This is a genomic window from Paenibacillus lactis, assembly GCF_017873605.1.
GTDB lineage: Bacteria > Bacillota > Bacilli > Paenibacillales > Paenibacillaceae > Paenibacillus_AQ > Paenibacillus_AQ lactis.
The window spans coordinates 460,808-576,150 of sequence record NZ_JAGGKI010000001.1; the positions used below are offsets into that span (position 1 = coordinate 460,808).

Genomic DNA, 115,343 nt, shown 5'->3' on the forward strand with positions numbered 1-115,343 from the left:
GCTGGCATCGCGGTTCTATGCAGAACCCCATTAGCCCCTATAGCTTTGCGTCGCCACTTTTCAGTGGGTTTGCGATTATCGTACGAACGATTCAATTGTCGAAAGATACAACATATAGTTCTGAATGAATGACCTAATCAAACTATAACTTACATTGTTTTTCATTGAATATAGGCTTCATGACTCAAATTCCCGACAATTTCCTGCTGGATTTTGTAATTTTTTGTCACAAAGTAACTAGCAGAGCGTGTAATATGTCAAAATAACCAGCTTCTCCATGATTTAAAAAAGCTTTGCCGCTTCGGCTGCCCGCCGAAGGCCTTCCTCAATGATTTCCTCGCTTCGATCCCGGAATTGATTATGCCCCTCAATGATAATCGTAGTAATGTCGGTAATCCCGAACACGTTGAGATGATTTTTTACGAAGCTGACCGCCATCTCGGATGGATCGCCCTCCGCATAGATCCCGCCTCTAGCATTCAGCAGTGCTGCTTTTTTGTCACCCAACAGACCGACCAAGCCCTGCTCCGTATATTTGAACGTTTTACGCGGATGATGCATGTAGTCCAGGTAGGCATGCAGCACTGCAGGAACCGTCAGATTCCAGAGCGGGAAGGCAAACACCAATTTGTCGGCGGCAAGAAATTGCTCCAAGTGCCGGTTGACGATGTCCCGAACGGCCTGCTCTTCCTCCGAAAGCTCCATGCCCATGGCTGACTTGAAATTCCCGCTAATCATAATGTCGTCCAGAAGGGGAATGCGTTCCTGATACAGGTCGACCTCAACCACCGCATCATTCGGATGTGCCTCGCGGTAGCTATTGAAAAATGCGTCGTATAATCTGCTTGTGACGGCCCCTTGGCGGTTGTTGGCTTTAATGAATAAAGTGGTTGTCATTAGAATCTCCTCCTATATTTCCTATTTGTAATGAATGGACTCGAAAGCATGCGATATCAGCTTCCCGCCGCTCTTATATGACCGTGCTCCGTTTTCCCGAACCGTAGGGAATAGAACATCAGCATGGCGAGCAGCAGCCCGGCTAGCACCAAATAAATATTGCTGTAAACCTGCCCCTCGGCATAGGCATACAAGGGGTTCCACGATACCTCGGAGCGGATATCGAGCATTGTTCCGTACACACCGGAAGCGATCCCCGCCGAAATAAAATTCAGCATCTGCATCAATCCCATCCCGATGCCGGCTTGCTCTTTCGCTAAGCTAAGGGAGACGGAGTTGGATAGTGCAATCATCCCGAACGTCTGCCCGACATTACCTAGAATCAGGAAGAGAGCAACCGCGACGGCTGAAATGGCGGAGAACGTGGATAAGAGTACAAAGCAAGCGACCAACATAATCATGGCGGTTAGAAACAGATCCGTGTTCCCTTTGGCATCGGCCAGCTTTCCCCCTGTCTTCCCGAGCAGAGCGGAGGCCGCGGCGGCCGGCACCATGACAAATCCGATCCAACCTGGAGGCAGCGCATGAATCTCTGCCAGCAGCAACGGGCTTAGAAAATGCAGCGCAAAGGCCGCGCCGCTGAACAGAAACATGATGACAAGCCTAACCGAATACTCTTGATTCCGGAACAAAACCGGGCTCACGAACGGGACGGATGCACGATGAATCCGGACAATGAACAACGCGGCTACCAGCAGTCCGGCTAGCGGAAGCCACCAGATTCCGTTCGTTATTCCCAGCAGCAGACAAGTGATCGCGACAGCCAGCAGGCCGCCTCCCAGCAGGTCGAATGATCCTGGAAACTGAGGGTCTTCGTCCTTCAGATATTTCCGGTAAAAAGGAAGCGTGATGAGAATCAGCAAAGGGATGCTGAACAGCCAGCGCCAATGAGCAAAGCCGGCCACTAGCGAGGACACCACCGGCCCAAGCGCGCTGCCGATGGACAATCCAATAAAGGCTGTCGCCATGGCTGCTCCTCTTCGCTCCGGCGGGAAGTAGCGAATCGGTATAAGCGTTGCCGCCGCCGGTATCGCCGCCGCGCCGATCGCCTGAAGGCATCTTGCGGCAAGGACCATCCAGAATGCCTGGGAGACGAGGCCGACCAGAGAGCCGGCCGCGAACAGCAGCAGACCGAATGACAGCAAATTTTTGAGCTGGTAGCGTTCCGTCAGCTTCCCGTACAGAACCGTGCCGATCCCGTACAGCAGGGAATACGAGGAAGTTACCCAGCTAACCTGAGCGGTGCTCAAGCTGAATTCCTCCCGCATGTCCGGCAGGACAAAGTTAAACATCAATCCGCTCATAGCGGACAGACACAGCGTGAACATGAGGACACGCATCAGCTTCCGAGTCTCCATTAAAGCTTCACCCTCCTTGTGAGTAGAAAATTTTAAACAGCGAGATTAGCATGTCTGTCAGTACTTACTGACGTATGCTTTGAAAAAAACTAGGGGGTTAACGCCCTAGCAAAAATCCGCACACTCTCCTCAATAAAGTCATCCAGCGTTACGGAAGGAAATATCTCCTTGGAATCCAGCTCGTTCATGAACGCGCCAAAGTTCATCATCATAAACGAGATCGCCCGCAGCTCGGGATCTCCGGCAACCAGCTTCCCCTTCTCCGTCATGATCGTAAAATATTTCGTCAACACGTCCAGAAACTGCTTCGGATGCTTGCTGGTCATCTCTCGAAGTCCCGGGAGATGATCACTCTCCTTGATGCTGATCGTGATCAGCTTGCGGTTCCGGATCATCAAGTCATGGTACGTCCGGCTGATCAGAATCAGATCCGCAGTAAGCTCTCCCGTGAGCTTCTCCGCGAAAAGCTTCGTCATTTCTTGACCGTAATGATAGCGTTCGAACGCCATCTCCAGGAGATTTCGCTTGCTGCCGAACTTTCGGAATAGAGTCTTCTCGCTGAGCCCGGCTGCCGAGGCAATCTCCTGCGTCGTGACGCCGTTGTAGCCCTTCCGGGATATCAGATCGATTGCGGCCTGCAGCAGCTTGTCGTCACTGCTTATATGTTGATCTCTACTCATGAAAGTCCCCCCTTCCTACATGAATGTCAGTACTGACTGTCATTCGATGGACTTATCATATTTTACATTGTCTGATTTGTCAAACGGAATTTTAATTGGATTTGCTTGCTTACTCCGCCGGCTCGCCGGCCGCTTCCCACCGGTCGATCTCGGAACGAACCCGAGGCGCAACCTCCGTACCGAGCAGCTCGATCGCCCTCATGACCTCTTCATGCGGCATCGAGCCGACCGGCACGTGCAGCATAAACCGGGTAATACCCACATGCTTGCGAAGATGGATGATCTTCTGAGCGACCGTCTCCGGATCGCCTACATAGAGGGCTCCCTCGAAGCTGCGTGCAGCATCGAAACGGGCGCGATCATAGTAACCCCAGCCGCGCTCCCGGCCGAGCACGTTCATGGCCGCCTGGGTGGAGGGAAAGAACTTATCCGCGGCAAGCTCCGTATCCTCCGCGATAAATCCATGGGAATGCGAGGCGACCGGAAGCTTCGATACATCATGCCCTGCATGGGCGGCCGCTTCTTTATACAGCTTCACGAGCGGGGCGAACTGCAGCGGGCTCCCGCCAATGATCGCCAGCACGAGCGGCAGGCCGAGCAGGCCGGCCCGGACGACGGATTCGGAGTTGCCGCCGCTGCCGATCCATACGGGCAGGGGGTTCTGCACAGGACGCGGATATACGCCCAGATTATGGATGGCCGGGCGATGCCGGCCCTCCCAGGTCACCCGCTCCGACTCCCGAATTTTTAACAACAGCTCCAGCTTCTCTTCAAACAGCTCATCGTAATCATGAAGATCATAGCCGAACAAAGGAAAGGATTCGATGAATGAGCCCCGCCCGGCCATGATTTCCGCGCGTCCGTTCGAAATCGCGTCCAGCGTGGCGAAGTCCTGGAATACCCGTACCGGATCCGCTGATGACAGCACCGTCACCGCGCTTGTCAGCCGGATCCACTTGGTCCGGGAGGCAGCAGCCGCAAGCACGACCGCAGGGGACGAGGCCGCATAATCTTGGCGATGATGCTCGCCTACTCCATATACATCCAAGCCGACCTGGTCGGCCAGCACAATTTCCTCCACGACCTCGCGCAGCCTTTGGGCGTGGCTGATCAATTCGCCGGTGTGAACGTCCGGCACGGTTTCAACAAACGAGCTAATTCCGATTTCCATCATCGGTTCCTCCTAGTAACGTATCGTTATGTGTATGTTTCACAGACGCTATATTTTCTTTAGTTAATATATCTTTATATTGAACGTTTACGCATCTTTTTTCAAGTGGAAAAACGTCAGGGCTGCAGCCTAAGGTTATCGGCATCAACAGATTCAAAAAAAAGACCGGCACTTCTCCCGAAGGCCGGTCTCTCCCTATGCGGTTTATTTCTTGGCAAGCAAGTATTCCTCGAGGCGGTCCCAAGTTTGCGTAATGCCTTCCTCCATGCCCATTTCGAGCACCTTCTTAAGCTCATCCGCGGATTGATATACGGTCCGGGAGACGATCTTCGTTCTTCCGTCCAGCTCCTCGAATGTCATCGTTGTTGTGGACGCTGGAAGTTCCTCGGAAGTATTGCCTTCGGCATCGGAGAAATAATCGGTGTAAACGATTTTGGTAGGCTTCTCAATCTCATGGTAGACCGATTTCCCCCATGACTCCATGCCATAAAATTCTCCTTGATTCTTATCCATGCACGTCATGCAATAATGCCATGAACCGCCGGGACGAAAATCCATGTTCGACACGGTTGTCTCCCAGCCACGCGGACCCCACCAGTGCTTCAGATGCTCCCCGTCCGAGAACACCTCGAATACGAGCTCTCGCGGCGCGTCGAATACACGCTCCAACACAATTACAGGTCCTTCCACTCGGGTAATCATTTTGCTTGTCATCATCATTTCCTCCTCAAGTTTAAGTTAGGCTATGGGTCCTTCTTCTCGCCCGATTGCAATTTCTTCAAGTATGCGTCCAAGCTGTCAAAACGTTCATTCCATATTCTGCGGTAATCATTCAGCCATGCATCCAGCTCTTGAAAGGGCTCCGAGCGAAGCATGTAGTTTCGCCTGTTCGCTTCCGCCTGAACCTCTACCAATCCGGCCTCCAGCAGCACCTTCAGATGCTTCGAAGCCTGAGGCTGGCGAATCTGCAGACGTTCGGCGATATCACCCACCGTCATCGGACCTCCGAGGAGCAGCTCTACAATCGCAAGACGGCTCGGCTCGGCTAATGCACTAAATATCGCTTGCTTCATTCCTGGTGGTGACGGTTATAGAACCGAAGCTTCGGGGAATACGGCTTTTGTCTACTGTCTATTCCAGCCACCAACATCACCTCGATGCGTTTATTTGATTATGCCGTGTTCTTGAATTGAATATACCACACTAGGAATATTCCTGTAAAGGAATATTTATTTTGTTCACATCACTTATGCATTCAGCCGCTATATTCGCCTTCCTTCCCCCCCGCTTCTCCATTCCATTAACATCGGTCACACCTGCATGGGCTTCTGCATAGCATATGATGAAAATCATAAATCACCATTCGTATAGGATTGTACAAACCAACGAATGTATCTGCTGCCTATACGGATGCAAGCTTGCAGAGGGCCGGTAGCCAAGCGGTGGCCACTGCCGTTTGCAGACTCTTGCAAGCCGTGCATGGCAGCATGAATCCCATGAAGGAGTGAAGTTATATGGCATTTTTGCCGCCGCAAGGACCACCAGAACTGCAAGGACCCCAAGGACCGCCTGGGCCGCCAGGACTGTTGGGACCACCGGGACTGCAAGGAATGCAGCAAGGACCGACATCCCCTCCTCCCCAGTTCATTCCCCAGAACCCCGCCGCAACTTCCGTCACCGGAGCTGGCCCTTCAACCTTTGCGGTTGATCCCGGCGCCATTCGGGGCTGTCTGTTCCGGTTCACGTTTATATGGCCTAGACGCGGGAGGGGCTTTTGGTTCTTCCCAACGTTCGTAGGACGTACTTCTGTAGCAGGTTTCCGGTGGACCGGAAGCACCTGGGTATTCTCGGGCTTTGATTTAAGAAGAATCGAGTCCTTTACTTGCTTTTAATAGTCCGGATCCGACATAGTATCCGCGACTGGCGATGATCATGCCGAAACATGGAATAATTGCCTGAATCAAAAAAAGGGATTGCTGTTCTTCGGCAGCACTCCCTTCCCCAAGCCAATTCCAAAGAGCAACGTACACCGGCTTACACAACCGTTTAGCGGTGTCGAAACGACCGTACCCTCCCCGTACAACGATTGGACAAGCTCTTCTCTCCAAATAATAACTTGATTATATTTCATCATCGTTAAATAATATGTAGCAGGCCTGCTTAAACCGATTATAAAGATTGGGATTATCAATATATTAGAAGCAGCAGAAAGGTTGACAGAACACAATGGCATTATCCCAGCAGCTTAGTAACAGCAATCCATCCATTAAACAACCGTTTCCCGTGTCCATTCTATCGCTTACGGTCGGCGCGTTTGCGATTGGCATGACGGAGTTCGTCATCATGGGAATTCTACCGAATGTCGCCGCAGATCTAAACGTCAGCATCGCGATGGCGGGCCAGCTGATCACGATGTACGCTTTGGGGGTTGCCGTCGGCGCTCCCATCCTGACGATTCTTACGCATAAAATTCCGCAGAAGAAGCTCCTTCTTCTGCTAATGGGACTATTCATATTCGGCAACGGAATCTCCGTGTTTGCACCGAATTATGCCGTTCTCATGGGCGCCCGGATGCTGACGGCGTTAACGCACGGCACCTTCTTCGGGGTCGGCGCGGTGATCGCCTCCGGCCTCGTTCGCCCGGACAAACGGGCTGGCGCCGTCTCCATTATGATGGCCGGCTTGACGATCGCCAATATAATCGGCGTCCCGCTCGGTACCTTCATCGGTCAACAGATGGGCTGGCGCGCCTCCTTCGGCGCAATTGCCATCATGGGCGTCCTTGCGCTGGTCGGCATCCTGATCTTCATTCCGCAGATTCGCCAGGAGCAGTCTTCAGGCATTGTCCAGCAGGTGAAGGAGCTTTTGAAGCCCAAGCTGACGCTGTTTCTGCTCATTGGCGCGCTCGGCAATGCCGGCCTGTTCGCGGTGTTTACCTACATCGCTTCCCTGCTGATCGAGATTACGGGATACGCGGAGGCAAGCGTCACGTGGATCCTCATTTTATTCGGCTGCGGCGTTACGCTGGGCAACATCGTTGGCGGGAAGCTGGCCGATTGGAAGCTCATGCCTTCGATCCTAAGCATCTATTTCGCGACCGCCGTCATCCTGGCGATCCTGACGTTCACCATTCACCAGCCGATATTGGCTGTGGTAACCATTGTGCTGTGGGGAGCGGCCTCATTCGCCGTCATGCCCGGCCTGCAAATTCGGGTGATGAACTTGGCGCAGGGAGCGCCAGCGCTCGCCTCAACCTCCTCCCATTCCGCCGGCAACTTGGGGAATGCGGCCGGGGCTTTCATCGGAGGGCTTGTCATCACGCATCTAAGCCTGAACGCCCTGCCTTGGGTAGGGGCCATTCTGGCGGGAATCGCCTTCTTATTGGGCCTCGCCTGCTATATCTCCGAGCGCAAGACCGGGGATGCAGCCGTGAAGGCATGAGACGAGGTATGCCAGAATAGTTAATGATGTGCTTCCTGGCTTTTTCTTGAAGATAGACCATATCTAAAATTCCGAGGAGGTCCTCCATGCCGCGACTTATGAAGTTCAGCCTCATATTCGCAGCCATTGCAGCTGTACTCTATGTCATGATCTATGATTTCGGATTCCCCAAATTTCCGTATGAGATCCGAATGAGCTATCCTGCCGTACAGTACACTGCGGAAGATCCCTCCTCTGCCGTTCCTACGACCATCGAAATTGAGGGAACTTATTATCGCCGGTTGTTCCAAGAGCCGCTGTTCGACGGATCGATTCGGGTCCCTCTGTATGACTTCACGATGAGCTCTGATCCTGATACTGAGTATCCGCTGTATCGTTATGACCGCATATACGAAGACCCGCAGGGAAGCAGCAATGACACCTATATCTCCTTCTTGAATTATCCATCGTACACGTTCAAATCGAATGGCGCGATTGATAGCGTAACGATCGAGACGCTCGGTCAGCTATACATGAAGGACCGCTTTCAGCAAGTATTGATTCAAGTCACCCGCGATCCGGACGTAGACGCGAATCCATGGTTCATCGTCGCTCCGGCAGCGACCATCGAGGAGGCCGAGCAGCTGCGGAAACACATACTTCCCTAGGCTCTGTTCATAGGCGGCATACTTATCGTCAAGCCTGCTGAAGATCACCCGGCCTTTTACTCATAAATCGCTCCAACCATTGAATGTCCATGGCAAAAAGCCCCGGATTCCCTATAATTAAGGAATCCGGGGCTTTTCAATTTCAACTCGGCGCTTCCCTGCTTAAGCTTAGGATCGGTTTTCCAGCTCAATCTTCAGCGCCTCATAGTGCTCCATCAGCTCGCCCATAATCGGATGCTCGCCCGCAATGCCCGTATACTTGGACGCCGTATCGCTTGGTCCGATCTCGCGAACGGAGCGCTGCAGCTCAGCGCTTTCCGGGTCCTCAGGCACGTCGAACAGCAGCGCGGCCGCCATCGATTTGGCCAGGCTTTTGTATGCCAGTCCGCTTTCGAAGGCCAGCATGGCCGGGGACACGAGACGGTCCCCGGGCGACAGCTTCCGGATCGGGGAGCGTCCTACGCGCACCACCTCATCGGTAAGAGCCGGGTTGCGGAAACGGTCCAGAATGGTTGCAATGTATGCCTGATGCTCCGCCGGATTGAAGCCGTGCTTGTGGATCAGCGCCGCGCCGGTCTCATCCAGGACGGCACGGACATGCTTCGCCACCTCATCGTCCTTCACCGCATCCTGAATCGTCTCGTATCCTTTCAGGAAACCGATGTAGGCAGCGGAGCAGTGCCCGGTATTCACCGTGAACAGCTTGCGTTCAATGTACGGCTCCAGCCGGTCCACATAATGCACGCCCTCGACCGGCTTGAAGCCATCCAGCATCTGCGAACGGTCCACTGCCCACTCATAGAAAGGCTCGACAACCACCTTGAGCCGGTCCTCATGCTGCTGGAGCGGTACAATCCGGTCAACGGCCGCATCCGGGAACGCAATGCTGGAATCCGCCTTCCGTCTCGTCTCCTCATCCAGCAGGCCATAGACATGCTCTTTCAGCTGGGTGCTGCCGCCGATGGCATTCTCGCAAGCGATAATGTGAAGCGGAGCAGCCTCCCCCTGCAGCCGGAGCTTTAGTCCTTCCGCAATCGTAGGCGCGATAAACTTCAAAATATTGACGCCTACCGCCGTTGTCACAATATCGGCTTCCGCAACTGCCCGCGCAGCCGCTTCGGGCTCCGAGGCGCTGTTCAGCGCAGTGATGCCCTTGACCACCGTCGTCTCCTGACCTTCGCTGGCAAGCGTCACCGGATACTCCCCGCGTGCTTTCAGCTCGGATACCAGCTCTTCGTTCACATCGACGAAGCAAACCTCGTAGCCTGCTTGAGACAGAAGAAGTCCGATAAACCCGCGCCCGATGTTGCCTGCTCCGAAATGGACCGCCTTCATGCGCCCATTCCCCCTTCGAAGATGGCGAGGATCTCCTCCTCCGTCGAAGCGTTCATAACCTTCTCAATGCTCTCGTCATCGGTGAAGATCATCGCTACATTCGTCAAAATCTCCATATGGTCGCCGCCGGCAGCCGCAATGCCGATAACGATGAAGGCCGGCTCGTCGCCGCCAAAATCAACGCCCTCCGGGAAGCGAACGATGGACAGGCCCGTAGAAGCGACCATGCCCTTGGCTTCTTTCGTGCCATGAGGTATGGCGAGGCCGCCGCCCATGTACGTGGAGGCGATCTCTTCGCGCTCCAGCATTTTGTCCACATAGTCCTCCGACACATGGCCCGCCTTCACCAGCAGGTTGCCTGCCATGCGAATCGCTTCGCTCTTGCTGCTCGCCTGAGCGTTCAAAATCACTTTTTCTTTCGACAGTATGTTGGTCATCGTTAATCTCCCTCTTTCTATAGTCTATGTTCGATTTGTCCGTGTACTTATGGTCTATGATTCAAAAAATGCTGCAGCTCCTCCGCCAAGAAGGAGCGTATCTCTTCTTCGCTGCCCTGCTCCATCAGCTCGATCAGCTCGGAGCCGAGCAGCATCGCGCTAATCTCGCTCAGCACCTCCAGACTCTCCTTCGGGAGCTGCTTCGGGGCGAGCATCAGCAGGATGACGTCGGCCTCCAGCCCCTCTTCGAGCGGAACGGGCTCCGCCAAACGGAAGAGCGTGATTGAAGGCTTCGCAATGTGCCGGCTCCGGGTATGGAACAGCGCGAGCCTCGTCTCGGGGATGAGCTGCGTGCCCATCCGTTCCCGCTCAAGCAGGCGGTTCACCACGCTCCCCGGATCATGTACCGCCTCCAACGCATGCATGCGCGATAACGCGTCTGTCAGCGTTCCTTCCAGATCCGCCGGAGCATTATCCAGGCGGTATACATGGAAGCCGTCTAACAGCGCCACGATTTCGTTCATGAGCGCGGCCTGCATCCGCAATCGCTCGAAGGATGCGGCCTTGCGCTCATCTTGCCCTGCGGCAGCAGCGCCTCCGCTGCCCCCTGCCGGCTTTGTCGCCGCGCGCTGGAGGAAATGGAGCAGACGCTCCTTATCATCTGCCGTAAGCAGCGGGCTCAGCCGGATGTATTTATCTTTTGAAAGGGGCAGGTCAATCGTGGAAATAATCAGATCATACTGCTCCTCCGGCATCCGCGCCGCTTCATACCATGACGCGTTGCCGAGAACCTCGATCTGAGGCATCTCCTTGCGCAGCCGGGTTCCAAGAAGCCTGGATGAGCTTAGCCCGCTTGAGCAGACGAGAATCGCCCTCACAGGCTGCTCCGGCTGATTCAGCCGTTCAATGGATGCGCCGAAATGCATGACGAGAAAGCCGATCTCTTCATCAGGCACATCCAGCCCGTTTCGGATTTCATCCACCGCCTGACGGACGATGCCGAACAGCTCCTCGTAATCCTTGCGGATCGGACTCAGCAGCGGATTACGGATGCGGGTGCCCTCCCGGAGCCGCTTCATTGCGGCACCCAGATGCTCCACCAATCCGGCCCGAAGCGTCCGGTCCTCTTGAAAATCCAGCCCTGTCCGCTTCGCCACCGCTTCGGTCAACCGGTGCGCAATCTCCACCATTTCGACATCGGAATGGGCGAGCTCGATAATCTCCGACATTTCGCCCGCTGCGTCAAACAATTTTGCGATATAAACAACCTCTGCGTCGGAGAGCCTTAGGTCCAGCGTATTTTCCAGCCGGACGGCAAAGCTTCTTGCGTCAGCCAGCATCGCTTTTGCGCTTCCTGCCTCCTCGGGCCGGATGGATTCAATCGGACGCCCCTGCCGAATTCGGCTTACGGTGACCGATAGAGCGATCAGCATCCGTGTGTAGGCTTCTTCGGTTAAGCTCTCCGTCCAGCTCCAGCCCATATCCCATAGGGCTCTTTCAACGTCCAGAAGGACAGGCTTGTCGATCATGGACAGCAGGCGGGCGATGGCGGGATGACTGTAGTCTTCGTAGCCGTCTCCGACCAGATCGGAGTAATCCACATGCTCATCGGCCAGCCTGCAGATTGCCCACCGCTTGCCGCTCTCCGCCCCTTCGATCTCGACGCCATATCCCCTGCGCCGGATCAGCGACAGTCCGAACCGCTTCATCCACGGCTCGACCTCATCCAGATCATTGCTGATGGTCGGAACCGTGACCTTCAAGCTGTGGGCCAAGGCAAACAGCTTAACCGGCTCCTCGGCTTCCAGCAGCGCGCAGAGCAGAAGGATTTTCCGCTCTTCCCCGGAGTAATCTGCGGGCTTGCCTGCGATCAGCCGTGCCCGAAGGCTTGCTTCGGCCCCGGGCGCCTTGCTCTCCAGCCGGATGCCCGTTCCCGACTTTTTGTAAAGCAGTACCCCCGCACCCTGTAGATGCTCCTCAACGGCTTCCAGCTCCCGATGGACCGTTCTGACGCTGACCCCGATCTCAGACGCGATCTCTGCAGCCGTCATGCCCTCCGGTCTGTCGAGCAAGAGCAGAAGCAGCTGGCGCTGCCGGGCAGTTATAGGTTCCAGATCCATGCCTCCCTTCTGCACGAAATGGAGACAACGCCGGCGTATAGGCGCCAGCGTGTCATATCGTTACTGCAATATTAATCTTTCAGACGTTCCACAAGCTCATCATATCTCGGGCTCTTCAGGAAGTTGTCGATCGAGATATGCTCCGCATTCGGATTTTTGGCGATGGCCCGTTCCGTCAGCGTCTTCTGCGTGATGACGATATCCGCATCGTCCGGAATTTCGCTGACCGCCGAGTTCACGACGGTAATGTTCACGCCGGCCTGCTGCAGCTTCTTCCGGAGGACGGAAGCGCCCATCGCGCTCGAGCCCATGCCTGCGTCGCAAGCGAATACGATTTTGTTGATATTCGTCTTATCCGCGTTAGCGACAGCAGCTGCGGCAGGAGCGACTTGATCATTCATGCCGCCTGTCTTCATCGCCTTCATTTTCGCAGAGGCTTCTTCCAGGTTCGGCTCCTCTTCACCCTTCTTACCCGTTTTGAGCAGCACTGCCGCAACGAGGAAGGATGCGATCGTCGCCGTGATGACACCGGACAGGACGGCCAGCAGCCCGCCTTTAGGCGCCATGGCAAAGTAAGCGAAGATGCTTCCCGGCGATGCTGGGCCTACAAGTCCAGCACCAAACAGCTGGAAGGTGAACGTTCCGACTACGCCGCCCGCGATGGCAGCGAGAATCAGTACCGGCTTCATCAGAATGTACGGGAAATAAATCTCATGAATCCCGCCCAGGAAGTGAATAACGACTGCGCCCGGTGCGGAAGCCTTCGCGGATCCGCGTCCTACAAGCCAATAAGCCAGCAGGATGCCGAGGCCCGGGCCGGGATTGGATTCAAGCATATACAGCACGGACTGACCGATCCGGGCCGATTCCTCGGTTGCAATCGGGCTCAATATCCCGTGGTTGATCGCATTGTTAAGGAACAGGATTTTCGCCGGTTCAATAATAATGTTGACCAGCGGCAGCAAATTGGCATTGACCAGCACGTCGACGCCCGCGGACAGTGCCTTGGTAACCCCCTGAATCAACGGTCCGATGCCGGTATAGGCGATAAGAGCAAGCACTCCGCCAATAATACCGAGCGAGAAGTTGTTGACCAGCATTTCGAAGCCGGATTTGATCTTGCCGTCGATCAGTTTGTCGAATTGCTTCAGCACCCACGCTGCGAGCGGTCCGACGATCATGGCTCCTAGGAACATCGGAATGTCCGATCCGACAATAACCCCGACTGTAGCGACTGCACCGATGACGGCCCCCCGTTTGTCGTGGACCATCTGCCCGCCGGTGTAACCGATCAAGAGTGGCAGCAAGTAGCTGATCATTGGACCGACCAGCTTGCCGAGCGTTTCGTTCGGGAACCAGCCGGTCGGGATGAATAAGGCCGTAATCAAGCCCCAAGCGATAAATGCGCCGATGTTCGGCATGACCATACCGCTCAGGAGACGGCCGAGCTGTTGAATTTTGACGCGTATGCCTCCGCCGGATGCGTTGGCCTTCGTCTCAGTGGACATGATGCGATACCTCCAGTCCTTATTTTGAAATATATAAAAAAATCGGTTGTGTCATGAACCATGTCTGACATCTTTATGTTAAGGCATTTTGGTAAGCGCACTCAACGAAAGGAAAATTCGGTTTCGGCAAGAATATTGTTGACAATTTTTAAATGGATCATGTTTGTTATTTGAAAATATCTCCCGATAGGCAGTTCTTTCATAGTTCACGGCCAGTTTGATCCTCATAAATTCTCGTTTTTCCCGTTGATTTTCGTTTCATATAGGTTATACCTATAAATTATATTTAATTTATATATTTCCTTAATGAGGCAAGGGTGGGTTACGATGGAGCCAGCCAATCATTTCGAGAGGAGTTTTGAACTATGGACCCGTCGGTAAAAGACCTGTTTGACGCTGTCGCCGGTGACTATGACCGGGAGCGCCGGCAGCTGATCCCCTGTTTTGACGATTTTTACGGAATGGCGCTGTCTCTCGTTGAGAGCGACCATCCATCGCCGCGTATCCTGGACCTGGGAGCCGGCACCGGACTGTTCTCCGGCATGGTGCTGCATAAGCACCCGCATGCCCGCTTAACCCTGATGGACCTGAGCGACAAAATGCTCGAAGGCGCCCGCCGAAGATTCGCAGGAGCGGATCAGGTCCGCTATATTACCGGCGACTACGCGGACTATCCATTCCGCGAGTCTTACGACATCGTCATCTCCTCCCTGTCGATCCACCATCTGACCCACCCTGCCAAGCAGCGATTGTTCCATGCTGTGTACGGGGCCCTCGAGCCGGGCGGGATCTTTGTGAACGCCGATCAGGTTCGGGGAAGGCACACGAGCTCCGATGAATACTACCGGCAGCGCTGGCTGGAATCGATTCGCCGCAGCGGCTTATCCGAGGCAGCGATCGAAGCTTCGATCAAGCGGCGGGCGGTTGACATTAACGCGTCATTGGAGGACCAGCTCCGTTGGATGGAGGAGGCGGGCTTTCAGGAGACGGACTGCATGTATAAGCATTTGGATTTTGCCGTGTTCTTCGGAAGGAAGCCGAGTTAAAACAAACGAAAACAAGCTCGTTCCTCAATAAGAGGAAGAGCTTGTTTGTTATTCGCTTATCTCTACTGATGATCTACTGCCTGTCCGGCACGCCGTCAAGCTTCATCATCCGCATGGATGTGAAGAATATAGCCTTTGCCCCGGATGCTCTCGATCCCAAGCAGTCCGCGGGTCTTCTTCCGAACCCGGTAGATGAGGGCATTCATCTCCTCTGCGCTAACATCCGGCACGTCGTCCGGACCCGCCTCCCGCTCGGGCCAGACCAGGAGCTTCAGCTGCTCTTTGGATACGAATTGCTCCTTGTGATGGAGCAGCAGTTCAACGCATTTATATTCTTTTTCCGAGAAGGCAATCACCGTTCTCCCATGAACGAGCTCCTGCTTATAGGGGTTGAGCGTTATGCCTCCCGTATCCTCGGCAGCCGCCAGATGTTTCATGAGCGGCGTAATATCCATCGTCTCATCCATTCGAAGCACCGAGAAGGTTAACACGACCAGATCACCGGCCAGCGCCACGGAATCCCCATGCTGCAGCGGAGCCTCTCCATTCGGTTCCAGCCGCTGCTGATTGACGAAGGTTCCGTGCTTGCTGTTCAGATCTTTAATGCTGAATTGTCCGTCCCTGTAGATCAGCGCTGCGTGCTTGCGGGACACGTACACATTATCGAACGTGATATCCGGATCCCACTGCTTGCCCTTGCGCCCAAGCACCGTCATCGATCTCCTCAAAGGGATCACATCTCCGCGCTCGTACGGGTTCCCCCGTTCCACCATCAAGTAGGAGGATCTATCCATCATGCTACCTCCTGATTATCGTAATATCGCCCATGCTTTGTTTCATTTATCAGATCGCTATTATGCAATTGTTATGCTCCAGCCATTGAGTATGCGCCCAAAATCACTAACATGGATAAAGAGAATGAAGCTAGAGATATAGAGGAAGCCGAAACGCTCGGCTCTTAACAGTAACGATTTTGGGGGATTGAATCATGCGTATTCGAAAAAGCTGGAGGAACGTCATTCTGGTTATTCTCATCATACTCGGATTTCTGTATGTTAACAACTCGTCGCTATTCACCAAGGAACGCGAAGGTGAGCCCTTGCTGCTCGCGCATCGGGGGATCGGCCAAACCTTTCCGATGGAGGGAATTGAATCCGATACATGTACCGCTTCACGTATTTACATACCGGAGCATGCCTTTCTGGAGAACACCATACCATCCATGAAGGCAGCCTTCGATGCCGGCGCGGATATCGTGGAGCTGGATATTAAGCCGACGAAGGACGGCCAGTTCGCCGTATTCCACGACTGGACGCTGGAATGCCGGACGAATGCACACGGCTCGGTCAAGGATTATACCATGGAGCAGCTGAAAAGCATCGATATCGGCTACGGCTACACGGCGGATCAGGGAGCCACCTATCCGTTCCGGGGGAAGGGCGTCGGGCTCATGCCGTCCCTATCGGAGGTGCTGGCTGCATTTCCTGACGGCGAATTTCTGATTCATATCAAAAGTCAGGATGCCGGCGAAGGGGAGCTTCTGGCCGCCTATCTCGCCCAGCTGCCGGAAGACCGCTTAAGCCGGCTCACGGTATATGGCGACGATGCGCCGATCAGCGAACTAAAATCGAGGCTCCCTGCGTTTCGGGTCATGTCGATGGATTCTCTGAAGAGCTGCCTCATCTCTTATATCGGTGCCGGCTGGAGCGGCTATATGCCGTCGGTCTGCCGCAATACCCAGCTGCATATTCCCGAGAAGTACGCCCCTTATTTGTGGGGCTGGCCCGATAAATTCCTGAACCGCATGGACCGCATCAATACGAGGGTCATTCTGGTCGCCGGAGACGGCGGATGGTCGGAAGGCTTCGATACGGTCGAAGATCTGAAGAGGCTGCCGAAGAACTACAGCGGCGGCATTTGGACCAACCGGGTGGATGTCATCGCACCGGAACTGACGATCAAGAAATGACATGGAGCAAGGCGCGCTTGCTTCTTGGCCATACCCCCAGCAATGGGGGTATTTTTTTCATGTCCGCATCCCCGCGCCATAAGCTCAACGCCTGCCTGCCAATTGAAATCAAGGCAAAGTTTTTGGGCCCATCCAGCCGATGATTTATATAGACCAGAAGGATCAGACCGTGACGAGGTGCCACCGAACTACCGTTGATTAGGAGAGGATATTTTTTGGCCAGAGACACTGAGAAAAAAGGATGGTTTAAAAGCGTGCTTGCCCCGCAAGCCCCATCAGAGAAGGAGCCTGCGGAAACGGCGCCGGTCCCGGCCCCGGCCGAATCGGTGATGGAAACATCCGGGCCCGCGCATCCTGCGCAGCCCCCGGCAGATCATCAGAAATCCCTGTTATCGAAGGATAACCAGGACAAAATCGCGCTGGACGTGATCGTATCGATTGAAAACATGCTCAAGGAGCGACAATTGCTGTCTTATAAAAACAACGGTCTGGAGGATCAGCTGGCGGCGGCAAACGAGACGATCCAGCGGCTGAAGCAAGAGCATATCAAGAAGGATCAGCTGATTCAGGAGAAGAGCAAGGAAATCCGCGAGCTCGAAAACACGCTGACCCACAAGCAGATGGGCTACGATCAGCTTCTTGAGGACTATAAAGAATTCCAGCTTAGCTCCAACCTGGCTTATGAGAAGCTGTCCGGACAGCTGGAGACAGAAACGGCGAAATACGGGAAGCTTTATGAGGAATCCACGAATGCCCAGTACCAGAGCATGCTCAAGATTAATGAGCTGGAGGACAAGATCCGGGAGCTGCAGATCGAGAATCAGAAATATGCCGAGCAATATCGGAAGATCGCCGACGAAAAAGCGGAGCTCTTGCAGACGATTCAGGACTTCACCGAGAGAATGGGCTTCTCCTTCGCACCCAAGACATCAACGACGCAGATGCCGGAGTAATTCCGCGGATCCGCAGCAAGAGAAAGGAGATCCATCATGTCCGTCTTTTACGGAAAAGTGATTGAATTGCAAGACATTGAACAGCATGAAGGGCAGTATGGCATGCGAATCCGGCTATCGGCCGCCGAGTCGTTCGAATATGTCTGGGCCATCGATAATGCGACTGCAGAGAGCCTGCTGGCGATTGTAGACTTTGACGGCATTCATAAATACCGGCTGTCCCGGCATACCGTATGGGATGCTAATCGTCGGCAGTACATAGGCTACATCACCAAAACCCGCCGCGATCAGAGCATCCGTTATCCCTTCGTCTGCTCCGAAGCATTTATACATAATCTTAATGCAGTTCAGCGCGTTCAGCATCTGGACGAAATCCATGCGCTGCCTTTTCTGTCCCTGACGTACGCGGAGCGGGAAGCTGAGACCTTGCAGGAGGAAGAAGAGCCGGGACGAAACCAGCAGAAGAAGCACAAAAGGCAACGATTGCCGATGAGGCGGGTCGCCATCACGGCCCTCAGCATGCTGTCGATCCTGTTATTGGGCTCGTTCGATGCCCTGTCCCTTCCGGTAGCGGAGTCGCCGGGCGCTTCAGCCTTTACGGCAGGGACGGCTCTTCCGGCATTCCAGTCCGTACGGCACACCGCTGCAATGGCTGAGGCCTCTTCGAACCCAGCCCCGAAGAAGCTGGAATCAGAGCCTCGGCCAAAGGTCAGCTCCGAGCCGAAGCTGAGGCCGCAGGCGGAGCTGAAGCCGCAGACGGAACTGAAGCAGCAGACTGGGACGAGGCCACAGACGGAACTGCCGTCCTTCGAGCTTAAGGACGCCGTCACCTACAGCCTGCCGAAGGGCTATGTCGCTTTGACCTTTGATGACGGACCGTCCAAATACTCGGCGAAGATCATGAAGGTGCTGAAGGAGCATCAAGTCGGCGGCACCTTCTTCTTCGTCGGAGAGAATGTGGGCAAGCATCCGGCCGCGGTTCGGGCCATCCAGGAGAGCGGCTATTCCATCGGCAGTCATTCCATGAACCATGCGAACATGCCGCTGCTGGCCTACGAGGAACAGGAAGCGCAGATCAAGAGCGCCGCTGAATCCATCGAAGCCATTACGAAGCAGCCGGTTACGCTCTTCCGTCCGCCATACGGGGCATTCAACGAGATGACGGAAGAGGCGAGCCGCGCACACGGCAGCAGCATCGTCCTGTGGAACAAGGACCCTGAGGACTGGCTGACGCGCGATAGAGACAAGATTCTCCATTATGTCCGCCATACGGAGCCCTCCGGCTCCATCATTCTACTTCACGAGTCGCAGGCGGTCATCGATGCGCTGCCGTCCATTATTGCGTACCTGAAGGATCAGAATTTAAAAATCGTCAGCCTGCAATAGCCATTATCGACTCCTGCATGTGGACCCCCGACAAATAAAGGCTGTGCCTGCAATTGATGTTCATGCAGGCGCAGCCCTTTTTTTCATGATGATACGGCATGGTTCATTACAGCAGATCTCCCTCGCAAGGGACATTTATTATGGCAGGCTTCCTCTACAAGCTCTCGATCAGCATGTACACGCCAGTAAAGATAAGGATCACATACGTAAAGATTTGAAACACTCGCTGATTAATGACCCGGAATAGCCGCTGTCCGAGGAACAGCCCCAGGAATACCAGCGGAAGCGCCATGGCACTGGAAGTCCAGACCGTCTTGGTCGACCCCGCTACGATCGCTTGAATCAGAAGGCTCAGCGTATAGATGAACATGTAGAAAGCAAGCGTCGTCGCTCTAAGCTGCTCCTTCTGCGTATCCGTGCCGGAGAAATACAGCAGCAGCGGCGGCCCCGGCATCCCGATGCTGGTGGTCAGGGCCCCCGACAATCCGCCTACGGCCAAATCTCTGCCCGGGCGCTGCCGGATCCGGAACCGCAGCATCAGCATGACGGTAAGCAGAAGGATGATCAGGCTCACGCCGAGCTTCAGTCGGCCGATATCGATCCAAGAGAAAACGGCTATGCCGATCGGCAGACCGATCGCGCTTCCGATCACCAGCCTTTTGAGGATGCCAAAGTCAATGTCCTTCCGAATTTTAAAGATTAAGGCAGCGGATATGATCAGCGACAGGATCAAATTGATCTGGATCGCCTCCGCCGGCTCGAACAACAGCAAGAGAAACGGCGTTGCGAGAATGGAGAACCCGAAGCCGGTGCTTGTCTGGAGGATGGATGCCACGAATATGATGACCATAAATAGAAGAATGTCCACGGGGTTACACCTGCTTTCTTCCATATGCTGCGTTATGGGGAAGTCGGCCCATATCAAACGCTCCATCCTGCCATTGTAACATATAATCCCAGTGATTCTCCCTTATGAGGCTGTTTTTTTCCTGCCTATTATGCTCGGCTATATAGAGTTCCGGCCTCAACTTACCCGCATCAGAAGCCGGGTGCCAGTCATGTATGCGTTCAGAGAAGCCCGCCCAACAATGAAGCTGAAACGGCCGTGGAGCTTATCGCTAGCTGCCTGTTATTTAGACTCCGATAGTGCAGCCTGCAGCCGGCTCCTTTGGATCCAATACGGTTTGCGGTTTCCTTCTTTTCGAAGGATTCCCTCGTCCGCAAGCTGATTCAGGATGGGCGTTACGGTCTCCCGAATGCTGCCCGTCATGCTGGCCAGCTCCTGGTGCGTCATTTCAATCGGTAACGGAATCCATTCCCCATCGCTCCTTGGAGCCGGAAATTTCGTCACAAGCTTATTGAATAGGAAGAGCAGCCTTTTACGCACGCTTCCGTAAGCCATGTACTCCAGCATGTCCTCGGTTTCCTGCAGCCTGGCGGTGACGATCTCGATGTATTTTAGGGCGAGCTCAGGCTTTTCGGCGATGACCTTGCGAAACTGCCCGCTATCCATCTCGCATATGACGGAGTCCTCCATCGTGACCGCGAACAAGGGGACCCCTGAACGAAAAGAGGTAATCTCCCCGAATAGATGGCCTGTCCCTAAAATATCAAGCGTCAGCTCCTTCCCATCCTTCGTAATCTTATACAGGCGAACGCTGCCGGATTTGATGATATATAGCACCTTGTGCTCCATGTAAGGCGAAGCGATCACGGTTCCTCTGGGCCGTGCTTCAAGCGGCGTGATATGGTTCAACTGCTGCAGCTCATCCTCGCTAAGCCCCTTAAACAAGTCCACTCTCGATAGATACGTAACCATCTCCATCTGACCTCATCCTTTTCCTATGTATTCCAGACTACATCCCTCAGCGCCCTGCCCCGGATAAACTATGCCTTGAAGGCTGTAAAAGCCGCACCTCATAACAAGGAGTGATTTCCCATGGAGCCGATATGGACCGTTCTGTTCCAAGGCATATTAATCGTCATCTTCGTCATTTCCGCATCATTGAAATTTCTGCGCGCCCCTTCGATGGTACGGCACTGGACAGAGTACCGATACCCCTTCTGGGGAATGTATGCCGTCGCCAGCCTGGAAGCCGCGGGTGTCGCGCTTATGATCACGGCATTCTGGTTGCCGGAGAACACATTTTATGCCGCCGCCCTGTTTGCCGTACTGATGATCGGAGCGGTACACGCCCATCTTTTTCGAGCCAAGCATAAACCAATCATGGCCCTCAATGCAATGCTGATGCTCGTGCTGTCCGTTACCCTGCTTTTTCAATAATCACCGCGCAAGTCCCCTAACGAAAAAGAGGCCGGCCGTCTGCATGCAACAGATGACCGAGCCTCTTTCGTCCATTCCATCATCAAAACCCGCTACTTCACCCATTTGTGCAGCAGCGGCCCTTCCTCGCCGTAGACCGGGTCCATAGACGGAACCGGCACGCTTCGGATCTCCGATATGGCCTGCGCCCGATCGGTCGGATTCCGTTCCCGCAGATTAGGCGTGATTCCGCCGGGATAGGCGCCCACCACCGCAAAATCCGGACTGGCGTCCAGCAGCATATGCGCCGTTCCGGCCGGCAGCACGATCACGTCGCCTGTTGCTAGGGACAGCCGCTCCCCGGCATCACCGCCGATCAGCACCGTCGCGCTGCCGGATTGCACGCCCAGCACTTCATGCGTATTGCTGTGGTAATGGTGGTAATCGTACACGCCTCCAGTCCAGCTGCCTGTCCATTGATGGCGGTTGAAGGCCGCCTCTATGCCGGCCGGGTGATCCGCAAACACGCCCTCGTACACGATCACCGGCAAATCCGGATGATTCGGAACTTCTCCATCGTCCCTTACGAAGAATGATCTGACCTGAGCCTCCACTGTCATCCGCTCCTCTCTGCACGATTGATGTACTCGTAGTACCAGTACCCGGACGGCCCGTGACTCAAACAGTAAACAGCCAAAGACCATCGGCGGATGCCGATAATCTGGCGAATGCCTCTTCAGAGATATGAAGCTCCCGCTCCCCTGCTGCGATCTTGCTGAATCGCTTTAGTCTCCTAAAAACTCGAAATGAGAACCAAGACGAAGACAGTCCATGAAAAAATACCATGTATTCGTTTTCTTGGTCCTTAACAGGATTTTACATCGAATCATGAACTAGGATAGTTTATTACATAAGATGTCATTTGGTTTTATATGTAATTTAAGGATGTAATTGGTTTATTTTATCCCTCTGCAATCCATTTTTATCCCTTGACGTCCATCTCGCATCCAAGAATACACCCATGGTCCATTCCGAAAAGCCACCTGCAGATTGCGCAGGACCCGATCAGCAGCAGGCTTACCCGTTCCATCCAATCGAGAGAAAGAGAAAGGAGAGAGACGTTTGCAGTACTTTTTCTACGGCATTGCCGGGATATTTCTGGTGTTCCAGACCTTGTATACGATCATTCCGTTGTGGTGCAGCAAGGTGAAGCGACTCGATCCGGATCTGCCTGAGCATTCGATCTCGGTGCTCGTTCCGGCTTACAACGAAGAGCTGACGATCCGAAACTGCATGGATGCTATGGCCGGTTTGAACTACAGCCGCTATGAGATCCTGATTATCAACGATGGCTCCAAGGACGGCACCTTATCCGTGCTTCATGAGCTGCTGGAGTTGCAAGCGGATTTAAGGCGGCCCGATCAGAAGCTATCCTACAAGACGGTGAAGGGCTTCTACCGCTCGAACCGGTACCCGAACATGTTTGTGATCGATAAGCTCAACGGCGGCAAGGCGGATTCGCTGAATGCCGGCATCGATTATGCAGCTTCGGAAATCGTCATCACGCTGGATGCGGACAGCATGCTGGAGGCAGACTCGCTGCGGTATGTAAATCAATATTTCCATGACGATAAAGTTATTGCGCTTGGCGGCACGGTCAAAATCGTTCAGGGTGCAAAGCGGGATCCAAATGGCGTGATCATCGAGAGGTTTCGCGGAAAGGGCTTGATCAAAAGCCAGATCATCAATTATACGCATGGCTTCTATGTGCGCAAGCTTACGCAATCGTTCTTTAATTCCATCGTGGTCATCTCCGGCGCATTCGGCGCCTTCCACAAAGCTGTGCTCGTGCAGGTGGACGGCTTCCGCAGCACCGTAGGCGAGGATATCGACATTACCCTGAAAATCCATGAGTACATCAAGGCCAACGGCCTGAGGAAAAAGCTTGTGTACGCACCGGAGGCGGTCTGCTACACCGAATGCCCCGAGAACCTGCGCAACTTCTACAAGCAGCGCATCCGCTGGCAAAAGGCCTTCATCGACTGCATCCTGATCTATTGGTCCAGGCTGTCCAGCAAATTTAGCGTTGGCGTCAGCCTCTTTTTTGCCATCGACGGGTTTATGCTGGGCACGTTCTCCGCATTCACCACGCTTTTTTACCTGGGACAGGCCCTGTTTCTGGGCGGCAATGTGCTGCATGCATTCATCTTCCTGCTGATTAGTCTGCTGTTCAATGCGGCGCAGATCATCATTTCGCTGCACCTATGCCGCAAATACGGCAGCACCTACCGCGTGGCCGACTATGCGGCCATGTTCCTGTTCAGCCAGTGGGAGCTCGTCACATACCGGAATTTGCTGCTCTACATCAATATTGCCGGGACGTTTAAGTACTTCGACAATGATGAAGGCTGGGGCTTCGTCGAGCGCAAGGGCGCTGTCGCCATTAGCCAGAACATTGCCGCAGGCTCGAACTAATATCAAGGGAGGCTGCCATAAACCATGATACGAAATAACCGAATTGTCTATGTGGATATGCTCAGAATCCTGTCCATCGTTGCCGTCATCGTGCTGCATTATACGGCGGAGGTGCTGACGAACACGAATGATTTCAACAGCTCCGCATGGTGGATCAGCAACGGGTTCAATTCCATCTCCCGCTTCGCCGTGCCTGTCTTCTTCATGATCAGCGGGGCGATGATTCTGCGGACGAACATCAGGTCCTACCGGGAATTTTACGCTAAACGGGTTATCCCGCTGCTCATTTCCCTCCTCACCTGGTCGCTCATCTACGGCTTGTATAATCAGTACTATATTATTCGAAGCAGCATGAACGCCTACGAATTTGTGATCGACTTCGGCTTCCGGCTGCTCACCGACCGGAACTATGTGCATCTGTGGTTCCTGTATGCCATTATCGCCATTTACATGACCGTGCCGCTCATCAGCAAATTCATCCGATCATGCAGCGAGCGGGATTTACGGTATTATCTGCTCTTATGGTTCATCGTCAGCATCGCGTACCGCTTCATCTCGGATGCCGTATTCCGTGCAACCGAGCAATACATCAACATCCCGATCATGAACATTCCGTTCTTCATGGGATTTCTGGGCTATTTCATCCTGGGACATTATCTGTTCCATTTCGATCTGCCGTTAAAGGCTAAGAATCTGTTGTACAACCTCGGCATCGTCTCCTTCTTCCTTACGCCGGTGGCTACCTATTTTGCGTCCATGCACAGCGGCGTTCTGGACGAGATGTTCTACGGCAACTACTCCATCACCGTGTTCTTCATGTCCGTCGGCCTGTTTATTCTCTTCAAGGAAAAAGAGACCCGTCTCAGCGAATGCTTGAATCACAAGGTTCAGAAATTGATCGGCTCGATCTCCAAAGCCAGCTTCAGCATCTACCTCATTCATCTGCTGGTGGAAATGATGCTCTCCGGCAGAACCGAGGTCGATGCGACGCTGCCGGAGGCGGCCCTCCGTCTTCTGATCAATATCGGCATCATCTTCGCCATCAGCTACGTTACCGTCAAGGTGCTGAACCTGAGCAAGACGGCAACCTATATCCTGTTTGGCGGACGGGGGTGACGCGGGATGAGAGTCAGTATCTATACGAAAATATTTATTGTTGTGCTGCTCGCCGGCATGAGTTTTTATTTCTACCGGATATCCGCGAAGGAGGATCGCAGAATTACGGCCGTGTACGTGGAGGCATGGCAGGATTACCGAACAATGAACCTGACGGAGCAGGGTGTCGACATCGCCTTTATCGCATTCGCCAAAATCAAGGGCACCGATCTGTATTTTCACGAGGACAGCCAAACCGACAGCCAGATCAAAGAAAACATCAAGCAGCTAAAACGGCATCATCCGGATACGAAGATGGTGCTGGCGATCGGAGGCTACGGCGCGGACGGCTTCTCCGATGCATCGCTGGACGGCAACCGTTACTTGTTCACGGAGAGCATTGTTAACATGGTCAAGGAGCTGGAGCTGGACGGAGTCGATATCGATTGGGAGTATCCGGCTTTCGATGCCTGGAAGACGCAGAAGGCCCGACCCGAGGATACGAAGAATTTTACCAGCCTGATGAAGGAGCTGCGGGAGAAGCTGTACCGGCTTCCGCATAAAAACAAGAAGTACCTGCTGACCTTCGCCTCAGGGACGCAGGACTGGTATTTCCGCAACGTCGAGGTGAAGAAGGTCGAGAGATACGTCGACTACATCAATGTCATGACCTACGATCTCACCGGCAAATGGTCGGATACGACCGGCTTTAATGCCAATCTGTATGTAGACAGCCAAGGCAAGTCCGAGCACAGCGTCGACGGCATCGTCTCCATGTATCTCGATCACGGCATCGACAGCAGGAAGCTGCTGCTCGGCATCCCCGCGTATTCCTACGGCTGGAAGGATGTGAAGATTAAGAAGGGTAGCCCGGACGGCCTCTTTGCATCCGGCAAGCCGATCGACATCGATAAGACGGATTTGAGCTATAAGCAGATCAAGCGGTCCTATCTGAACAAAAACGGCTACAAACGATATTTCGACAGCAAAGCGAAAGCCGCTTACCTCTACAATGGGGATACGTTCATCAGCTACGAGGATCCGGAAGCCGTGCAAGAGAAGATCCGCTACATCAAGAGCAAGAATCTCGGAGGCGCAATGTTATGGCAGTATGCGCAGGATGCGGAGGACGGGCTCGTACAGCTCTTATCCGAGCATTTGAACGAATAGTTCAATTGCCGGGCCGCGTATAGATTGGATGTCAGACGATCGTGGTGCCAGCTCAGCAAAGACCTTGCAGCAGGGAAGAGGATTCCTCGCATGATATGTCGAAATCTATCGTATTATGCGAAAATGGAATGAAACAGCTCTCAAATATTCTGCGATCATCATCTTATTTCTTGCCTTGTTATTCGGCCTGCGATGGGCTTGGTCCGAAATGTTCTCCACCTCGCACGATCCTCGCGCCGTTAACGGCGTGCTCGATCTCCGCGGGGTGGATTTAAATTCGTCCTCCCCATTCTATTTGGACGGTGAATGGCAATTCTATCCGTTTCAATTCCGATCCCGGGCGGATGTGGAGGAGACGCCGTTTCGCAGCGTTCAGGTTCCGGGGGACTGGAGCCGCGCGCTTCATGACGACGGGAACGGACCGTCCTACGGATACGGGACATACCGGCTCCGCATCCTGACCGACCCGCTGGAGGAGCCCGTCGCCATCTGGATTAAAGGAATCGAGACGGTCTCCCGCGTAGAAATGAATGGTCTGGCGGAACCGGAATTCGGCAAGCTGGCTGCGGACAAGAACAACTATATTGCAAAGAGCGCTTCGTATACGGCCACCTATTCCGAAGAAGGCGCGACCAAAATCGATCTGCTCATCCAGGTCGCCAATTTCGACGAGCCGCATAACGGCGGTATCGTCCGCTCGATCCGCTTCGGGTCGGCGGCGTCGATCGATTATGTGCGCTGGTATTCGATCGGGTTCCAGCTGGTGACCTTCATGGTCCTGCTGCTGCACGGGCTTTATGCCGGCATTCTGTTTGCGTTCAACCGGCAGGAACCGGCGCTGCTGATGACGGGGCTGCTGACCCTGACGGCGGGCATCGCGATCCTGGCCGGAAACGATTATATCCTGCTGCTGTGGCTGCCGATCGATTACGCGGGAGGGGTTAAGGTCCGTCTGATCGCCCTGCTGTGGCAGAACCTGCTGATGCTGCTCTTGTTCCGGCGATTCCTCTCGCCTGTCTCCGGACGAACCTGGCTGCGGGCATTTACGGCGGGGCTCATCCTGTTCACCGGCTTCCTGGTCGTTTCTCCAGCATCTTGGGTCCACAGTGTCATGGAGTTTAAGCTGTTCGCGTTCTTCTATCTGATTCCGCTTGCGTGGCTTGTCCATTTGGTGGGAACGATGATCTTCCGGCGGCAAACCGATCAGGACATCGTATTCCTGCTGCTTACGGCAGCCGGTATTATCACCAATCAGCTGTGGACCCTGGCGGAGTCTGGCAAGGAGATTACCACCGTCTATTACCCGGTTGATATCATTGCGGCGATTATCGGATTCTCGACCTACTGGTTCAAAAAATATATCCGCAACGCCAAGGAGAACGCCAAGCTGAACATCCAGCTGCAGAAGGCCGATAAGCTTAAGGACGAATTTCTGGCCAACACGTCGCATGAGCTTCGAACCCCGCTGCACGGCATAATGAATATCGCCCAATCCGTTGTCTCCAAAGAACAGGAGAACATGAACAAGGGCAGCGTCGAAGACATGAAGCTGCTCATTACAATCAGCCGCCGCATGTCCCATTTGCTTGAAGACCTGCTCGATATCACCAGGCTGAAGGACCACCGCATTACGCTTGCTCCCGAGCCCTTGCGCATTCAATCGGTCGTTCCCGGGGTATTCGCCATGCTTCAATTCATGGTGGAGGGCAAGCCGGTCCGGCTCCGAATGGAGATTGCGGAGTCGATGCCTCCGGTTATGGCCGATGAGAAGCGGCTTGTGCAAATTCTGTACAACTTGGTTCATAATGCGCTCAAATATACAGAGCAGGGAAGCGTAACGGTCTCCGCCTCGGTTCGGAACGGCCAAGCCGAGATCCAGGTATCCGATACCGGAATCGGCATGAGCACGGAAGCGCTGGAGCGCATCTTTCTTCCTTATGAGCAGGGCTCCCACGGCGTCCATGACGGCCGGGGGTTTGGACTCGGCCTCAGCATATGCAAGCAGCTCGTCGAGCTGCATGGCGGCGCGATATCCGTCAGCTCCGAGCCGGGTGCCGGCTCCGTCTTCTCGTTCAACCTGCCGCTGGCGGAGGCAGGGGCAAGCGAGGCGAGGCTTTCCAAGCCGTCCGGGGAAATGGCGGCGTCTATGGGACACGAGGCATCCGAGGCAACGGAGACAAGCGGAGCTGAACCCGCCTCCCTCCCGTCAGCCGACAGAGGCATCCACGAGCCGCTGCCGCCTCCCGTCGATCCGTCGCTGGGTAACGACGGCAAGGCCAGCATTCTAGTCGTCGATGATGACCCGGTTAACCTGAAGGTGCTGCTGGGCATCCTTTCTTCAGAGCCGTACCACATTACTACAGCCGGTTCAGGGCTGGAAGTGTTAGAGCTCCTGGGAATGCGGACATGGGATCTGCTCATCGCTGATGTGATGATGCCTCAAATGTCCGGCTATGAATTGACGCAGCGCGTCCGGGAGCATTACTCGGTAGCGGAGCTGCCGATTCTGCTGCTTACCGCCCGTAGTCAGCCTGAGGACATCTATACGGGATTCGCGTCGGGCGCCAATGATTATATGACCAAGCCTGTCGATGCAACGGAGTTAAAATACCGAATCCGGGCGTTGATCATGCTCCGGCAGTCGGTCCGCGAGCGCTTGCGGATCGAGGCCGCCTATCTCCAGGCACAGATTCAGCCTCATTTCCTGTTCAATACGCTGAATTCCATCATGGCGCTGAGCGAGATCGACACCAAGAAGATGCAGCATCTGGCGGGTGCATTCGCTTCGTTCTTGCGGATCAGCTTTGATTTTCTGAACACGGGCGAGCTGGTGGATATCACGTACGAGCTCGAGCTTGTCAAAGCCTATCTGTATATTGAGCAGGAACGGTTCCGCGAGCGGTTGGCCGCCGTATGGGAGGTCGACCCGGGGATTCAGCTGCGCCTTCCGCCGCTGTCGATTCAGCCGCTGGTGGAGAACGCCGTCAAGCATGGGATTCTTCGCCGGCATCAGGGCGGAATGGTCCGGGTTCGGATCAAGCGCCAAACCGAAGGGGTGCTGATTGAAGTGATCGACAATGGCCGCGGGATGGAGGCGGATCAGGTAGCCGAGCTGTTGAGCCCTGCCGGGCAGGCGCTGCGGGGGATCGGCATACCGAACACGAATCGCCGGCTGATTCAAATGTATGGTCAAGGATTGACCATCATCAGCCGCCCGGGTGAAGGCACGTCCGTGTCCTTCGTCATTCCGGAGCATCGCCGGCTAGAGAAGAAATCAGGGAATTAACCGATGTAAAGCTCCGATTGCAGACGATACTATATACGGAGCGTATGGTCAGGCAAGCAGAGGCTTGCCTGGCTTTTTTTGCGCTGATCTTCAGCCTTTGAACGTAATAACCTCGATATGCATCTTCCAAATCCAGGATCATTATGATAATATACCTTCAGAAAGAGTTAGTTAGTTGAATAACTTATACTGGAGGTGGGTATGTTGGCAAGACCTCAACGGATTACGAAAGAGGAATTGATCGCCTCAGCCCAGCAATGCATTCAAGAGAAGGGACTCGATAAGCTGACGTTGAAAGCCGTGGCCGAAGGAGCCGGTGTGACGCAGGGGACGGTTTACTACCATTTCAAAACCAAAGAGCAGCTCATGCTCGAAATCGTCCGCTCCATCTGTGATGCGTCCTGGCAAACGGCAGGGTCGGATCCGCAGGATGGCAGCAGACGTGATACGATGGTCCGCGTGCTGGAAGCCGCCCGTGACCGCTGCGCGGAGAAATCGTATCATACGCTGTTCTTCTCGCTGGTGGTACACAGCTTGCAGAACTATGCCCTCCGCGACCAGCTCAAGGGCATGGTCGAGCGTGAGAACACGCATGCTGCCGGCCTCCTTGCCCGGCTCTTCCCGGAAATGGAGATGTCCGGCCCCTCCCTGAAATACCGGGCCATGATGGTCAACGCCCTTATCGACGGCCTGGCGCTTCAGGCGCTTCTCGATCCGGAGTTTGAGGCGGAAGCGGTGTATGCGGAGCTGATCGGGGCAGCCTCCGCCTGGATAGAGAAATCCTCCGATTCATCCAACACTTCAAGTTAGAAAGGAGCTGCAAAGCCATGCGGTTTTGGATCAGCTTAGGATTCCTGCTGTGGTTGGCCGCTACATTCGTGTTCCGATTTTGGGGAGGTGCGCTGATCGATCCCGGCCAGCCCCTCATCTGGCTGTCCTTTATTGGGATCGTTCCCCTGATTCTGCTGACGCTTCGGGCGCTGTTTCGTGCCCGGGAGCTCTCTTCCTCAGAGCGCCCACGGGCTGCCATGCTGGTGGCGATCCCGGGGATGCTGCTGGACCTCTTCAGCGTAGCTTTTCATGACCTGGTGTTCCCCGGACTTCCACAAGCCCATCTGCACCTCTTCTTCGTTTGGCTGCTGTGGGCGTATTCGCTCATTCTTCTGGGAGGACTGCTCGGGCAGTTGAGCGGCAGCCCCAGTCGTGATCAGCCATGACGCCTGGATGTCGGGACACAGGGACGCCGTGACGGTCAGAATAAGGCAGAATAAAGGCAGAGGCAGACGCGGCCGGCCTTCATCGACCGAGCCATCACCCTCGGCTAGGCTGCCTCGCCTCCCTTCGCAAGCGAAAAAAACGGATGCCCATCCTCTCGAATGGCATCCGTATTGTCTTTTTCCGATCCGTTATTTTCCCGTCCGGTTCAAGATGCCCAAGTATTCCACCCAAGGGCCGACATCCATCCGGTACCGCTCCGCTAATACCCGGGCGATTTGGGCCAGATGCGTCAGATCATGCACCACCCAAGTCGAGAGCAATTCCCGTACCTTCACAACGCCGAAGGCCGGATGCACGCCCGTCAGCTCCAGCTGATGCTCCGATTGGACCAGCGTCTTCAGCTTCTCGATACTTTGCGCCCGAGCCTCCTTAAAGGTCTGCAGTCGTTCATCCGTCGACGCCGTCTTCCCTTCGGACAGATGGGCAAACCGGTCAAAAGGAGGGAACGGCTTGCCCTCCCCCTCCTCCAGCATAAACGCCAGCCTCGGCATCCAATTCGTTCGCTCCCCTTCAATAAGGTGATCGATCACTTCGGTAGCATTCCAGGTGCCTTCCCCTTCGTTGCTCGTCAGCCAGCCCTCCGGCAAGCCGGACAGCAACGCCGCAAGCGCTGCCGGCGTCCGTTCCAATAGCGCAATGGCTTCATTTAACTCGAAATTCATAAGAGCCTTCCCCCTATAAAGTTAAATCATGGTCATGATGTGGTTGACCGCCGTTATGTAACGCCGAGCACCGTTGCTGGAGCGAAATCTTGCGGCCGTCGCGGTTTTTTTTGATGCAGAACACATTCAGAGGTGTCTTCCACTGACCCCTAGCCCACCGGATGGAATAATGCTGCTCTCACCTTCTCGGCCTCTTCCGGGGTTCGATGTTGGTCCACGACTTCATTCACATCGAATTTATTCCCATCCGGGTCATAAAATACGAAATTGATTCCGCAGCTGTGACGGTCCTGAAGCTGATCCGTTACGACGCCATTTTCTTTCAATTTATGATACAGCACCTCGATCTGCCTGACTTCAAAGGTAAACCGAAACATTTCATATCCGTCCCTCGTTGGAAACTGATTATTGTGCGGGCCTTCGGTTTCCACCAAGTGCAGCCATTGCCCGTCGGAAAGCTTCAAAATCACTTGAGCTTCCGCTGGATTATAAGGTACGGCATACTCAAGCCCAAAGTTATTCTGCCACCATGCCGCCGACTTTAGCGGGTCACGGACCGGTACATAGATGGAACACACGGCTTTTAAAGCATTTCCTTGAACCTTCGACATTTACAGTTCATTCCTCTCACTGGGTTTATTCTCTTATTCTCTTTCATGATAAGAAACGCTTTCCGGAGCCAAAACCAAACACCTTTCCAAAAAAATAGCTCGGCATATTTCTGATTACATTCGTCTGCCGCCTCCCGATTTCCTGCAAAAATACGGCTCACGCCAGCCAGAATTCCGAAGCGGGGGCTCAGCCCGCCCGGCCAGCCAGCCGCTTATCCCTCCCCGCCGCCACCCGCTTTTACATGAGCAGCCCGCATAAGCCGTCAACGCAAAAAGGCGGAAGGCATCAAGGCCAACCGCCGGAGAAAAGAAATCGATCGAATGATCATCCATCATCTCATCTGCCCAACATCCGTCCTACTAACGGAACGTCACTCTTCAATCCGTTTAGAAGAGGGGGACGTGCCTCCTTCCCGTGCCAAGAAGCGTTGGAAATAAGACGCAGAGCCGCCAAGCGACCTGTACGCCCCGGCGGCTATATTTCCTGCCAGGATAGCTGCTGCCGTCGTTTGCGGCAAATCGTCAGCCCCGGCGAAATTGGAATCGTCACCATCTCATAAGCATCGGTCTTTTTGGATAACTCATCGATCGCTTGATAAGCGGTCCCGCATAGCGTCGGGTCCATCATTTCAGCGCTCCCCGGATGCGAATCATGAAGCAGGATCAGGCCGTGCGGCGACACATAAGGGAAAAAATCATAGAAATCCTGCAGCACGGCTTCTCTGGAGTGATCGGCGTCAATGAACAGCATGTCAATCTGCATCGGGCGAGCCGCCAGCTCCTGGGCAAAGGCCTGTGTCGTTCCATGGAAGAACCGCGTCTTGGGGGTCATCTGCATATGCTGACCGGCCTCACCGTTCAGATCAACGCCGATCAGGGTTTCCGCAAACGGAATGACCCGGTTGAACAGCGCGCATTGGTACAGCCCCAGCTCCACGTATACTTTGGGCCGGACGATGCTTGTCAGAAAGAGGATGAAGTCCTCATGCCAATTGATTCTCACTGGTTCATCGCCTCCTTCGCTTGTACTCATTCCTTTATTTTATTTTGAGCATATGCGATGTGTGCCATGATACGAGACCAAGTGAGAATGCTGCCTGAATGATGCACCGGGACCGCTGAGATGACCGAGCGCGGCAGCTTTACTAGGATAAGCATGGCTCATGATCAGCGGTGCAGTTTCCCGCTCCCCGAAAGCCGATGGAGGTTTCCGGCGCGCCTGATCGTCACCAAACAAAGAACCAACGTCAATAAACCCTGCACCAGATGGCGCAGGGTTGTGCTGTGCTGTATGATAGGCTCGGATTACTCTGATCCCTTCTGTTCCCGCTTCGTGCGCATAAGGAGAACCGTGTGCGATGAACAAACCAAGCCCATGCCTCTATCGGGGCTGCATCAGGTTCCGCAAAAGGTCCTGTAGGGACGGCCTGACTGCGGAGGCAGCGTGCAATATTCGTCCTGCTCGGGGACATAAGCGTACGGATTCGCCAAGGCCGCAACCAGACGCTTCAGCACACTGTAGTCACCGGACTCCACGGCAGCCTCCAGCGCCTCCTCCACCCGGTGGTTGCGCGGGATGATCGCCGGATTGCTGCTGCGCATCCGCTGCTTCGACTCCTCCTCGGACGCTTCCTGCCGGTCTAATCTGCCGCGCCACAGCTCCAGCCATTGTGCGAAATCGGCGCTGCCGTGCAGACCCGTCTCCTCAGGCCGGCCCAGCGTCAAAGCACGGAAGGTGTTCGTGTAGTCCGCTCCGTGTCGCTGCATGAGGTGGAGAAGGCTCTTCACGAGCTCTTCATCCTCTTCCTCCTCGTTCACGATCCCGAGCTTCGACCTCATGCCTTCGAGCCAGTGGCGATGGTACAGCTCGGCAAAATCGCCCAGCGTTTCCTCGGCTGTCGCGATTGCCTGCTTCTCGTCCTCCTGCAGAAGCGGCAGCAGCGTCTCGGCGAAACGCGCCAGATTCCAAGCGGCGATCTGCGGCTGATTCCCGTAAGCATACCGACCCTGCACATCAATGGAGCTGAACACCGTATTCAGATGATACGCGTCCATGAAGGCGCACGGCCCGTAGTCGATCGTCTCCCCGCTAAGCGCCATATTGTCGGTGTTCATCACGCCGTGGATGAACCCGACCAGCTGCCACTTGGCAATCAGGGAAGCCTGTCGCCGAATGACCGCCTTCAGAAGCGCCAGATAGCGGTTCTCCTCCTGCTCCGCCTCGGGGTAATGCCTTTGAATCGTATAATCGGCAAGCGCCTGCAGCTCCCCGGCTCTCCCCCAATTCGCGGCATACTGGAAGGTGCCGACGCGCAGATGACTCGCCGCGACCCGGGTAAGAATGGCACCAGGCAGTTCGGTTTCGCGGAAAATTTCCTCCCCGGTTGTCACTACCGCCAGACTGCGGGTAGTCGGAATGCCGAGCCCGTGCATCGCCTCGCTGATGATGTATTCGCGCAGCATCGGGCCAAGTGCAGCTCGGCCGTCGCCGCCGCGAGAGTATGGGGTTCTGCCTGAACCCTTAAGTTGAATGTCCATCCGCTTTCCCTCGGGCGTGATTTGCTCGCCCAGCAGAATCGCGCGGCCGTCGCCCAGCATCGTGAAATGCCCGAACTGATGCCCCGCATAAGCTTGGGCGAGGGGCTCGGCCCCCTCGGGGACTCGGTTGCCGCCGAATACGTCCGCTGCGCCTTCGGCCTGCAGCGACTCGGCATCAAGCCCAAGCGCTGCGGCTAGCGGCTCGTTGAAGATGACGATCTCGGGAGCGCGCACAGGCGTTGGGTCAAGCCGGGTAAACATCGTTTCCGGCAGGCGGGCGTAGCTGTTGTCAAAGTTCCAGCCTGCAGCTGGCGTTGATTCATTGGTCATCGGAAGTCTCCTTTTTCATTTTCATTATACGTTTCTCGGATTATGCTCTTCGTTTATGCTCGCAACAATGAGTTCCATGATTGCTGTACATCTTCTATGTATCATCCATTTCGACTTCAGCCTTTTATAGATTGTACCGGCTCTCCTGTATTATTCCTTGCCGACGGCTTAAGGGATCAACCCAGCCATTACCCTTTAGTTTACGCTATTCCGCCTGCTTCGCCAAACATGGCATACCTGCTCCCCGGTAATCGGTTAGCGCCAAATTGCGGGCCTTGCCTTGTTCGCGGCCGAATGCGGAAAGAGCAGCCCGAATGCAGCACGCGCGCATAAGACGCGTGCAGGACTGCTCCTTCGGCAGGCCATCTTCAGGGAACGTCCGCTTAATCAGCTCTTTAGGAAATCCGGATCCGCAAAGCTCGGATTCGGATACTTGTAGAAGCCCTCTCCGGTCGCCCGTCCAAGCTTTCCTTTGTCGATATACTCCGTCTTCAGCAGGTTCGCCACCCGAACGAACTCTCCATCCCCGGTCGCATCCGCCTTCGCTTGTCCGATATTGTAGGCTGTGGTGATGCCGACGACATCCAAGATCGCGAACGGACCAAGCGGTGCGCCCGTTGCCACCATCCAGGTTTTGTCGATCGTCTCGACGTCGGCCACTTCCCGGACTAACAGACGCTGGGCCGCCTCAAGCAGAGGCACCAAGAGGGAATTCAAAATATACCCCGGCTGCTCCTTATGGAGCGGCAGCGCCACCATCCCGATTGCCTTAGCAAAGTCAATGACATCTTGAAACACCTGCATGTCCGTTCTTGAATGCTTCATGACTTCAGCCGTATTGTTCTTCCAGATTTCATTGGCAAAATGCAGCGCCAGGAACCGCTCCGGCCGTCCGGTCGAATCGGCAAACTGGCTTGGCAGCAGCGTCGAGGAGTTTGTGGCAAACACCGTTTTGGCAGGAGCGGCCTGTCCCAGCTTGGCGTAAAATTCGGTTTTGATGGACACCACCTCAGGGACCGCTTCAATGACCAGATCCGCCTCGGCCACGGCCTGTGCTAAATCGCTGTGAAAGGAGATTCGGTCAAAGGCTTGATCGGTTTCCTCCTGGGTCGCCCCCAAATCCTGCCGGTAATGCGGCTTCAGCTCCGCAATCCGCTCCTTCGCACGTTCGAGCGCCTGATCGTTAATGTCGTATACCGATACCTGAAAGCCTTTGAATGCGGTCTGGTAGGCAATCTGACTTCCCAATACGCCGCTTCCGGCAACCGTAATGTGTTTGAAATTCATGATGATGTCTCCTTTATCGCTTAGTTAACCCTTTTTCCGTATACAATCCCCCAATTATTACAATACATACCCCCAATCTCTCGGGATGACCCCAGCCTTCCCTAACTTTATGACAGGTGTCATAAGGATCTCTTTACAGGTGTGAATGTTGCGGCAGACCGGCCGAATCTACAATAAAGCTGTAAGAGAGAACGATAAGGAGAGAGGGAAAGAACCATGGAACAACGAAAGGAACGCATTCGTCTGCTGGATATTTTGCGGGGATTCGCCATCCTCGGAACACTCGGGACGAATATTTGGCTCTTCGCGCATGCGGGAGACCTCAATTATATGACAACCTTTGAATATTCCGGCTGGTGGGGAATTGATGATCTTCTTCGCATGATCGTGTTATTCCTTGTGAACGGGAAGCTGCTCGGACTATTGACGATCATGTTCGGCGTCGGGCTCGAAATGAAGTATCGGCAGGCCAAACGGAAGGGAAAGCCATGGCCGGGCGTTTATCTGTGGGCTGTGCTGTTTTTGTTCCTGGAGGGGCTGCTGCATTTTATACTGGTTATGGAATATGACATCTTAATGAGCTATGGGATTACGGCAATCATAGCGGCGTTTATCGTAAAAGGCGGCGACCGGCTCATCGCCCGTTCGATGACGGTCATCGGCAGTGTCTGCGCGGTTGTGCTGCTCGGCTTAATGGGATTGATGCTGGCGGTTAGCGGGCAGGTATCGATGGGCAGCTTTGACAGTATCGTTGCTCTATATCAAGAAGGTACGTGGATGGAGCAGGTGCGGTACCGGCTGGATAACTTCCTTCCGCTTCGGATCGAAGCCATATTAACGATTCCATCCAACATATTTCTGTTTCTGCTGGGGGTTCGTTTCATGCGTGCAGGGGTGTTTTCCCCGGATGAAAAGGGCCAAAGGATACGAAAGAACCTATTTAAACTCGGCTTGTTTATCGGGTTGCCGCTTAACCTGCTCATTTTCATCCCAGGCGGCGCATTCGATCTGCCGGTGCGCTATTTATTTGCTCCGCTGATGTCCATCCTCTATATAGCAATCATTGCTAGAATGATACAATATACGAAGTGGGAATGGCTGTGGCGCCTCCTGGAGAACGCCGGGAAAATGTCTCTGAGCTGCTATGTGCTCCAAAACATCATCGCCTCCTTCCTCTTCTACGGCTGGGGCTTGGGGCTCGCCGGCAAGCTGAATTCTGCAGCCATCATCGCCATCTGGCTGATGATTTGCATCGTCCTGCTGTGCATTTCATCCCTATGGCTTCGGGGCTTTAAGCTAGGACCTATGGAAACCGTCCGCAAACAAGCGATAGGCCTCTTTGAATCGAGATAGCCAGAATTGGGGGCTTGATATGTTTCATAAGTTGTACCCGAGAGACCAAATCAAAAATTATCTGCTGATCGACCTCGTACTGACGGTGTTTTTATTCTACCGGGTGTTAAGCTCGGATACGGCACCGGGACTGTGGGGCAGCCTTCTGCTGCTCCTGCTGTTCCTGGTTTCGTTTTATATTGCATTGTGGCGCCGCAGCGGCTGGCTTCTGGCAGCCGTGTTATCAGGCCAGGGTACGCTTACCGTGCTCGGAATCTTTATTGGGCCGGGTATCCTGCTATTCGGCATCCTCTTTGCCGACTTGCTCGGCAAGTCCAGGTCCAAAGGGCAGATTGCTATCGGCAGTGCTGCTATTGCCCTCTCGTATCTGCTGGTGTTCGTCATCCGCCAGGAGCCGCTGCTGAAGACGGAGAATGCCATTTACCTGCCGGTTATGATCATTCAAACGTTGTACCCGGCCATTATCTATATTCGGGAGAAAGCAAAAAGCCTGCAGGGCGAGCTGGAGGAAGCCAACCAGCAGATCGCCATGTATATCCAGCAGGAGGAGCGTCAGCGGATCGCGAGAGATCTTCATGATACGCTCGGACAGACCCTGATGATGATCAAGATGAAGACCGAGCTGGCGACGAGATGGGTGGATAAGGATCCTGCCCAGGCCAAACGGGAGCTTGGCGAGATTCTGGACAGCTCCAGGACGGCCCTTAAGCAAGTGAGAGAGCTGGTATCGGAGATGAAATTCATCTCCCTGGCCTGCGAGCTGGAGCATTCCGTCAAGCTGCTGGGTACGGCAGGGATTGAGCTGAGGATCGAGAAGCCGGAGAAGTCCCCGCTGTTATCCAGCGTGGAGGAAACGATGCTTGCGCTCTGCGTACGTGAAGCTATGACCAACATCATCAAGCATAGCCGCGCCAAGCGATGCACCATCCGGATCGAGGCCAAGGACGAAGCCTACGAGATCCACATTGCGGATGACGGCACCGGGATCAAGGAGCCGGACGGCGGAAACGGCATCCCTTCGATGAAGGAGCGGATGAAGATGCTGGGAGGCTCATTTAGCATTGCCGCTTCCCCAGCCGGGGGAACCACCTTGTCTTTAATGCTCCCGTTACGCCAGCATAAAAAGGAGGACCCCGCATGATCCGAATCGTGATTGCAGAAGACCAGAAAATGCTTCGCGGCGCATTCGCCTCATTGCTCCAGTTCGAGGACGACATCGAGGTGGTGGCGGAGGTGCCGGACGGAGAACAGGCATGGGAAGCCATCTCGCTCCATCAGCCGGATGTGTGCGTGCTCGACATCGAGATGCCTCATATTAGCGGGCTCGAGCTAGCCGAGAGGATACGCCATGCCGGCTTGCCTTGCAAAATCATGATCGTCACGACCTTCGCGCGCCCCGGTTATTTGCAAAGAGCAATGGATGCGCGGGTCGAGGGATATTTGCTAAAGGACGAGCCGATCGATTACTTGATCGAGGCCATCCGCCGGGTCATGAAGGGCGAGCGGGTCGTCAGCACCGACCTGGCGGCAGCGCTCTTCATGAAGGAGGAGAACCCGCTCAGCGAGCGGGAGATCGAAATGCTTCGCCTGACCAAGGAAGGGATGACGACCGAGGACATCAGCAAGGCTCTGTTCCTGACGCGAGGAACGGTTCGCAATTACCTCTCTTCGGCCATTCAGAAGCTGGACGCCGAGTCCCGGCAGCAGGCGGTCGCGATCGCGGAGGATAAGGGCTGGCTGTAGGCGTTAAGCCGTAAAAGCGTGATATGGTGACTTTAGCAGTATTGTGGCCTGAAGTATTTAGTTTCTCCGATATATATCTCATGTAGACACGAAAAAAACAGCCTGCCGCTTGCCGGCAGGCTGTTCCATCAAATCGTTATAAGAATCTGACCTATCATAAATCAATGAGATCCATATTACCGCGGGAAATCTTATGAGATGATCTTCCCCTTAATAATGAGCCGATGCGTCGGATTGACCATCGGGTGGCAGGTCACGAGCGTAACCTCCTTATTCTTCCCGTCGCTTTCCAGCACCCAGACTTCCTCCGGCTTAACGATCAGCTTTTCGGTTACCTCATATTTAAATACTCGGGTACCCGTATCCACTTCGATGGCATCGCCCACGGCCAGCTCATCCAATCGGTTAAAGTTCCTTCCATAGGTTCGGTTGCGATGGCCGGCAACGGCAAAATTACCGATCTCCCCGGGTCTTCCCGTATGCTCGATGCTGGCCAATGTCGTCCTCAGATTCTCCTTCGTCGCCCCATGCAATACAGGCAGCTTGAGATCGATCTTGGGGATGGCAAGCATCACTTCGAGCTCCCCTTCAGATTTGATGGAGGCATGATCGGATGTACCCGCTCCACCGGCTGCTTCATTGGATTCCTGGTTCCCTGACGCCTGACGATCATCCACAACGCTGATCTGTTGAAGACTATCCTGCCATTCGCGGGCCAGCTGCTCCTGTTCCGCCTGCTGAACCCTTTCCGTCAGCTTCGGATAGAATATTAGGATTATTCCTGCAATGATGAATAGAACAGGCAATGCCCGTTTGATCATGGTCTCACTCACGCCCCTTGCTCATCAGCGACCTCAATGGTCTGCTCCCACTCTTTGTACCATTGAACGATGTTGTCCGAAAGGGGGACCTCATATTCCCCGAGCAGCACTTCCTTCATTCGCTGAAACATCTTTTTGACTTCAGAGTGATGATGCAGCGAAGCATAGATATACATCAATCCGACATAGCCGTCCTCCAAATACGGCAGCCGCTCGATCACCTGCTGGTGGATTCTTACGGCTTCCGCATACTGGCCGATCTCGACATGGCATGCTGCGACGGATTGGACATGCTCGAGCCATAGCAGCCGAAGCCGTTCCTGCTCCGGCTCCGCCCACACATACCGGTGGTCCGCCAGGAAATCCCCTTCGTACACATCCATGATCGACTGGTGGGTGGAAAGCGTGTCCGGCATTACCTCCGGCGCTTTACTCAACCTGTCTTCCCATTTCTCCACGTCCAGCTTACCCGCAAGCTCCAGCCGATAGCTCTCGTCATGATAATGAATTCGGGCATCCAGCCCGCACATTCTGATCATTTTCCGAATCTGATAAATGGCCGTATGGAGCTGCGTCACGGCTTTGTGCGGGTCGTGGACAGGCCACAGCAGATCCATGAGCGTCTGCTTGCTCACCGTCTTCCCCCGGTAGTAAATAAGGTAGGCGAACAGCTCCGGGGCCTTTAACGTTTTCCATGGAAAATGCTTAGGCTCCCCGTTCTCCCTATAGTGCAGGGATTGCAAGCAGCAGAGGGTTATTGGCTCTTGTTCATCTTCGGTACGGCTGACAACTGCTGCCGGCTTTGTTAGCGAACCTTTCACGATTCGGTCGATCGTAACGGAAAGCCTTGAAGGAAGCACCGGCTTCAGCAGATAATCCAGCGCGTTAACCTCAAATGCCTTGATCGCATAATCATCATAGGCGGTCACAAACACGATCTGAAGCTGAGGCCGAACCTCCCATAAACGCTCCGCCAATTCAAAGCCGGTCATCTCCGGCATCTCGATATCCAGAAATACGACATCAGGCTCCTCTGATTGGGCTGCATCTAATGCTTCGTATGGATTTTGATATTCGCCAACCCACTGGAAATCGGCGGCAGCTTCTTCTTGTAACAGCAGTCTCTTTAAATACTGTGTAGCCAGTATTTCATCATCGACGAACATGACCTTCAAGGTCCTCTTCTCCCCCTTCTGCAGGCTCGCCATCCCCCTTGAACCGGGTTCCTTATAGATGAAGTGATGTTCCTGGTTTTTTGCAGTCATGAATGACTTCTCGTGGTCCATCTCACGCAAAACCAGCGAACAGCTCCCCCAATCGTCCAACACCATTTCTTCTATATATTGGCATGTTGCGTTGAATATTTTCTGAATGCTTATTCTAAGTCTTTATACTCATCTTATCACAATAGAATGTTACTTTTGATATTCGATTACAATTTTTACTTGTCGCAGTTGGAATTATTTGTGGTGAGGCTCCCGGCGTAATGCCGACTAATGGAGCATTGTAAAAAAGCTGCTCAGGAGTAAGAGCTCACGCTCCTCTCTGAACAGCTTTTTATCGTATGGTTGTTTTCTTTTCCTGTAACCGGTGTGCCGCAACTGAATTCCAGCAGCATGGCTCTTCTACTGGCTTGGTTTCGGGCGAAGCTTCTTTATCAACGGTGGATGTTCAAAAAAGGCGTTTACGCTTGCACCAATCCCTGAACATAAGCTTGGAAGTTCGGCGCAAGCCGGGTAATCTTGTCCGGATGTCTCTGGTCAACATGAACGACCTCGGGCTCTCCGTCATTGCCGGCTGCCCGGTAGTCCAGCATGACCGCTTCCGATTCGGAAGGACACACGCATAGAACGACACCGATCTCCGGGTAGCCTCGATTCTCGATCATATACCGGCTGCCGGCTTCTCCGCAGAGCGAATGCTTCTTCTCTCGGCCGATGCCCAGCATGCCCGTAATCTCGATGCGGCCATCGGCTGCATCCCCCGATTGTACAGGGAAAAACCTTCTGCGGGGAATCCCGCCATTATGTACTTTCATCATCTGAATATAGGCTGTCGGCAGTTTAAAAACCAGCTCTTCCTGGATGGATTCAACCAAATCGTCCGTCGGCGGCGCCATGGTATACGAATCGGCAGCTTCCGCGCCATCATCCCAAAAATCCGTAACATCCATGTCGGCAGAGATAAACGCCTGCTCTGTTGGAGCTTCAACTGCTGACACAGCGGCATTAGCGGCATTATGCTCCTGCTCCTCCGTTTTACTCCGGATCCACTCTAGGAACTCCAGCGTATCCTCATCCCCCGGCTCCAGCCCGTCTGCGGCTTCGAAAGCCTCGCGCGCATTGTCATATTGCTCCAGGTAATAATAGGCCAGTCCGATGCGGTAATGCCAGAGCGGGTCCTCTTGCCCTTCTTCCGCAATCGACAAGAACTGCTCAACCGCCTCCTCGTAGCGCTCCAGATTATTCAGCGCTCTGCCCAAATGGCTTGTCAGGACGTAATCCCGTTCTTCTTCCGGAATCTCCGTGATCGCATCTACGATCGCTTCGAATTCATCCTCTTCATGCCATTCCTCGAGCTGTTCCAAGAGTTCTTCCCTCATTGGCCTTGCCCCCTCTCATACTTTAGTAGAATTATACCATTTCCGGCACGGCAGACTCCACATCATGTATCGTTATCGTTAGTAAGGCTGGACCTGCAAAGGTGCTGTACGAATGCTTCCCGTTGGAGTAGTGCGCAGGGTGGGGTGGGTCAATAACTGCGGGTTAGGCGCCAATACCGCAAAAGGCCGCAATCCCTGTGAGGATTCGCGGCCAGAAAACGGTGAACATCGGACAAACCAATCATCCATGCTGATAAGCTTGACGTGTGATTGGTTTGAAATTTAGCGCCTGAGCTTTCGGTCATGTCATGATTTTTTTACTGCGGCGGCTGTTCCACCCCGAAATGGATCCAGTCTTCTTTAGGAGGCCCGTATACGCCAAAAGGCTTTAATCCCGCTTGACGCATTAGAATCGTAACCTGTCCCCGGTGGTGGACAATGTGTTTGATGAGTCCCATTAAGATGGACGCATTCGATTCATCTCTTCCGAAGGCATTCTGCACCGCTTGCAGCGAGGCATCCGTCCACTGCTCCTCAATGGCGCGAGCCGCCCGGTCGCTGATCTCCGCAAAGGTATCGGCAATTTCCTTCGCGGAAGCAGGGACTTCCTCCGCATTCGGGATCTGTTCGATGGTAATTCCGAACTCTGACAAATATTCCGGGATATTCGTGGTGAAGTGCCAGGCGATTCTCCCCAACGTTCGTCCTTCCCCGTACACCTTCTGCTGCAGCGAGGCATCCGTCAAACCGTTCAATACCTGCTGAGTTAATGCAGCCTCCCTCTTCCACTCCGCAACAAAATCCGAAATTGTTACATACATAAGCGCAGTCCTCCTTATTTTTTAACAATCATATGTTATTTGGCTCGCCCATCCGCTCTGTTCCAGGGTCCTCCCCTAGCTGAAGTTCCGGTTCTCATTTACATGGTTATTGGACCGGCTGCCTTATCTTTATCCTAACCGTTAATAGTGACAAGGTTTGTCATTATTATGTGGCGAATTTAGCGATGATCTTAATTCATACTGATTTCAATATGTGTTCGTGAAGAAAAAAGAGCACCGTCAATAGGTGCCCTCATCAAGCATATGCGATTAAACCAGGTATTCCGCCATAATCTGCTCGATATCAAACGGCGTGGTTCCATGATCCACCGAAAAAACCGTTTCGGCCTGATCTTTCTGTTCGACGCACTCGCCCCGTGCCTTTGCATGGAGCATAAACAGATCGTACAGGTCCGGTTTCCGAAGCGCCGTCATGGCTTTCCCCATCAGAACCATTCCCTTCTGGTTCCCTTCGACATTGTTATAGTAATGCGGATGCCGCGTCAGGGACAGATCGGTCCAAATGACCGTGCGCTCCATCAGATCAAGGATAACGGGAATCGCAATCTGCGTGTCGGCGGTGACATCGATTTTGTTGACCACCGTGGCAGGCTCGAAGATTTCCCCGGAGCCGGGTTTTTTACGCATCATCCAGCCCGTGAAGCACTCCGGCAGCTCGCAATACGGCTGACTCGTATAAGAATGAAGGGTTGCCACGATGTAGCGCCCGCCGTACTGGACGATGGAAGGGATATGGAGATCAATGAATTCGCATGCGCCCTGCGGGGCGGATACGATGTCTCCGCTGTGCACGGCACGGTACTTGGACGACCGCAGATTCGTATACGAAATATGCTCCACATACTGCCAGTTCCCGTCATACATCACTGCGGACAGGTCGATATCCACGCGGCCGGTCGGTTGGCCGTCGACCATTCCCTCTTTCCACCAGCTGAAGAACCGTATGGTATCCCCATCCCCCATCGGGATGCGGCTTCCGCGTACGAGCGTACGCAAAGCTTTACTGGCCGATCGCTGTGAGAACGGGACGTGGTAGTGCTGCAAGCGTTGGTCGATATAGGTCTTCCCAAGCGGCGGCAGCTCGGAGAACCGCTGGATTAATACCTGGTCACATAGGTTCACGATGTCCTCGCAAGCCCCAGGATCCACCTTCGGAAGATTATTCGGAACCGCAAACGCCTTAGCCACATTGCCTTTCGGGAAGAAGATGCGAAGGTCGCTCGGCTCATGGCGGCGGGCAAAATGAGACTTCACCTGCAATAACACCGGCGTCGACACTTGATCCGCGACTTCTCCAAATGCAAGCACGACATACTCTGTATGCTCGGTCGAGCGCAGCAGCTGATCCAGCCGTCTCGCGAATTCGCCGGGACGCTTCATCAAGAGATCGATGAGGGACCAGACTTGATCATAGCGGAAGGCGAGCTCTACGCTGCCGTTGAAGGTCGTAAAGGGCTTGTTATTGCGCAAGATATCGAAGGCTTCTTCCGCACGCGGAAAACGCGACTTGTATTCGGAAGGGTGTAGAATCTCGCCAAGGCGAATCCAGCGGTCTTTAAATCTCAGCATATCCTCCGTTATCGGGTGGCATCGCTCCAGCAATCCGAGCAGCAGCCGTCTTTCCGGGCGCTTGAATTTACGGAAGCGCACAGGCGCGGTAAGGCTGACATCGCCCCCCGACCAAGCCGCTGCCAGACGCAATACATCCGTTGCCGTCTTGAAGTAGCGCTCGATCAGGTTGATGTTTGCCTTGTCATGCTTCAGCAAGGAGCTTGCGACGAAGGCGGCGTTTTCCTTGAACGGAATTTCGGAAGGAAGCAGCTCTTCCAGCTCCTCCGGCTCGGCATTCGCGATCGCGGTATCGATGTCCTGCCGGTCCGTGTCCGAAATGGACGTCTTGGCTTGAATTAGTTGCTGGATCATCATATGGAACTCGGCTTGGCTTCCAAGCTCGATGACGGTCAGCTGGGTTTTATCCAGCAAAGTAGGTCTTACCACACCAGGATGATCGGGAGCCTCCAGCGTAAGATAATGGTAGACCGCATTCAGATACAGCGCTGCATCGTCTTCCTCCATCACTTGCTGCGGGAATCCGGGATACATCGGCTGATACTCCACATGTGCACCGACCATAACGCTAAGGTCAGCGACTAGCTGGGCATAGAATTCGGAAAACTGCTCCATGGATAATGTACGAATGACGTGCATCAATGGGTGGGAGAACGTAAATCCAAGAAACTCGATATTTTTCAGGGCAGTGGCCAAAACCGCTTCCGAAAGCCGGCTCTCCCCTTGCCCTCGCTCCACCATAAGTTTATTCGCTCTTCGTAAATAGATGGTATTATTTATCATCAGGATTCCAGGAAAGCCTTGCCCTAAATACGTGAAAGGTAGTTTAGAAGGAAGGTACAAGATAGCCTGGATGCCTCCTCTCTTAATCAACATCCCTCAGGGAAGCTGCGACCCTAATTCGCTCAATTTGAAATAGAAGGAAGGATCGCAATAGCCTGAAGGTGTGTTCGGTTCCAGGCCATGTGGCCGTGAACCTTGGATGCACTTATCATCACACACGTCGCTTCCTGCGAACAGGGCGGAAGTATTACGACTTATGGAAACGTGCGGAAAATCGGGCCATTCCGATGAATTTCCTTGTGCCGTCCTGCAACTTTGCATTATTCTTGATGAGATTAAGTCGACTTAATATGTTGAATTGCAGGAGGAGCAGACATGAGCGAGAAGCTGACCGTGCTTGAATGGCACAAGCAACAAGCGGTAACGAATTTTAATGCCGCATGGGATTTGATTGAAAAAGCGGACAGGTCCTGGGAAGACGATCTTCAGATGATCCACATGGCCCATGCTTCCCGCTATCACTGGGGCGAGATCGGCACCCCCCTTCAATTCTCAAGAGGCGAATGGCAAATCTCGCGGGTATATGCCGTGCTCGGCATGTTCGAGAGCGCTTTATTCCACGGGAAAAACTCGCTTAAACTGTGCTTGGAGAATCATATCGGTGATTTCGATTTGGCGTTTGCTTATGAAGCCATTGCGAGGGCTTACATGATTGATCAGAATATAAATTCCATGATGGAATACCTCCAACTCGCCAAGGAAGCAGCCATTCATATTGGCGATCCCAAGGAGAGAGATTATCTTCTATCCGAATTGCAAACCATCTCGCTGGATTAGTACGGCCCTTCCCCTATTTCATTACCGTCTATGTTGATCACTTGAAAAAGCGCCGACTGCAAAAAAGCGGGATAACATAAAAATCTCACAATCCTTAATTGGATTGTGAGACATCTACGCCATTTGCATTAATTTTTTGGTTAATGAAAAACTAGGTGGTCTGCTCATCTCCAACCGGATATGCATAGAAGATAAAACGATCCGGCGCATTGCCTAAATAGCGGAACGGATAACAGGTGGAAATGACCAGCACCTCGGATCCCATCGATCGAATAACCGATGTATCGTCCTTGTCTACAATATCCGTGCTTCGGATCTCGTATTCAAATGTCCCATACGGCAGCTTTACGATGAATCGATCCCCAACCGCCAGCTTGTCGAAGTTCCGGAACACCGTGTCCCGATGGCCTGACAGCAGAATCTGTTCATCGTCTAGTGGAAATGCGGTAGAGCTATAATGCCCGACTCCTCTTTCAAGCATATCCTCATCCGTGCCCTCGATAATCGGAAGCTCGGCTTCCAGCTTTGGAACTTCCAGCATCCCGATCACATCGTTCGGACTTGGATCAAACTGGGATCTCTCGGCCATAGGATCACGCTGCGAGGCTGGATCAACACCCTTATCATCCAAATGATCTATGGTTTGCGGCTGAGAAATCAGCGTATTCGCTTCCGCCATGGCTTCCTTCAGGCTTGCTTGATGTTCGAAATATTGTATTGCAGCGAATGTTACAAACCCGACGCCTGCAAGCATCAACAACGCACCTACGATTCTTCGCATGGCTTCCCCTTTCATTCTGTTCAAATTCATCAGTCGGTGACTGCCGGAGCAACAATGGAATCTAATGTTTTTCCAATTGAATATCTATATTTTTACAACCATATCTTACTTCTTCTCCTACTTAAAATCCAGCCGATTGACCGCACTTCTTCTCTTAATAAGCCAAAAGTAATAAATTTCCTTTGAGTGATCCAACCCTCTAATCTATTTATCTTGTGTACTTAAGCGAAGGTTTCTTTTCGCATTCCAACAGCCCCTAACCCCCTGTAATACACGTATGACAATACATGTCGTTTCATAGGGGATTTCTCATGTTATTTTTCAGCCCGCTATACCGATTCATATTTGTATATTAATGAAAAACAACCATTGACGACGTTCATGTCATCAATGGTTGTTTGGGTCGCTTCTACTTATCGATCAGGTTCGTCACTTTCAGCATTCTTGCAATCAGTGCGGTGACTTCGGCGCGCGTCATTTGCGCTTTCGGACTAAGAAGTTCCGAACCGTTCCCGCGAATGATGCCTGCGGAGATCAATTGTGCTACATCGGCTTTAGCCCATTTCGCTACGTTATCTCCATCTTTATATTGAGCCAGAACAGAAGTATCCTGTTCTACTGCATTCTGAGAGAGAATCAGGCGATGAGCCCGGGCTACCATGGCGAACCCTTCCTCTCTCGTAATTTGCCGGCCGCCGACGAAGTTGCCATCGTCATAACCGCGGACAATATCGAATTCATCGGCGATCGCAATCGCATTACGATACCAGATTGTTGCCGGAACATCCGGGAAGCTCATCTGTGGAGCCTCAGGACGCATCAAGCCTAAACCGAGAACCACCATCTCTGCAAACTCGGAGCGCGTAACGCTGCGGTCCGGCGAGAATGTGTTATTCCCGTTGCCCTTCAAATCCAGTCTTGCCGCGATATTGTTCACATCCGCTTTGCCCCAGTGTGTTCTCACATCATCGAAATCCTGCGGATTCCAGATGACCGAATAGGTTCCGCTGCTGCGGAGATCGTTAATCTGAGCAAAATAACGGTTATTGATCTTCGTTACGACAGTTGGCAGATGGTACACACTGCCGTCAGGGTTGACTACAACCCCTGTTGTGATCCGGTTAGGGTCGATGCCCTCCGGAAGAGCGATATATTTCGCCGCATATCCGCTCAGCTGACCGGATCTCACGTTCTTTCCTTCGTGAGCAAACATCAGGTCGAGATCGATTGGATCGACCAGCAGCTCATAGCCTGCCGATGTCGCCTTGCTCTTGGCAGATGCGGTCACGGCTTCCGAAGCACGCTTAATGTCGATACGGACTGCAATATCACCAAGCGCGGCATTTCCAAGCTGCCCAGCTACGGAAGACAGATTCATTTTACCGGCTGGAACCGGATAGATGGCGAGCGGGTTGCTGATTTCCAAGCTTGCGCCCTTATCGCCGAGCCGCTTCAGATTATCCGCAGTCAAGCCGCCAACTGTCAGGTCACCTTCATTCGGCGAGTGAATAGCCAGCTTCGGATCTGTGCTCTTGGATATTGCATCAACCAGCTTGCCCTGATCTACCTTCACTGAGGTTACGGTACGGCCATCCGTAACTGTCGTGGTACCGGTGGCAAATGGATTGTCATTGCCGTCCACTCGGACATCCAGATTGCTCTTTGGAGTTTCCGGCTGAGGTGTTGGAGTTGTTCCCGGCGTGCTTCCGCCTCCTCCGTTTCCGCCTCCATTGTTGTTATCTCCTCCGCCACTGAACGCTCGATATACGGTTAGTTTATAAATCGTCTCTCTACCGTTTACGGTTACCTTGACTTCAATGGTGTTGCTGCCTTCTTTTAAAAGCAAATGATCGCTTGCCTTACCGTCAGCTGCATCCATCCAGGTACCGCCATTGAGTGAAATCTCAATCTTGGCATTCGGATCCAGGCCAGCCAGCTCGTCCAGCGTTGGTGTTAGATAGACGCTGTACGTTGCAGCGAAAACGGATGCGGTGTATTCACGAGTATTTTCAGCAAACTCAGGTGACAGACCAATCGGTGTACCATCATTGCTATTGTTCAATTCCAAACCAATGAGATGGGAATTTCCGGATACATCCACCACGATCGTCTTGGATTCGTTGGACACTTTGCCGTCTTTTATTGCCGTTACATCGACCGTATATTTACCATCCGCCAGGTCAGCTGATGGGATGAAACTCCAGTTGCCACTACTGTCCACTTCGACTTCTCGAGTCTCAATGACATTTCCGTTCTCATCCTTCAGATCTACGGTTACTTTGGCATCCGGGTCTGCGCTGCCCTTGACTTCCGGCTTAGCCACGGATACCAGCTCACCGGTTGGTTCAGTGATCGCAAGCTGTGGCTTGGTCGTGTCCACCGTCACATTTTTGACAGCGGTATTGGACTCGCCGTTCTTCGTGGCTGTCACTTCAACCACGTAGTCCCCATCCGGCAGATCTTGGTCAGGCTCAAAGCTCCAAGTCCCGTCAGCATTCACATTGACTTTTGGAGTGCCAATCACTTTCCCGTCTTTATCTTTAATCACGGCCGTGACATCCGCACCAGGAGCAGACTCACCTTTAAACTCAGGCTTGGCTACGTATGCGTGGCTGCCAGCCGGCTGCGTGATTTTAATCCGGGTCTTCAGTTGATCTTCCGCTGCCTTTAGGGCCTCAAGCGCTTTATTTACTTGCTCTTGCGTTTTGTTTCTGTTTTCAAGCACTGCTTTGGCTTGTTCCAGTGCCTGCTGATACGCTGGCCACTCGTCTTCCATGTAGTCTTCTTCTTTCAATTGGCTGAGTTGCTCAACCGCCTTCTTCAGTTCGGTAATGTTAACAAAAGCTACGGATTTCTCGGCGATAACCTCGTAATTGGTGTCAGTTGACATACCACCGAATTCAATGACGTATCCTGTAACGTTGTTATCATTCGGATAATCATTCCACTTCCCTGCTTGTTGACCAGATGAAAAAATATGAGCTACATATTCCTTATTGCTGTAATCATTAGGCTCCTGAGCGTCCCAGTTGGTATACGCTCCGTCTACTGGCTTCCCAGAGGTTTGATAATAGCCTTCATAGAATTTCAAGCCATTACCGCTATCCTTTTCACCTTCTGGGCCGGTTACCCAACGCCAGTCACCAGTTTTCCTAGGTCCACCATCTTTACGTTCGATATCCTGTGCGCCAATCCAGCCCAAGCCTAGAGTCTTTTCTTTTACGAACTCATTCTCCTTGGCGTCTGTAATCGTGACCAGGTACCCTTGCCGTCCAAAATAAGTCATACCCTCAGCTTCTTGCTTCGCTTTATCCCAAGTAATTGAGCTGCCCTTATTTACATATTTGTAAAAGTGACCGTTACCTTCATAAGGAAGGGCATCGCCTAAGGTAAATTTAATAGTTCTCACTGATTTATCGCTGGACGTCGTCGAGAACTTAACACTGGATAATGTTTGCGTATAAGCTTCTGCTGAAGCCTTTCCCGTAAACATTAGAACGCCGTTATCGGGGGTATTTCTTTTTGCTGTAATTCCCGCAGCCAAGGTATATGATAATGTATCTCCGGTCTGGAAATTTTCAATCATTACCGTTGCAGCATCCAAGTTAGCCGTATCGGGAGAGTTAAGAATCAGAACCTCCGGATCAATAACTACCCCGGTCGGAGTTCCCCCGTCAACAACATCATAGCTGGTCGTACCCCCGGATGTGGTAATTAAGGCTTGTTCTGTATCAGCCGCGTAGACTGAAGCTTTAGCAGCTCCTACCGGAAAACCACCAATAGTAAGAACGCAAGCCAGGAACAATGCTGCATGCTTTTTCTTACGAGGCTTGTTGCTAGATTTAAACACGTTTTTCTTTCCTCCTATCTTTTTCATCATATTTGTAAGCCTCGTGTCTTCCCTTTCCAACAGCCGCTTCGCTTAAGTAATTATGCAGAATAGTTAAAATACCCCTCACATAATCTCTATCCTTTTAAATCTAGGCTACATACTCTGTTAGATTCCTAAATACGAAATTTGTTGGACCGAGGATCTTATTCAAAGTCACTGTCGAATTATAGGAATACACGCCACTACATTATATAGAGGCAGTCTGAATAAAATCTGAACAGCCTTAAAGAATTTATCTATGAGAATTGATATATCGGTGCACGTGAACAAAAGAAAACAACCATCGAAGACGTTCATGTCATCAATGGTTGTTTGCGTTGCTTCATTATTTATCAATCAGGTCATTCACTTTCAGCATTCTTACCAACAGTGCGGTTGCCTCGGCACGCGTCATTGCTTAACTTCCAGCCATAATAGGTTACTTTGAGGATGTACGCAATTCCAGCCTATTCTCCCACATATCGATGAAAGATCGGCCAGACGTACCGCATCCTGGCCCCCCTTTCCGCTTCGCATAAAAGGTTACATCTGCAGATGCCCAATTTTTTAAACTTGATGTCCCTTTATTTTGAAGGCGAATGCTCTGCATACCATTTTCTTAGCAGATTAATATGCGCCTGATGATAGCGGTTATGGTCAGCCATATGCCATAATCCCCAGCGAATCGTTGCTTGCTTTTCATTCTCATGACCAAAGGTGACCACCCGATCTAAATCAGCATCCTGCAATTGGGTACAGATGTCTTTCAGCATGCTTAACACCTCTTCATACTCCGATATCAGCATGTTGAGCGACTTGCCTTGGATCATCGGCAGCCGGTTGTTCACATCGATCATGGGACCGTATTGTTTTTGTAACGAATGAGGGAGCGGCTCCCCTTTCATCCGGTACACCCAATTCAAATCAACATACAGGATATGTCTCATTAATTGAGCAGTGCTGTTAAAGCTGCCATCGGGTCCCTTGTAATCGACTTCTTCCTGCGACATGCCCTTCGTAATCAACTGAAGTCGCTGGCTGTTTTCTTTCACCGCGGAATATAACATCCCAACGATCGGGGACATATTTGCCTCGCCTTGCAAATCTTTAAGCATCAGGCTCTTCCTCCTGCAATAATGGCTTCCCGGCCAATTATTTCTTTATTTCTGTAAGGGTTGCATCCCACATTAATACATTTATATTCGGATTTTGGTCTTCATTCATTATCGAGATGGCAAGCTCCTGTGCTCCTTGAATGTCCATTTCGGAATAAGCAGGATCCTCTCGTTCATTTCCATCTGCGATATATATATTTTTTCTATCTTAGTAGGGGAACAGGGAGGTGTCAATTCCAGACTAATTAGATGTGAGCGCGGCCTGATTCCGTTTGGTTGATCCCTTACGGACAACAGAAGGCCATCGACGAATCGACGGCCTCACGATCTTACGCTTGTATGCTCGATGCTTTGCTTGCCTGTCTTGAGTGCAGAACCTTCATCGCGTATCTTGCGATAGGCTGTGCGATCAACACTTCAATCCAGAACGCAATGCCGAAGTTTCGTGGCCAGGTATGGAGGAAGTTTTTAAACGGATCCAAACTGATGTGTTTGGTACCTACCATGGGGCCAATAATGGAGAGAAGAAGTGATAATACCGTTACGTTGAGCACAATATTTAATAATACTCTTGCATTGACCCCATCAGTCTGCCCCAAGAATTTAGGCATCATCTTGCCAACAATCGGGCCAGCGATCAGCTTCACGCATAACACGACGATGACCCACATGATAGGAATCACTTTTAGACTATCCAGATAAACCTCTTTGCTGAACCCGCGCTCCAATCCAATAATGATCGGCGCGATCGTGTTGACCGAAATAATCGATACGATCAATAAAAATAATATTCCCTCTTTGCCGTTCCTAGGCAGTCTTGTCTCCACGTCCTTCTGGTTTGCCATCTCCTATCATCAACCCTTCATCTAATGTGTCACCGTGTTATTTTAGCGATTTAGGGAGGCTCTTCATAAGTGAACATTCTGTGAATAATTATCCGAATAGAATAGAGAATGAACGTCCGAAACAAAAAAATCACCAACCGATAACGGATTGGTGATTTTTATTGTAATAATGAAGTCTGGATCGCATACATACAGTCTCTCTGCCCTCGCCTTGCTGAATTTCGGTCAGCCAGCGCTTACGCCAGCATGCCGTTTACCTTGCCCAATACCGATTCATAGGATGTATCCAAAGCAATTGCCATTTCCTGAAACAAAATATTTTGAGCCGAAGCTAACATCACTTGATCTTGTTGGTTCAGCTTTTTGTTGTTGCTTTCGGCCTTCTGCTTGTGACGCATTAAGGTGTTGATAATGTTAGCGATCTCCTCCCGGTCGCCTGATCTAATTAATTTGGAGTAGGTCTGGAAACGCTCCGTATTTTTTTCAATCCATCCCGTGCCCGGCGATTTAAAGGATTGCATGACCTTCTCGGCTTCCTCCCGATCGATCAGTTCGACCATGAGCAGACTGTCGTTGTCTACTGGCGTGCTAATCTTTAATTTCACGTTGCTTACCGGATGCAGCTCATAATAGCGTCTGGTTGTGCCCAAGACTTCTTTCTCGCTGATCCCATCAATTTGGCATATGCCATGAACTGAATAGATAACCAAATGACCCGTTTCAAACATGCTGTTGTCCTCCTCACGTTGTCAACTTGGTTGACTATGTACCTCTATTATACACTATCGTCAACTTAGTTGACGAAGAATCGTGAACTTTTGTATATTGGTGGAGGAATTGCTGAAAGGAATGATGACCAATGCATGTAGAAGTGAAGACCGTGGATCTGATCGACCTGATAAGCGAACGTCATGTCCTTCTCCGCACCTTAAACGACCGCTTGTGGCATAAAAGCCATGACCTTCATATATCGAACTCCGAATGGTTTATTATGGCGAGAATCTATAAGAAACAAACGACGATATCCCATGTCGCCAAACAAGTGGATATCTCCCGTCAGGCTACCCATAAATTCATTAAAAATCTGGAAGCCAAAGGACTGGTCGAGGTCAGCAGAGCGCAGCATAACAATAAAGACAAGTGCATCCGTCTCACGCAGTTCGGCGAGGAGTGCTTTGAGCACAACGAAGCGATCAAGGCAAAGCTTGAGGCCAAAATCATCGCCTCGATCGGAGAAGAGCAAGCGGATCAGCTTAAGCGGCTTTTAACGATGGATTGGGGTTTGGGGACGAGTGTTTAACCTTACCTAGCCCTTGGCTGAAGATCATCCGGTTAACCATAATAAATGGATAAGAATCGAGGGTAAGATGAATGAAGCTTCAGCTCCTATTTCATGAATATTTAAATATAAAATTCAACAGAGGCTTGCCGTCGGTACAGACCGTTGGCTTTGAATATGGCGTTCTGGAAGACGAAAGAGCAGCGTTATTCTTTGTCGATCGCAACGGTCAGGCTTTTGTTGAATGGGCGTATGATTTACAGCCGGGAGATCCCCAATATGCTGCGAGCCCGGATTGGAAGCCTGTGCTCGCGGACACGTTTAAGCAGCTGGACGTCTACGATGAACAGATACTCTATTATCTGTTGTTTACCATCAACTCGACGACATCCATTGTTCGAAGCAATCCGTACAACGCCATGAATGATTTGATGAAGAATTATTGTTACTTCCAGTTGTCTCAATTAAACGGTGTCTCCCGGTTGAGCGATGAACAGAAGCTTCAATTAAGGGACTTTTTCCTCTTTTTCTACCTGTATGCCCACCCGGTGAACGAGGAGACGCTTTACGCTTTTTCATTCCACGGTCAGGATTTGGTTCATACGAAAACCGGCATCCACATCGAGCCATATTTCTCGGCGTACCATGATTACTACATCGAGCATTTCGATAAGCATCGCGATCAATTAATGATAGCTCCCCATGAAATCGCCGCCTGCAAAAACCTAACGATTGAGCTGCTTAGGTCCATCGAGGGAAAGTCGACCAAGCTGGTCTTGCCCCCGGAAGAAGGCTTCGAGGCTGCACTCCGACTGATCAATGATGTGGACGAGATGCTCCATATGTACTCGGAAAATAAATCAACGGTATTCGACATCATGAGAGATGCTCTCGCAGGCACTCGCTCTATCCCATATCGTGATCATTGCTTCAGCATATTGCTGCAGAATTACGTGTGCTATGTTCTTTATTTTGAGTTTGATGAAATTCATCATCTGGTGGACTACTTTAGAGGCACTCCGGCATGGTGCAAGACGATTCTAAATAAAATCTTCGCGGATACCATCTTTCTTCAGAAGATCATGCGGCAGAACCGGATCGATATTGCCGATTATGGGAGTGTGATTGAATTCTTCGATGAGGAGGCTCGGAGGATTTACTTGTGAGTGGCAAGCATCCCTGTTACCTACTCAGGAGCCGATGCTTCACACACTTGCTGTACCTGTCCCCCGCTCTTATAATACCCATTGATTAAACCCCCTTAGCGCATTACGCTTCCATGTACAGGCAGAGAACTTCCTGCCAGCAGCTCGTTGTGCTAATGGAGACCTTGATGAAATAAACTTGGCCGGCAGCTTAAAAAAGAGCGTTCCCCTCTTTAGGGAAACGCTCTTTTGCTCATTCATATTATTTCAAGCCCAATACCTCAAAGTCATAAATCCGCGCGGCCGTATCCCCGCCTTGGGTCGCTTTCTCGACTTGAAGACGAACGTACTGTGCGGAGGTAAGCTCGATGGCATGGCTGCTGACCGCTTCCGTATTGTCTTTGACCGAAACCGCATCCTTCCATTCCTTGCCGTCCGAGCTTACCTGTATGGTGAATGCCCGCGTGTTGAATGCGGCCGGCTCGCCTCCCGCCTCCGCATGCTTGATCACGAATTCGCTGATCTTGTGCTCAGCTCCGAGATCCACCGTCAGAGAATGTGGCCCGTCTCCGACCGCACACCATTTGGTGGCGGCATTACCGTCCACCGCAAATGCAGGTGCTTCCTTCTCATTCACGAAGCTGGATGCTGACGTTTTCTTGCCAAGGGCAAGATTGCCAACGCCATTCTCCGCTTCTCGTGTAACCGTGATGAGCTTCTTCCGAACCACGTCCTCGCCAATGCTATTTTTAGCGGTTAACGTCACTTCGAACGTTCCTTCTTCCGGATAGGTCACCTTAGGATTCTGCTCCGTGCTGGACGCCGGCTGTCCGCCCGGGAAGCTCCAGCTCCAGGACTCTGTTACTTCCGATGAAAGATCCGTGAATTGTACCGTTTCTCCCGGTGCGATCAGCGTCTTGTCCGCCTTGAAGGCTGCCGTCGGCTTCGGGTATTCCGGCCAGTCAAAGCTTACGGACGCTGCTTTTCCTTGTTCATAATGGCGGTTCACCGGAATCACGACCATTTTGGTAGACTGCTCTTTTTGCAGACGCTTCATTTCAGGCACATAATAAACGGTGTTGCCCGTCATGCCCATCAACTCGTACTTGCCGTCCGGATGAACCCGGTACACCTGATAATACATTACGTCCTCCGCCTGTTTCGGTGCCTTCCAGGACAACCGTGCATCCCCATAGATTCCGTCGCGGAAGTCGTTCTCGATCACCTGCAGATCGGTCACCTGGTGCGGCTTCTTCGCCTTGTCATTCACCTGTGTAACGGCCAGTTTGCCGATATTGGCCTGATAATTGGCCATATCCGCCGCGGATTCGAATTGAAGCGAAATTCCCGCAATCGTACGTCCTTTGAACTTGTTAAGTCTGACGCTCCCCTGCTTCCAATCCTGATTCGCGCCTGCCTGGGTCCAGTTGGACGGCTCGAAGAACACATAGTCATCCGGCGCATCGGAGAAGGCCAACCCGATCTTCACCTTGGCATCCTTCGCATTATCAGTATAAACAAGCGATACTTCCGTCGTTGCCTCGACCGGGATATCCGCCTTATACAGCTTGATATGGGTAGAAGAACCTTTGCTGACGGGACCTGCTACCTGAAGCGAGCTGCCTCCGTAGTAGGATTTGCTGAAATCAAATCCAGGCTTGATGGCTTCGCCCTTGCCGTTGGTTTCCGTGATCCAGCGCCAGGTCGGCAAAATATCCTGCAGACTCCGGTTGCTCCAATCGCTGCTCCGCATCACTTTGCCGTCCACCGCAAACATATGGCCGTTCCCCGTATTAAAATGGGTGACGAACTCGGAATCAGTAAGCACCGTTTTGGCAACGACATCATGGGCAATCCCTCTCCAGGCGAGCGGGTCGCTTCCTTCAGGCTGGGAGGTATTCGCCGGGTTCATGCGGGGCCCAGCCCAGAAAATCTGCTCCTTGTTCATATATTCCTCATGCGTCTCAGAGCTGTTGAACGCCCAATCCGGACGGTAAATGCCGAGGGAAGTGGTCGCTTTCTTGCCTTCCGGGAACACGACCGGCCAATTGAACCTGCTTTCGTAGCCGTTTGCCTCCACATCGATTCCGGCGTACAGATCATACGGACTGCGGCCAAGCTCGGCCGCCTTCGCCGGGGAATTCAAGAACGGCGTGATATAATCGTATTTGCCGTTCTTCTCGTCCTTGAACTGCCAGCGGAAATCGATAAACATATTGTCGGAAACGCGCTGATTTCCCGCCTGGAAGAACATCTTGTTCTGATCCGTCAAAGCTCCCTGCCACTTCACCGGTCCGTCCTTGATCATGGAATCGTACCAGATCACTTCCATGCCCGGTGCCTTCTTCTGCTGAAGATACGTTAAAAATTCAGCCATCTTAGCGGCATCCTCAGGCGTTCCGCCCTGCGTTTCCTGATTGATGAACCAACCGTCAAATCCGTAATACGCAGCAACCTCAATCAGTTTGTCTGCAACCGGGAAGGATCCGTCCTCCCGCTGCTGTAACAGATCGTGCAGCCACTGGATTTTGCCTCCATGCTCGGTTTGCGGTAAGAAAACGGTTCCAAACACAGGCACGCCATTCTTGTGGGCTGCATCGATCACGTCGGCGCTTGGCGGAACGATCAAGCCTTCACCTGCCGAGCCGCCCCACATCACCAGCTTGTCAATATACTGCCAATTACTGAACGTATACGTATGGAACTTCTCCGAGCCTTGGGAAGGAGCTCCGCTTGTGCTTGGATACATGGAAGCAATCGATAGTACCTTCACTTCCTCTTTGGCATGGCTGTTGACCTTATGGCCCTGAACCCGCTTGGTCTCCAGCTTCACCGTTCCCCGGTTAAAAAGCGCATCCTTATCGGTTGACGGCGACCATTCCAGCAGCGTGTTCGGATACCAATAGGACGAATGAGGCTGCGCCGCTTCGGCTTCTCCGGCAAAACCCGTCAGGGCTGCTGCCAGCACGGCTGTGCTCATCCATACGGTCATTCTTCGCTTCCACTGAGCTTTAGTAAAATAACCCGGTTTGATTTTTTTCACTCGAAAAAACCTCCTATACGGATAATGATCATGCAGTTTTTCTAGTATTTTACAGGAGCGTGATGATAAATAGAGAGAAACGGCTATCATCATCAGCCGTTTCTACTCTTCAACCACTTTTTATGCCTTACTTGTTCTGTGCTGCCTTCCACTCATCGAACTGCTTTTGAGCCTCAGCGATAACTTTGTCGATTCCAGCATCCTGGAACTTTTGTTTTGCTTTTGGCAAGTATTCGTCAGGATCGATGGAGCCGGTATACAGTGCAGGAATGAATTCCTTCGCTACGTTCGTCACGGCCGCAACTTCTGTTTTGACCGGAGCCGTATCGAAGTTAAAGCCGAATGTAGGTGCTACTACAGCGGAGCTGTTAAATTTCTCGAATGCTTCCCACTTGTCTTCAGGCTCGCCTTCATGAAGGTACGTCAGGAACATATTGCCGAGCGCAAATCCAGGCATTGCATAGTTTTCCTGCATTGCAGGCATATCCTCGATGTATGGCCCTTCAAGCTTCTTGTAATGCGTTCCTTCCAAACCGTATTGAATCATATTACGCAATTTCTCATCCGTGTTCAGCAGGTTCAAGAACATCATGGCCCGCTCCGGATTTTTGGAATACGAAGAAATCGCCATCATCGAACCCGCTGCGGAGCTGGTGTAAATCACCGGATCGTGCATCGGTCTTGTCACAATGTCATATCCTGCGTTTCTGGACCAGCCGAGCTCTGCATATGGCTGCGTAATCTCGCGGTCCACGAGCCATTTGCCGGTCTTGATATTATCAATGCCGTCCAGCGTCGCTACATCCTCGCGCACATAACCCGCTTTATAGTATTTGCGCATCGTGGCCAAAGCCGATTTCAGTTCAGGTGTATCCAGCAGATTCACAAATTTAAAGTCTTTGGTATCAAGGTACATGCCGATCGGAATTTCATCGCCAAGCGGGAAGTCAACCGGCAAGTACGGCTTAAAGCTTTTCGGTACGGCGAGCGGTGTAATATCCGCCGGCTCGTTCTCTTTAATCGTTTTCAAAAGCGGCTCCAGATCCTCAAGCGTTGTCACGTTGGAAATGTCCAGGTTGTACTTATCCAGATACTTCTTGTTGAAACGCCATACAAACTGCTGTGCCAGCTCCTTATTGGCCGGGATGCCATAGTTCACGCCATTCACCTTCGTTCCTTCGAGGAAACGAGGATCCAGCGCTTCCTTGATGCCCTGTCCATACTGATCAAGCAAGTCATTCAGCGGCTTGAAGGCACCCTTGGCCGCGTTTGGAAGATAATCAAATGCCCATGAGCTGGTGAAGGCGATGTCGTAATTCTCGCCGGAGCTGGTAATGACCTGCATCCGCTGGCTGTAATCGCCCCAGTCGATCATGTTGATCTCGATCGTAGCGTTGATTTTCTCCGTCAGGTATTTATTGATCTCCTCTTGAACCTTAGGAAGATCCTTCTGGTTAGGCCCGATCATGTACATTTTGAGCTTGACCGGGTCCAGCTTGGATGCATCCACCGTGCCGTCGCTCTGAATGGCCGCCTCTTCCTTCGCGGGCTCGCCAGACTTAGCGCCTTCCTTGCCGCCGCAAGCCGATAATACGACCGTGAGCAAAAGCACAAGAGCAAGGGACAGTATAGAAGCCTTTTTCTTAAACATGTGTTTTCCCCCTGTATCACTTAATGGTTAATGCTATATTGACACCGCTTACACACCTCAGACGTGAAAGCCGGATTACTCCGGCCGTGTGCGATGCGGGTACAACCTTATGAAATTAGCCTTTGACTGAACCTACCGTCAGGCCCTGGACAAAATACCGCTGGAAGAACGGATACGCCATAACAATCGGCAGGGTCGCCAATACGACCATCGCCATTCTTACCGTCTCCGTCGGCAGGCTTGCTGCTGCGTCGAAGGAACCGATATTCTGCGCATTCTGCGTCAGAAAGTCCATGTTCTTCTCGATCTTCATCAGCATGAACTGCAGCGGCGGCGTCGCTTGTGGATCGTTATAATACAGCAAGGCGTTAAACCAGTCGTTCCAGTACCCCAGAGAGCTGAACAAACCAATGGTTGCAATCCCCGGGAGCGAAACCGGCAGTACGATTCGGATAAAGGTCAGGAACTCGCCGGCTCCATCGATTTTGGCGGACTCGATAATTTCATCCGGAATCGTCGTCTGGAAGAAAGTCCTCATGACGATGATCGAGAACGCGCTCAAGGATAATGGAAAGATCAACGCCCAGATGGTGTTCTGCAGATGCAGGAACTGGGTCATCACGATATAACCAGGCACCATACCACCTGAGAACAGCATGGTGAAAAATGCAAGGAAGCTGAAGAAGCCTCTGAATTCAAAATTTCGACGGGACAATGCATAGGCATAAGTCGTAACCAATGCCAGACTCACCAGCGTCCCCAGCACCGTGATCAGAAGCGTTAAGCCGAATGAGGACAAAAGCTCGCTGCCCGTTTCGAAAATATATTCATACGCTGCCGTACTGAACTGACTTGGCAGCAACCTGAAGCCTTCCGAAACCAGTGTCTGTTCGTCCGTCAGGGAAATAATAATAACAAATAGAAACGGAAAGATACAGGAAAACGAGAAGAGGCCGATCACGATATTGAAAATCGTATTCCACAATGGGGAGATGGCGTTGTAGTCTCTCTTCTTTGAACGCTTTGCCGGTTGATTCGCGGTTTGCGTAGATAGCTGCGTCATGAACGGTACACCTCCCTCGGATTAGAAGATCGCATGATCTTTTTCAATGCGTCGAACGATATAGTTGGCAACCAGAATCAGAATCAGTCCGACAAACGATTGGTACAAGCCCGCTGCCGTACTCATGCCAATGTCTCCCATGTTCATCAGCCCGCGGTAGACGAAGGTATCGATGACGTTCGTAACCGGGTACAGCGCGCCCGAATCCTTCGGAAGCTGGTAGAACAATCCGAAATCGGAACGGAAGATGCCGCCGATCGCCAGTATGGTCAGGATGATCATGAGCGGCTTCAGCAGCGGAATCGTGATGTACCGCACCTGCTTCCACTTGCTGGCTCCGTCAATGACGGCCGCTTCATAATACGATTTGTCGATCCCTGTGATAGCCGCAAGGTAAATAACGCTGTTGTAACCCACGCCTTTCCAGATACCGACAAAAACGAGAATGAAGGGCCAATACTTCGCTTCCGAATACCAGCTGATCGGCTCTCCCCCGAAATAAGTGATGATTTGATTGAGCGTCCCTTTGTCTACGCTAAGAAAAGTGAACGCAAAATAACTAATGATAACCCACGACAAAAAATGCGGCAGAAACATGCCGGTCTGATATACCTTGGCCGTACGCTTGTTGACAAGCTCGCTTAGCATGATCGCAAAGCCCACTGCAATGACCAGGCCCAGGATAATAAAAGCCAGGTTGTACAGAATCGTATTTCTCGTAATGATATAAGCATCATTGGTTGTAAACAGATATTCGAAGTTTTTGAACCCTACCCATTCGCTGTTGAGCACGCTGGCAAAAAAACCGTCCGGGCTAATACGGAAATCCTTAAACGCGAGAACGGTACCGAACATAGGCAAGTAAGCAAAGATAAGAAACCATATGGTTCCGGGCAGGATCATCAGCAGCATAAACCGGTTGCGTATGACCTTTTTGATGAACCCCGACATGAGCACTCCTCCTCTTCCCTGTTAAATACAAGTGATGCGACTGCAGTAGAAGATCCCCATGATCTTTGTCGATGCGTTATTCTATCACTTGCCCTTAACTACTATCATTGTGCCAAGTAAGCGCTATCGCGCTCAAGTTGAAAAATACTAGAACGGGATGGACAAATTAAAGAATCCCCTATAAGTGCGTGTTCAAAAAGTCGGGTTTTAACAAAAAACAGGCCGAAGGGTTATCCGCCCTGGGCCTGTCGCAAATGGTTTCCCGGTCGATTTAGTTCCGGTACATGGATCTCATCTCGGTTGGAGATACGCCGGTATATTTTTTGAACTGCCTATAAAAGTAGGAGCTGTCCGTATAACCCACGCTGAATGCAATATCCGCCGTCTTTTGATCCGTATGCAAGAGGAGCTGCGTGGCTTTCTCGATGCGGTATTGGTTCAAATAATCCGAGAAGCTGGCGCCGACCTCCTGCTGAAACAGCTGACCTAAATAATTCGGATGCATCTGCAGCCGCTGGCTCAGCGTCTTCAGGGAAAGCTCCTCCGGATAGTGATGCTGCACCTGCTCCACAAGAAACGAGACATGCGGGCTATAGCCCTGCTCCGCTTCTTCCAGGCGCGCAAGACTGCGCTCGACGATGCGCCATACATGATTTCGGAGCCCCTGGAGCGTATTAATCCGGTGCATTGGCGTAAATACCTCGCTGTAATCGGGGTTTTTCTCCATATCCTTCGCCGCGACCATCAGCTGGACTGCCGCATTCAAGCAGGTCTCCCGAGGAACCATCGGTTCCCTGCTGTCACCGCTCAGAACGGACTCGATATAAGCCTGCAGGGAGGGAATGTCTCCCTCGATCAGCAGCTTCGCGAACGTATCGGGACGAGCGAACGGCGAAGAAGCCTGAACGGCCTCCGGTTCCGCAGACGAACTATATAGGATCATGTCATCTCCGGCAATCAGGCAGGCGTTGAAGAGGTCCTTCGCCTTCCTGTAGCTCTCCTGAATATCTTTGAAATCATTGAAGCCTGCATTGCCCTCCGAGCACCAAATGCGCAAGCCAGTCAGCTCCCGCAGCCGGGCCATGGCATTTCTCATACCCTCCCGCTCCGCGTCCCTCCGTTCATTCCTCGCGGCCGACATCATAACGATGTCGTCATCCGCATCAGGGAAACAGATCACCTCATGATCTCCCCCCAGCACTTCCGAAAAAGCCCGGCTGCATTCATCGGCTAGGCTGGTTAAGCGATAGAGCTGGGATACCGGGCGTTCGTCGGATATGAGCCGCAGAACATAAACCTGGTAAGACGCATAATTGAGCGGAATTCCGAGAAGCTCAGCTCTCTGTTTTAATTCCGAGCTCTTGATTTCGCCGTTAACCCACCGCTGCAAAATATTGCTGCGCAGGATCCTCCAATCCTCCTCGGAACGGAACCGGCTCAATTCCTCGCGCTCCCAATCGCCGCGGATATGCTTAATCGTCGCTTCCAGCTCCTCGATGCTGATCGGCTTCAGAATATAATTCTGGATGCCGAGCGTGATCCCCACCTTCACATATTCAAATTCTTCGTAACCGCTCAGCACAATGAATTTGGTGCGCGGATGCATTTCTTTTACCTTCTTGATCAGTTCCAGCCCGTTCATTCTGGGCATCATAATGTCCGTGATCAGCAGATCCACAGGATCTTCCCTTAACCGCTCAAGCGCTTGCACCCCATCGTTGGCCGAACCTGACACATGCAGATCGTAATTCTGCCAATCTACGATGGTGGCCAATCCCTGGGCAATCAAAGGCTCGTCATCAACAAAAAATACCTTCCTCATGTCGTCTCCCCCTTGCGCAGCATCGGTATTTCCATGCGGACCTCGGTTCCCTGTCCTTCCGTGCTGTTGATGGTCACTCCGTAATCACTTCCGTAGTTCAGCACGATTCGTTCATGCACGTTCATCAGCCCGATCGAACGGTATCCCTTGTCTGGAGGCTGGAGAACCTTGTCCAGCGTGCTGCGAATTTGGGTCAGCTTTTCCGCCGGTATGCCCGTTCCGTTGTCCGATACGATGATCACGACCCGGTCCCCTGCCCGGCGGGCATGGACTGAAATTTTATTGTCGTCGTCAAGCGGACGAAATCCGTGAACGATATAGTTCTCCACGATTGGCTGGACCAGCAGCTTGATGATGCTGGCATTTTGGATCTCCGGATCGACCTCGATTTCCGTCTCCAGCCGCCCTTCATAGCGAATGCGGAACAAGTCGAGGTAAACGGAACACATGTCCATTTCCTCTTCAACGGTGACCACGGTGCTTTTTTTCACCATGTTCTTGAACATCACCGACAAGCTGTATATCATCTGACCCACTTCCTTCGCGCCCACAAAGTACGCCTTCATGCGAATGGATTCGAGCGTATTGTATAGAAAATGGGGGTTAATCTGGGATTGCAGGGCAACGAGTTCCGCGTTTTTTTGCTTGATTTCCGAGGTATACATTTTATCGATATATTGCTCCAAACGGTCGCCCATATCGTTAAACCGGCGGGAAATCTGCTGCAGCTCATCTTCGCCGGACATCTGAATGCGCGTCGACAGATCGCCTTCGCCGATCCGGTTCATCGAACGGATAATCCGCTGCACTTTCTTGGAGAACCTGCGAATGATCGTAAAGGTAATTGCAAAACTGGCCGCCATAAACAGAAGGGTGACCAGAATCAGTCCCGTTCTTAAACTCTCCGTGCTCTCTTTGATCAGGGATTGCGACACAATCCCCACCACCGACAAGCCCGCATTGCTGACATTCAATATGTTCACTTTGGAGGGTTCATCCAGCTCTACCCAGTCCCCGGCTTTTTCCTGCTCCAAGCGGTAGGGATAGGTTTGCCCGTAATACTCATCCTCCGAATCGTAAATGACCGTTCCCTGTGCGTTCAACACCATAATCCGGCCTTTTACCGAAGCTCGGCTCTCCAGCCAGGATGAAATTTGCCGGGCGTCGAACTCCACATTCATCATCCCCACCCGATTCAGGGTCCAGGGATCCTTCAGCTCTCTCGAATAGGAATACGATCCGGGACTGGAGCCTCCGGATGAAGGCGAGGATTCATTCTGAGGCATGGTATCCCAGCTGTGCTGCTCCCGGCGGGCAAACCAGGTCTCCCACTTGTTCTTGGAACCGGCATCATTATTCAACTGCTGGTTGGTCCGGCTGATATGCATGTAAAAATTGTTCGGATAGCTGTAGATCGAGACGCATCTGGCGCTTGATTCCTGCTCCAGATAATTTCTTATCAAGGTATTGAAAGACCGTAATCGCTGCTCTCCGGCTCTGGTGTACAAATCCAGCCGGTATTTCAGGTAACTCTCATATTCGTGGTTCAGAAAATAGATCAGCTCATCGCTCAGCGTGGCATCTCCGTAAATCTGCTGAAATATATTCTGTATGCCCTCATACTGCCGGCTCAAATAAATGTTCAGCACATGCGCGGATTTGAGATTCGCATCGGTCTGCTCACGGAGTATGCGCTGTGTCTGGTATTGATAAACCAGCGTTGCCGCAATCGCAAACAGCACGATCATGACGGTCGAATACAGCACAACGATTTTGTTGAACATCTTTCGCTTCAAATGATTTAAATAGAATTGGCGCAGTCTGAAAATATGAAACACACCCTGTTCTATAATGGTCACTTCGGCACTCAGTGTACACCCTTTCCGAAAACCCGGCAATTGAAAATTACATACTATGCTCTCGCCTAGCCTAAACCCCGATCATGCAGCCGGACGTGCGTGAACATTCTCCTAGCGCGGCAGGGCGGATTGTGCAGGAAATAGGGAAGGCCAATACATCAAAAGATGTTTCATCAAGTACAATAAAAGGTGCGACTAAAGCAAATGATTGAATTGCCTACAGAGGGGATTCAGCTTTACTTTTCAACTTTAAGGGGGGAGATAATGCTTCAAATTAGTTTATTCATTGAAAGCGATTCGGAACAAGAGGCATCTGCAATAATTAACGAGGTATTACCGGAATTAGCAGAGTTAGTTTCAACATACCAGGTTTCATCTTGTGAACAATACTGGAAGATTGAAACATGGTATAAGGCGGTGATCGATGTCACTACAGTTAATCCTATAACTCTGATAGTGCAAATTATATGCTCAAGAGATTATGTAACGTTTGGATATGGGACAACAATAAATCATCAGCTCACACAAATGATAGGAACGACGATGTTATCTATGTACATCCCAAAATCAGATTTATTAATTGTTGGTTTGAGGATTTAGAGTAACAACATAGTAACCGACTAAACACAGGACATTTATTTGTACAGAGCAAAAGGGAATTTTACGATAAGTAAAAGGGGTGTTACTTTAACACATGATTATTAACAGTGTTGGCGTTGACTCCTATCAACTTGGGTGCGGACTTGAAGAAATAAAAGAAAAAATAAAAGACCTTGATTTTACTGAGGAAGAGTTAGACAATCACTTTACCATATCAACAGACTCTATTAAGTTTTGGATTGATAAAGATCAAAGTAACGTAACCCAAATATCGGTGTTTGGTGAGTATACGGGAAAATTCCTTAAAAAAATTGGTATAGGAAGTACACTCTCTGACCTAAATGATTTAGGTATTAAGTGGGTTAAAGAAGACTATGTGTACAAACTACCTGAATATCCTGGAGTATGTTTTGAATTAGAGGATATTGATGATTGGAACGAAATAGAGGCACCCATACAGTTCATTTCAATCTATTGCGAATAGTTACTTCTTACCTTGAGGAAGAGATTCCTCAAGGTTTTTCTTTTCCGTTGTCAGTGAGAATACTGATCAAAAGGGATGAAACCGAAGCGATTTTCCCTTCCCCTTTTAATATAAGCTAAAATGATCTACCTCCCCCCTCCTCCCACTTCTCCCTCAAACCTTTCAAGTCCTCGATAAAAAACCTTAGCAAATTGGGTCTTCTTCTTACTGCCAGCGGGTGATAGGTGAAGCCGATCGGGATCCCCTGGAACTCATGCCAGCTCCCCCGCAGCTCCTTGACGGTGGCATGCTCCTTCTCCGGGAATAATCCTTCAACCACGACATTGCCAAAACCAAATAGGACAAGCGGCTGCTTCTGAAGGAGCTGCGCCTGCAGATGCGGCAGGCATGCTGCACGGGTGGCAGGCTTATCGTAAGCGCGGATTGGCCGGCGTTTCAGCAAATAAGTGACGTATACCGAGTGGATATCGATCCCCGCTTCCCTCATGCCGAGTTGGAGGGTTTCCCGGGTCCCGCACAAGAACGGATTGCCTTCCCGGTCCTCCCGGGCTCCCGGGTTATCCAGGATCAACATCAACGAGCTCTGCGGATTCCCTTCACCCCAGATGATGCGATTCCGCTGTTTGCACAATTCGCAGCGTTCACAATGCTGCATATCCTCGGGGGCTTGCTCTTCTGGCAAGATGACACAGGAATGATCCATTTCCTTAGACATGCAACTCCTTCCTTTCCGTTAACAAGCACTGGTTCCATTATGCCCACCTAAAGTTAAAACTTGACCTCACCTATGGTTCGGACACCCGAAATAATGAGACCCTACCAAAAAAATCGTGCCTGTTCATCGGTTCATGATCTTCGATAGAATAAAGATGCTTACCGGTGTAAGCGTTTTCCGATAAACCCATGCACTGGAAGCAACCATCTATTATTAAGGGAGGGTATTTATGAAGCGATCTCACTATCACTCTACGGAAAGGCGGTTTAGGCGTAAGGGACTGAGCTTGTTCTTGGCGATCGTACTGCTGGTTAGCCTCGGTCTCATGCCGGCGTCGAAGGTTCAGGCAGCCGAAGAGGCTGGAACCACTATTACCTCGATGTCTTACTTTTCCGCGGCAGACGGACCGGTCATTACCAAATCAGGGGTTGGCCAGGCCAGCTATGGTTTTGTCATGCCGGTCTTCAACGGAGGCGCCGCCACCTGGAATGATGTTGCCCAAGACTTGGGTGTGAAGGTGAAGGTGAACGGCAGCTGGGTCGATATCGACAGTGTCGGCAGCTTTGTCTATAACCAGAACTGGGGTCACTGGAACGACGGCGGCTTTACCGGCTATTGGTTCACCCTCTCCACAACAACGGAGATTCAGCTGTACTCCAAAGCGAATGGGGTGACGCTGGATTACAGGCTGGTCTTTCAAAACATCAACAAAACGACCATCACGGCGATGACCCCGACGCAAGGGCCGCAAATTACGGCAGGTTTTACGGGCGGTGCGGGCTTCACCTATCCGATCTTCAACAATGATCCAGCCATCACCTATGAAGCCGTTGCGGACGATTTGAAGGTGTATGTAAAGCCCGTCAACAGCAGCGAATGGATCGATATCGACAACAATGCCGCCAGCGGCTGGATCTATGATCAGAACTTCGGTCAATTCACCGATGGAGGCGGCGGCTACTGGTTTAACGTCACGGAGTCGATCAACGTCAAATTGGAATCGAAGACCTCTTCCGCTAACATCGTGTATACCATCACCTTTAACGAACCCGTAAGAAATTCATATGTGCTTACGCCTTATGAAGGAACGACCTTTACAGCTGATGCGAGCGGCGCTATCGGGATTCCGCTGCCTAAGATTGATGGGGGCGCGCCAATCGGCACGGAGCTTGGCAATTTCGTATACCAGATTAACATCAACGGGCAGTGGGTGGATCTGGACAATTCAAGCCAGAGCGGATTTGTATACTCGGCAAACGGCTACAATAACATGTCCCCTGCCAATCAGTGGGGGTACTGGGCCGATCATATCTATGGCCTGTGGTTCCAGCCGATCCAAGAGGACATGCAAATCCGTATTGGCTATCCATTAAACGGGCAGGCAGGTGGAAGCGTGGGCAGCAATTACATCAACTACACCTTGATCGGGAATCCCGATGCTCCTCGTCCGGATATCACTGATCAGGAGGATATTCCGATCGGATCGCCAAGCGATCCAACCATCGCGGGCATGAATCTGATCTGGCAGGATGAGTTTAACGGAACGACGCTGGATAACAGCAAATGGAATTATGAAACAGGGTATTATCTCAATGATGATCCGAATACCTGGGGTTGGGGCAATTCGGAGCTGCAGCACTATACCAATAGTGCGCAAAATGTTTTTGTACAGGACGGAAAGCTCAATATTCGAGCATTGAACGAGCCAAAATCCTTCCCGCAGGATCCTAATCGGTATGCACAATACTCCTCCGGGAAGATCAACACCAAGGATCATTTTTCCCTCAAGTACGGTAGAGTGGACTTCCGTGCCAAGCTGCCTACCGGCAACGGTATCTGGCCTGCGCTCTGGATGCTTCCGCAGGATAATGTGTATGGAACATGGGCATCCTCCGGTGAAATCGATGTGATGGAAGCACGAGGACGCTTGCCTGGCGTGACGAGCGGCGCGGTACACTTTGGCGGGCAATGGCCGACGAACCGGCATCTTTCCGGCGAATACCACTTCCCGGAAGGGCAGACCTTTGCCAATGACTATCATGTCTATTCTGTTGTCTGGGAAGAGAACAATATTAAATGGTATGTGGACGGCAAATTCTTCTTTAAAGTGACCCGGGATCAATGGTATTCGGCAGCAGCGCCGAACAATCCGAACGCCCCGTTCGATCAGCCGTTCTACCTCATTATGAACCTGGCGATTGGCGGAACCTTCGACGGCGGCCGGACCCCGGATCCGTCCGATATCCCTGCAACGATGCAGGTGGACTATGTCCGGGTGTACAAGGAAGGAGACGGCGGGGGCCAGAATCCTGGAAACGTGCCCGTTACCGGCGTAACGGTGAATCCAAGCACGGCGCAGGTGGAAGTCGGGCAAAGCGTTCAGCTAAACGCCAATGTAGCGCCTTCCAATGCAACGAATAAGCACGTGACGTGGTCGGTTGCGAACGGCAGCACGGCATCCGTAAGTCCGAGCGGTCTCGTGACCGGGCTCGCTCCGGGCACGACAACCGTCACGGCGACAACCGCGGACGGAAATAAAACCGCCAGCTCCACCATCACCGTTGTACCGCCTCCTTCCACCGTCATCGTCATCGGCGATGAGGTGAAGGGATTGAAGAAAATCGGCAATGACCTGCTGTTCTATGTTAACGGCGCCACCTTTGCCGACTTGCACTATAAGGTCAACAACGGCGTGCAGCTAAACGTAGCCATGACCCCTACGGGGAACGGCAACTACACTTACCCTGTCAATAATCTAAAGCATGGGGATACGGTTGAGTATTTCTTTACCTATAACCCAGGGCAAGGAGCACTGGATACCCCTTGGCAGACGTATGTGCATGGGGTGACGGAGGGGACACCGGAATAAGCGGTATGAGCGGGTAGAGGGAAAATCGATGCCTGCTTTAGGGTTGCTTGAGCGTGGTAATGATATAAAATCAGGGCTCCCACCAGTTTGAGGGAGCCCTGATTTTATGGGAATGAATTGGTTTATCCTGTAACCCCCCTCTAAATTTACAATCCCACTATAAAGATTATCCCCTTCAGTACACTTATTGCGTAGTTATATAGATCGGCCATTTAAAGCAAATTCCCCATCAATTGATTTGTCTACTATATTAATTCAGAAAGCCACTTGGACATATTTGTTGAAATAGTATATTTTTTCATTTAAATAATATTCGTAGTGGGTTAATATGGAAATGATTAATTACTGATGATTTGAGGTGCAACATGCAGGACAATAGAAAACCTCTAACTGAAAATGAAAATCTTATTCTCTTCTCAGAGGTTGAAGGAATATGTCCTCTATGTGCAAAAAGTCTCATATACTCTAAAGGTGGTAGGCAATACAAAATTTTCGAAGGAGCCCATATTTATCCGTTAAACCCCAGCACTCATGAAATTTCACTTCTAAAAGATGAAGAAAAGTTGAGTGAAGATGTCAATGATATAAATAATTATATTGCTCTTTGTAGAGACTGTCATAGAAAATTTGATAATCCAAGAACAGTCGCAGAGTACCGAAAATTATTATCCATAAAGAAGCAGTTTATAGCAAGGAATGAGAATAGAAAACAATATTCAAATTACCAAATTGAGTACGAGATTAAAGCCATTTTAACAACATTAGCTAGTGACATTGACTGGATACTTGAGCCCGAAACACTTAATTTAGATGCAATAAAAGTGGATGAAAAAGCAAACGGTACTTTATCAAGACTTACAAAAAGGAAAATAAAGTCAGATGTAGCTGAATATTATTTATTTATTAAGGAGCAGTTTACAGAGCTTGACAAAACTAATGGAGATACTTTTGAAACTATTGCTACACAGGTAAAAGCTTTTTATATGGTGTTGAAAAAAGCCGGCCATACCCAGGAGGATATATACCAAAATTTATCTGAGTGGTTAAGCAAAAAGACAGAAAACAGCTCTTTAGAAGCTTGTAAAATTGTAATATCATTTTTTGTTCAGAACTGTGAGGTGTTCTCATGATTGTGCCTAACAAAATCATCTCATTTGAGAACTCCATTATTAATAGAATGCTAATTATTTTAGAAATGTTGCGTATAAATAAAAATTATAGAGTGGCAGATTTGTTTGTTGAGCTTGGTCCTGAATTTGAAGGGATTGATGAATTCATTTATTCTCTCGATGTACTTTTTTTATTAGATGTTATTGATCTTGACACAGATAGTGGGGTCATACAATATGTTAAAACAGATTCGATGTGATGTTTTTAGAGAAAAAACAATCGATTTCCATCCAGGTTTAAATGTTGTTTTAGGAGATAATCAAGGGTCAAACTCAATTGGAAAATCGACGCTGTTAATGATCATAGATTTTATTTTTGGAGGAACTTCTTACACTGAATACAATAACGATGTGATGAGGGAATTGGGTGATCATGAATTTCAATTTTTCTTTGAATTTAGTACTGAGAAGTTTTTCTTTATTAGAGGTACAGTGAACCCAAAAGAAGTATATGAATGTAATGAAAGCTTCGATAAGATAAATACCATGACGCTAGAAGAATATTTGAAGTTCCTAAAAAAACAATACTCGTTGCCCTCGGAACATCTATCTTTCCGATCAGCAGTAAGTCTATATTCAAGGATTTGGGGAAAACATAATCTGGACGTAAAAAGACCTCTCCACACTTTTCCTAAGGAGAGAAACGCCGATACCGTAGTAAGATTTCTTCTACTGTTTAATGCTTATGATAACATCATTCATGAAGAAAAAAAGTTGAAATTACTTAAAGATTCACGCCTTACTCTTAATAAAGCAGGCAAATATGATTATGTGCCAAAGATCACAAAAACTAAGTATGAAAAAAATCTTAAAGAGATAGAAGAAATTGAAGAAAAAATTACAGATATTAAAGAGAATATTTATAAAGTTGCACTTAACATAAGTGACTTTGTTTCAGAAGAACTCTTTAACTTACAAAAGGAAAAGAATAAATTAATCAAGGAACGCGATTACTTTAGAACAAAACTGATCCGTATTAATAAGAATCTTAAAAATAAGCATGTAGATCAAAAATTTGAAAAATTGGTTGAGTTTTTTCCAAATGTTAACTTAGAAAAATTAATGAATATTGAGAGATTTCACGAAAATATATCAAAGATTCTTGCTGAGGAGTTAAAAAAAGAAAAAAGGCGACTGGAGTTAGAAGTTAATTTTTTTGATGAACAGATCAGTAAAATTGATTCCACTATGAATTCGCTTCTCAGTAATGATGGGCAATCTAACCACTTAATTGAGCATTTGTTTGATTTATCAACAAGACTTAGAAGCATCGAACTCGAAAATAAAATTTACCTAAAATCGCAGAATATAAAAAAAGATATAGAAACAACTGAAACCGATATTAGCGAAAAAAAGGTGCAAAGTATTGAAAAAGTCACTGATTTGGTGAACACTAAACTATTGACAATTAATGACTCAATTCATAATGAAAGCAGGCGTTCACCGAAATTAGAATTATTGGAGAAGGACTATAATTATAAAGTATTTGATAATACTGGGACTGGAAAGGCATATACAAATTTATTAATTTTGGATCTTGCCGTCTTTGAACTTACTAAACTCCCCATTCTAATACATGACTCAATTCTATTTAAAAACATCGAAGATAATGTTGTTGAAAACATAATCAAGATTTATAATCAAAAATCCACTAGACAAATTTTCATTGCAATAGACACTATAGATAGATACTCTGAATATACACAGATAATTTTAACGGAACAAAAGGCAATTTCGTTATCGAGAGACCGTCTGTTATTTATTAAAGACTGGCGTTGATGATCATAAAAACAAGGAATCAATCATCGACTCCTTGTAATAGTATCTGTGATAATACAACGTATAATACCAACTTAACTTGAATAATGTAAAAGGGAGCTGCCGCAGCAGCTCCTTTTAACTCTCCAAGCTTTAGTCGACCCTCTCGGACCATGACTCTCCCTCTTAACTCAACTGATCATCCAGCATAACGTCTATAACTTTCAGTATCCTCTTCTGCTCAGCCTCACTCCTGCTTCGGAGCCTGTCCACAATTTCTGTGAGTGTAGACTCCCGTTCCTCTCCACTCACAGGCTGGATATAACTAAAGAACTCCACCATCGAGAGATCGAGTGCATTCGTAATTTTAGCGAGTACCACAACAGAGCATACTTTTTCAGAACGTTCTAGCTTACCAATATAAGTTTCGTGTACCTCCGCCTTACTTGCAAGCTCCTCCTGGCTTAGTCCACGTTGTCTTCGGAAGTGCCGAATGCCCTCCCCCACCATCCTCATCAAATCATCCATAGCAATCACCCTAAGCAAACCATAGACCAGCCATATAACCACTCCAAGATACTATAGGGTTTTGTTTTATAAAATATACCCTATAGGGATTGTATTTTGATATAATAAGATTGCCCTATATTTCCAAAAATAAAACTCCTTGGCTCAAAACGTGGCGCATGGAGCTTAAGAAAGGAATGATTCCAATTAGAGTCCAATGTATTTTCCCCGACAACTCAACGGCGAATATTTACATATCCGAAATTGGAGAATTTCTACGTCTTACAAGGTTGGTAGGCGGAATAACAATGGAAGGAACCTATTATAGGGTGGCCCATACAGAGCTAATTGTCGAAAAAGAAGGCTACTATATTTCAATGCAATTGAAGAAGCACAGGCATGTGCAATAAAAACCCGTCCGATACCCCCTACAACCACTGTATTTCAACAAAGTCAAACAACCTGAGCCCCTATGAATACCGGACTCAGGTTGCTATTTTTTTTACTTGTAGACTACTATCCATTTGCTTGGAGTCAAGCCAACATAGGTGCCTCCTAAGCCTTCTTCACAAACTCCGATTTCAGCTTCATCGCTCCAAAGCCATCGATTTTGCAATCAATATTATGATCCCCGTCGATCAGGCGAATGTTTTTGACCTTGGTGCCGATCTTCACGACCGATGACGTTCCCTTTACTTTCAGGTCCTTGATGACGGTGACCGAATCTCCGTCCCGCAGCATATTGCCGTTGGCATCTTTTACGACTTTTTCGTCTTCATCAACTTCGAGACTGGAGCCCGGACTCCACTCATGAGCACATTCCGGGCACACCAGCAAGCTTCCATCCTCATACGTGTATTCGGAATTGCATTTCGGACAATTAGGCAGGTTAGACAATGTTCATATTCTCCATTCATGATCATAATCGAATCTCTAACATACTGACATGGCTTCATCCGATCGTCAAGCACATCAGCTATCACCGTATTGAATTTAATCTTGACCTTCACATTAGTGTCATACTTTAGAATCCATTTCGAAGGCAATATTCCTTGAGATACGGGCGATCTCATATGGAATAATCAATTCTGGCTTGTTGTGATTATCGAAAGGAGCGAAGTTAAATGAACAAAATAATCAATCATGACCGTACAGCGGTAACAGTCATTGGCCTTGGAAATATGGGTGTGGCACTTGCAGAGGCGTTCCTGAAGGGGGGGCACCCCACAACTGTCTGGAACCGCTCAGCGAATAAGGCCGATGGACTGGTTGCAAAAGGTGCTGCGCTTGCGGCTACCTTTGCTGATGCGGTAGCGGCTAGTCCCGTGGTGATCATATGCCTATCCACTTACGAAGTTATGCATGAACAGCTCTCCCCATTAACCGATGAACTTTCCGGTCGAGTCCTAGTCAACCTCACGAGTGGAACTCCAGACCAAGCTCGTAACACAGCCATCTGGGCAGCTGAGCGAGAAGTCGAATATCTCGACGGAGCCATCATGGCAGTACCCCAGCTAATCGGGCTGCCGGAAACCCTCATCTTCTACGGAGGCTCCAAGACTCTCTTTGAAGCTCACGCGCCGCTGTTACGGGTTTTCGGAGGCAATGCGGCTTATCTTGGCGATGATCATGGTGCCCCATTGTTGTACGATCTGGCGCTGCTCACCATGCTGTATGGATCCGTGTACGGATACCTCCATGCCCACGCCTTCTTGAGTACGGCAAACATATCGCCAACAGCTTTCCTCCCGTTTGCAACGAATTGGGTCAACCATGTAATTGCCCCAAGCATAACCAACCCCGATAGCGCACGTGCACTCGAGGAGCGCAATTACGCGACCGACGTGTCCAACCTGAATACCAACAAATTAGGGCTGGAACACATTATTCGCGCCAGCAAGGAGCTGGATATCCCGGCAGAGTGGTTAAAGCCCCTGCACGCTATTGCTGCGCAGCAAGTCGCTGAAGGCTACGGCAATGATGCATTTGAACGAGTCTTCGAGGCTTTGCGGAAATCCTGATGGGCCAATCATCGAAATACAGGAAGAAGAGGATTCTGTTTCAAGCAGAATCCTCTTCTTATCTCAATGGATCGGTTCCATTCCCTAATCCGGTATGTTTCCTGACCGTGTTCCTACCTCATAAGAAGGAAGCACATGATCATACATGAGATGCAGCGTCATCCCCGTCGCCGCATGATCGAGGTTATGACAGTGGTCCATCCACATGCCCGGGTTATCCGCGATAAAGCCGACCTCATACGATTCACCCGGCATGACGTTTAACGTATCGGTCAGCCACGGCGTGGCCACCTTCTTGCCGTTCTTCTTCAGCACCGTCATATGATGCCCGTGCAGATGCATCGGATGCTCGCCCAAGCTTCGATTCACGAACGTCGTTTTGACCCTGTCGCCCTCTTTGACGACGAAGGTTGGAACCCGGGGATACACCTCCCCGTTGATCGTCCATAGGAAATTAATCTGGCCGTTGTAAAATCCCATTCGGTTGCCGAGAATCATATGGAATTCCCGATCGAATTTGTCCTCTGCCGTAACCTCATTCATGACGGGCTTCCCGTAATCAGACGGGTCAAACTCAGCAGATTCAGCCTGAAAGACCGGTCTCTCTGGACGGCTCCCGGCATAAAACACGGTTCCCGGGTTGCCCTCGTTCCTTCTATTGACGAGTTTAAAGAAGACCGGACGATCCGGCATCGTGAAGACCACGTCGTATCGGCCCCCCGCCCCGAGCCGAAAAGCCGTTTGGTCGGACAAGGGCTTGGGGTCTTGAATCCGCATGCCGTCGATACTGGTGATTCGGAATTCGGTTCCTTGAAGCAGGAATTTTTCCGAATAGTTATATGCGTTGATGATCCGCAGCTTCACGGTATCCCCCGGCTTCACCTGCTTCCACTGGAACTCGTCTTGGTTTCCAAATGCTTTCCGACGGCCTTGGTCGGTCTCCCATTGATGGTTAATCAAGGTTATCTCTTCATCATAACTTTCCGTTTCCTGTTTCGGCTCGACGATCAGGGTGCCGAACAGCCCTCTCACGACTTGCTCCGCCGCTTGCTGATGCGAGTGAAACCAGTAGGTTCCTTCCTGATTGGCCCGAAACTTGTAAGTGAATGATTGCCCGGGTTTAACGACATTTTGTGTCATCCCCGGCACGCCGTCCATCGCATTCGGCACGTTATAGCCATGCCAATGAATGGTGACTCCGCGATCGATATCTTGATTGACGAGCTTCACTTCAATCATTTCGCCTTGCTTCACTCTGAGCTCGGGAGCGATCTCTCCATTATATGTCCAGGCATCGATGACTGCCCCGGAAGCGAGTGTCACCTTCTTCTGCTGTGCCACCAGCTCAAATGTCCGATCGGCGGGCTCCGAAATATCCCCGGTGAGCGACGCTACTTCGACTTGGCTGGGATCGACCGAAGCCGACGCATGATGAGCTTGATGCTGCTGATGATTGGAGCTTCCCGACATAAGCGTAGGGGCGCCGCCTCCCTCGTCAATCCAGTCGTGATTCATCATGTCGGAGGCTTCCGGCAGCTTGGAGACCTGGACTCCGACCAGTACGTTGGCAACCAGAAGGGTTATAGCCACCATGGCCGTGAGCAGACCTGCCGATACAAAGCTTATAAGCCTGGCACCAAGCCCGCGCCGAAGTGGTTTCCCCTGCTTCAACTTCGAGTATCTTCTATTTGCAAAAATCGCCGGCACAAGCAATAGAAGCGCAACCACCAAGTAGCGGGAGCCGATCTGAGATAGGCTTGGAAGAACCGGCTGGACAAAGAACGTACTGAGCGCGGAGATGCCGGATACGAGCGCAGCCGCTAAAAAGGATATTGATATGGAAGGCTGGGCCACTGCTTCCAGTGCTGCTGGCGTCGGCGGTTCTCCGCCGGCATTGCGTAAGCTTTTCAACCGGGGGAGAATCGCTCCAGCGATATACAACTGAGGAATCAATGTCAACGGGATGAGCATTTTGACCGTCCCCTCTACAAACAACCAGCCGTCCTTGATGAGTTGGAGGGTGATTACTCCGTACCAGGCAGCGCTCAGTACAAAAGCAATGCCTGCCACCCAGAGCAAGAATGTGCTCTTATTATTCAGGCTTCGACTTGACTTGGAGTAGGGAAGGCCTGCTGCCGCAATGGCGGCGATTCCCCACAACAGGGTCATAACGACCGTAATGATGATGCTGAATATGGTTTCGAACATGCTGTTCACTCCTTTTAACCGGGGCTTCGTAAGCCTCACGCCCGGTATCCTTTTCTTGATGGTTGACCTGTAGCATTTGTCCCCATCTGCCAAACGTTATCTTTGATGACCATATTACTAGCGAAATGTTGCGAACTTGTGGTGAAGGTATTTACAGATTGTGAAAGCACCCATATTCTTTAAGTAGCTATCAAAATGGATAAGTCTGGGAGTGTAGGAATGGGAATCAAATTGCTAATCGTTGAGGATGAAACAAAAATTGCGTCGCTCATGGAATCGTACCTTCAAGCAGAGGGATATGACGTACTGACCGCGATGGACGGAAAAACCGCCCTGCAGCTGTATGCGCAGCATAAACCGGATATCGTGATCTTGGACTGGATGCTTCCGCAATTGAACGGGCTGGACACCTGCCGACAGCTTAGACAGTCAGGGTCCCCAGGGATCATCATGGTTACGGCCAAGTCGGAGGAGGCTGACAAAATCGTGGGCCTCGAAATGGGCGCGGACGATTATCTGACAAAGCCCTTCAGCTTGAGAGAGCTGTCCGCGCGCATCCGTTCCTTATTGCGGCGCATGAACCACACAGGAAATGACGAGGCCGATACTGTGCTTCGAAGAGGGGATCTGACGATTGATGAGAGCAGCCTGCAGGTTTTTATTGGCGGTCAGGAGCTGCATCTCACACCGACCGAATTCAAGCTCTTGCACCTGCTGGCGTCAAAGCCCGGGCGGGTGTACAGCCGCATGCAGCTGCTGCGGCATGCCTTCGAGGAGGAATTCATCGTCGACGAACGGACGGTAGACTCCCATATTAGCAAGCTGCGGAAGAAGATGGAGAAGGACGGCCGGGCGGCCGATTATATTCAGACGGTCTACGGCTTCGGCTACCGATTCGGGGCAGAACATGAAAATTAAAACCAGGCTGACCCTGTCGATGGGCGGATTGATCGTGTTGATTATGCTCGTCCTGCTTGCCGTCACGCATGTGCAGTTTTATATCACCCGCGATTTGGCATATCTGGAGGAGAAGGATGCCTTTGAAGCCTTGAGGATGGAGTTTGAGCAATATTACCGGAGTCACGGCAATTCTTGGGAGGACGTAGAAAGCGCAAGCTTTGAATCCGCTGCCCCCTTTGTCGAAATCGTGTTGTCCGCCGAGGAGCAGGCCTTATATCAGCAAGGAAGTTTAAGCGTAGATAAGCTCCGCGGTGACGGCTACATGCTGGCGCTTGGTCAGGGGGACCAGAGGATCGGCAGACTGTATGTAATGAACGAGCGGCAGTCCAAAATCTACGAGTTCAAAACCATGTGGTACGGCATGCTGCCGAATATCGGGATTGCTTCGCTGCTGATTACCGGCATTGCCGCGCTGCTGATCATCCTGTTGTTGTCGTGGCGGCTGACAAGCCCTATACGCAAAATCATTAGCGGGATCGGGGCCATCAAACAAGGCGGCGCACCCATAGTCTTACCCGCGCATCGGAAGGATGAATTCGGCGCGATTTCCAAGGCCCTTCTTGAGATGAACGATTCGCTCGCGGAGGCGGAGCGCACCCGAAAACAGCTGATGTCTGACGTCGCCCATGAATTGAAAACCCCGCTGATGATCATCCAAGGGGAATTGGAGCTGGCGCACGAGACGGGCTCTCCCCTCACTGCCGTGAAGCAAGCCTCGATTCTTGATGAAGTTTTGCGGTTATCGCGATTGGTTCATGAAGTGCTGGATCTGTCCCGGCTTGAAGCCGGCATGACGGAGCTGCACCCGAAAGAGGAGAACCTGGTTGCGCTGCTGGAGGACTTACTGACGAAAACCCGGTTCATGGCCGAGGACAAAGAAATCCAGCTGTCCTTGCATGCCGAAGAGCCGATGATCCCCGTCTCGGTGGAGAAATCCCGTATTCTTCAGGCGCTGTACAACATCCTGACGAATGCCGTGTACTATACGAAGACCGGCGGACACATCCGCATTCATGCGGAAACGGTGCACCTGCCTGACCGGCAGCAGCGCTACGCCCGAATCCGGGTTGAAGACAACGGCACCGGCATCTCCGAGGCGGATCTTCCCCATATCTTCGACCGTTTCTATCGGGCGGACCATTCCAGGGCTCGTCCCGGCGGCGGAACCGGACTGGGCCTCGCGATTGCGCAGCATAATATCCTTGCTCATCAAGGCTTCATCGAGGTGGAAAGCGTGGTCGGCGAGGGCTCGGTGTTCACGATCTGCTTGCCGCTTGAGGATTAGGGCCAGAGGGACTTGTATAACAAAGCCGCAGCATCCGTGCTGCGGCTTTCATAATTATAGGAATATTACTTCGGCTTTGCGAAGAGACGTGCACGGAAGGTTACCTCGGTCCCTTCCCCCAACGTGCTCTTGATAAGCAGTCCTGTTCCGAAGTGCCGTTTTAAGCGCAGATCCGTATTGATTAGCCCGACTCCTGCGTGCTCTGCCCGCCTTTCCAGGATCCGCTGCAATTGAGCTTCGTCCATTCCGACGCCATCGTCTTGAACGGTGATCTTGACGTCATCCGCCTGGACCGAGATCCGGATCCGGACCGTTCCCCCGCAGGATCGCTTCATGATTCCGTGCCTGATCGCATTTTCAACTAAAGGCTGGATCGATAGGAAGGGGATTTTTAATGGCTTGTGGTCATCGATCTCCCAAACAACCTGCAGACGCTCTCCGAACCGGACCTGTTCAATATATAGATACGATCGGACCATCTTGAGCTCCTCTTCGATGGGAACTAGGCAGTCTGTATCCTGGAACCTGAATCTGCTCCGCAAAAAATGGCTGAACTCCTCGAGCAAATCCCGCATTTTATCCAAATCAATGCCGCTTAACGCCGTTATGGCATTTAACGCATTGAATAAGAAATGAGGCTGGATTTGCGCCTGCAGCCATGCCGCCTCCAATCGCAGCTGCTCCCGAACCGTCTGCTTAATCGTTGTCAGCGCCTGAATCCGCGATCTGATCTCCAATGCTTCCACCGGCTTGGTCACATAATCGTTAGCTCCCGCCATAAAGCCGCTCTGAATATCATTCGGCTGACTTCTTGCCGTAAGGAGCAATATAGGGAGCTCGGTGAGCGTAAACCGCTCCCGAATCCGCCTTGTCAGCTCATAACCGGACATCTGCGGCATCATGATATCGGTAATGACCAGATCCCATTCCTTCCTATCCAGGAGAGCCAACGCTTCTTTACCGCTCGTTGCCATCGTAAGGTCGTATTCGCCTGTCGGCAGGATCGCTTCCAGCACTCGAAGATTGACAGGGTCGTCATCAACGATTAACAGGTGTGGACGATAACCGCTCATGCCGGATAACGTTGTCGGGCTCGAAGCGGATGGAATGATTTCTTCTAGCTCCAAACCGGTCCGCGCCGTTTCCCCAATCGGCAAGGGCTGTACGGCCAATGCTTCAAACGATGTATGAACCTCCTCTTTCTCCACGTCCACCCCCGCCAACTCTAACGAAAATGTAAACTTCGAGCCTCTTCCTAATTCGGAGGACGCCTTTAACGTCCCCCCATGAAGCTCAATAAGCTGCTTGCTTATGCTTAGGCCTAATCCAAAGCCGCCTTCAATCATCGTTTCGCTGGCGCTTGCCTGCTCATACGGAAGAAATAAGCGCTTCAGCATGTCTTCATCCATGCCGATCCCCGTATCGGCAACGGCGATATAGGCTTTTCCGTCCTCTGCATATGCCTGAATCGAAATGATGCCTTCGTTCGTGAATTTCACCGCATTATGAAGCAGATTGAACATGACCTGAATGACCCGGTTCTCATCGGCAATGACGGGAGGGAAGTCTTCAGGAATCTGGTTTACGATTCGAACAGACTTCATATCCGCGTTCCACTGCAGCATATCCATGACGCCGGTCACAATCGGTTGAATCGATACGACCTTTTTCTGTAAACGCGGATTGCCTTCCCGCAGACTCATTCCATCAATTAAATCATTTAATATGAGCGTCAGGCGGCGCCCTACAGATAACACCGTTTCAAGCTCTTTAATGCTTCGATTCTGCAGTACATCCCGTTCTCTGCTCAACACCGATTGGGACATGTTAAGGATGCAGTGGAGCGGATTTTTAAATTCATGCGACGTGTTCGCCAAGAATTGATCCTTCTGATCGTTCACCCTCTGCAGTGTCGCGGCAATCTCCTTCGTATGGGCATGCATGCGGAAATAATCCCGAAACCATACGGAGGCCAGGCATCCGATCGAAATGATCAGGTCGAACGGATAGTGGGCGATGCTTAGGCCGCTCTCCCGCCAGTATAAGGTCCACAGGAAATGGTGAACCAGCGCAAACATCGATAGAAGCTGCAGCAGATGATTTTTGAAATCCTTGAATACCTTTTTAAAGATAGCGGTGATCGCAACAACAGTTGCAACACAGCCCAATAAATAATAAGCGGGGAAAAGTTTGATGATCTGATGGGGAGCCAGAAACAACGTAACGGCAGCCGTCCCCAGAGTCGCTGCGGCATAGGCCGGATATACCCTTCTCCAAAAAGGGAGCTCCCGATGCTCCGTACATTGGAGCAGCGCGTAGCAGCCGATGATCGCCGCGGCATTCGTCAGCCGAAAATCCCAATCGCTGCCGATATAGAACAATTGGTGAAACAGCTTCTCATCGCTGCTCAATAAGCTGGGAAGCGTGACGCAGAGCGTCAGTAAGGAAAAATAAAGCAGCCTTTTCTCCCGGTTCCCCAGTAAGAACAAAATTAGCGCATAGACAGAATGCATAAGAAATATGACCGCTCCCAGCGTCTGCATCGATACAGAAAGCTTCATTTCCTGTGCTACGGCCTCCTCTGAGCCGAATTTAACCGATCTGGCAATGCCGCCGCTTCGACTATCCACATAATTTGCCGCCTGAACCACCAGCTCGATGACCCCGTTCTCATCTGCCGTAAAGCTTGTGGAATACGGGAGGTTCTTCGCCGTATATGCTTCCTTCGTCTTCCCCACCTGACCGGATTTGGCAAGCAGCCGACCGTTTACGTACACTTCCGATGCAGTACGCACGCTGGGCAAGCGAACGCTATAATTCAAATCAGTATCCGGATTTACCAAAATACGAAGGCGATAGGACCCGAATCCATACGGCGTCCCCTCTTCACCTTCACGGTGCAAAGCTTCCTCCCATTGCCCCGGGACCTGGAGGAGCTTTGGCTCCGGACCGCCTGCACCATGCTGCTTGCGTTCTGACAGCCACTCCGAGGGATAAAACTCCCACTCCCCATCAAGCAGCAGAACGCCGCTTTCTTCTGCATGCCAATGACGCAGATCCAATTGACCATTCTTAATGGACACCTGCATTTGATGAGGGAGCAACTCCATCCATAACACGCGCAGGCCGGATAAAATGACTAATAACAATCCGATGAACAGTATAATATGGCTCTTTTTCATAAATAACTCGGGGAGTCTTTTGCCAACAAATATCCCTCTCCTAATCCAATCTCTAATGCAGACGCGTCAATGATCCAAGGGATGGTTATCCGAGAACAAATCCGGATTGTCCTTCAGCATCGCCGTGATGATCTCCGCCACCGCAGCAGCATCACACACCCTTACAACGGCATCGCCAAGCTGCCCCTTGTGCATCGCGCCTTCACGTTCTAGGACCTCGTCGACCTTCCAGAAATGCTCCGACCACGACAGCCCGCAATGTCTGCGGGAAGGCACAGAAATTTCCGTTCCATCCGGCAATACCGTGTACAGCTGCTCATGGTCATCCGTTAACCTCCCCGGGATGTCCGCCCATTCCTCAACGCCATGAATAAAGGTGTTGCGCCTTAAATCAACCCCGACTAACAAAATGGTCGCCTTTCGGTCGAGCAGCTTCCCCCAGGCGGAGCCTCTGGCGCATGGCGTATCAAAGCGATGGTCGTCGCTTGTGAACGCTTCGGATTCCCGGCCCAATGCCGCCACCGAATGCGTGGGATGCAGCGAACGCACCACGCCGGGCCGCTTGCGAAACAGCTCGGGCAGTATCCCGACGCAGGAAGGCGAACGGTCCACGTAAAACCTCGGATTATCCGCATTGATGTAAGACCAAGTATGGGTGGGCAATACCAGCAGCCCATCCTTCATATATTCCGACAACGCATCCAACACCGTATCCGCGCCGCCCTCGACCGGCCCCATGCTTTTCATCGATGAATGAACCAGCAGCGTCCCCTGGCTGTCTATGCCCAGCTGCTCCAATTGCTCCATTAAGCTTTCTTTCGTGTGCATATTCCTTCTCCTCCCGTATGCTTATGAATCATAACCTATTGACGTTTCGATCTCTTAGCTGAACGATTCCTATAACAGGAATATAACATCCTTATTTGGGACCAGCCACCTGTCCTTCTTAGCGTTGTTGTTACACAGGTCATATTTAGAAATTCTTCAGAGACCCATGTTACGCTTAAAATAAAAACAGAAAAGGGCAGTGAGCTTGTAAGTGAACAAAAATTACTTCGAAGAGATGCGCAAATTCAGCCATGACGACGAAATGAGATACAAGCTATTGATCCAGGGAGTCAAGCGGGTACTGCAAGAGCGTAAGCAGGGACGTCGTAAACTCACGCAGATTCTTGATTCACGTAAAAGAAACAGAAATTTGCAGGCAGGGAAGTGGAGCCGTTAGCCACACTGAAATTTCAGTCCGATCGCTCTTTGAATTTCTATCCTGCTCCCCCGGCTCGCCGGAAGCATTCATAGGGAATTTTATAAGAGCCTGTCCAACCCGGAAGGCTCTTTTTTGCATGGCTTAGAGCTATGTCCCATCGACTTGCCTGCGCTAACTCCTTCGCGGTTCGCGGCCAACGGCCGAATGGGAAGCGGATCCGTCAAAAGAGTCCTTTATCCAAACCGCTGCGTTTTGTACCACTTTGCTTTTCTCCCCGTCACCTTGTCAACGACGAACGAGTAGAGCGCGCGCAAGGAAATGAGCAGGAATAGCTGGGCATACGTGAAATACGATATGCAGGACAGAATAAAGTTTTGGATCGTGCTCTGTCCGACATCGGTTGCCAGCGCCAAATTGATCTGCAGCACAAACAAGTAATACATCAATCCCCAGACCACCATCAGATAGACGTATACATCATCGGCGAATTGGAACGGCGATACTACATCCGGATTGAACAGCGCAACGACCCAATAGGCCACGTTGACGAGGATGATGATATCCGAGACGATAATGGATAACAAAAACCAGAAATAACTCGCCGCGTAGTACAGCACTTGCAGCTTGATCCGCCAGCTCGACCGATTGAACAAATGATGGATGTTATCAACCACGACGGAGAAATTCCCTTTGGCCCATCGTTCCCGCTGCTTCAGGTATACGCTGAGCTGCTCCGGTTCCTGCTGATAAGCTTCCGCCTGCGGAGCCAGGGCGATCAGTTGTCCCCTTGTCATAATCTCGAACGAGATGGCCGTATCCTCCGTGATGGCCTCCGTATCCCAGCCGCCGATCTCGCGCATCAGCTCTGTTTTCACAATAAAATTCGTCCCCGGGATCGTCCCCAGCTTGAACAGCTCCCACAGCCCGGTATGATAGATGCGCTGCGCGGTAACCAGCTCGAGATTAATGCATTTGGAGAGGAAATTCTGCCCGCGGTTCCGGGCCTTATTCCGTCCAAATACCGCTCCGTAGGTTTCCGGGTCTTCTATTGCTTTCTCGATCAGAAAGTACAATGCGTTCCGCTCCGGCGCCGCATCCGCGTCGAAAATACAAATCCATTCATGCTTGGCATACTCCAGCGCATCATTAAGCGCTCCGGACTTGCCGCCCGTTCCCGTACGTTCAAAAATCATGAAATCCCGGTCGCGATACGCTTCCTTGGCTTTCAACGCCCTCAACTTCCCGGCCGTATCATCACTGCAGTTATCGGCAATGACAATAAGCTGCACCTTATCCTTCGGATAATTCAGCCGTAAAATATTCTCCGCCGTTGCCGCGATCACCAGTTCTTCATTGTGCGCCGGAACCATAACGGTTACCTTGGGGAAATGCCCCATCTCTTCCACATCGGGAATGGTCCATTCCCTGCGGCTCTGCCGGAATATGAACCGGATCGCTCCCCCCATAATGAGGATCGACTCTAACACGGCAGCCCAAATGCTGATAATGCAGAACATCAATAATAGGTCAGCCACTGATCTTCCTCCGGTCGTATTTTCGATGTACGCGAACCCGAAGGGTCAGCGTTGCGATGAACAGCCCCAGCACCGCAACGGCAAAAAACAGGCTGACGATTTTGCAAAGCGGGACAAACCATTCCGTATAAGACATCTCTTTTTCTCCTCCTACCGCTAACTACACAACAAAGGTTATATATATTCTCCGATCAAATCCGTCTCCGTATTGCGCTCGAGCGCAGCAATGACGGCATCCGCATCTTCGTATTTACGGAACTGCTCCTTGGCAAACACCAGCGCCCCTGCACGGATCACCAGCTTCAGCTCCCCGCCTTTCCGGTCTTGAAACGGCATGTCCATCAGCGCGTGCTTGATCCGGTCCGTCAATGCCTTTAAATACTCCTGGTTGGTCATCGGTAGCAGCACGATAAACCTTCCCTCATCAAGCGCGAACTTGTAATCCTCATAACGAATATGATTCCGTATTCCTTCCGACAAGGAAGCAAGCAGCTGGACATAGCCCTGTGAACCCAGGGATTCCCGCACCATCGGCAGAAATTCGATTTTAAACATGGCCAGGCAGAAGTTATAGGTATCCGAATAACGATTGGCCAGATTGGACTGCTTGATCAGCGTTTCTTTAAAGGCTTCCTTATTACCTAGCGAGGTTGCTAAATCCACTTCCGGATTCCTTCGCTGCAGCTCCTCGAGCCGCTCCATCAGCCGCTTGTTGCGAATCAGCCCGGATTTGATGAACGTGGCTACGGCCACGTTAGCCGGCAGCAGCCACAGCCAGGAGTTGGACAGCACATCAACCTCGGCATGCGTTGTAAGCCATACAAAATAAGCGACGATATAAACAAAAATACCGACGGCCGAGACCCCCGGCGGGGCCAAAAAGCCCAGCAGCAGAGCCGCAAGGCATCCAATGGCGAATCCCAGCTCAGGTAAAGTAAGGGATTGGTCCCTAAACACATTCAAATAGATCAGCAATTCCTGCACGATTGCTAATCCGATCAGCAGTACGTATCCCCAGACCATGCGCTGGATGAATCTTTTATTTTCCATGTCCACCTCGTTGAATTGCGTATTCCCCTAGTAAAGGAAGCAAGTTATCAAAAATATGCGTATTTTTCCCGAACACATATCCTCCGGGATATTGGGGATCCCGCCCCTTGAAGGTCTGCAGACGCTCGTACAGCTGTTCTGCCAAAGGCCTGTCTCCCATTTGGAGCGCAAACTTGATCGCGAGGCCATACACCGACGGAGACTCGTAATCCACCGCGGCCTTTCGGTCGGCGCGTGTATACTGTCCTGCCAATTTCCCCGCCTGCCCGAACTCCTCCTTCAGGAATTGGTGAAGCGCCGCTTGGTCCCTTCCCGTCTCCCCGGCATACATCGCGATCAGCAGCTGATCGATTAAATTCACCTTGTCTTCATAGATATACTCCCGAGTCACGACATGAAAGGACTTGGGATAGAACACACCGTCATTCGGCATGTTTCGAAGCAGGGCATGATATCGAATATAGCTTTCCTGATCCAGGATGCCTTCGTTCTGGAGCCCTTTGAGTGCCGGAAGATCCACATAGGCCAGACTCAGCGTATCGGGCATTTCCTGCCTGGAGAAATCGTAGAAATCCACCAGATACCCGTTGTTTTGGGACCTGTTAAGCAAGGCTTCCGTAAGCTCCCTGGCCGTCTCCTTCCATTCCGGGTGGCCCTTCTTCCATACCTTGGCACCATCCAGCAGCGCCCCGATAATCCGCAGATCGTCGCCAAGCGCATTCGTGGTCACCTTCGCCTCCCCCTCGGGACTTAGCTTCCACACAATATAATCGCGATCCGCGATAAAATAGCGGGTTAACAGGTCATAACTCTTCTCAAACTCGGCAAGATCCCGACTTTCAATCGCTGCCTGCATCCAAAACCCAAGGGATTCGGAGAGCGCCTCTCGTCCTGCTGCCAGCTCAGGACTGACCGATTCCGCCTTCTGTAAATAGGTAGCCAGTGTGCCGTTAGCGTTGATCATATTAATCGTGATAAAACGTTTCGTTGGATTGTCCCCTTTGGCTTGCGTAAAGAATCCCCCGATTCCTACAACCGCGCCTAATAATAAGCCAAGTCCTGTCCACAGGACTTTACGTCCATATCGCCATTCCAAACTGCTTAAACCTCCATTCGCTGCGGAGCCGCGCCTTGATTCAACCCTAAATCCGCACCGGGATTTGCCACTCAAGGATTGTATCACTTCATTCTGAAGAAAAACTGTACATGGGATTGTTCAGGAGGATTCACAGGTCTGGAGGTTGGCTTAGTAAGGGGGAATTTTAAAATTAAAGCTTGTTTGGAAGGGTTTACATTACCAACTCCCTCCCCTAAACTTATCGGTATAACGAAGCGGGGAGAGTGACAAGGATGGGGTTGTTGAAACTGGGGGAGCCGTTGTCGACGTTCAAAATATGCAGCGCGGCTTACCAGCCGATGGAGGACGGCGGATACCGCATTTATACGGTGGCCCAAGGCAAGCCGTGCAGATTCGTTGCGATCGACGCACTGACCGGGCAAATGGTGACCAGCTTGCCGCTTACCGGCTCCAATCACTCCTGGGGCATATGCGTCACAAGCGACGGGTCGGTATATGTAGGCGGCGACGGTTTTCTGTACCGGTACGAACCCCGGTCGGACACCCTTGACCATTTGGGGCAAGCAATCGATGGGGAAATCTATTTCTGGAGAATGGCGGCGGACGAGAACGGAAATGTATACGGCGGTACCTACCCCGGCGGCAAAGTGTTCCAATACCGTCCGGCTGACCGCACGTTCCGCGATTACGGCACGCTGGTGCCGGGCAATCAATACGCCCGCAGCATGGATATCGGCCCGAACGGAAAATTATATATCGGCACCGGCGCCATGGAAGCCGCGATTATAGAGCTCGACACGGCAACCGGAGAGACTATCAAGCTGCCGATGCCGGAAGGACAGGAAGCAAGCACGTTCGTATACGACCTTGATGTTCACGAAGACAAGCTGTTTGCGCGGTTTACGGAATCGGCGGATCTGCTCGTATACGATCTGACGGAGCGTTGCTGGATCCACCGCATCGATCAAGCGATGGGGCTTGACGTTTCGCCGCCGGGCGAAGACCGGCGCGTCTATTTGTTCCGGGACCAGAAGCTGCACACCCTCCATCTGGATACGCTCGAGCTGACCCCATGCCCGCTTGCCCATGACGAGGGCGCTTACGATTTCGGATGGATCGCTTGGCCGGAGCCGGGCTTCCCTGGACAAAGCCTGATCAGCATATACTCCGGAGGATATTTCATCTATAATCCGGCCACGCATCGCGCCAAACATGTCGAGGTCGAGCTTGACGGCTCCCCGGTCGGCATACAATCCATCGCGCTCGGCGGCGACGGCAGGCTGTATCTCGGCGGTTATTTCGCGGGCGGATTCTCCTCGTACGATCCGGTGGCCGGCGCATTCAGTCCCTGCGAGCGTTTCGGCCAATCCGAGAACCTGTTCTGGTTCAAGGACAGGTTGTATCTTGGCGTGTATCCGGGAGCCAGAATTTATCAATACGATCCCGATCAGCCCTGGGAGCACGGCGTTAATCCGCGGCTGCTCTTCTCCCTCAAGCGGCACAGTCAAGATCGGCCGTTTACATTCGCCGCGGCCGGGGACCGGCTCGTCATCGGCACGATCCCCGCTTACGGCAAATTAGGCGGCGCCATCGCGTTCTACGATCCGGATTCGGACCAGTATGAATGCTTTGCCGAACCGGTGCCTGAGCACAGCGTCATCGCGCTCTGCTATTCGGACGGTTTCGTTATCGGAGGCACTTCCGCATTCGGCGGCTTAGGTTGCCCGCCTAGCGGGAAAGACGGAACGTTATTCGTATGGGATAGTTCCGCCAAGAAGACGGTATGGGAAGCCGTTCCGGTCCAGGGGGAAAAGGCGGTTGCCGCCCTCGCTCCCGGCGAGAACGGAATCATATGGGGAATGACCACAGGCAGTTTGTTTGCCTTTAATCTGGCCGAGCGCCGAATCGAGCGTATCATCGACCTGTTCCCGCCTCTCAACTGGGAAGGGCTCGATCTGTTCTGGAGAGGCGTCTATCTTCAATATGAAGAGAGCACCAATATGCTCTACGGCAACTGTCTTGAGAAGCTGTTCCAATTCGATACTCGCACCGGTGAGCTTCAGGTGCTGGCGGAAGGCGGGACGCTGTTTGCGCGGGATTCGGGGAACGGGGGCACCATCTATACGGTAAAAGGAACCGGGCTTTATGAATATCGCCCGGTCCCATCCTGATTCAATATCGCTTCGATGCCGGCGGCGAGCCTCTCTTTGGTCCGAAGTCCCGACCAATAGAGCTTACACTCCGACAGCATGTCCTCCAGCTGCTTCAGCGTCAGTCCCGTGTCGGTAAACGTACTGAAGCTCGGAATAATCTCCTTGTACATCTGATAGCGGGTCGGATATACCGTTTGCCCGGTCCACTGCGCCGCCTGCTTATGGGCCGGAATGCTGAACGTTTCCTTCCGTATAACCCGCTGGGCTTCATCCGACACGAGGAAATCGACCAGCTGTTTGGCTGCCGATTTCACTTTGGACCGTTTGTGGATCGCAAGGCCGATCGTAAGATTTAACGTATTAAAGCTGTTTAAATGGGGAAGCGGAGCGACGTCGAATTCGAAATCCGCTTCCCTCAGATTGTTAATGGAAAAGTACGTCGTCATGATGATGGATACCTGCTGCTCCTTGAACAGCCGCTCCGCCTCTCCGCTGCTTGCGGACAACAGGAGCGGGTATACGCCGGGCTGATACAAGATGTCCCGAACCTTCTCAATGCCGTCCAGCAGCCTCGTTTCATGAACGCGGTATCGCCCGTCTTCATCCCTTCGGAACACTTCCCCGCTCTGGAGCAGAAACACGATCCACCGGTTCGGACTGAGCAGGTGGTAATAAAAGCCGAACCGCTCGTTGTGAATCGCCAGCTTGGAAGCGTTTGCGATCAAGTCGTCCCATGTCCAGCTGCTGTCCGGCTCCGGAAGCTGAAGCGAAGCAAAGTGCTCCCGGTTATAACAAAGAATGACCGGAGAAAAGATGAACGGCTGCGCATAAAGCTCGTCCTTATATTGAAAGGCTTTTTTCAGAAAAGGGTATATCTCTTCAAACGGTTCTTGCGGCTCCAGCAATTCTACCGCCTGTTCCTCCAGAAGATCTTGGTACAGATACGTGTTCATCATGGCCATGTCGATCATGTCGTGGGTCAGCAAATCCCGAACATACCCCCGGGCGTCGCTGATTTGAATCGGCTCTACCCGAATATGCGGATGCCGCTTCTGAAACTCATTCAATAAATAAGGAAGCTCCCCTTGAGAATCGATGATCGGATAATAGCCCAGGCGGATGACGATTTGATCCTCGCTCGAAGGCGCTTTGATGCGGTTGCCGACTCTCGGAATTTTCTCTACCAATCCTTCTTCCACCAATGTGTCCAAGCCTTTGCGGACGGAATTGTTGCTGAGCTGGAACTTCCGGCTTAAATCCAGTTCCGAAGGGAGGTACTCCCCAACCGCGTAATGGCCGGCCATAATCTGTTCCCTCAGCGTCCGGATCATCTCTTCCATCCGCGTCCTGAACGTTTTTCTGCTTTGCTTGTCAGACATTCGCCCGACCTCCGATCCCTATTTTCATCAGCATCATACACAAACTGGAGCCCGCTTGCAAGCGCGCATATGGCAAAGCGCACGCGGCCGCCGCGGCATATGAAGGCGCAATCGTAAAAAGGCGCCCACGACCGGGCGCCTTCGCTGCACTAGCGTAACAATCAGTACGAGATAACCGCTCCAAGGATTTGGTCCGGTCTGGACGTATAATCCCGATAAATATCCGCGGCATGGGATAACGGCACTTGTGTCGTAATGAGCGATCCCGCGGATATTCGCCCTTCCGACAGGAGGCGGATATACTCCTTCATATTCCGGCCTTCCGTCCATCTGACGAATCCGATCGGGTAATCGCGCCCTTCCCTTTCGTATTCCGGGTCGTACCGCCCCGGCCCGCCGGCCCGGGAGATGACGACATCCGCTTCCTTCTTGAACATTTGTCCGCGGCTGAATTCCATCACCATATCCCCGACGATGACGATTTTACCGCGATCGCGAATCCAATCAAAGCTGCGGTCCAGCAGCTCTTTCTGGGCGCCGGAGGCGCAGTGAAGGACGGCGTCGGCACCGATATGGCCCGTTACGCTGCCGATAGCCTCCTCTACCTCCTCGAAGGTTGCGCACACCGTAATGCCTGCGACCTCCTGAAGCGTCTTTCGCCGCTCCTCGTATAGGTCAATGGCAATGACCTTTATGGCGGCGGCATGAGCGATTCGGGCGACCAGCTGGCCGATGACGCCGAGCCCGATGACAACGGCGCATTCGCCGAATACGAGCCCCGACTGGCGCAAACCGTGTATGGCAATGGCGCCTAAGCCGGCGGCCGAGGCTTCCTTCAGGCTGACATGGTCTGGAACGGGGGCGATCAAATGCTTAGGCACCAGCAAATATTCGGAATGGTTCACGTACGGTGCGCCGTAGCAAGCCACCTGCTGGCCGACGCGAATATCCGTCACCTCGCCTGCGACCTCCACCGCGATACCGGCTGCGCTGTATCCAAGCTTGCTCGGCGTCCCTCCGCTTCGATGAATGATCGATAATTCCGTGCCCGGGCTTACCATCGAATAGCTGGTTTTCATAAGAACGTGATTCGGCTTCATGAGAGGCTTCTCGCTCTCGATAATTTTTACCTGTTGTTCATGGGTTACGACGCTTTTCATCAGTCTGGTTTCCTCCATTTTTTATCGTTTGATTAGCCAGCTTTCTATCCACCATTCAGGAGTCGAGCAAGGACAAGGCGTCCCGGATTAAAATATCGGCTTCCGCCTCCGCAATATGCTTGCCTCTCTGGGCCTCGACTTGATGCAGGAACGCCTGCAGCTCCCCGCTTCCCAGCTTCCGGCGAAGGCTGTTCGCAATCCCGCCGTTATCAATCGCGCCCGATGCTTCAAACAGGTCGACCAGGCGGCTGAGCACCGCCGCGCTCGTCTCCGTATGAAAAACCACCTCGACTTGACTCGAATTGCCCGCCATATCGCTTCCGCTGACCACAAGCGTATGAGGACCGGGCTCAAGCAGATACAGCGGAACGCTTTCATTCGGAGCGATCGGCTGGCCGTCAAGCAGCAAGGCGGTGCGCGAGCTGTCCGGGCCGGACCCCTCATCATGCGTGATCACCTGCAGCTTAAGCACTTCGTCATTCGCGTAAACCGCTCCGGTCACCACGTTGGTCTGAACGCTCGGCGGGGTTCGATCAATCCGGAATGCCGCTTCGCGCTTCGCTTCCGTATGTCCGGCCAGGTCCACCGCGCGGTAGAGCAGACGGTACTCCCCGTCCGACGCGAATTCCAATTCGGCGCTGTCCGTCCCTGCGGTCAGCCACTCCGCGCCGCCGTTCAGGCTGTATTCGATCCGGCTGACGCCTGACCCATCGTCGGTGGCACTCAGCTTGATGCTTACAGGAGACACATACCAGCCGTTCGCTCCGTCAGGGGCTTCAGGAAGCATGGTCATCACCGTAACCGGAGCCTTCGAGTCGGTAATTGCCCGCACAACGACTTCAGCCTCCGGCGCCTGAACGGGTATCCCGCCCGGCAGTAATAGCACCTCCCCTGCATACAGACGCAGCGAGCCCGCAGCCTCTTCCGCAGCCTCCTTCATGCGGAAATTCAAGACAGCCGCTCCGGCGCTCCCGTCCGCTCCGCCGCTGCGGTTCCAAGTGAGGATCAGCCGGCCGGGCATTCCTTCTTGTACGGTATAGGCCTGACCCGGCCCCTCCTCGGCTGATCCTTCATAGTCAAACAGCGTCTCGTCATAAACAAGCACAGCCCGTTCCGCCCGCACGTCTAATCCGGAGCTGCCGGCTTTGGGTTCAAGCGTCGCCTGGAACTGCTCCCCGCTTCTTACCTCTTCCGGGGCGGCGAGCGTCAGGCCCGGCATATTCTCAGGGCTGGGATGGTTTGCACGGTCCTCCTCCGAAATGACCCGGACATTATCGAGAAGCAGCGTTCCCGTTAAGGCGTTGCTGAAAAACTGCAGCTTATCGATGCCCATGCTGTCTGGATTACGGAAGGCGAAGCCGTCTGCAGCGAGCGTACCATTGATATACAGGTCGTAGGTTTTCGACTCCGTATCGGCCACCGTTCTCATGTGATACCACTGTCCCGCTTCATACGGCATCAGCGTCCGAGCCGACGCACCGTCGTAGGCATGAATCGTACCGTTGTTCACAAACAGGATGACCGCGTTGTCGCGGCCTGCGGCATCCTTGATGTACGGCGCGCCGAAGGTCTGATTGGTCTGCTCCGGTCTGACCCAATACTCCACGGTCACCTCGCCTTCTAATGAATCGAACGCCCGGATCGCTGCCGTCTGGCCTGCCTTCGTATTGCGGAGGCTCAAGCTGCGGTTATCCACGCTCGGATTATCCGCGAGCGATACTTCCCCTCCGGTCTGATTCAGCTGCCAGCCGGAAGGCGCTTCGCTTCCGATGATGTTGAAGCTATCGTTCACCGTATAATCGAACGCCGTATCTGAAGTAAGGATTAGCCCTGCCTCATCCTGCTGAGTCCGGATCGATACGCCGTTTGGCAGCAGATAAAGCTCGGATGAGAACAGCCTTAGCGTCGTTTCCGTAGAGCCTGGCGCTTCCTTCACCCGGAAGTTCAATGCCGGGAGACTCTCGCTGGCCTCAGCATGCGCTCCGTTGGTCCAGGTGATAACTAGCTCGCCCGTTCCGGTGTTGAACACATCGTATGCCGCAGCCGGATCACCTGCCGCCAGTCCTTCGAAGTCCAATACATCCTCGTCATAGCCCAGCACAATCCGCTCCGGCAATACCCGGTATCCCAGCGTCAGGAGATCGAGCTTCACCTGCACAGCCTCGCCCGGTCCTGCCTCTTCCGGTGCGACCAGGACGATGGAAGGACTGACTCCCGGCGGAGGAGCTTCAAACTCGTCTTCCTCCGAGATAACTCGAACGTTATCGATATGCATGGCTCCGGCCGATGCGTTGCTGAAGAAGAGGAGCCGGCTGACGCGGCCGCTGCTTGTATTGCGGTATCCGAAGTCGTCTGCCGCCAATTGGCCGTTAACGTATAAATCGTAGGTTTTGGCGCTCGGATCGAGCTCAACCCGCATGTGATACCATTTTCCCGCCTGATAAGGGGTTACCACCGTCGATGTTGCTCCGTTGAACGCCGTAATATTGCCGCTGTTATTAAACAGGATAATCGCGATATCCCGATTGCCGGCATCGCGGATATACGGCGCGCCGAACGTCTGATTGCTCTGCTCGGGCTTCAGCCAGAACTCGATGGCCGCGCGGCCGTCGGGAGCATCGAATAGTCTGGTGGCCGAGGTCGAGCCCGCGCCTGTATTGCGAATCGTCAAGCTTCGGTTGGCCTCGCTCGGCATATCGGACAGCCCAATGGTGCCCCCCGTCGGGCTCAGTGCCCAGCCAACCAGCGATTCCGCATCCGCCGCATTAAAATGGTCGCTCACCGTGTAAGGCGGCAGCACCGCAGCCGAAGCATCGCTGTTCTGTTTGTCCTGCGGCGAGGGTGCCGGCTCCATCCGGTTCACGATTCCTGCCGCTATATCATCGATGAGAAACTGCCTTCCGGTACCGGCCACAAACCGGATCTCGTCAACCGCTGTCTGCGTCGGCATGCCAAGTCTTGCGGCTTTCCTTGCCTCGTCAATGTACACGTCGTAGCTGCCGGCCTGCGTGTCGATGACCAGCTTCACCTTATACCAGGTATCCGCAGCGTAAGCCTGCAGATTGGCAACCGAGGAGCCGTCGCTGGCTGTCATCCGTCCCTTGCCGTTCATCGAAATGCGTATCGCCTGCGATTCCCCGGCAGCAGGCAGCAAATCGAAGTGCAGCGGCACAGAGGCTTGCTCCGCTCGAATCCGGAACTGCGCATAAAGCAAGCCCTCTTGCGCTTCAAACTGAACGCCGGCCGTTAATCCTTCAGAGCCTCCTGCCAGCTGCAGCTCCCGGTCATTCATTGCGCCCGGCTGCTCCCAGACGATTGCCGACCCGCCCTCCGGCTCGGTCGCCCACCCCGGAGGCCGCTCGCCCGGAGCAGTCGCGTCGAATGGCTCGTCAAGCGCCGCCGTCACCGCTTCACCGTAAGCCGGCTCCTCGGGCGGAACCGGACCCCCGGATGCGAAGCTTCCCTCAATAACAAGCTGCGGAGTACCGTAGGAATGCTCCTTGCTGTGAAGCGCCAAGTTGACCCCTTCATAATCCGCGCCCGTTACGACAAGGGTCGCTGTTCGATCGCCCGCCAATTGACCGCGAACGTACTCGGTTACATCCCACTCGTAATACTGCTCCATACCGTTAATCCATACCCAATCCAGCGGTCCGGTCTCTTCAGCAGGAGCGTTCAGCCATGTCATATCCTGTTCATTCCAGCCGTCACCGGCGCCAAGCACGTTCAGCACCGCGGACTTGCCTTCCGGATTAAAGGTCTTCGCGCGCAATACGGCCCTGTTCACCGTATCCACCGAAGTCAGATCGAACTTCATGTACGCCTTCCGGTTGTTCCTTACGTCCCCGTCGTCCTTAGCCGACATGGTCGAAGCCGATCCGAACGGCTCTGCCGCTTCATCCCCATTGTGAACGGACGCATCCGCAACCGGTGATAACGCAAGTCTTGGCGGCGTTTCTACGCCTGCCTTCGAGAACGTGATCGACTGCGTCCGTCCCAGGGTTCCTCCTGTCTGAACGGCCAGCTTGATTGTCGGCGACATGCTCAGCACTTTAATGGAAGGATCGGAAGCTACGACACCGGCGGCGGCCCGGTGAATTTCCACCTCAATGATTCCCCGGTTCTCCTGCGTCGGGTCGGATACGGCGACCTCCAATTCGTCCCCCGTTTCCCGCACGGCTACCGCGGCCTTCTTATCCACGGTAATCAACTGATCGACCGTGCGTCTCACGTCTTCCCAGAACAAAGCAGCTGTCAGCTGCAATCGATTCTCCCTTACCGCATGGACGTAATCGTCCTGCTCCAGAATCGTCACGTCCTGCTGCGCCGAATAATCGGCCACTTCACCGGCCGTACGGTTCGGAAGCAGCGTATAAGCATACGAGCCGCCCGCCGGGCTTTTACCGTGATCGAACCATAGGTTCAGGAATCGGTTCTTATACACGGTCGGGTCCGTCGCCTGGTTGGACACTTCACCCCAAGTGCCGCTTCGCTCCTCCCGGAGTGCGTGCACCGTCGTTCCCTCATTCGGGAATACGTACCCGGTGCCGGCACTGCCCGACGGGCCCTCAAGATGAATATGCCGGACATGCTCCATCGCTGCGCTCCAGCCTAGCGACGTTGGCTGAAGTTGTCCGTTGACGGTGAGCGCCTGCCCTCCGTCACCGCTCAATTTGCGATTCTCGATCATGGTCTCGATCGTCCTACCATCCGTGCTGTTTATATCGGAACCGAGCGCCACAATTTCGTTATCAAAGGCAAACCAAGACTTTTTGGCGCTCAGCGTCGTCCGGTACCCTTCCAGCTCCATGCCCGAAGCTCCGAATTCGCCCGATATTTCCACGCCGCCGACCCAGCTTTTGGTGCTCAGCTTGTTACTGTCCATCTCCGGACGGTCGTATTCCGCGTCTACGGTGATGCCCGGAAGCCGCTTCATATTCACCGTCGCCCAATAATTGTTGTTATACTGCAGATCATCATCATCGTAGAGATAGGTCATCCCGGACGACGTATACCACCCCTTCTTGTTCTCCCCGTTCACCGTCTCAAAATCGTAAATCCGGTTCGAAAACATGCTCAGGCCGAATGCATAGCCAGGCCGCTGCTGAACGGCACGGTCCATGCCGGCATATTGCATGTAGACCGGCTGGACCGCCGCGGGAATGGTCGCGTCCTGCACAATCCTGTTCACGCGAAGCAGCATCGGGATCGACGCGGTGCTGCGGTAATCAAGCTGGTCCTTGCCCAGCACCCATGCCTTGATCGCCTGTTTGTACACGGACGCCCGTTCCGGCTCCGCGAACTCGCTCAGGATCAGCAGGGAATCGATCAGCTTGTTGCCTTGGACGTGATCGCTCGCCCCTTGCCTTGCAGTCGATCTCCCGTTCACCATATCCATCAGCCGCCCGTTATAGGCGAGCGGAAGATAGCCGTCGTCCGTCCATTGGTATACATTCTCCACCCTTGGATCGGACAGCTCCCAGGACGAGCCGTCCAGCAAGTACATTAACGTAATTAATATGCTGTACTGCTCCAATCCGTAGGTTCCGTTATACGCGTGCCTGTCATGGGAGATAAAGGAGCCGTCTCTGTACCAGCCGTTCCCTTCTTGTACATAGGGAAAGATCAGCGCTTCATAATCGCTCAGCCGGTCCCGGACGAGCGCCAGCCTGCTGCCGTCCTTCACCAGTATGCCGCGAAGCGCGATGGGCAGGGATTCCGACAGCCGATTCGCTCCATAAGAAGGAACCACGGACAGCGCGTACGTCGTCGGGTCATTGGCGAACCGGTGGACAGCGTCCATATAATGGCCCACCCGTTCGGGTCCGAGCTGCTCGTACAGCAGTGTTGTGATATTGCTTAGAACGGTCGGTACGTTAATTTCCCAGTGATGATAGTTGACCTTCCAGTCCAGACGCTCGTTGTACTGATTCTCGTATACCCAGTCCAAGCCTCCAATCAGATCGCTCAGCAATGCCGCGTCACCGTACAGCTCCGAACCTTTCGTGCTGTACGCCAGCGCCATGCGGTACAACCGCTTATAATTCTCATAAATATAAGACGAGCTGGGGAAATTGGCTTCTACCGCATCTTCCCACAAGTACGTTCTGCCGGGCTCCTTGTTCATGCTGTCCCAAGCGGATTGCCCGCCTGCCGAGATCGAATCGATGCGGGCCTGGACAGCGGGATCCTGAACGGGAAGCTCATACATATCCCCGCCGGTAAGATAATTGCGCCACTTCGCCCTTAACCGGTCGAACTCATCCCCGCCAGCTCCCGAGTCGGCAGCTGCAGGCTCTGCAAGCATGAACACCATCGCCACCATGAGCATCATTGCAATCGCGCGTTTCATCATGCACCTCCCAATTAGTTCTTGACAGACCATTACGTTATGCATATTATCTAATTGACAACTACATTCTAATAAACATTTGAAAACGCTGTCAACAGTTAAATTAACTACCGCACTGCATTATATCTAATTCATAATTGGTTTTCATCCTTTTTTTGTTGAGAGTGCCTTACCACATATAGAAGCAAGACGTCTCTCATGCAATGGGCTTCAATGAAGACCGCCAGATTAAAAAAGGAGGAGCATTTATGTCAAAAAAGATGTTTTCTGCAGCACTGGTTTTGACGCTTCTAATCTCGCTTCTTGCAGCATGCAGCGGGAACGGCAGCGGGAATAACCCGCCTGCCGCCGGTTCCGACGGATCGCCTGCGCCGGCTGGCTCCGGCGGCGGGCAAGCGGCGACCGCCGATTACGGCGATACTGGAGGTCTTGCCCTCCCTCTCGTTGATAAACCGACCACGATTAAGATGCTTGTCGTCAGCGACTCTACCAAGCTGAACGAGAAGTGGGCCGTCCAAGAGCTAGAAAGGCGAACCGGCGTTAAGGTCAACCTCGAATTTTACTCCACCGCCACGTTCAAAGAAAAGCTGAATTTCATTCTGGCTTCCGGGGATTTACCGGATATTATTCACGGCCCTTCGCTCGCGGAGCTCAACGACCTCGGCGGCAAAGGCGCCTTCGCCGCCATCAACGATTACCTCGACCAGCTGCCCAACTTCAAGGCACTTTACGTAGACAATCCGGAGAACAATTGGGTCATGAAGTCTTACTCCGATGAGAAGGGAAATCTGTACACATGGCCGACTTACGGCATCAACCGCGAAGTGAATCACGGCTTCCTGTACCGCAAAGACATTTTCGAGAAGCATAATATCCCGCTTTGGACCAATCAGGACGAATTTTATCAGGCGCTGAAGAAGCTGAAGGAATTGTATCCGAACTCCGTCCCGTACTCTTCCAAGACGCAGGCCAACATCTTCCGGGATTGGGGACACAGCTGGGGGCTCAGCGGTTACCCGAACAATTATGACGAGGAAACGAAGCAATGGGAGTTCTCGTTCACCCAGCCGGAGTTTAAAGAAATGCTGGATTTCATGAAGAAGCTTTACAATGAGGGACTGCTTGATCCGGAGTTTATGACCGATACGTCCGCCAACTGGACTGCCAAGATGACCAGCAACAATTCATTTGTCACCTATGACTGGATCGGCCGTCTCGACATGTTCGCGACCCAAGCGAAAGACGCCATTCCGGACTATGATCTCCGGTACGGCAATCCGATCGGCCCATCCGGCAAAACGCTCAGCCTGCCGAGAATCGCGACGTTCGGCCATGCGGTGGCAAAAAACAAAAACACCGAAGTCTCTATGAAGCTCCTGGATTATTTGACAAGCCCGTCCGGCGCAGAGCTGATGACGGTGGGCCAGGAAGGCGTCAACTATGAGCTTGACGAGAACGGCAGACCTGTCTATCCGGAGCTGAAGGACCTTGAGCTCGTTGATATTAAAGCGCTTGAGGATAAATACGGCTTGTGGACGCAAGGCTTCTATGTCCGCACCGATTCCCGCAGCGTGTACTATAACTTCACCGAGAAAGAGCAGGAAGCGCAGGATATGATGAAGGATAAGAAGCTTGCGCTTGATCCGGTCCTGAAATTTACCGACGAGGAGACCTCCACGATCGCGGAGCTCACCCAAGCGCTGCAAAAGGCGGGCGAGGAATTCAGCGCGAAATACGTCTTAACCGCTTCCCACGGTCAGGCGGAATGGGATGCGTGGCTTCAGCAAGCAAAGAAACTCGGCGAAGATGAGTTCGTCGGTGCGTATAATGCGGCGCAAGCGCGTTATGATGCCGAGTAAGGAGAGCTAGAAGATGACCGAGAGACCGTACCCCCTCCCTTCATTGGGCGTACGGTCCTATTTGTTCAAGGAGGTATGTCGATGAATCCGAAGATGAGCGCAGGTGAAGCCGGGCCGTCCAGAGCCAAACCGTCCTGGTTGATCTCCCAGCTTCAGCACATGAAGAGAGACCGGCAGTTTTTGCTGATGCTGCTCCCTTGTATCGTGTTTTACATTTTGTTCCGTTACGGCCCTATTTACGGGCTCATTATCGCGTTCAAAGACTACAGCGTGTTTGAAGGCATTCTGGGCAGCGAATGGGTTGGCCTCGAGCATTTCCGCACCTTTTTCAGCAGCAACGACTTCTGGCTCTTGTTCAAAAACACCCTGCTCCTCGGGCTGTACAGCTTACTGTGGGGATTTCCGTTCCCGATCCTGTTCGCCATCCTATTGAACGAAGTGCGCAACAAGCGCTTTAAAAAGTCGGTGCAAACGTTCAGCTATCTGCCCGCGTTCCTGTCCATCGTCATCATCTGCAGCATGGTTATCGACTTCCTGTCGCCAGGACGCGGTCTGCTCAATCAATTCCTGCAATGGATCGGGCTCGAGAAAATCTATTTCATGATCGCGCCCGAATGGTTTAGGACGATCTATGTCGCATCGGATATTTGGGCCTCGATGGGGTATGAAGCGATCATCTATCTTGCTGCCATTGCCGGCATTAATCCGTCCCTGTACGAAGCCGCCAAGGTGGACGGCGCGAAGCGCTGGCATCTGATGCGATATATTACGTTTCCTTCGCTATTGCCGACCATCCTTGTCCTATTTATCCTGAAGGCAGGCTCCATGTTCCGAATCGGCTTCGAAAAAGTGCTCCTTCTGTATAACCCGATGACGTACGAGGTGGCGGACGTATTCTCGACGTATGTCTATCGAAAAGGTCTGATCGAGCGTGACTACAGCTTCGCAGCCGCCGTGGGGATTTTTGAAGCCTTGATCGCTTTGATCATGCTCGTTGCCGCAAATCTGATCAGCAGAAGAATGGGGGGCAAAAGCTTATGGTAGGAGAAAAAAGATGGAGTCTGTTCACGATCTTCAACACGCTCATCTTATCCGCTGTAGCGGTCGCCACGCTGTATCCGGTCATTTATATTATCGCTATCTCGTTCAGTGAATCGTCGGCGATTGCGCAAGGCAAAGTGTTTCTGTGGCCGGTAGGCTTTAATCTCGATGCGTATCGCTATATCTTCTCGGAGGACCGGATTCCTTCGGCCTATTTGAACACCATCTTGTATACGGCGCTCGGCACGCTCATAAATCTCGTGATGACCGCTGTAGCTGCATACCCGCTCTCCCGTCCCGGTTTGTTCTGGCGGAAGTTCTTTGTTATCGGCATCGTCCTGACGATGTTCCTGAACGGGGGCATGATCCCGACCTACCTGGTCGTCGACAAGCTGGGTCTTCTGAACAGCATCTGGGCCATCGTTCTTCCAAACGCCATCTGGACGATGGAGCTGCTTATTCTGAAAAGCTTCTATGAGAATATGTCCGAATCGCTGCGGGAATCGGCCATTTTGGACGGCGCGACGGAGTTTCGCATTTTATGGAGCATCATCATCCCGCTGTCGAAGCCGGCGCTTGCGTCGATCGGACTGTTCTATTTCATGGGACACTGGAACAGCTATTTTCTCCCAATGATCTATCTGAACGACGTGGACAAATACCCCTTGCAGGTCGTGCTCAGGGATATGCTGATTCTGCAGTACGCGGAGGAATCACAAGTGGAGGGCACGAAGGCGCTAATGCCGGACGCGGTGAAGAACGCCACCATCTTCATCTCCATGATTCCCGTACTGCTGATCTATCCGTTCGCCCAAAAGTATTTCGCCAAAGGCGTCATGCTTGGTTCGGAGAAGGGATGACGCCCGCGTTAAAAAAACGCCCTTTCGCTTCCCCGGGTACACCGGCGGCGAAAGGGCATTTTCTTTTCGGGAATGCTCCACAATCGTCAGACTTGCTGGATTCTCTTGAAATAATGCTTAGCTATACAAGGAACGCATCGCTTCGACTTTTTCCTGAATGTATGTGATCGCTTCAACCGGCCCCTTAATCTTGACCTCGCTCCCGAGATTCCAGATCAAGTCTACATAGAAACGTAAATCCTCCGTGGCAATCTGAATGGCTGCCGCTCCGCTTCCGTCTTCGTTGCGCTGTATACTCGGGGCAAACCGGGGATTGGATTCCAGAAGCCATACTCCCTTCCTGGTGATCTCGATATGCAGCACCGTTTGATCCAGATGGCCTTTCTCCGGCTTATTCATCAGCGTCATCTTCCGGATCTCGTCCAGGGGAGGGACCGATGGATTGAGCGCTGCCGACAGGATCCGATCCGCCCTGAACTGACGGATATCCTCCCGCTCAAAACAATAAGCCGGGCAATACCAATAACCGGAGCTCGTGTAAAGGCCGATGGGCTGAATATCCCGCTTGGCTATCCCGCTGCTGGAGTTGTACTCCATGGTGACCACTTCGCCGGTCATGATGGCTTGCATCAGCGTTTGAAGAATCCCCGGAGCCATGGAACGGTACGGACTCCATAACATGATTCGCCCGTCCAGCCGATCGATCTGCTCCTTGATATCGGCAGGCAGATAATGATAAAACTTTTGCAGTGCGGATTCGGCCCCTTCGCCAAATGGCAGGGAGCTGAAGTAGTCCAGTGACTGGCACGCGAAGAACATCGCGATGGCCTCGCTTTCCGACAGGCTGATGGGCGGCAGCATCCTGTCTTGAAGCAGCTTGTACCCTCCCCCTCTTCCTTGAATGGAATAGATCGGGATGCCGAGCTCGGACAGCTCCTGCAAGTCACGGGTAATCGTTCGAGTGGACAACCCAAATTCATCGGCAAGCTCTCGAACGGTAAATGACTTTTTTGCATTGATCATCATAATCAGCTGAATGAGACGCTGCGACTTTTGCATGGGTCACCTTCTCTTCGAAGTTTTTTTCATTATAGCATTTAAATAAGACATGATTTGTCTTATTTACGTGATACGATGTTCACAAATAGCACGCAGCATATCAACCTGTGAGGGGAGTTAACTAATATGAAGAAGAACACCAACGAAGAGATCGGTTTTGTATTTATCCATGGAGCGGGATTAGAGGGCCGAATATGGAGTAACGTTGCGGAGGGACTGGGTCAGCCTTCTTTACTCCTCGATTTTCCGCTCAGGAAAGGCCCGGTCGATTCAAGAAGCGACTTGGCTTTAGAGGATTATGTCAGCCATATGGAACATCAAGTAAATCAATGGGGCATCCAGCGGTTTGTCATCGTCGCACATTCGCTCGGAGGCGTTCTAGCCCTAAAGCTCGCTTCCAAATTCTCTGATCGATTGGCCGGCTTTGTCGCCGTAGGGGCAGCGATCCCTAAGAACGGCGGTTCGTTCGTGTCGGTTCTTCCTTTCCCTAAACGAATGCTCATGACGGCCATATTGCGCAAATGGGGTACCAAACCGCCGGAATCCGCCATCCGCGCCGGCTTATGCAATGACCTGTCAGAGGAACAGACGACGGGGCTCGTACAAGGCTTCGTTCCCGAGGCCGTACGCGTATACACGGACCGGGCTCATGCGGACGTTCCGGCTGTGCCGAAGCTGTACGTCAAGCTGACGAAGGACAAGGAATTCCCTTCTTCCCTGCAAAATAAAATGATCTCGCATCTATCCCCGCATTCCGTTGAACAACTGGAATCCGGCCACTTGCCGATGCTCAGCAAGCCGGGAGATTTGCAGCGCATTCTGCAATCTTTCCTGGATCGCATCGCTTAATTGAAACGGATACCCGTAGAAGTTAGTACAGAAAAAGGCTGCCAGCGTGCTGGCAGCCTTTAAGGTTGTTACCTTTGTTGAATCAAAAAATCCAAAAACATCTCCGTCGTCGGAAAAACATAATTGCCTTGGAAACTTCGGCTAGTAAATGCCACGCCTTGGAACGTGCTGTAATAGAATAAAGCCAATCTTCGCGGGTCCCCCGGCTTGAATTCGCTTTGCCGCTGCCCGGCTTGAATGAGCTCTGATAGGCTATCGATCAACCGGTTCATCGAGGCCCGTACGGCATTCTTCAGATCCGGGCTCAGCTCTCGATCTGTAAAACTATCGATCTGGCTAATTAGAAGCAGCCCATCCGTGGAGGAAGGATCCTCTTGAAGGTTACTCAGCAAAAATGTGGTTGCTTCTATGATCACATCTTTTTCATTGCCCTCTTGTTCAAAGAGCCCCGCCATACGGTCAAACCCGGGGATCGAAATTTCGATCAGCCTGCTCATGATTTCTTCTTTGGTAGCAAAGTACCGATATGCTAACCCTTTACTGAGACCGGCATCATCCGCAATGTCCTGCATTGTGGTTTTGCCAAACGTTTTTGTAGCGAAAAGTTTAGCTGCCGATAATAAAATCTTCTCCGTAGCCTCGGCTCTCATGGTTTCAAAGCGTTCTTTCTGCTTGCTCAACGCTAACTGCTCCTCCCGTTCTTCACCTTATTCTGCTGTTAGGAATCCTTGATCCTCCATCATTTGTGTAGGGGCATCATGGGTAATCGTAAAGACCATCTTAATCGAATCTTCTTTAACATGCAAAATGTAAAAAGAATCATGAACCAGATCGAAGGATTTACCCGAAGCCTGCTCGACTCTCGCCGTGCCTTTAACTTCTACCAGCACATAGTTGTCTTTTAAAGGGGTTTCCTTTACGGGCGTAAGCTTGAAAAACTGATAGCCTAAAGATTTTAAGTATTCCCCCGATTCTCTCGTCCCTGCCAAGTAATCCCCCTTCTTCACCGCATGTACGTCACCGGATGGATAGGCGCCCACCAAGGGGTCATTCACCAAGGGATCAAGAAGCTCCGGATCGTACATATTGTTCGCGTGCTCGAAATCTTTGAAATAATTCTGAATTCTTTGGCTTACTTCGCTCATTGTTTATTCCTCCAACCTCTTTTTAGAGTGATTTCCAATAAAATAAATGACTGAATATATAGTCATTATATTTTCTGTTCCATTAACTGTCAACCTCGTTCGAGAAAAATATACCCAATATTACTTCTGGTTTCTTAATATTGAAGGTAAAGTGTAAGCATATACGCTCGACCATCAACACTCCCGGGGGAGCAAGCCGCAGGTTGGCCTATGTTTGAACCTTCATGAAAGGAGCTTCACCCGGCTTTGTTGATGCGATGGGCACGATTATTTATTTTCCAATCTGTCACATCGGCACGTTTCCATACGTCAATCCAATGAGAGCTTATAGAAGGGAGACTTTTCAATGACCGACACCCATTGGCTTACGGATCAATTCGAAGCCCATCGTTCCCATCTGCGATCGGTAGCTTACCGAATCCTCGGAAGCTGGAACGAGGCAGAAGATGCCGTTCAGGAATCGTGGTTTCGATTGAACCGCTCCGAAACGGATGCGATCGAGAATATCAGAGGGTGGCTGACAACCGTTGTGTCCCGGGTATGCCTTGACATGCTGCGTTCCCGAAAGGCACGGCGCGAAGAATCAATGGAGGCTTACGAAATCGGAAAGCTCACCGATCTTGAAGCTGGGGGTGACCCGGAGCGGGAGGCGTTACTGGCTGATTCGATCGGCCTGGCATTGCTCGTGGTGCTTGGCACCTTGAGTGCCGATGAGCGGGTTGCATTCGTGCTGCATGACATTTTTGCCCTCCCTTATGCGGAGATTGCTCCTATTATAGGCTGCTCCGAGGCCGCAGCGAGGCAAATGGCCAGCCGTGCGCGCCGCCGCATACAAGGAGCAAAGACTTCGTCCAAGACGGACCTCTCCATTCAGAGGAGACTCGTTGATTCCTTTCTGGCGGCGGCGCGGAGCGGCGATCTCGGCGCATTGCTTCAGGTCCTCAACCCGGGAGTCGTGCTGCGCAGCGATCGCGAGAACGCTCCGAAAGAAGTCCGCGGTACCCATGCTGTAGCCGAACAATTGATGTGGGGACGCGCCAAAGCGGCACGGCCGGCTCTCGTCAACGGAGAGGTCGGCGTCGTCATTTCGCCTGGGGGGCAATTGCTCCTCGTGTTGGCTATCGACTATGCGGACGGGAAGATCAACGGAATCGATGTGATTTCCGATCCGGCACGTATGAAGGAACTGGACTTGGTCACGTTGAGCGAGTAAAAGGCTTTTCATTCTATATTTATATGGAGGGATTTGCATGATCCTGTTCTCGATCGTACTTCAGAGCTTACTTGTGGCTTATTATCTATTCTCGGGCACGGCCAAAATCATCGGAGCCAAGTACTGGGCCGATATCTTTGCCCACCTTGGGCTCTCCCAGAGATTTCGCGTCGTTACCGGCTTCGTCCAATTAGTCGGAGCTGCCGGGCTTATCGCTGGTTACTGGTATAGCTGGGCAATCGCTTGGGCCGGGGTATGGCTTGGTATCACGATGCTGGTCGCATGCCTCGTGCATCTCAAAGCCCGGGACACTTTCGGAAAAACAGCACCTGCCCTCGTATTCGCTGCATTGAATATCATCGTCCTATCCATCAACGCAAACGAGCTGACTAATATTTTCTGAACGAGCCGGATTGCCCAAGATAACATAATGGCTGAATGTACACTGTTCCAAATCTCGCCGTAACGAAAAGGGCACCTCGTTCGAGGTGCCAATTCATCAACGGAGTGATCTCAAGATAACGTCCTCATCGGACCATTGCGCGTTATGCAGCCCTGTAATTACTTGATCACTCCCTCAACATGATCCGCCCTTGCAAAGGACACCGCCGCAAACTCGGCTTCATGGAAAGCCTGGGCCAATACTTGATCTTTCCCCCGTAACCTTCCTTGGGCACGGATGATTTGATAGTCAATGCCCATAAAGTTAAACATCGCTTTTAAATATTTGTGAGAATACTCGACTTCGGTGTACCAATCCTCGTTCGTATAGATACCGTCACTTGCTTGAATGACAAGCACGCTTCTGCCGTCTTTTAGCAGACCGACCGAGCCCTTGTCCGTATAGGCGAACGTCTCTTTAGCGATCATGATGTTATCCATATAGTCTTTCAGCTTGGAGGGAATGTTAAAGTTATGGAGCGGCATGGCGATGACATATTTCTTCGCACGCTTAAATTGCTGCAGAATTTCGGTCATGCGGGAGTCGAGCGCCTGCTCTTCTTCAGTCAAGGGCTCCCCGCCTCTCCTTTTCTCCTGCAGGCTCAGAAAGGTACGGTCTATGCAAGGAATAGGCTCCCGATATAAATCGATCTGTTCGATTGGCCCTTCCGGATTCATCTCTCGATACGACTCCAGAAAATGATGGAGCACTTGCAGGCTTAACGACGAATCGGCATCCACCATGGGGTGAGCATTGATAACGAGCAGTGTTTCCAATTTCGATCTCTCCCTTATCCTGTAGTTCTGATACATAGATGAGACAAATAGCAGATGTCTTTTGTGACATGATCGCTGAGGACGCCAAATAAAAAAACCGACCCCAAAAACAGGTCGGTTATTCTTGTTCCATAAGCAGTCCATGAACTCGGACTTTAGTTGGCTCAATTCCGGCTAAATTGATTCACGGCGCTAAACAGCGCTTTTACAGACGAGGTCATAATATCAACGTCAATGCCGCAGCCCCAATATACGCTGCCGTCAGCAGCCGTTATACCGATGTAAGAGACCGCTTGTGACTTCGAGCCTGTTTCCAAAGCGTGCTCTTTATAGATCAAATCGGTGTAGTTCATTCCAAGCTCGGTTTGGAGCGCATTGCTGATTGCATCAAGTCTTCCGTTTCCGGTGCCCTCAATCTCCTTGACTTCATGGCCGGTTCGGATCGTGACGGTTGTATGGAAGTCTTCATTGTCCGTCATCCGGTATTTGATAAACTCGACAGGTGATGTTATGTTCACATATTCCTTCACGAAAATGTCGTAGATTTCGTCCGGCATCAATTCCTTCTGCTGCTGATCCGATACGTTTTTCACGAAGTATCCGAAGTTTTCGCGCATTTTCGCCGGGAGATCGAGCCCGTACTTCAGCTGCAGGACATATCCGATGCCGCCTTTGCCGGACTGGCTGTTAATGCGGATAATATCGCCTTCATACTCCCTGCCGATATCCTTGGGATCAATCAGCAGATAAGGAACCGACCAATGCCGCGGCTCTTGTTCCTCGCGCCACTTCATTCCTTTCGCAATCGCATCCTGGTGCGAACCCGAGAAAGCGGTGAATACCAGCTCGCCTCCGTATGGATGTCTCTCGCTTACTTTCATCTTGGTCAGCCGTTCATAGACGGAGATGATCGCAGGGATGTTCTCAAAATTCAGCTTCGGGTCCACCCCGTGCGAGTACATGTTGAGCGCCAGCGTCACAATGTCGACGTTCCCCGTTCTTTCGCCGTTTCCGAACAACGTGCCCTCGACGCGCTGGGCTCCGGCCAGCATTCCCAGCTCCGCATCCGCCACGCCCGTTCCTCTGTCGTTATGCGGATGGACCGACAAAATGACATGCTCCCGGAAGCTCAGATGCTCGCTCATATACTCGATCTGGCTTGCGTAGACGTGAGGCATCGACATGGAGACTGTTGCAGGAAGGTTAATGATAACCGGGTTCTCGGCCGTCGGCTGCCATACGTCGAGCACGCTGTTGCAGATGTCCAGCGCAAATTCGATCTCCGTACCGGTGAAGCTCTCCGGCGAATACTGGAACTGGAAATTGCCCTCGGTCTCAGCAGCGCATTCCTTGAGCAGCTTGGCGCCGCTCACGGCGATGTCGATAATCTCTTGTTTGGACTTGCGGAATACCTGCTCCCGCTGCGCTACGGAGGTCGAGTTGTACAAATGGACGACGGCCTTCTTCGCGCCCTTCAGCGATTCGAACGTTTTGCGGATGATGTGCTCTCTCGATTGGGTCAGCACTTGGATCGTAACGTCATCCGGGATCAAATCCTGCTCGATCAATGTGCGCAGAAAGGTAAACTCCGTCTCCGATGCCGCGGGAAATCCGACCTCGATCTCTTTGAACCCGATCTCCACAAGCAATTTGAAGTACTCCAGCTTTTCCTCCAAATTCATCGGAACGATCAATGCCTGGTTTCCGTCGCGAAGGTCGACGCTGCACCAAATCGGCGCCTCGGTAATGTATTCCTTTTGGGTCCAGCTCAAGCTTGTCTCCGGCGGCATAAAATATCCTCTGGCGTATTTCTCAACATTTTTCATGGATATCCTTCCTCTCATCGATTTCCTGTGCTTAACTGCAAAAGATCCGGATGCACAAAAAAAGCCTTCCATCTCCAATAACAGGAGACGAAAGACTTTGACATCTTACGCGGTACCACTCCGAATTCATGCCGTCATCAGCATGCACTCTACGGATACAGGGCTGGCAGCAACGCACAATCCTTGCATCCTCCTGAAGATAACGGTCAGGCTCCGGCTCCACCTACTCTACGGGTTCAGCGAGCAACTCCAAGGCGAGTTCCGATTTTCTCCACGGCTGTTTCGCACCATCCAACAGCTCTCTTCACGTTTTGAAAAACGTACTATTCCTTTTCAACGTTTTAAATATTAGAAACAATGTATATCACCAATACGTTTGATGTCAAGTATTATCTTTCATGTGTCAGGGATGTGCATTGTTCTATAGTATCCCGCCATTACGGAATTTTTACCTTCAAGTTCTGCTGTTTCTGCCATATACAAAATATAAAGTAATGGTGGACATGATCATCAATATAACGGAATACACCAAGGTTAACGCTTTGGTATCCGCTGCGGCCTGCGCATCCGTGCTGTTCTTGATGACGATTCCTAACGGTTGGTACAAAGGATGATAGAGGAACACCGTAACGTCGTAATCCGCCAAAATCCCGTTAAAGTTCAAAGCGAGAACCGCTAGCGTTGACGGAAGAATGATAGGCAGCAGCACTTTCCTGAACGTATAGAAGGGTTTGGCGCCAAGGTTTCTTGCCGCATCTTCCAAATTGCTGTCCAAGCTGAAGAATGATGCCTTTACCATACGCAGGGTGAAAGGAATATGAACGATCACATACGCGATCAACAGCATCCAGACCGTTCCCACCAGAACCGAATTCCCGATCACCAGCTGGGGCGTATTAAACGTTACGATCAGTCCGATCGCGATTAATGTCGAAGGCAGGATCCATGGGATCAGCAGCGAGTATTCCAGGGCAAGCGTCCACTTGTTATTATATTTATGCAATAATCTTGAGACCGCCAGCGTCAACGCTACGACGATGACCGAGGCTGCCGCGGCATAGACGATGCTCACGAGATAAGGCTTGAATGCGGACATGGATGAAAACACTTGAATGTAATTGTCCAAGGTGAAGCTGCTCGGATTCAGCGTGGCGGTAGTAATGCTGGCCGAATCGGTGAACGAAAAGAGGATGATGAGCACGACCGGAACGATATAGAGCACAAACAGGCCGTAAGCCAGAATATGAGCGGCGATATTCCCGAATTTGTGGCGAATCTTTTGCTTGACCAGCTCGGATTTGACTTTGGAGACCGACATGAAGTTGCCCTTTCGTTCAAACCGGATCATCACGGTTAACAGCACCAGCGTTGCCAAACCGAGAATAAGGGCCAGCAGCGCGGCCAGATCCCTCGACGTCATGCTTTTCGAAAATGTCAGGATCATCGGCGTAATCGTCTGGAATTCCTTCCCGCCCAGGATGAGCGGTGCGGACGTGGCGGCAAGGCCGGTCAGGAAAGTCAGGATCGTTAGCGCATAAATGGTAGGCTTCAGAACCGGAAGCACAACTCTTCTTAGGATGTACCACGTTGAGGCTCCCATATTTCGCGCCGCTTCTATGGTCTGAAAGTCGATTTTGCGAATCGCATTGCCCATAAACAGGAAGTGGTTGGACGTGCAGGCGAACGTCATGACGAATAGAACCGCCCAGTAGCCATGAAACCAGGTTGCATCAAAAGAAGGGAATAAGCGGACCAAGAGCTTGGTCATAAACCCCTCTTCGCCATACACGAATTTATATCCGGACACCAGCACGACCCCGCTGTAAATCAGCGTCGTCGAATATCCGAGCTTTAAGATCTTCGCGCCTTTGATATCGAAGTATTCCGAGATCAGCACGAGCGTAATGCCCACGATGTTTACCGTAACGACAAGCGAGAACGCCAGGATAAAGCTGTTGTACAAACTTCTCATCGCGCGTTCGGACGACAGCAGCTTTTCCGCTGCCTCCAGCGTAAATTTGCCGTCTTTAAAGAAGATTTCGCCATAAATATTCAAGTTCGGGTAAATCAGAAAGGCAATGACGAACCAAATAATCAATCCGTACAGGATGATGGCGATCGGGTTCATGGAAGCCAGCCGGGTGTTTAGGCTCCGGACATTCATGCTTCCCCCTCCTTCATCGGATATTGCAATATATCGCCTACGGGAATGTAGATATCTACATCGTCGCCGACCTCATGCTGAACGAGACTGCTTTCCTTCTCGATGGTCTTTAATTGTCCGCCGCCGGCAATCTCCAGTACATATTTGCTGTATAATCCGTAAAATTCCCGATCCGCAATCTTGCCTTTCAGCTGGACCGTATCAATGCCCGGCAGGGCCAGCAGGCTGACCTTTTCATTCCGGACATAGGCGATGTTCCCCGGATGGACCACCTCTTGCAGTCGGCTGTTTGTTATCGCCTGCGGATCGATCCGGTTAATATCCCCGATAAAATTACACACAAACTCCGTCCGGGATTGGTTATAGACCTCCTGGGGCGTGCCTACTTGCTCCAGAACCCCCTGATTGAATACGCCGATCCGATCGGACAGCGTTAACGCTTCTTCCTGGTCGTGCGTGACATAGATCGTCGTGATCCCGAATTTCTTCTGCAATTCCTTCAGCTCGTTTCGAAGCTGTACCCTCAGCTTAGCGTCCAAATTGGATAAGGGTTCATCCAGCACCAGGATACTCGGCGTTAACACCAGCGCCCTGGCAATCGCCACGCGCTGCTGCTGGCCGCCGGATAATTCCGATACCTTCTTGAACAGCTGTTCATCCTTCAAATCGACCTTACGGGCAATATCCCGTACCCTTTGGTCCACTTCAGCCTTGGAAATCTTCTTTACCCGCAAGCCGAAGGCGATATTCTCGAACACATTCATTGTCGGAAACAGTGCATAGCTTTGAAACACCATACCGATCTCTCTTTTCTCGATCGGCAGATGAGTAATGTCGGTATCCTTCAACAGGATCCGTCCGCTCGTAGGCGTAATAAACCCGACCAGACTGCGAAGGGTCGTCGTTTTCCCGCAGCCCGAAGGACCAAGGAACGTGAAAAACTCCCCTTCCCGAATATGCAAATTGAGGTTCTTGACCGCATGAAACGCTCCGAATTTAATATCAACGTTCTGGAATGTAATCATCGTATACTCTTCCTTTTTGTTGTTCTTGAATGAACGGCTGTATATTGGCCTCCCAATATACAGCCGGCTTGACTCCATTCCTTCTTATTGCATAATCTCCAGCTCGATTTTCTCCGCCCACTGATCCATGTTTTCGGCGATAAAGGCCCAATCCAGCTCCTGCGGTTTTAAGGTGGAATACAGCTCCTTGACGGACGCGTTGGCTTGCTCGGCCGCTTTCGTATTGGCCGGCATCGCATTGAACTGTGCCGCGAATTGTCCTTGGACTTCTGCGGAGCCCATCCATTCCACGAATCGTTCCGCCGTTGCCTGCTTCTTCGTTCCGTTCACGATCGCAGCGTGCTCTACAACCATCGGCACGCCGATTTCCGGACTGACGATGCCTGCCTTCACTTTATACTGCTCTTCCTTCTGCTCCAGGGTTCCGGACACCAGCGCTCCCAGCGGTGTTTTGCCGCTGGCCAAATTGGCATAGAAGTCTTCGCCCTCGACAGCGTTAACCCCGTTATCATAGAGCTGCTGAATTTCGTTCCAGCCTTCCTCCGAGATGCCGAGATCACCATTTGGATCCTGGAATCTGGTCAGAATCCCCGCTACGACAAGGCGAGGGGTATTTTGTCCAAGGAGCGTCGGAGCTTCATACTTCCCTTTGAACGCGTCGTTCTTATAAAGGTCCGTCCAGTCCTTCGGGGCGGTATCGGCCGTGAATTCGTTCGGGTTGTACCCAAGCAGAATCGCTTGCTTCACAAGACCATGATAGTAGCCTTCCGGATCATTCAGGCCCTGCTCAACATCTCCGGCCCAGCTTGGAACAAACTTAGCCAGAACGTCTTCCTTCTTCAAATTCTCATACAGCATATTGTTCAAGCCGTATACAACGTCCGCGATCGGGTTGTTCTTCTCGGCGATCAGCCGGTTCGTCAAATCGGCGCCGCCCGCTCCGACAATTTCGATGTCAAAGCCCGCACTCTTCGCTTGCTCGATTAACCATTCGCCGCGGCCGTCGGAGTTTGCATTCGTGTACACGATCAGCTTCTCATTCTTGGCCGGTTCGGAAGAAGAATCCGTCCCAGCTGATGTTCCGGCCGGCGCTGCGGCCCCCGAATCGCCCGTGTTTGCATTGCCGGCATTGTTGCCGCCGCAAGCCGATACGACCAGACACAAAATGAGAAGCAAAGCTGCCATCGTCCATTTTCTCATGATTATCCCAACTCTCCTTTTAATCATTCTTCTTATTCGTTTCAAATGTTTATGATTAACCCGTCGTATGCCGGCACAATTCCGACGGGATTGAAGATGCGGACAAAATCCTCGTGAAGCAGCTTGGAATTATGGCTAAAGTGCGTGACGACGATTTTGCCTTCGGGCTTCAGAATGCTTTCTTTCTGGAACTCGCGCTGAGCCTCCAGCACCGTTTCCACGCACATATGATTG

At 51.9% G+C, this 115,343-nt stretch carries 92 protein-coding genes, 1 riboswitch and 1 other annotated feature (2 of these 94 running past the window's edge); of the genes, 35 read left to right on the plus strand and 57 right to left on the minus strand.

Annotated features, from left to right (window positions below; genetic code table 11):
* Window positions 1–84: riboswitch (cyclic di-GMP riboswitch) on the minus strand (it extends 11 nt beyond the left edge of the window).
* A gap of 198 nt (window positions 85–282) precedes the next feature.
* The 6 genes from J2Z18_RS01860 to J2Z18_RS01885 form a co-directional block, all read right to left on the minus strand.
* Entirely contained in the window at window positions 283–897 is a 615-nt protein-coding gene (locus J2Z18_RS01860; protein WP_007129026.1) for an FMN-dependent NADH-azoreductase, read from the minus strand.
* Window positions 898–953: 56 nt separating this feature from the next.
* The gene (locus J2Z18_RS01865) at window positions 954–2,315 is read right to left on the minus strand and encodes an MFS transporter (RefSeq protein ID WP_007129027.1); all 1,362 of its coding nucleotides are present in this window, start codon (window positions 2,313–2,315) and stop codon (window positions 954–956) included.
* Between the two features lie 89 nt (window positions 2,316–2,404).
* Entirely contained in the window at window positions 2,405–2,995 is a 591-nt protein-coding gene (locus tag J2Z18_RS01870) for a TetR/AcrR family transcriptional regulator (protein WP_007129028.1), read from the minus strand.
* Between the two features lie 109 nt (window positions 2,996–3,104).
* Window positions 3,105–4,166: an LLM class flavin-dependent oxidoreductase gene (locus tag J2Z18_RS01875; protein ID WP_040738327.1), complete on the minus strand. Its 1,062-nt coding sequence runs from the start codon at window positions 4,164–4,166 to the stop codon at window positions 3,105–3,107.
* A gap of 204 nt (window positions 4,167–4,370) precedes the next feature.
* A complete protein-coding gene (locus J2Z18_RS01880; RefSeq protein ID WP_007129030.1) occupies window positions 4,371–4,883 on the minus strand; it encodes an SRPBCC domain-containing protein in 513 nt (170 codons plus the stop codon).
* A 26-nt stretch (window positions 4,884–4,909) separates the two neighbouring features.
* Window positions 4,910–5,239, minus strand: coding sequence for an ArsR/SmtB family transcription factor (locus J2Z18_RS01885; protein ID WP_040738328.1), 330 nt, complete (start codon window positions 5,237–5,239; stop codon window positions 4,910–4,912).
* A gap of 1,153 nt (window positions 5,240–6,392) precedes the next feature.
* Between J2Z18_RS01885 and J2Z18_RS01890 the strand changes: the two genes are divergently transcribed.
* Entirely contained in the window at window positions 6,393–7,607 is a 1,215-nt protein-coding gene (locus J2Z18_RS01890; RefSeq protein WP_007129033.1) for an MFS transporter, read from the plus strand.
* Window positions 7,608–7,693: 86 nt separating this feature from the next.
* Window positions 7,694–8,254, plus strand: coding sequence for a hypothetical protein (locus tag J2Z18_RS01895; protein WP_007129034.1), 561 nt, complete (start codon window positions 7,694–7,696; stop codon window positions 8,252–8,254).
* 168 nt (window positions 8,255–8,422) lie between these two features.
* Here J2Z18_RS01895 and J2Z18_RS01900 read toward each other — a convergent pair whose 3' ends face one another.
* From J2Z18_RS01900 to J2Z18_RS01915, 4 genes are all read right to left on the minus strand, one after another.
* Complete coding sequence (locus tag J2Z18_RS01900) at window positions 8,423–9,589, minus strand: mannitol-1-phosphate 5-dehydrogenase (RefSeq protein ID WP_007129035.1); 1,167 nt, start codon at window positions 9,587–9,589, stop codon at window positions 8,423–8,425.
* Window positions 9,586–10,026, minus strand: coding sequence for a PTS mannitol transporter subunit IIA (locus tag J2Z18_RS01905; protein WP_007129036.1), 441 nt, complete (start codon window positions 10,024–10,026; stop codon window positions 9,586–9,588). The genes J2Z18_RS01900 and J2Z18_RS01905 overlap by 4 nt, the downstream gene beginning before the upstream one ends.
* Before the next feature lie 47 nt (window positions 10,027–10,073).
* Complete coding sequence (locus J2Z18_RS01910) at window positions 10,074–12,146, minus strand: BglG family transcription antiterminator (protein ID WP_007129037.1); 2,073 nt, start codon at window positions 12,144–12,146, stop codon at window positions 10,074–10,076.
* 71 nt (window positions 12,147–12,217) lie between these two features.
* Entirely contained in the window at window positions 12,218–13,654 is a 1,437-nt protein-coding gene (locus J2Z18_RS01915) for a PTS mannitol transporter subunit IIBC (RefSeq protein ID WP_007129038.1), read from the minus strand.
* A 365-nt stretch (window positions 13,655–14,019) separates the two neighbouring features.
* Here J2Z18_RS01915 and J2Z18_RS01920 point away from each other — a divergent pair, with 365 nt between their 5' ends.
* The gene (locus J2Z18_RS01920; RefSeq protein WP_007129039.1) at window positions 14,020–14,700 is read left to right on the plus strand and encodes a class I SAM-dependent methyltransferase; all 681 of its coding nucleotides are present in this window, start codon (window positions 14,020–14,022) and stop codon (window positions 14,698–14,700) included.
* A 95-nt stretch (window positions 14,701–14,795) separates the two neighbouring features.
* Here J2Z18_RS01920 and J2Z18_RS01925 read toward each other — a convergent pair whose 3' ends face one another.
* Window positions 14,796–15,497 carry an FHA domain-containing protein gene (locus J2Z18_RS01925; RefSeq protein ID WP_244869285.1) on the minus strand — a complete coding sequence of 234 codons (702 nt, stop codon included), beginning with the start codon at window positions 15,495–15,497 and terminating at the stop codon, window positions 14,796–14,798.
* Between the two features lie 191 nt (window positions 15,498–15,688).
* On the opposite strand from J2Z18_RS01925, the gene J2Z18_RS01930 reads away from it, so the two are divergent.
* From J2Z18_RS01930 to J2Z18_RS01940, 3 genes are all read left to right on the plus strand, one after another.
* Complete coding sequence (locus J2Z18_RS01930) at window positions 15,689–16,669, plus strand: glycerophosphodiester phosphodiesterase family protein (protein WP_210094075.1); 981 nt, start codon at window positions 15,689–15,691, stop codon at window positions 16,667–16,669.
* 215 nt (window positions 16,670–16,884) lie between these two features.
* Complete coding sequence (locus J2Z18_RS01935) at window positions 16,885–17,622, plus strand: hypothetical protein (protein WP_007129042.1); 738 nt, start codon at window positions 16,885–16,887, stop codon at window positions 17,620–17,622.
* A 36-nt stretch (window positions 17,623–17,658) separates the two neighbouring features.
* Window positions 17,659–19,008 carry a polysaccharide deacetylase family protein gene (locus J2Z18_RS01940; protein WP_007129043.1) on the plus strand — a complete coding sequence of 450 codons (1,350 nt, stop codon included), beginning with the start codon at window positions 17,659–17,661 and terminating at the stop codon, window positions 19,006–19,008.
* A 154-nt stretch (window positions 19,009–19,162) separates the two neighbouring features.
* On the opposite strand, the gene J2Z18_RS01945 is transcribed toward J2Z18_RS01940, so the two are convergent.
* Both J2Z18_RS01945 and J2Z18_RS01950 read right to left on the minus strand, forming a co-directional pair.
* The gene (locus tag J2Z18_RS01945; protein WP_245255828.1) at window positions 19,163–19,900 is read right to left on the minus strand and encodes a sulfite exporter TauE/SafE family protein; all 738 of its coding nucleotides are present in this window, start codon (window positions 19,898–19,900) and stop codon (window positions 19,163–19,165) included.
* Between the two features lie 237 nt (window positions 19,901–20,137).
* A complete protein-coding gene (locus J2Z18_RS01950) occupies window positions 20,138–20,833 on the minus strand; it encodes a Crp/Fnr family transcriptional regulator (RefSeq protein ID WP_210094077.1) in 696 nt (231 codons plus the stop codon).
* A gap of 114 nt (window positions 20,834–20,947) precedes the next feature.
* On the opposite strand from J2Z18_RS01950, the gene J2Z18_RS01955 reads away from it, so the two are divergent.
* The gene (locus tag J2Z18_RS01955) at window positions 20,948–21,292 is read left to right on the plus strand and encodes a DoxX family protein (protein WP_210094078.1); all 345 of its coding nucleotides are present in this window, start codon (window positions 20,948–20,950) and stop codon (window positions 21,290–21,292) included.
* Between the two features lie 92 nt (window positions 21,293–21,384).
* Here the strand turns inward: J2Z18_RS01955 and J2Z18_RS01960 are convergent, their stop codons facing one another.
* The gene (locus J2Z18_RS01960) at window positions 21,385–21,885 is read right to left on the minus strand and encodes a cupin domain-containing protein (protein ID WP_210094176.1); all 501 of its coding nucleotides are present in this window, start codon (window positions 21,883–21,885) and stop codon (window positions 21,385–21,387) included.
* A 508-nt stretch (window positions 21,886–22,393) separates the two neighbouring features.
* Here J2Z18_RS01960 and J2Z18_RS01965 point away from each other — a divergent pair.
* From J2Z18_RS01965 to J2Z18_RS01990, 6 genes are all read left to right on the plus strand, one after another.
* A complete protein-coding gene (locus J2Z18_RS01965; RefSeq protein WP_210094079.1) occupies window positions 22,394–23,746 on the plus strand; it encodes a glycosyltransferase family 2 protein in 1,353 nt (450 codons plus the stop codon).
* 24 nt (window positions 23,747–23,770) lie between these two features.
* Complete coding sequence (locus J2Z18_RS01970; protein WP_210094080.1) at window positions 23,771–24,862, plus strand: acyltransferase; 1,092 nt, start codon at window positions 23,771–23,773, stop codon at window positions 24,860–24,862.
* Between the two features lie 6 nt (window positions 24,863–24,868).
* Window positions 24,869–26,011, plus strand: coding sequence for a glycoside hydrolase family 18 protein (locus tag J2Z18_RS01975; protein WP_210094081.1), 1,143 nt, complete (start codon window positions 24,869–24,871; stop codon window positions 26,009–26,011).
* Between the two features lie 115 nt (window positions 26,012–26,126).
* Window positions 26,127–29,297: a hybrid sensor histidine kinase/response regulator gene (locus J2Z18_RS01980; RefSeq protein ID WP_210094082.1), complete on the plus strand. Its 3,171-nt coding sequence runs from the start codon at window positions 26,127–26,129 to the stop codon at window positions 29,295–29,297.
* A gap of 201 nt (window positions 29,298–29,498) precedes the next feature.
* The gene (locus J2Z18_RS01985; protein WP_210094083.1) at window positions 29,499–30,107 is read left to right on the plus strand and encodes a TetR/AcrR family transcriptional regulator; all 609 of its coding nucleotides are present in this window, start codon (window positions 29,499–29,501) and stop codon (window positions 30,105–30,107) included.
* A 17-nt stretch (window positions 30,108–30,124) separates the two neighbouring features.
* On the plus strand, window positions 30,125–30,514 hold the full coding sequence (locus J2Z18_RS01990) for a DUF5367 family protein (RefSeq protein WP_210094084.1): 390 nt from the start codon (window positions 30,125–30,127) through the stop codon (window positions 30,512–30,514).
* Between the two features lie 189 nt (window positions 30,515–30,703).
* On the opposite strand, the gene J2Z18_RS01995 is transcribed toward J2Z18_RS01990, so the two are convergent.
* The 5 genes from J2Z18_RS01995 to J2Z18_RS02015 all read right to left on the minus strand — a co-directional run bounded on the left by J2Z18_RS01995 (window position 30,704) and on the right by J2Z18_RS02015 (window position 36,003).
* A complete protein-coding gene (locus J2Z18_RS01995) occupies window positions 30,704–31,237 on the minus strand; it encodes a DinB family protein (protein WP_210094085.1) in 534 nt (177 codons plus the stop codon).
* A 149-nt stretch (window positions 31,238–31,386) separates the two neighbouring features.
* Window positions 31,387–31,848, minus strand: a complete 462-nt coding sequence (locus tag J2Z18_RS02000) for a VOC family protein (protein ID WP_210094086.1) — start codon at window positions 31,846–31,848, stop codon at window positions 31,387–31,389.
* 475 nt (window positions 31,849–32,323) lie between these two features.
* Window positions 32,324–32,851 carry a class I SAM-dependent methyltransferase gene (locus tag J2Z18_RS02005; protein ID WP_210094087.1) on the minus strand — a complete coding sequence of 176 codons (528 nt, stop codon included), beginning with the start codon at window positions 32,849–32,851 and terminating at the stop codon, window positions 32,324–32,326.
* A gap of 392 nt (window positions 32,852–33,243) precedes the next feature.
* Window positions 33,244–34,716, minus strand: coding sequence for a protein adenylyltransferase SelO (locus tag J2Z18_RS02010; RefSeq protein ID WP_210094088.1), 1,473 nt, complete (start codon window positions 34,714–34,716; stop codon window positions 33,244–33,246).
* Window positions 34,717–35,103: 387 nt separating this feature from the next.
* Complete coding sequence (locus J2Z18_RS02015; protein ID WP_210094089.1) at window positions 35,104–36,003, minus strand: 3-hydroxyacyl-CoA dehydrogenase; 900 nt, start codon at window positions 36,001–36,003, stop codon at window positions 35,104–35,106.
* Window positions 36,004–36,219: 216 nt separating this feature from the next.
* On the opposite strand from J2Z18_RS02015, the gene J2Z18_RS02020 reads away from it, so the two are divergent.
* From J2Z18_RS02020 to J2Z18_RS02030, 3 genes are read left to right on the plus strand one after another with little or no spacing between them, the layout of a single operon-like run.
* Window positions 36,220–37,356: a DUF418 domain-containing protein gene (locus tag J2Z18_RS02020; RefSeq protein WP_007129059.1), complete on the plus strand. Its 1,137-nt coding sequence runs from the start codon at window positions 36,220–36,222 to the stop codon at window positions 37,354–37,356.
* 19 nt (window positions 37,357–37,375) lie between these two features.
* Window positions 37,376–38,497, plus strand: coding sequence for a sensor histidine kinase (locus J2Z18_RS02025; protein ID WP_210094090.1), 1,122 nt, complete (start codon window positions 37,376–37,378; stop codon window positions 38,495–38,497).
* Window positions 38,494–39,099 (plus strand): response regulator transcription factor, encoded by a 606-nt coding sequence (locus tag J2Z18_RS02030; protein ID WP_210094091.1) that lies wholly within the window; start codon window positions 38,494–38,496, stop codon window positions 39,097–39,099. Before J2Z18_RS02025 ends, J2Z18_RS02030 begins: the two co-directional genes overlap by 4 nt.
* 191 nt (window positions 39,100–39,290) lie before the next feature.
* Here J2Z18_RS02030 and J2Z18_RS02035 read toward each other — a convergent pair whose 3' ends face one another.
* The 5 genes from J2Z18_RS02035 to J2Z18_RS02055 all read right to left on the minus strand — a co-directional run bounded on the left by J2Z18_RS02035 (window position 39,291) and on the right by J2Z18_RS02055 (window position 45,674).
* The gene (locus tag J2Z18_RS02035; RefSeq protein WP_376773048.1) at window positions 39,291–39,890 is read right to left on the minus strand and encodes a class D sortase; all 600 of its coding nucleotides are present in this window, start codon (window positions 39,888–39,890) and stop codon (window positions 39,291–39,293) included.
* Window positions 39,891–39,928: 38 nt separating this feature from the next.
* Window positions 39,929–41,185, minus strand: coding sequence for a response regulator (locus J2Z18_RS02040; RefSeq protein WP_244869284.1), 1,257 nt, complete (start codon window positions 41,183–41,185; stop codon window positions 39,929–39,931).
* Between the two features lie 419 nt (window positions 41,186–41,604).
* The gene (locus J2Z18_RS02045; protein ID WP_210094093.1) at window positions 41,605–42,522 is read right to left on the minus strand and encodes an SMI1/KNR4 family protein; all 918 of its coding nucleotides are present in this window, start codon (window positions 42,520–42,522) and stop codon (window positions 41,605–41,607) included.
* A gap of 317 nt (window positions 42,523–42,839) precedes the next feature.
* Window positions 42,840–43,343: a DinB family protein gene (locus tag J2Z18_RS02050; RefSeq protein ID WP_007129065.1), complete on the minus strand. Its 504-nt coding sequence runs from the start codon at window positions 43,341–43,343 to the stop codon at window positions 42,840–42,842.
* Between the two features lie 270 nt (window positions 43,344–43,613).
* Window positions 43,614–45,674 carry a TerD family protein gene (locus J2Z18_RS02055; protein WP_376773042.1) on the minus strand — a complete coding sequence of 687 codons (2,061 nt, stop codon included), beginning with the start codon at window positions 45,672–45,674 and terminating at the stop codon, window positions 43,614–43,616.
* 417 nt (window positions 45,675–46,091) lie between these two features.
* On the opposite strand from J2Z18_RS02055, the gene J2Z18_RS02060 reads away from it, so the two are divergent.
* Window positions 46,092–46,553, plus strand: coding sequence for a hypothetical protein (locus J2Z18_RS02060; protein ID WP_210094095.1), 462 nt, complete (start codon window positions 46,092–46,094; stop codon window positions 46,551–46,553).
* Between the two features lie 151 nt (window positions 46,554–46,704).
* Here J2Z18_RS02060 and srtD read toward each other — a convergent pair whose 3' ends face one another.
* From srtD to J2Z18_RS02085, 5 genes are all read right to left on the minus strand, one after another.
* Window positions 46,705–47,334: a class D sortase, LPxTATN-specific gene (gene srtD / locus J2Z18_RS02065; protein WP_210094096.1), complete on the minus strand. Its 630-nt coding sequence runs from the start codon at window positions 47,332–47,334 to the stop codon at window positions 46,705–46,707.
* A 409-nt stretch (window positions 47,335–47,743) separates the two neighbouring features.
* Window positions 47,744–51,214 (minus strand): S-layer homology domain-containing protein, encoded by a 3,471-nt coding sequence (locus J2Z18_RS02070; RefSeq protein ID WP_210094097.1) that lies wholly within the window; start codon window positions 51,212–51,214, stop codon window positions 47,744–47,746.
* A 575-nt stretch (window positions 51,215–51,789) separates the two neighbouring features.
* The gene (locus J2Z18_RS02075; RefSeq protein ID WP_210094098.1) at window positions 51,790–52,320 is read right to left on the minus strand and encodes a DinB family protein; all 531 of its coding nucleotides are present in this window, start codon (window positions 52,318–52,320) and stop codon (window positions 51,790–51,792) included.
* 329 nt (window positions 52,321–52,649) lie between these two features.
* Window positions 52,650–53,165: a hypothetical protein gene (locus tag J2Z18_RS02080; protein WP_210094099.1), complete on the minus strand. Its 516-nt coding sequence runs from the start codon at window positions 53,163–53,165 to the stop codon at window positions 52,650–52,652.
* A 236-nt stretch (window positions 53,166–53,401) separates the two neighbouring features.
* Complete coding sequence (locus J2Z18_RS02085; protein ID WP_007129072.1) at window positions 53,402–53,893, minus strand: CarD family transcriptional regulator; 492 nt, start codon at window positions 53,891–53,893, stop codon at window positions 53,402–53,404.
* A gap of 131 nt (window positions 53,894–54,024) precedes the next feature.
* Here J2Z18_RS02085 and J2Z18_RS02090 point away from each other — a divergent pair, with 131 nt between their 5' ends.
* Together J2Z18_RS02090 and J2Z18_RS02095 are read left to right on the plus strand one after the other, a co-directional pair.
* A complete protein-coding gene (locus tag J2Z18_RS02090) occupies window positions 54,025–54,465 on the plus strand; it encodes a MarR family winged helix-turn-helix transcriptional regulator (RefSeq protein ID WP_210094100.1) in 441 nt (146 codons plus the stop codon).
* Between the two features lie 71 nt (window positions 54,466–54,536).
* Window positions 54,537–55,610 carry a hypothetical protein gene (locus J2Z18_RS02095; RefSeq protein ID WP_210094101.1) on the plus strand — a complete coding sequence of 358 codons (1,074 nt, stop codon included), beginning with the start codon at window positions 54,537–54,539 and terminating at the stop codon, window positions 55,608–55,610.
* 241 nt (window positions 55,611–55,851) lie between these two features.
* On the opposite strand, the gene J2Z18_RS02100 is transcribed toward J2Z18_RS02095, so the two are convergent.
* The 6 genes from J2Z18_RS02100 to J2Z18_RS02125 all read right to left on the minus strand — a co-directional run bounded on the left by J2Z18_RS02100 (window position 55,852) and on the right by J2Z18_RS02125 (window position 65,978).
* Entirely contained in the window at window positions 55,852–58,632 is a 2,781-nt protein-coding gene (locus J2Z18_RS02100) for an endo-beta-N-acetylglucosaminidase (RefSeq protein WP_210094102.1), read from the minus strand.
* A 127-nt stretch (window positions 58,633–58,759) separates the two neighbouring features.
* Entirely contained in the window at window positions 58,760–60,283 is a 1,524-nt protein-coding gene (locus tag J2Z18_RS02105; protein WP_007129076.1) for an ABC transporter substrate-binding protein, read from the minus strand.
* 115 nt (window positions 60,284–60,398) lie between these two features.
* Window positions 60,399–61,346, minus strand: coding sequence for a carbohydrate ABC transporter permease (locus J2Z18_RS02110; protein WP_099478038.1), 948 nt, complete (start codon window positions 61,344–61,346; stop codon window positions 60,399–60,401).
* Window positions 61,347–61,367: 21 nt separating this feature from the next.
* A complete protein-coding gene (locus tag J2Z18_RS02115) occupies window positions 61,368–62,297 on the minus strand; it encodes an ABC transporter permease (protein WP_028405829.1) in 930 nt (309 codons plus the stop codon).
* A 271-nt stretch (window positions 62,298–62,568) separates the two neighbouring features.
* Window positions 62,569–64,119, minus strand: a complete 1,551-nt coding sequence (locus tag J2Z18_RS02120) for a response regulator transcription factor (RefSeq protein ID WP_210094103.1) — start codon at window positions 64,117–64,119, stop codon at window positions 62,569–62,571.
* Window positions 64,116–65,978, minus strand: a complete 1,863-nt coding sequence (locus J2Z18_RS02125) for a histidine kinase (RefSeq protein ID WP_210094104.1) — start codon at window positions 65,976–65,978, stop codon at window positions 64,116–64,118. The genes J2Z18_RS02120 and J2Z18_RS02125 overlap by 4 nt, the downstream gene beginning before the upstream one ends.
* Before the next feature lie 204 nt (window positions 65,979–66,182).
* On the opposite strand from J2Z18_RS02125, the gene J2Z18_RS02130 reads away from it, so the two are divergent.
* Together J2Z18_RS02130 and J2Z18_RS02135 are read left to right on the plus strand one after the other, a co-directional pair.
* Window positions 66,183–66,578, plus strand: coding sequence for a hypothetical protein (locus J2Z18_RS02130; RefSeq protein WP_210094105.1), 396 nt, complete (start codon window positions 66,183–66,185; stop codon window positions 66,576–66,578).
* Window positions 66,579–66,672: 94 nt separating this feature from the next.
* Complete coding sequence (locus tag J2Z18_RS02135) at window positions 66,673–67,062, plus strand: hypothetical protein (RefSeq protein ID WP_210094106.1); 390 nt, start codon at window positions 66,673–66,675, stop codon at window positions 67,060–67,062.
* A 115-nt stretch (window positions 67,063–67,177) separates the two neighbouring features.
* Here J2Z18_RS02135 and J2Z18_RS02140 read toward each other — a convergent pair whose 3' ends face one another.
* On the minus strand, window positions 67,178–67,777 hold the full coding sequence (locus tag J2Z18_RS02140; protein WP_210094107.1) for a uracil-DNA glycosylase: 600 nt from the start codon (window positions 67,775–67,777) through the stop codon (window positions 67,178–67,180).
* Between the two features lie 229 nt (window positions 67,778–68,006).
* On the opposite strand from J2Z18_RS02140, the gene J2Z18_RS02145 reads away from it, so the two are divergent.
* From J2Z18_RS02145 to J2Z18_RS02160, 4 genes are all read left to right on the plus strand, one after another.
* The gene (locus J2Z18_RS02145) at window positions 68,007–70,646 is read left to right on the plus strand and encodes a family 16 glycosylhydrolase (protein WP_210094108.1); all 2,640 of its coding nucleotides are present in this window, start codon (window positions 68,007–68,009) and stop codon (window positions 70,644–70,646) included.
* A gap of 365 nt (window positions 70,647–71,011) precedes the next feature.
* Complete coding sequence (locus tag J2Z18_RS02150) at window positions 71,012–71,776, plus strand: ABC-three component system protein (protein ID WP_210094109.1); 765 nt, start codon at window positions 71,012–71,014, stop codon at window positions 71,774–71,776.
* Entirely contained in the window at window positions 71,773–72,015 is a 243-nt protein-coding gene (locus tag J2Z18_RS02155) for an ABC-three component system middle component 7 (RefSeq protein ID WP_210094110.1), read from the plus strand. Before J2Z18_RS02150 ends, J2Z18_RS02155 begins: the two co-directional genes overlap by 4 nt.
* Window positions 71,993–73,594, plus strand: a complete 1,602-nt coding sequence (locus tag J2Z18_RS02160; protein WP_210094111.1) for a DUF2326 domain-containing protein — start codon at window positions 71,993–71,995, stop codon at window positions 73,592–73,594. Before J2Z18_RS02155 ends, J2Z18_RS02160 begins: the two co-directional genes overlap by 23 nt.
* Window positions 73,595–73,759: 165 nt before the next feature.
* On the opposite strand, the gene J2Z18_RS02165 is transcribed toward J2Z18_RS02160, so the two are convergent.
* On the minus strand, window positions 73,760–74,101 hold the full coding sequence (locus J2Z18_RS02165; RefSeq protein ID WP_210094112.1) for a helix-turn-helix domain-containing protein: 342 nt from the start codon (window positions 74,099–74,101) through the stop codon (window positions 73,760–73,762).
* Window positions 74,102–74,635: 534 nt separating this feature from the next.
* Complete coding sequence (locus J2Z18_RS02170; RefSeq protein ID WP_210094113.1) at window positions 74,636–74,977, minus strand: zinc ribbon domain-containing protein YjdM; 342 nt, start codon at window positions 74,975–74,977, stop codon at window positions 74,636–74,638.
* A gap of 227 nt (window positions 74,978–75,204) precedes the next feature.
* Here J2Z18_RS02170 and J2Z18_RS02175 point away from each other — a divergent pair, with 227 nt between their 5' ends.
* Entirely contained in the window at window positions 75,205–76,101 is an 897-nt protein-coding gene (locus J2Z18_RS02175; protein WP_210094114.1) for an NAD(P)-dependent oxidoreductase, read from the plus strand.
* Window positions 76,102–76,185: 84 nt separating this feature from the next.
* Here the strand turns inward: J2Z18_RS02175 and J2Z18_RS02180 are convergent, their stop codons facing one another.
* Window positions 76,186–78,309, minus strand: a complete 2,124-nt coding sequence (locus J2Z18_RS02180; protein WP_210094115.1) for a multicopper oxidase family protein — start codon at window positions 78,307–78,309, stop codon at window positions 76,186–76,188.
* A 219-nt stretch (window positions 78,310–78,528) separates the two neighbouring features.
* On the opposite strand from J2Z18_RS02180, the gene J2Z18_RS02185 reads away from it, so the two are divergent.
* Together J2Z18_RS02185 and J2Z18_RS02190 are read left to right on the plus strand one after the other, a co-directional pair.
* Entirely contained in the window at window positions 78,529–79,227 is a 699-nt protein-coding gene (locus J2Z18_RS02185) for a response regulator (protein WP_007129092.1), read from the plus strand.
* A complete protein-coding gene (locus tag J2Z18_RS02190) occupies window positions 79,217–80,554 on the plus strand; it encodes a HAMP domain-containing sensor histidine kinase (protein ID WP_210094116.1) in 1,338 nt (445 codons plus the stop codon). The genes J2Z18_RS02185 and J2Z18_RS02190 overlap by 11 nt, the downstream gene beginning before the upstream one ends.
* A 65-nt stretch (window positions 80,555–80,619) precedes the next feature.
* On the opposite strand, the gene J2Z18_RS02195 is transcribed toward J2Z18_RS02190, so the two are convergent.
* From J2Z18_RS02195 to J2Z18_RS02220, 6 genes are all read right to left on the minus strand, one after another.
* Entirely contained in the window at window positions 80,620–83,736 is a 3,117-nt protein-coding gene (locus J2Z18_RS02195) for a hybrid sensor histidine kinase/response regulator (RefSeq protein WP_210094117.1), read from the minus strand.
* A gap of 66 nt (window positions 83,737–83,802) precedes the next feature.
* Window positions 83,803–84,564 (minus strand): AAC(3) family N-acetyltransferase, encoded by a 762-nt coding sequence (locus tag J2Z18_RS02200; RefSeq protein WP_210094118.1) that lies wholly within the window; start codon window positions 84,562–84,564, stop codon window positions 83,803–83,805.
* A 612-nt stretch (window positions 84,565–85,176) separates the two neighbouring features.
* Window positions 85,177–86,478, minus strand: coding sequence for a glycosyltransferase family 2 protein (locus tag J2Z18_RS02205; RefSeq protein ID WP_210094119.1), 1,302 nt, complete (start codon window positions 86,476–86,478; stop codon window positions 85,177–85,179).
* Window positions 86,471–86,614: a hypothetical protein gene (locus tag J2Z18_RS02210; protein WP_210094120.1), complete on the minus strand. Its 144-nt coding sequence runs from the start codon at window positions 86,612–86,614 to the stop codon at window positions 86,471–86,473. Before J2Z18_RS02210 ends, J2Z18_RS02205 begins: the two co-directional genes overlap by 8 nt.
* Before the next feature lie 38 nt (window positions 86,615–86,652).
* Window positions 86,653–87,528: a GGDEF domain-containing protein gene (locus tag J2Z18_RS02215; protein ID WP_210094121.1), complete on the minus strand. Its 876-nt coding sequence runs from the start codon at window positions 87,526–87,528 to the stop codon at window positions 86,653–86,655.
* Window positions 87,518–88,624: a glycosyl hydrolase gene (locus J2Z18_RS02220; RefSeq protein ID WP_210094122.1), complete on the minus strand. Its 1,107-nt coding sequence runs from the start codon at window positions 88,622–88,624 to the stop codon at window positions 87,518–87,520. The genes J2Z18_RS02215 and J2Z18_RS02220 overlap by 11 nt, the downstream gene beginning before the upstream one ends.
* Before the next feature lie 254 nt (window positions 88,625–88,878).
* Between J2Z18_RS02220 and J2Z18_RS02225 the strand changes: the two genes are divergently transcribed.
* Window positions 88,879–90,777, plus strand: coding sequence for a ligand-binding sensor domain-containing protein (locus tag J2Z18_RS02225; RefSeq protein ID WP_210094123.1), 1,899 nt, complete (start codon window positions 88,879–88,881; stop codon window positions 90,775–90,777).
* Here J2Z18_RS02225 and J2Z18_RS02230 read toward each other — a convergent pair.
* The 3 genes from J2Z18_RS02230 to J2Z18_RS02240 all read right to left on the minus strand — a co-directional run bounded on the left by J2Z18_RS02230 (window position 90,750) and on the right by J2Z18_RS02240 (window position 99,650).
* Entirely contained in the window at window positions 90,750–92,138 is a 1,389-nt protein-coding gene (locus J2Z18_RS02230) for an extracellular solute-binding protein (RefSeq protein ID WP_210094124.1), read from the minus strand. The genes J2Z18_RS02225 and J2Z18_RS02230 overlap by 28 nt on opposite strands.
* A gap of 161 nt (window positions 92,139–92,299) precedes the next feature.
* The gene (locus J2Z18_RS02235) at window positions 92,300–93,298 is read right to left on the minus strand and encodes a zinc-dependent alcohol dehydrogenase (protein ID WP_210094125.1); all 999 of its coding nucleotides are present in this window, start codon (window positions 93,296–93,298) and stop codon (window positions 92,300–92,302) included.
* A 55-nt stretch (window positions 93,299–93,353) separates the two neighbouring features.
* The gene (locus tag J2Z18_RS02240) at window positions 93,354–99,650 is read right to left on the minus strand and encodes a polysaccharide lyase family 8 super-sandwich domain-containing protein (protein ID WP_210094126.1); all 6,297 of its coding nucleotides are present in this window, start codon (window positions 99,648–99,650) and stop codon (window positions 93,354–93,356) included.
* 248 nt (window positions 99,651–99,898) lie between these two features.
* Here J2Z18_RS02240 and J2Z18_RS02245 point away from each other — a divergent pair, with 248 nt between their 5' ends.
* The 3 genes from J2Z18_RS02245 to J2Z18_RS02255 all read left to right on the plus strand — a co-directional run bounded on the left by J2Z18_RS02245 (window position 99,899) and on the right by J2Z18_RS02255 (window position 103,410).
* On the plus strand, window positions 99,899–101,509 hold the full coding sequence (locus tag J2Z18_RS02245; protein ID WP_210094127.1) for an extracellular solute-binding protein: 1,611 nt from the start codon (window positions 99,899–99,901) through the stop codon (window positions 101,507–101,509).
* An 81-nt stretch (window positions 101,510–101,590) separates the two neighbouring features.
* The gene (locus tag J2Z18_RS02250; protein ID WP_077568869.1) at window positions 101,591–102,553 is read left to right on the plus strand and encodes an ABC transporter permease; all 963 of its coding nucleotides are present in this window, start codon (window positions 101,591–101,593) and stop codon (window positions 102,551–102,553) included.
* Complete coding sequence (locus J2Z18_RS02255; protein ID WP_007129107.1) at window positions 102,547–103,410, plus strand: carbohydrate ABC transporter permease; 864 nt, start codon at window positions 102,547–102,549, stop codon at window positions 103,408–103,410. Before J2Z18_RS02250 ends, J2Z18_RS02255 begins: the two co-directional genes overlap by 7 nt.
* Window positions 103,411–103,527: 117 nt before the next feature.
* Here the strand turns inward: J2Z18_RS02255 and J2Z18_RS02260 are convergent, their stop codons facing one another.
* Complete coding sequence (locus J2Z18_RS02260) at window positions 103,528–104,469, minus strand: helix-turn-helix transcriptional regulator (protein WP_210094128.1); 942 nt, start codon at window positions 104,467–104,469, stop codon at window positions 103,528–103,530.
* A gap of 126 nt (window positions 104,470–104,595) precedes the next feature.
* On the opposite strand from J2Z18_RS02260, the gene J2Z18_RS02265 reads away from it, so the two are divergent.
* A complete protein-coding gene (locus J2Z18_RS02265) occupies window positions 104,596–105,318 on the plus strand; it encodes an alpha/beta fold hydrolase (protein WP_210094129.1) in 723 nt (240 codons plus the stop codon).
* Window positions 105,319–105,386: 68 nt separating this feature from the next.
* Here the strand turns inward: J2Z18_RS02265 and J2Z18_RS02270 are convergent, their stop codons facing one another.
* A complete protein-coding gene (locus J2Z18_RS02270; protein WP_210094130.1) occupies window positions 105,387–105,998 on the minus strand; it encodes a TetR/AcrR family transcriptional regulator in 612 nt (203 codons plus the stop codon).
* 27 nt (window positions 105,999–106,025) lie between these two features.
* Window positions 106,026–106,463: a DUF6841 family protein gene (locus J2Z18_RS02275; RefSeq protein ID WP_210094131.1), complete on the minus strand. Its 438-nt coding sequence runs from the start codon at window positions 106,461–106,463 to the stop codon at window positions 106,026–106,028.
* Between the two features lie 346 nt (window positions 106,464–106,809).
* Here J2Z18_RS02275 and J2Z18_RS02280 point away from each other — a divergent pair, with 346 nt between their 5' ends.
* Both J2Z18_RS02280 and J2Z18_RS02285 read left to right on the plus strand, forming a co-directional pair.
* Complete coding sequence (locus J2Z18_RS02280; protein WP_210094132.1) at window positions 106,810–107,676, plus strand: sigma-70 family RNA polymerase sigma factor; 867 nt, start codon at window positions 106,810–106,812, stop codon at window positions 107,674–107,676.
* Between the two features lie 37 nt (window positions 107,677–107,713).
* The gene (locus tag J2Z18_RS02285) at window positions 107,714–108,079 is read left to right on the plus strand and encodes a DoxX family protein (RefSeq protein ID WP_210094133.1); all 366 of its coding nucleotides are present in this window, start codon (window positions 107,714–107,716) and stop codon (window positions 108,077–108,079) included.
* A gap of 158 nt (window positions 108,080–108,237) precedes the next feature.
* On the opposite strand, the gene J2Z18_RS02290 is transcribed toward J2Z18_RS02285, so the two are convergent.
* The 6 genes from J2Z18_RS02290 to J2Z18_RS02315 all read right to left on the minus strand — a co-directional run.
* Window positions 108,238–108,894, minus strand: a complete 657-nt coding sequence (locus tag J2Z18_RS02290; protein ID WP_210094134.1) for an FMN-dependent NADH-azoreductase — start codon at window positions 108,892–108,894, stop codon at window positions 108,238–108,240.
* 164 nt (window positions 108,895–109,058) lie between these two features.
* On the minus strand, window positions 109,059–110,720 hold the full coding sequence (gene leuA / locus J2Z18_RS02295) for a 2-isopropylmalate synthase (protein ID WP_210094135.1): 1,662 nt from the start codon (window positions 110,718–110,720) through the stop codon (window positions 109,059–109,061).
* Between the two features lie 80 nt (window positions 110,721–110,800).
* Window positions 110,801–111,066, minus strand: a binding site (T-box leader).
* Window positions 111,067–111,174: 108 nt separating this feature from the next.
* Window positions 111,175–112,884 (minus strand): ABC transporter permease, encoded by a 1,710-nt coding sequence (locus J2Z18_RS02300; protein ID WP_210094136.1) that lies wholly within the window; start codon window positions 112,882–112,884, stop codon window positions 111,175–111,177.
* On the minus strand, window positions 112,881–113,909 hold the full coding sequence (locus tag J2Z18_RS02305; RefSeq protein ID WP_210094137.1) for an ABC transporter ATP-binding protein: 1,029 nt from the start codon (window positions 113,907–113,909) through the stop codon (window positions 112,881–112,883). Before J2Z18_RS02305 ends, J2Z18_RS02300 begins: the two co-directional genes overlap by 4 nt.
* Before the next feature lie 84 nt (window positions 113,910–113,993).
* A complete protein-coding gene (locus tag J2Z18_RS02310) occupies window positions 113,994–115,109 on the minus strand; it encodes an extracellular solute-binding protein (protein ID WP_210094138.1) in 1,116 nt (371 codons plus the stop codon).
* A gap of 41 nt (window positions 115,110–115,150) precedes the next feature.
* On the minus strand, window positions 115,151–115,343 hold the 3' portion of the coding sequence (locus J2Z18_RS02315) for an MBL fold metallo-hydrolase (protein WP_210094139.1). The gene runs 626 nt beyond the window's last position; 193 of the gene's 819 nt are visible here — the last part of the coding sequence; the start codon falls outside the window, past its right edge — the gene reads right to left on this strand; its stop codon occupies window positions 115,151–115,153.

Coding starts and splice junctions, on each gene's coding strand:
- J2Z18_RS01860 (WP_007129026.1), bottom strand. CDS start 897: ATGACAACCACTTTATTCATTAAAGCCAACAACCGCCAAGGGGCCGTC.
- J2Z18_RS01865 (WP_007129027.1), bottom strand. CDS start 2,315: ATGGAGACTCGGAAGCTGATGCGTGTCCTCATGTTCACGCTGTGTCTG.
- J2Z18_RS01870 (WP_007129028.1), bottom strand. CDS start 2,995: ATGAGTAGAGATCAACATATAAGCAGTGACGACAAGCTGCTGCAGGCC.
- J2Z18_RS01875 (WP_040738327.1), bottom strand. CDS start 4,166: ATGGAAATCGGAATTAGCTCGTTTGTTGAAACCGTGCCGGACGTTCAC.
- J2Z18_RS01880 (WP_007129030.1), bottom strand. CDS start 4,883: ATGATGACAAGCAAAATGATTACCCGAGTGGAAGGACCTGTAATTGTG.
- J2Z18_RS01885 (WP_040738328.1), bottom strand. CDS start 5,239: ATGAAGCAAGCGATATTTAGTGCATTAGCCGAGCCGAGCCGTCTTGCG.
- J2Z18_RS01890 (WP_007129033.1), top strand. CDS start 6,393: ATGGCATTATCCCAGCAGCTTAGTAACAGCAATCCATCCATTAAACAA.
- J2Z18_RS01895 (WP_007129034.1), top strand. CDS start 7,694: ATGCCGCGACTTATGAAGTTCAGCCTCATATTCGCAGCCATTGCAGCT.
- J2Z18_RS01900 (WP_007129035.1), bottom strand. CDS start 9,589: ATGAAGGCGGTCCATTTCGGAGCAGGCAACATCGGGCGCGGGTTTATC.
- J2Z18_RS01905 (WP_007129036.1), bottom strand. CDS start 10,026: ATGACCAACATACTGTCGAAAGAAAAAGTGATTTTGAACGCTCAGGCG.
- J2Z18_RS01910 (WP_007129037.1), bottom strand. CDS start 12,146: ATGGATCTGGAACCTATAACTGCCCGGCAGCGCCAGCTGCTTCTGCTC.
- J2Z18_RS01915 (WP_007129038.1), bottom strand. CDS start 13,654: ATGTCCACTGAGACGAAGGCCAACGCATCCGGCGGAGGCATACGCGTC.
- J2Z18_RS01920 (WP_007129039.1), top strand. CDS start 14,020: ATGGACCCGTCGGTAAAAGACCTGTTTGACGCTGTCGCCGGTGACTAT.
- J2Z18_RS01925 (WP_244869285.1), bottom strand. CDS start 15,497: ATGATGGATAGATCCTCCTACTTGATGGTGGAACGGGGGAACCCGTAC.
- J2Z18_RS01930 (WP_210094075.1), top strand. CDS start 15,689: ATGCGTATTCGAAAAAGCTGGAGGAACGTCATTCTGGTTATTCTCATC.
- J2Z18_RS01940 (WP_007129043.1), top strand. CDS start 17,659: ATGTCCGTCTTTTACGGAAAAGTGATTGAATTGCAAGACATTGAACAG.
- J2Z18_RS01945 (WP_245255828.1), bottom strand. CDS start 19,900: ATGGAAGAAAGCAGGTGTAACCCCGTGGACATTCTTCTATTTATGGTC.
- J2Z18_RS01950 (WP_210094077.1), bottom strand. CDS start 20,833: ATGGAGATGGTTACGTATCTATCGAGAGTGGACTTGTTTAAGGGGCTT.
- J2Z18_RS01955 (WP_210094078.1), top strand. CDS start 20,948: ATGGAGCCGATATGGACCGTTCTGTTCCAAGGCATATTAATCGTCATC.
- J2Z18_RS01970 (WP_210094080.1), top strand. CDS start 23,771: ATGATACGAAATAACCGAATTGTCTATGTGGATATGCTCAGAATCCTG.
- J2Z18_RS01975 (WP_210094081.1), top strand. CDS start 24,869: ATGAGAGTCAGTATCTATACGAAAATATTTATTGTTGTGCTGCTCGCC.
- J2Z18_RS01980 (WP_210094082.1), top strand. CDS start 26,127: ATGCGAAAATGGAATGAAACAGCTCTCAAATATTCTGCGATCATCATC.
- J2Z18_RS01985 (WP_210094083.1), top strand. CDS start 29,499: ATGTTGGCAAGACCTCAACGGATTACGAAAGAGGAATTGATCGCCTCA.
- J2Z18_RS01990 (WP_210094084.1), top strand. CDS start 30,125: ATGCGGTTTTGGATCAGCTTAGGATTCCTGCTGTGGTTGGCCGCTACA.
- J2Z18_RS01995 (WP_210094085.1), bottom strand. CDS start 31,237: ATGAATTTCGAGTTAAATGAAGCCATTGCGCTATTGGAACGGACGCCG.
- J2Z18_RS02000 (WP_210094086.1), bottom strand. CDS start 31,848: ATGTCGAAGGTTCAAGGAAATGCTTTAAAAGCCGTGTGTTCCATCTAT.
- J2Z18_RS02010 (WP_210094088.1), bottom strand. CDS start 34,716: ATGACCAATGAATCAACGCCAGCTGCAGGCTGGAACTTTGACAACAGC.
- J2Z18_RS02015 (WP_210094089.1), bottom strand. CDS start 36,003: ATGAATTTCAAACACATTACGGTTGCCGGAAGCGGCGTATTGGGAAGT.
- J2Z18_RS02020 (WP_007129059.1), top strand. CDS start 36,220: ATGGAACAACGAAAGGAACGCATTCGTCTGCTGGATATTTTGCGGGGA.
- J2Z18_RS02025 (WP_210094090.1), top strand. CDS start 37,376: ATGTTTCATAAGTTGTACCCGAGAGACCAAATCAAAAATTATCTGCTG.
- J2Z18_RS02030 (WP_210094091.1), top strand. CDS start 38,494: ATGATCCGAATCGTGATTGCAGAAGACCAGAAAATGCTTCGCGGCGCA.
- J2Z18_RS02040 (WP_244869284.1), bottom strand. CDS start 41,185: ATGACTGCAAAAAACCAGGAACATCACTTCATCTATAAGGAACCCGGT.
- J2Z18_RS02045 (WP_210094093.1), bottom strand. CDS start 42,522: ATGAGGGAAGAACTCTTGGAACAGCTCGAGGAATGGCATGAAGAGGAT.
- J2Z18_RS02050 (WP_007129065.1), bottom strand. CDS start 43,343: ATGTATGTAACAATTTCGGATTTTGTTGCGGAGTGGAAGAGGGAGGCT.
- J2Z18_RS02055 (WP_376773042.1), bottom strand. CDS start 45,674: ATGGTGGAGCGAGGGCAAGGGGAGAGCCGGCTTTCGGAAGCGGTTTTG.
- J2Z18_RS02060 (WP_210094095.1), top strand. CDS start 46,092: ATGAGCGAGAAGCTGACCGTGCTTGAATGGCACAAGCAACAAGCGGTA.
- srtD (WP_210094096.1), bottom strand. CDS start 47,334: ATGCGAAGAATCGTAGGTGCGTTGTTGATGCTTGCAGGCGTCGGGTTT.
- J2Z18_RS02070 (WP_210094097.1), bottom strand. CDS start 51,214: ATGATGAAAAAGATAGGAGGAAAGAAAAACGTGTTTAAATCTAGCAAC.
- J2Z18_RS02075 (WP_210094098.1), bottom strand. CDS start 52,320: ATGCTTAAAGATTTGCAAGGCGAGGCAAATATGTCCCCGATCGTTGGG.
- J2Z18_RS02080 (WP_210094099.1), bottom strand. CDS start 53,165: ATGGCAAACCAGAAGGACGTGGAGACAAGACTGCCTAGGAACGGCAAA.
- J2Z18_RS02085 (WP_007129072.1), bottom strand. CDS start 53,893: ATGTTTGAAACGGGTCATTTGGTTATCTATTCAGTTCATGGCATATGC.
- J2Z18_RS02090 (WP_210094100.1), top strand. CDS start 54,025: ATGCATGTAGAAGTGAAGACCGTGGATCTGATCGACCTGATAAGCGAA.
- J2Z18_RS02095 (WP_210094101.1), top strand. CDS start 54,537: ATGAAGCTTCAGCTCCTATTTCATGAATATTTAAATATAAAATTCAAC.
- J2Z18_RS02105 (WP_007129076.1), bottom strand. CDS start 60,283: ATGTTTAAGAAAAAGGCTTCTATACTGTCCCTTGCTCTTGTGCTTTTG.
- J2Z18_RS02110 (WP_099478038.1), bottom strand. CDS start 61,346: ATGACGCAGCTATCTACGCAAACCGCGAATCAACCGGCAAAGCGTTCA.
- J2Z18_RS02115 (WP_028405829.1), bottom strand. CDS start 62,297: ATGTCGGGGTTCATCAAAAAGGTCATACGCAACCGGTTTATGCTGCTG.
- J2Z18_RS02120 (WP_210094103.1), bottom strand. CDS start 64,119: ATGAGGAAGGTATTTTTTGTTGATGACGAGCCTTTGATTGCCCAGGGA.
- J2Z18_RS02130 (WP_210094105.1), top strand. CDS start 66,183: ATGATTGAATTGCCTACAGAGGGGATTCAGCTTTACTTTTCAACTTTA.
- J2Z18_RS02135 (WP_210094106.1), top strand. CDS start 66,673: ATGATTATTAACAGTGTTGGCGTTGACTCCTATCAACTTGGGTGCGGA.
- J2Z18_RS02140 (WP_210094107.1), bottom strand. CDS start 67,777: ATGTCTAAGGAAATGGATCATTCCTGTGTCATCTTGCCAGAAGAGCAA.
- J2Z18_RS02145 (WP_210094108.1), top strand. CDS start 68,007: ATGAAGCGATCTCACTATCACTCTACGGAAAGGCGGTTTAGGCGTAAG.
- J2Z18_RS02150 (WP_210094109.1), top strand. CDS start 71,012: ATGCAGGACAATAGAAAACCTCTAACTGAAAATGAAAATCTTATTCTC.
- J2Z18_RS02155 (WP_210094110.1), top strand. CDS start 71,773: ATGATTGTGCCTAACAAAATCATCTCATTTGAGAACTCCATTATTAAT.
- J2Z18_RS02160 (WP_210094111.1), top strand. CDS start 71,993: ATGTTAAAACAGATTCGATGTGATGTTTTTAGAGAAAAAACAATCGAT.
- J2Z18_RS02165 (WP_210094112.1), bottom strand. CDS start 74,101: ATGGATGATTTGATGAGGATGGTGGGGGAGGGCATTCGGCACTTCCGA.
- J2Z18_RS02175 (WP_210094114.1), top strand. CDS start 75,205: ATGAACAAAATAATCAATCATGACCGTACAGCGGTAACAGTCATTGGC.
- J2Z18_RS02180 (WP_210094115.1), bottom strand. CDS start 78,309: ATGTTCGAAACCATATTCAGCATCATCATTACGGTCGTTATGACCCTG.
- J2Z18_RS02185 (WP_007129092.1), top strand. CDS start 78,529: ATGGGAATCAAATTGCTAATCGTTGAGGATGAAACAAAAATTGCGTCG.
- J2Z18_RS02190 (WP_210094116.1), top strand. CDS start 79,217: ATGAAAATTAAAACCAGGCTGACCCTGTCGATGGGCGGATTGATCGTG.
- J2Z18_RS02195 (WP_210094117.1), bottom strand. CDS start 83,736: ATGAAAAAGAGCCATATTATACTGTTCATCGGATTGTTATTAGTCATT.
- J2Z18_RS02200 (WP_210094118.1), bottom strand. CDS start 84,564: ATGCACACGAAAGAAAGCTTAATGGAGCAATTGGAGCAGCTGGGCATA.
- J2Z18_RS02210 (WP_210094120.1), bottom strand. CDS start 86,614: ATGTCTTATACGGAATGGTTTGTCCCGCTTTGCAAAATCGTCAGCCTG.
- J2Z18_RS02215 (WP_210094121.1), bottom strand. CDS start 87,528: ATGGAAAATAAAAGATTCATCCAGCGCATGGTCTGGGGATACGTACTG.
- J2Z18_RS02225 (WP_210094123.1), top strand. CDS start 88,879: ATGGGGTTGTTGAAACTGGGGGAGCCGTTGTCGACGTTCAAAATATGC.
- J2Z18_RS02230 (WP_210094124.1), bottom strand. CDS start 92,138: ATGTCTGACAAGCAAAGCAGAAAAACGTTCAGGACGCGGATGGAAGAG.
- J2Z18_RS02235 (WP_210094125.1), bottom strand. CDS start 93,298: ATGAAAAGCGTCGTAACCCATGAACAACAGGTAAAAATTATCGAGAGC.
- J2Z18_RS02240 (WP_210094126.1), bottom strand. CDS start 99,650: ATGAAACGCGCGATTGCAATGATGCTCATGGTGGCGATGGTGTTCATG.
- J2Z18_RS02245 (WP_210094127.1), top strand. CDS start 99,899: ATGTCAAAAAAGATGTTTTCTGCAGCACTGGTTTTGACGCTTCTAATC.
- J2Z18_RS02250 (WP_077568869.1), top strand. CDS start 101,591: ATGAATCCGAAGATGAGCGCAGGTGAAGCCGGGCCGTCCAGAGCCAAA.
- J2Z18_RS02255 (WP_007129107.1), top strand. CDS start 102,547: ATGGTAGGAGAAAAAAGATGGAGTCTGTTCACGATCTTCAACACGCTC.
- J2Z18_RS02260 (WP_210094128.1), bottom strand. CDS start 104,469: ATGCAAAAGTCGCAGCGTCTCATTCAGCTGATTATGATGATCAATGCA.
- J2Z18_RS02265 (WP_210094129.1), top strand. CDS start 104,596: ATGAAGAAGAACACCAACGAAGAGATCGGTTTTGTATTTATCCATGGA.
- J2Z18_RS02275 (WP_210094131.1), bottom strand. CDS start 106,463: ATGAGCGAAGTAAGCCAAAGAATTCAGAATTATTTCAAAGATTTCGAG.
- J2Z18_RS02280 (WP_210094132.1), top strand. CDS start 106,810: ATGACCGACACCCATTGGCTTACGGATCAATTCGAAGCCCATCGTTCC.
- J2Z18_RS02285 (WP_210094133.1), top strand. CDS start 107,714: ATGATCCTGTTCTCGATCGTACTTCAGAGCTTACTTGTGGCTTATTAT.
- leuA (WP_210094135.1), bottom strand. CDS start 110,720: ATGAAAAATGTTGAGAAATACGCCAGAGGATATTTTATGCCGCCGGAG.
- J2Z18_RS02300 (WP_210094136.1), bottom strand. CDS start 112,884: ATGAATGTCCGGAGCCTAAACACCCGGCTGGCTTCCATGAACCCGATC.
- J2Z18_RS02305 (WP_210094137.1), bottom strand. CDS start 113,909: ATGATTACATTCCAGAACGTTGATATTAAATTCGGAGCGTTTCATGCG.
- J2Z18_RS02310 (WP_210094138.1), bottom strand. CDS start 115,109: ATGAGAAAATGGACGATGGCAGCTTTGCTTCTCATTTTGTGTCTGGTC.